Origin of the sequence: Microbulbifer donghaiensis (genome assembly GCF_900129095.1) — a bacterium.
In the GTDB taxonomy this organism is placed as follows: Bacteria; Pseudomonadota; Gammaproteobacteria; order Pseudomonadales; family Cellvibrionaceae; genus Microbulbifer; species Microbulbifer donghaiensis.
Window position 1 is genome coordinate 576,714 of the sequence record NZ_FQVA01000001.1, and the last position, 115,343, is coordinate 692,056.

The window sequence follows — 115,343 nt, forward strand, 5'->3', positions numbered from 1 at the left end:
ATTGCTTCCACCAGTATGTTTATTCGCATGTTTGTGGAAATCTCCGTGGTGGCGCCACGCATACTGCCGCAACTGCTGCCGCCGCTGATCACGCTGCTGCTGGTAAGTGCACTGACCTGTGCCATCGGCTATCGCTTCTTCGAGCACCGGCGGAATGAGATGCCGGAACAGAGTAACCCGGCCGAGCTGATGCCCGCACTGGTGTTTGCCGCGCTCTATGCGGTGATCCTGGTGGCGATCGCTGCCGCCCGCGAATACTTCGGCAACCGCGGCATTTATGTGGTCGCGCTGATCTCCGGGTTTACCGATGTAGATGCAATCACCCTGTCCACGGCCAACCTCGCGGGCAACGGCGTGCTCCCCCCGCCAACGGCATGGCGCGCCATGGTTATCGCCACCCTCGCCAATATGCTGTTCAAGGCCGGCGTGGCCGGCGTACTCGGTGGCCGTACGCTGCTCCGCCACCTGGCAATCCTGTTTGCCGTACCCCTTGTTGCCGGAATAGCGGTAGTCGCGTTCTGGCCAGACCAGTAGCGCGTCAGCAGGCTGCAGATCCGTCCGCCGGTTTCGCGGATACCCCAGTAATGACGAGCGTATAAAATCGAATAATTTCGCTCAAGCTGCTTTGCCGCTCTCGAAGTCCAGCAAAGCCAGAGCGTGCCGGCACCGATATACTCCACCGCGACATTGCGCTATAAAAGACGTCCCTCCAGACAAACGGATTTGCGATGTACTCGATCAAGAAATTCAGTCTCTACCTCCCGCTGGCGACCTTGCTGCTGTCCGCACCATTTATCCATGCCGGTGAACTGCAGGCACTGCGGGAAAAAAATTGGAATCACGGCTCGGAAGATTGTGAAATCAATCGCGACCCACCGATAGAGATTTACCAGCACGACCCCGACACTTTTATCCTGCGCCAGAACCGCTGCCTCAATCACGAAGCGCCTTTTATCTACGCGCTGTTCGGCGAAGAAATTCTGTTCCTGCAGGACACCGGTGCCACTGCCGACGCCGAACAGTTTCCACTCTATGAGACAGTGCGATCGCTGATCGAGCGACGCAAGGCCGCAGGCCGGGGCGAGCCGCAGGAATTGCTGGTGACCCATTCCCACGGACACAGGGATCACAAGGCAGCCGACGGCCAGTTCCTCGACAAGCCTGGCGTGACCCTGGTGGCAGCCGAACTGGGCGCAGTTCGCGAATACTTCGCGCTCAGTGACTGGCCCAATGGCTCTAGCCAGCTGGATCTGGGCGGGCGCGAACTGACCATTCTCCCGACGCCCGGCCACCACGCGCAAAGTATTGCCGTCTACGATTCGCACACCGAGTGGCTGCTGACGGGCGATACCTTTTATCCCGGCCGGCTGTATATCGACGACTGGGATGCCTACCGAGCCAGTATCGAGCGCCTGCTGAACTTTTGTCAGGACAACCCGGTAGCAGCGCTGCTGGGAACCCATATCGAAATGTCCAGCACACCCGGCCGCGACTATTCCAGAGGCAGTAGCTTCCAGCCGGATGAAGCCCCGCTGCCACTCGCAGTTGCCGATCTGCAACTGCTGCATAACGAGCTGCAGGCGCTGGGTACAGAGCCGAAGCGCAAGGTACTGGATAACTTCATCATTCAACCGAAAACCCGATTCGAAAGGTTCCTCGGCTGGGGGCTAAAGAAACTGGGGCTCTGAGCCGCACAACTGGCAGAGCCAGCCATGACACGCGTCTGTGACTGTGGTTGCTTGATTTTGAATCGATAAACTGCGGATACTGTCCTCCAGCCACTGTGGCTGCCTGCAAGAACGCACACAGGACAACAATAATGAAGCTCTGGACTCACGCCGTGATCTCAGGTGCCGGCAGCGGTATCGGGCTCGGCATTGCCACTCGCCTGCTGCGCCGCGGGAGCAAAGTCAGCGTGCTCGATCTGCAGCTCAGTGAAGGGAGCGCGGCCGCGCTCGATTGCGCGGCCGAAAAAGGGACTGGCGAGTGGCAGTTCCTGCGCATCGATATTACCGATGCCGCGCAAGTGCACGGCGCGGTCGCCGAGGCCGTGCGTCAATTTGGACCGCCGGAGCTGGCCCTGAATTCCGCCGGGATTATTATCAACAAGGCATTCACGAATCTGACGGCGACGGAATTCCAGCAGGTAGTGAATGTAAACCTGAACGGCAGTTTCAACTTTGCCAGTGCTGCCTTGCCCCATATGCGTGCCGGGGCGCGCCTCGCCCTGATCGCCTCAATGGCCGGCCTGACCAGCAACTATGGCTACGCCGCCTATGGCACCTCCAAGTTCGGCGTTGTCGGTCTCGCCACTACACTGCGCTTTGAGTGCGAGCCGCTTGGTATCGGCGTCAGCTGCATCTGCCCCGGTGAAGTGCGCACGCCGATGGTTGCCGGAGAGAACGCGACGGGAAACCCCATTTCGCTGGAACTGAAAAAACTCGCGGGCTCACTCGACGTGGATAGCGCCTGTGACACGATTCTCGCCGGACTGGATGCCGGCCGCTGGCAAATCATCCCCGGTATGCGCAGTAAACTCACCGCACTGGTCAGCCGCCATTGCCCGAATGTCTTTTACCGCCTATGCTGCCGCCTGCTACAGCAGGTCATGCAGAGACAGAAGCCCCTCAACGCGGAATAGCGCCCTCGGTATTCGTCCATGTGCAGTGGCCGACGGCCATTCTTATTTCGCTGCCCTCCACTATTGGCAGTCGCCCGGCGCGCTGACACCCGTTTAAATTGAGCCAGCGAACAGGATTTAGGCCCGTCATTACACCTATTTTCAGCGAATTATTCCAAACTCGTTCCGAGTTTACGTCCCCGTCACAGAATACGCGCGCCCCACCCCGGTGACGCTTGAATCTACTGATCGATGCGATAGTATCCAAGACGCACAAATGGCGTCCTTCTCTCGAGGTGACAGTCAAGAAATATAAAGGCTCTGCAAGGAACAGCGCTACCCGCCCCTGTTACTCCCGGCGGACGATAGTGTTCGACATTCCGCTAGCGACCGGGAAGCAGCCTGGCGATGGCTTCGGAATTTCGCACTGCCCTGCCATTGCAGAACAAACACAAAGCATTCGGAGACGTTATGCGCAAATCCTTACTCGCTACCGCTATCGGCGCCAGCCTCGTCTTGGCTGCCTGCTCAGACGGAAAACCCAACAACTCCCAGGCGCTCGCCGAAAAGACGCCGACAACCAGTGCCGAGAGCATGGATACAAAAGACGTCTCCTCCGCTAACCCGCTGCTCCAGGCGAGCCCGCTTCAGGACCAGGCGCCGCAATTCGACAAAATCAAAGTCGGACATTTCCGCCCGGCATTCAACAGTGGCTTTGAACAGCATCGGGATCAGATCAGCGCGATCGCCGACAACGCCGAACCCGCCACCTTTGACAATACCATCGTGGCCATGGAAAAAAGCGGTGAGCTGCTGTCGCGGGTTGCCCGTGTTTTCTTTAGCCTCGCCAGCCTGAACTCCGACGACGAAATCCAGGAAATTCAGGCAGAGGTTGCTCCGCAGCTGTCTGAGCACAACGACAATATCTATCTAAACCCGACGCTATTTGCCCGCGTTGACAGCATCCATCAGCACAAGTCCGAACTGAGCGCGGAAGACCAGCGACTGGTAGATTTCTATTACGATCAGTTTGTTCGCGCCGGTGCCAAGCTGTCTGAACAGGACAAAGCGCAGGTTCGCACGATCAATACCGAACTGGCGAAACTCTCCACCGAGTTCAATAACAACATCCTCGATTCGTTCAAGAATGATGTGATTCTGGTGGCGGACAAAGAGGAGCTCGACGGCCTGTCCGAAGATCAGATCGCGTCGCTGGCGGCGGCCGCCGAGGGCGCCGGTAAAGAGGGATACATGATCTCCCTCGTCAACACCACCCGCAACCCCATTCTGGGCAGCCTGAAAAATCGCGAGTTGCGCCAGAAGATCTGGGAGAGCTCCGCCAACCGCGCCGCCGATAACAACGGCCCGCTGCTCGTCCGCATGGCGGAACTCAGAGCGGACAAGGCCAAGCTCCTCGGTTACGCAGACTGGGCTTCTTACGTTACCGCCGATCAAATGGCCAAAACCCCACAGGCGGTATTCAAGATACTCGACGATCTGGCCCCCAAAGCCGTAGCCAAGGCCAAAGCTGAGGCGGCTGATATCCAGGCAATTATCGAGCAGGAAGGCGGCGACTTTTCACTGCAGCCGTGGGACTGGGCCTTCTACGCAGAGAAAGTGCGTGCAGCCAAGTACGACCTGGACGAGAGCGAAGTCAAACCCTACTTCGAATTCAACCGTGTCCTGGACGACGGCCTGTTCTTTGCCATGCAGCACCTGTACGGCATCACCGTCAAGGCGCGCAGCGACCTGCCGGTGTGGAACCCCGACGTAAAGGCCTACGAAATCTTCAACGCGGACGGCAGCTCCGTGGGCCTGTTCTACCTCGACCCCTATGCCCGCGAAGGCAAGAGCGGTGGCGCCTGGATGGACGAGTACGTCACCCAGAGCCATCTGCTGGGCAACAAGCCGGTGGTATACAACGCGCTGAACATCCCGAAACCTGCGCAGGGACAACCGACGCTGATGACCTTCGATGAAGTCAGCACCATGTTCCACGAGTTCGGCCACGCCGTACACGGCCTGTTCTCCCAGGTGAAATACCCGAGCCTGGCCGGCACTGCCACCGCCCGCGATTTCGTCGAGTTCCCATCGCAGTTCCACGAAGACTGGAGTATCGAAGCCGCGGTAATTGCCAATTACGCCAAGCACTACGAAACCGGCGAGGCGATCCCGCAGGCACTGCTGGACAAGATTCTGAAGGCGCACAAATTCAACCAGGGATTCGACACCACGGAATACCTGGCCTCGGCGCTGCTGGACATGGAATGGCACAGCATCCCGGCCGGCACCAAGATCGAAGACTTCAATGCATTCGAGAAGCAGGCGCTGGCCAAGCACGGCATTGACTACGCGCCGGTACCGCCGCGCTACAAGTCTGCCTACTTCAGCCACATTTTCGCCGGTGGTTACTCCTCCGGTTACTACGCCTATCTGTGGACGGAAGTATTCGCGGCTGATGCCTTCGCCTACCTGCAGGAGAAAGGCGGCCTGAACCGCAAGAACGGTGACAGCTACCGCAAACACATCCTGTCCATGGGCAACAGCCAGGATCTGATGGAAGACTACCTGCAGTTCCGCGGCCAGGAACCCAGCGTCGACGCCCTACTGGTCCGTCGCGGTCTGCTGACCAAGTAAGCCCTGTATTCAACGGCTCTTGAAAGAGAGCGGTTGAATCATTGCCACGTTTCTCTGCGGAGAGAATCCTGGGTTCTCGCCGCAGAGAAACTGTTCGGGGGATTTATTTCTGCCCCGCCTCAGCCGCCGACGACTTTCGGCACTTCCTCGCGGGAACCTTATCCTCGAAACCCACCCCTTGTGAACCTGGCTCACACCTGAGCCCCCTTTCGGGCTCGCAAATTTCATTTGATTAACCCGCACGCTTCTGCGCCCTGTTGCGAGTATCGACTATGCTGACGTGATCATCAGTTGACGATCAGACAGGGAATAAGCAAACCATGTACGCGCGCATCACCACCTACAAAGTCAAACCGGCCGACTATGAAACTATCGATAAGAGAATCGAGGTGTTGACGCCCGAAATCATGTCGATTCCCGGGCTGAAGCAATGGATCAGCTGCGGAGATGAAAATGGTGAACGGGTGATTATCGGTATCTACAAGAGCAAGGAAGACGCCGAGCAGGCTACCAGTAAGGTCAAAGAATTATTCGCCAAATTCGAAGAATTTTACGATGTGGCGCCCACACCGCACGGCTATGAAGTGCTGCGCCTGGAGTCCAACTAGTGGTCCAAGCGGTAAATTCTGTAACCGATCTCTTCATCACAAGCCCCAGTGCTGCGTTGAAAAAGCTTGAATTAGCCCTGCTAGTCCTGCGCTTTTTCGCCTTGCCCTGGAGCCTGCGGCTGGGAGCTTTAGTTACCGAATTTACCGCTTGATCCACTAGCCGCCTTGAGGCGCTCGCAAAGTACGGCCGGCACAACGGCTGAACTGCTGTTGCACCGACGCACATTTTTAATCGATTAGAACGCCCGCCGGCGGTAGTGGCGGTAATTCGGGGTCCAGAAATTGCGCTCGATCGCGCGCTCCAGTTTTTCTTCATCCACCACCGGCGCCACGCCATCTTCCTGTGCCTGTCGGCCCACGGCCATGGCAATGTGTTTGCTGACGTCGCGGATCTCGGCGAGTAGCGGCAGCATGGCGCCCTTGCCGGCTTTCACCACCGGCGCCTGCTCGGCCAGCGCGTTGGAAGCCGCCATCAGCATGTTGTCGGTGACACGGGTTGCGGCGGCGGCGATAACGCCTAGACCAATACCGGGGAAGATGTAGACATTGTTGCACTGGGCAATCGGGTAGCGCTTGCCCCCGAGTTCCACTGGCTCGAACGGACTGCCCGTGGCCACCAGCGCCTCGCCGTTGGTCCAGGTCAGGATCTCCTCCGGGGTCGCCTCGGCGCGGGATGTCGGATTCGACAGCGGCATCACCAGCGGCCGCTTACAGCCCTCGTGCAATGCCTCGATCACCGGCTGGGTGAACAGGCCGCCCTGCCCGGAGACGCCGATCAGGATGGTCGGCTTCACCTTTTCGATCAGCTGTTGCAGGCCCCAGTCGGCCACCCCTTTCAGCTTGGCCGGGTCCTGGGCCAGGCGCGCCTGGAAGTCGAGCAGGTTCTTCATGTCGCTGGTGATCAGGCCGTAACGATCGAACATGAACAGGTGGCGGCGCGCGTCGGCGTCACTCAGGCCATCGTTCACCATCGCCATCACGATTTGCTCGGCGATACCACAGCCTGCAGAACCGGCGCCCACCACCAGCACGCGCTGATCGCGCAGCGACTCGTTCCTGGCCTTGCACGCCGCGAGGATAGTGCCGAGCGCTACCGCGGCGGTGCCCTGGATGTCGTCGTTGAAACAGCAGATCTCGTCGCGGTAGCGGGTGAGCAGCGGCATGGCGTTGGTCTGGGCGAAGTCCTCGAACTGTACCAGCACCTTCGGCCAGCGGCGTTTCACCGCCGCGATAAACTCGGCCACGAACTCGTCGTACTCCTCCTGGGAGATACGCTCGTGGCGCCAGCCCATATACATGGGGTCGTTCAGCAGCGTGCGGTTGTTGGTACCGACATCCAACATCACCGGCAGCGTGTTTGCCGGACTGATACCGCCACAGGCGGTATACAGAGACAGCTTGCCGATGGGTATGCCCATGCCGCCAATACCCTGATCGCCGAGACCGAGGATGCGCTCGCCATCGGTGACGACTATCACCTTGACGTTTTCCTTGGTGGCACTGCGCAGAATATCGTCCATGTAGGCGCGGTCCGGATAGGACACGAACAGACCGCGGTGGTTGCGGTAGATGTTGGAAAATTCCTCGCAGGCGGCACCCACGGTGGGCGTGTAGATGATCGGCAGTATCTCCTCGATGTGCTGCTCGATCAGGTGGAAAAACAGCGTTTCGTTGTCGTCCTGAATCGCGCGCAGATAGACGTGGCGTTCCAGGTCGGTGCGGCACTGCTCGTACTGCTGGTAGGCGCGGCGGGTCTGCTCTTCGATGGACTCGACGTTATTTGGCAGCAGCCCGACCAGGTTGAATTCGATACGCTCTTTCAGGGTAAAGGCGCTGCCCTTGTTCAGCAGCGGCATTTCCAGCAGCGAGGGGCCGGCGTGGGGAATATACAGTGGACGCTTGTCTTTATTGCTCATAAACCTGCTTACATCGGGTGCAGTGGGTTCGCCCGTGCGGCGCAAAGATGCTGAATATGTCCGGCATCAATGACCGGGAATCACCATTTCGGTCATCTGATACCGTGCTTTGATACCGTAGAAAGCACCGCTGCGGCGAAAGGCCGCAAGACTAGCGATTGCGCACTAGGATAACAAGGCTTCCGGATCATCCAGCTTCGACTGCGGCGCAATGCCTTCCACTTCGACAGTAAGATGGAACACCTGCGGACAGCGCTCCTTCAGCTCAGTCTCCAACTCGTCGATGATACGTTCAGTGCGCTCCAGCGTCGCCTGAATCACCGCACGGGTTTCCACGTATTCCCGCACGCTGTCATTGAGCCGCTCCTCCGGCACGCGCGATAACAACGCGCGCTCGTGCGCGTCGATGCGCTGGCGCATATCGCCGACCAGTCGCTCTTCGCGCAGTTCCACTTCGGCCACCACGACCGTGTGGGTCTCATCGACGATGATAGAACGGACATCGTGAAAGCGCTCGATTTCGGCGTGGGACATGCAGATCTCCTGAAATGCCCGCTCGGCAGACTGATCACGAATACTGGTCAGGAAGCGCATATTGATCATGCCGAGGAAGATGGCCGTCACGCCGAGCATCGCCGCAATGATGACGGAGAAGCCGATATCCCAGAGCTTGTTGCCGGTCACCTGGGTCATCGCGATACCGGTTGCGGCAAGGATTACACCGGTTACGGCGATGGTGTCCTCAAGCAACACTGCCAGCAGGGTCGGGTCGTCCGCCTCGCGCAGATAGCGAAACGGATTCTTTCTGCCGGCGGCACGCATGCGCAGTGCAAATTCCTTTGCCGCCACCACGAGTACATAGCCTTCCAGCACCAGCGCAATCAGCAGTACCACGGCCGAGATCCATATCGGCGCAATGTCCAGCCCCAGAATCGATACGGAGGTGGGCCGCTCAATCACGTGCAGCTGGTGATAGGCGTGCCAGGCATGGGCGAGGCCAAGTCCACAGCCGATGGAGAACAGGCCGATGGCGCTCCACAGGTTCCACAGGTACTTCTTCTGTCCGTGGCCAAATGCGTATTGCCGGTCCGCCGGCCGCCCGCCCTTGATCAGCCCTACCAGTAGAAATACCTGGTTGAGCGTATCCATCAGGCTGTGCACCGCCTCGTTCATCATCGCCGCCGAGTGCGTAGCCAGAGCCGCCAGTCCCTTCAGGACGGTGACAATTGCATTGACGCAGATCGCGTAGAGAACCGCTTTTCTTGAACCTTGGGCCATTGGCTATTCCGACTTCCTTATCGACTGGATGGGATCGTTGAAGAGGGCGACTACTCTACCGCGTCACGGAACGAAACGACAGGGACAAATCGATGTTCCACGCCCATCGTCTTATCTTAAACACCTGTCGGCCGACAGTACGCTTTGCAGCGCCGATTCTCCAACTTTCGGGATACAGAAGCTCACTATTCTTAGTGGGATAAGGTTCATAACCCGGAGGCAAATGTAGTGTTTGATTACAGGAAAGTGACACTTTGGATAGCCGCGGCCGCCCTGCCCTGCCTGGTAGCGGCCCAGGCGAGCCCTGAGGTCCCGGCCGCCATCGCTACGCCGGATAAAACAGAAACGCGAATTGGCACACTGGAATTCCGCGATGGCGTTCCCAGCGTTGAAACCACTGAGCGCGTGCTCGACACGCTCACTTTTACTCGCGCGCTGGAAGCCTTCAATAACAGTTTCCGCGGCGCCTCAGCCTACGCAATTCGTCAGGGCCTGCACAGTATCGGCGCCAAGGACAATGACGTGGTGCTGTTTTCCGAACTGATGGACGCCAACTCACTGTTTCTCACCGCCAATGCGGATACCGTCTACTACATGGCGGCGGTTGATTTATCGAAGGGGCCGATGGTTTTAGAGCAGCCGTCGATGGGCTTGGGCACCATCAACGACATGTGGTTCAACTGGGTCATCGATGTCGGCTTTCCGGGTCCGGACCGGGGTGAGGGGGGCAAGTATCTGCTGGTGCCACCGGAATACGAGGGTTCATTACCGGAGGGCGGTTATTTCATTGCCCAGGCCAAGACTAACCACCTGCTCTACGCCGCCCGCACCTACCTGGTCAATAACGACCCCAAACCCGCCGTCGCGAACATCAAGAAAGCGCTCAAAATCTATCCCTACACCCCCGGCGGCCACGGCACCAGCATCGCCACCGCACTCGAGGGCAAGGTTCGACTCGGTAAGAACCCGCCCGCACCGGAGACACGCTTTATCGAGGCCAGCGGCAAGGCATTCAATACCATTCCCCCGAGTGATTTCAGTTTCTTCGAAATGGTGAACGCCAATCTGCAGAATGAACCTGCCGGCAGTTTCGACGTGGAGCTGGCCGGCCAGCTGGCGGCATTTGACATCGTCCGCGGCAAGCCGTTCAAGCCAGATGCGCGGACGAAGAAGATTCTTTCCGACGCAGCCGCGGTAGGCAACGCCACCGGCCGTTTACTGAACTGGCGCTGGCCCCTGGCACACCCGGACTGGGCCTACTACCCCAATTCCATGTGGGGCAACATGCTGTGGCAGGGCGGCGCCTTTTTCGAAACGCCGCCGCCGCAGTTCACCAGGGACGGCATGTTCAAGCCCTACCCGTCCACCGGCGCCCGCACGCTGGACTCGCGCACCGCCTTCTACTTTGCCTATACGCTCGATTCACCGGGAATGATCATGCGCATCCCCGATGTCGGCTCCCAGTACCTGATGGGTTTCACGGACTCCGACGGCCAGCCGTTTGATGGCGCCAAGACTTACAGAGTCACATTGCCGAAAAACATCCCCGCGGCAAAGTTCTGGTCGCTCACCGCCTATGACAACCAGACACGCTCCATGCTCGCGACGCCGCAGCGCTATCCCCGCGCGGGCAGCCAGAGCTACCCCACCCCTGCCGCGAAACCCAGTCGCGACGGCTCTACTACTATTTATTTCAGCCCCCAGCAGCCGCGAGACGTCGATCGCGGCAACTGGATTCAAACGACGCCAGGCAAGGGCTGGTTCACGATCTTGCGCCTCTACAGCCCGCTGGAGCCATTTTTCACCAAGCAGTGGCGCGCGGGTGAAATTGAACTGGTGAGGTAGGCGCATCGTTCTGCCACCTCCCTGAGTGCTCGATAGCCGTGAATTTCAGAGATTGAAGATGTTATTAAGGCAACTTAGCTTAGCGCTCGCCGGCGCCCTATCGAGCGCCGCACTTTTTGCTGCCGATTTTCCCAATCAGGTATTGTGGGGAGATACGCACAACCACACGGGTTTTTCCTTCGACGTGTACCTGTTCGGTACACCGAACTCAACACCCGATACCGCCTATCGTTTTGCCAAAGGCGAGGCAGTGATTAACCCTACCACCGGCACTATCTGGCAACTGACTCGCCCGCTTGATTTTCTGGTGGTTGCAGATCACGCGGAAATGCTTGGGACCATGCCGCTGCTTTTCAACAACAAAGATCCACTGTTCGCCAACACCAAGACTGGCAAGGCAATGCTGAAACTCGGCGGGGACAAGTCAGAGGAGGGGTTGCAAGCGGTTTATGACGCTATCAACTATGCGGCGTCAAACAAGCCAAACAAGATGGGGGTTACCGCGAAAGAAATGATTAGCGATCTACATACAGGCAGCAAACGCAAGTCCGCCTGGGATCACGAGATAGAGATGGCCGAGCGTCATAATACGCCAGGAAAATTCACTACGCTGATCGGCTGGGAGTGGACGTCCAATACCGATGGCGCCAACCTGCACCGGGTTATTTTCCAGCAGGAAGGTGCCGACGTCGCAAAACAGTACCTGCCCTACAGTTTCTTGGAGAGTGATGACCCCGAGGATCTTTGGGCATGGCTGGAGAAAACAAGCAAAACAACAGGAGCCAATTTTGTCGCGATTCCTCATGGCTCAAATATCAGTATGGGCAGAATGTTTGCCGCTACCCGCCATAACGGTGAGCCGATTACTCCGGAGTATGCCAATAAACGGATGCAATGGGAAAAAGCCGTCGAGGCCACGCAGATCAAAGGCGATAGTGAGTCCAACCCCCTACTCTTTCCAAACGACGAATTCGCGGACTACGAAGTGTATGATTTTGCGCTTACCCCGGACGGGGCCCGCCCCAAAGCAACCCAGGCAGACTATGTGCGGTCGGGACTGATGCGCGGCCTCGAATTCCAAGAAAAGCTCAATGCCAACCCCTACAAATTCGGCATGATCGGTTCCACTGACAGTCACACCGGTATTAGCGCTATCGAGGAAGATAACTTCGCGGGCAAGGGCCAGCACGACAACATTCCTGCAAAGCGCTCCCATCCGACGGGCATTGGTTCCTCCAAGGGCTGGGACATGGGCGCTGCCGGTTTGGCTGGTGTCTGGGCCACCGAGAATACGCGCAAGGGGATCATGGATGCCTTCAAGCGCAAGGAAGTTTACACAACCACTGGTCCGCGCATCACACTGCGCTTCTTCGGCGGGCCCGACTTCCAACCGATGGATACTAAAGGCGAGATTGCCAAGGCGGGTTATGCTCGCGGGGTCCCCATGGGCGGTGACCTGCAACTGACAAATGGACAACGGCCAACTTTCCTGGTTGGAGTACTAAAAGATCCAGACGGCGCCAATCTCGATCGCGTACAGATCATAAAAGGCTGGGTCGACAAGTCAGGTAAAGCGCAGCAACGCATCTACGACGTCGCGGTGTCCGGCAAACGCACGATCAGTAAGGACGGCCGCTGCAAGGAACCCGTGGGTAATACTGTCGACGTGAAAACCGGCAAGTACACCAACAGCATCGGCGCACCACAACTCTCTGTCGCCTGGGGCGATCCAGATTTCGACCCGAAGCAATCCGCTTTCTACTATGTGCGCGCCCTGGAGATACCGACACCTCGCTATTCGCTGTTGGACGCCATCGCGTTGGGCATCGACGTAAAGGTGACTGGTCACCCTGCGACGATTCAGGAGCGAGTCTACAGTTCACCCATTTGGTACACGCCGTGAGCCCGCAAAGATCATTGACCTATCAGGTTATCGGGCTCTCCGAATAGGGATATGACGACAAGGAGTCACCGTTAATGTTCCCACAAAGATTTGCCTTTGAAGCCATTGCTCTGTCCCTGGCCGTATTACTGACCGCCTGTGACGGTGACCGCAGCACAACGGACAAGGCGGCTAAAGACCAGGGAAAAGCTGACGAACAGATTGTCGGCGAGGAGTTCGGCACTGCCACACCGGACTCCGGGGATATCTCGACCGAAGACAACCCCTACTCTGCCAGTGAATCCGCCACCGTGCCTGCGACCGGTTCCGCGGCCGGTAGCGCACCCGCCTCATCTGCCGACCACCCGAGCAACGTCTATTTCGGCGATACCCACGTGCATACCGGCTGGTCCGCCGATGCCGGTATGGACGGCGCCATCCTGACGCCGGATGACGCCTACCGCTTTGCCCTCGGCCAGGAAGTGAAATCCAATTCCGGCCTCAAGGCCAAGCTGCACCGCCCCTACGACTGGTTCATGATCACCGACCACTCGGATGGCATGGGCGTCATCAACGAAATTGTCGCCGGCAATCCGGAAATGATGGCCGACGAAACCATCAAGCGCTGGCACGACGCACTGACATCCGGGGATGAAAAGGCTGCAGCTGACGCCAAGAGCGAACTGATCGTCATGCAGTCGGAGGAAAGGTTGCCGAAACAGGTCATGGATCCGAAGTGGATGAAATCCGCCTGGGAAAAGACCGTCGACGCTGCCGAGAAATATTACAAACCCGGGGAATTCTCCACCTTTATCGCCTACGAGTGGACAGTAAATGCGGATGGCGGCAACAACCTGCACCGCAACGTCATCTTCCGCGACGGCGCCGACCGCACCCGCAGCCTGCTGCCGCTGACCACTTTCGAAACCCAGGATCCGGAAAAGCTCTGGGCCTGGATGCAGGCCTACGAGCAGAAAACTGGCGGACGCGTACTGGCGATCCCCCATAACGGCAACCTGTCCAACGGTCGCATGTTCGAGGAGCAGCGCTTCGACGGCTCACAGATGACCAAGGAATGGGCGCAGATGCGCGCGAAGTACGAACCACTGTTCGAGGTCACCCAGATCAAAGGCCAGAGCGAGTCCCACCCTTCACTTTCGCCGGAAGACGAATTTGCCAACTGGGACCTGTGGGACAGAGGCAACCTGATCATGGCCCCGAAGCCGAAGGGGGCTATTAAATACGAGTACTGGCGCGAGGCGCTCAAGAACGGCATGCACCTGCAGGATGAGCTCGGCACCAATCCCTTCCAGTACGGCGCCAATGGCGCCACCGATACCCACACCGGCCTCTCCACTACCGAGGAAGACAATTTCTTCGGCAAGTTCAAAACCCTGGAGCCGAGCAACAAGCAACGCTGGAATTTTCCGCTGCTCACCGGGCCGAGCGGTGCCTACATAGGCTGGGAACAGGCCGCCTCCGGCGTGATGGGGGTGTGGGCGAAAGAGAACACCCGCGAAGCCATCTGGGACGCGATGATGCGCAAGGAAACCTTTGCCACCACCGGCCCGCGTATGCAGCTGCGTTTCTTCGGCGGCTTCGACTTTAATGAGCTGGACGCCGAAGGCGACATCGCCACGGCGGGTTACCAGAAAGGCGTCCCCATGGGTGGAAAATTATCCGGTGCCAAGAGCGGCCAGCCGATGACCTTTCTAATTGCCGCGATGAAAGACCCCATGGGCGCCAACCTGGATCGCGTGCAGATCGTCAAGGGCTGGGTGGACGGCAACGGCGACACCCACGAAAAGGTCTACAACGTGAAATGGTCCGGTAACCGCAAGAAGGACGCCATGCACCGCATCCAGCATGTGGGCGATACTGTCGACCTGAAGACCGCCAAATACACTGACGATATCGGCGCGCCACAGTTAATCGGCTATTTCAAAGACGAGGAATTCAATCCCGCGCACAAAGCCGTCTACTACGTGCGGGTGCTCGAGATTCCAACACCCCGCTGGACACTGTATGACAAGGTTCGCTTCGGTATCGACATGGACAAGAAGGTGCCGATGACCCACCAGGAACGCGCCTTCTCCAGCCCGATCTGGTATACGCCGTGAAAAGGCGGCAGGCAGCGATAGCCAGAGCAGCAATGACAGTGAAATAACAAAACACACGAAGCGTCCGCCAACCCGAACGATATTCGCAGTAGCTCTCCGTGCCTTTTCTGCGGTGTCCGACAGCTCTCGTCTATTGTTCATTGATCTATGGTTTATACACTGGCTTCCTGTCTCGCAGATTCGTCGAATCCACGCAACGGCAACATAGATCGCTCAGGAAGCCGCAGGAAAAAGGCACGCCTCCTCCATTAGTAAATCAAAGGGATTTGTCTATGCGACTTTTCTATTCTGTTTTACTCCTTTCGGCTCTGCTGATTGCCTGTGGCGGTAAAGATGAGGGAGAGAACCAAAAACAGGACGGGCAGGACAGCACAGTAACTGCCGGCGGCGCGGTGGCGGAACCGCCCGCGCAGATGCAGGACACTTTGCCGGAATCGTCGCCATCAACGTCTTCCCAGGCTGCAACACCGCCAACAACACCCGCACAACCTGAACCTGCGCCGGTGGCATCCCAACCCGCAACTGCGCCAGCGAACTTGGCGGGTAGCAAACCCAATATCCTGCTGATTGTCTCGGACGACACCGGCGTGGGCGACCTCGGCCCCTACGGCGGTGGCGAAGGGCGCGGCATGCCGACACCGAATATCGACCGCATGGCGGCCGAGGGCATGACTTTCTTCTCCTTTTACGCGCAGCCCAGTTGCACACCGGGTCGCGCGGCCATACAGACGGGTCGCATTCCCAACCGCAGCGGCATGACAACCGTCGCCTTCCAGGGCCAGGGCGGCGGGCTGCCCAAGGCAGAGTGGACACTGGCATCTGTACTGAAAAAGGCCGGCTACGAGACCTATTTCACCGGCAAATGGCATCTCGGCGAATCCGACTATGCACTGCCCAATGCGCAGGGCTACGACTTTATGGAGCACGCCTTCCTTTACCACGCCAATGCCTACACCTACGGCGACCCCACCTGGTTCCCGGACATGGACCCGAAGTTGCGCGCCATGTTCGACAAGGTGACCAAGGGCTCCCTGTCCGGCAAGGCCGGCGAACCGGCCAAGCAGGATTGGAAAGTTAACGGGCAATACGTGAACACCCCGGAAAAAGGCGTCGTCGGCCTGCCCTTCCTCGACGATTACATCGAAAAATCCGGCATCAAATTCCTGGAACAGGCGGCAAAGAATAAGGGCACGCCCTTCTTCATCAACATCAATTTCATGAAGAACCACCAGCCGAATATGCCAGCGCCCGAGTTCAAACATAAATCGATGTCGAAATCGAAATACGCCGATGCGGTCGTGGAGCTGGATACGCGTATGGGCCGCGTCATGGACAAACTGCGCGAACTGGGGCTCGATCAGAATACCCTGGTGTTTTACACCGTGGACAACGGTGCCTGGCAGGATGTCTTCCCGGATGCGGGTTATACGCCATTCCGCGGCACCAAGGGTACGGTACGTGAGGGCGGCAACCGGGTGCCGGCCATCGCCGTATGGCCGGGCAAAATCCCGGCGAATATGCGCAATCACGACATTGTCGGCGGCCTGGACCTGATGGCGACCTTCGCTTCCGTAGCCGGCATCAAATTGCCTGTGAATGACCGTGCCGGCCAGCCGATCTATTTCGACAGCTACGATATGTCGCCAGTACTTGCCGGCACCGGCAAGAGCGCGCGCACTTCCTGGTTCTACTTTACCGAGGACGAGCTCACGCCGGGCGCGGCCCGTGTCGGCAACTACAAGGCGGTATTCAACCTGCGTGGCGACGATGGTGCCCACACCGGCGGACTGTCGGTGGACACCAATCTCGGCTGGAAAGGCGCAGAAAAATATGTCGCCACGGTACCGCAGGTATTCGATCTCTGGCAGGACCCGCAGGAGCGTTACGACCTGTTTATGAATAACTTTACCGAGCGCACCTGGACCATGGTGACGATCAGCCAGGCGATCGAGGGGCTGATGAAGACCTACCTCCAATATCCGCCGCGCAAACTGCAGAGTGAGAGCTACAGCGGCCCGATAACCATTACGGAATACCAGCGCTTTCAATGGCTCCGCGATCAACTGGAGAAGGATGGCGTCAAGATTCCGATGCCGACGGGCAACTGATAAATCCCAAAATTGCGTGCGCGAAGGCCCCGATATTCGGGGCCTTGTTCTATAGAGCAGCGGGCCTGCTACCGTTTCGGCATCAGGCCCATTTGACTCCGCGCCATTACTAATTACTGCCGCCAGCACCCGCCTCCAGCTGCTTCTGGATTTTTTCCAGGTTGAACGCACCCGGCGTCTGGCTGGGAGGATAATCCTGCATGGTTTTGAGGAACTGCGCGGCCATCTGCTGCAAGGGCACCAGCACGAATGCCCGTTCGAGCAGCCAGTCGTAATAGTCATTCGCATTGTGCTGTGCGCGCTCGAAGGGATCGCGGCGCAGATTGAATATCAGCGGTATCCGCAGTTCCGTGAAAGGCTCCATCCATACACCGAAGGCTTTGCCACGGTTTTCGAGAAATACCGCCTTCCACGGCTGGTAGCGCATCGCGACAATCTGCCCATCGTCGTTCACATAGATAAACTCTTTGCGCGGCGACTGGTCTGCCTTGCCGCTAAAATAGTCCAGCATGTTGTAACCGTCGATATAGTTGCGATACTTGCGGCCGTTCAGCCGCACACCGCTCAGCAGTTGTTTCTTGATATCGGCATTGCCGCCCGCCGCCGCCAGTGTCGGCAGCCAGTCCTCGTGCGAAACGATACCGTTCAGCGTTTTTCCTGCCGGGAACTTGCCGGGCCAACGGACAAATGCCGGTACGCGGTAGGCGCCCTCCCAGTTGGAATTCTTTTCGCTGCGGAACGGTGTAATACCGGCGTCGGGCCAGGTATTGTAGTGAGGGCCGTTGTCGGTGGAGTAGAAGACAATCGTGTTGTCGGCGATACCCAGTTGATCTAGAAGATCGAGCAGTTTTCCCACGTGCTGGTCGTGTTCGACCATACCGTCGATGTACTCGTTGCTGTTGGGGCCGCCCAGATTCTTGTGCTCTTCGCGCACATGGGTGCGGAAATGCATGCGGGTCGCATTCCACCAGACGAAGAAGGGTTTGCCGGCCTTGTGCGCGCGCTCGATAAAATTAATCGCGGCGCTTACCGTTTCGTCGTCGACCGTCTCCATACGCTTCTTGGTCAACGGGCCGGTATCTTCGATGGATCCGCCGGCCTTCGAACGGATAACACCGCGGGGGCCGAATTTCTTGCGAAATTCCGGGTCTTTCGGGTAGTCGCGGTTCTCCGGCTCCTCCTCGGCGTTCAGGTGATAGAGGTTGCCGAAAAACTCATCGAAACCGTGGTTGGTCGGCAAATGCTCATCGCGGTCTCCCTGGTGGTTCTTGCCGAACTGTCCGGTGACATAGCCGAGACTCTTCATCACCGTGGCAATGGTCACGTCGGACTCCTGCCAGCCCTCCTTCGCCCCGGGCAGTCCCACCTTGGTCATACCCGTTCGCACCGGAACGTTACCGCCAAGGAAGGCCGCGCGACCGGCAGTACAGGACTGCTGGCCGTAGTAGTCGGTGAACGACAGCCCTTCCTTGGCGATACGGTCGATGTTCGGTGTGAAATACCCCATCAGACCGCGGCTGTTGAAGCTGATATTGGTGATACCGATATCATCGCCCCAGATCACGAGAATATTCGGTTTTTCCTGGGCCTGAATGACGCCCGGATAGAGCAGTAGCAGCGACAGCGGGACCAGCAGCAACCCGCGCAGTGAGGATAGGTACATCATTTCCTCCCGGAATCCTGCCTGCCTCGGATATGGCTTTCCGGGAGTAGCAGGCTGACTCCCGGAAAACTTCATAAAACCTACCGGCCGGAGGCGCCCTGCCGATTACCCCAGGGAAATATCACCTTCCAGTCATTCTTCATATCGACGACCGTCCAGCCCTCCTTCGGCGCCGTCTTCAGGGCTTTGTCCAGCTGACCCACATGGGATGGATGATCATAGGCCCACTCGCGGTTGCCATCGGTATGGTGCACCAGCAGGCCGAAGCGAGGGCCATCGCCGGCCGTGGTCCACTGCAGCATCTCGAAATCGCCATCGGAATTACCCGCGGCAAAGATGGGCCGGCGGCCGATATGCTGGTAGATGCCAACCGGCTTACCGGCCTTGTCGTCGATCAGGTTGACCTCGGGCAGCTTGACGATCACCGGCTTGCCATCGCGCATCTCGTATTTAGCTTTTAGACTACTGCCGACAACCTGTTCCGGCGGAATACCGTAGGTTTTGCCGGCGAAGGCCCGCAGGAAATCGATACCGCCGCCGGAGACGATAAACGTCTTGAATCCGTTCGCCCGCAGGTAGCTCAACAGTTCCAGCATCGGCTGGTAAACCATCTCGGTGTAGGATTTGTTGGTCTCCGGGTGCCGCGCCTTGGCCAGCCATTTCTTGACGCTCTGCTGAAACTCCTCCCCGGTCATGCCGGTATGGGTGGCGGCGAGCAGCTGCATCAGCGCCGGCTTACCCCCTTCCAGCGCCTTCTTGGTATCGCCCCTGATGATCGAAGCGAAGGGTTCCTTTTGTTTCCACTCCGGATGCTGCGGCGCCATTTCCTTGACCTTGTCGATGGCATAGAGCAACTGGAAATAGATCGGCTGCTCCGCCCAGAGGGTGCCATCGTTGTCAAAAGTGGCGATGCGCTGCTCGGAAGGCACGAATTCGGGGGAGCCCTCCCGCGTAGTCTTATCGACGAAGGAGATAATGGACTGCTTGGTTTTGCCATCATTCCACGACGGCAGCGGGTCTGCAGCCTGGGCAGCAGCCGTGACGCCCAAAAGGCTCAGCATCACTCCCAGCTTCAGGAGGCTGAGCAGACGGTTGGCAAGGGTCATAGGCACTCCTCGAAATGTATGCCGAAGCCATGCAAAGGCCCGCAATCCTTGCGCCTTATCTCACCATAGTTCGAAAAGCGAAAATGTGTGAATCAACGACACTCAATACCGTCCGGTCAGCGCAACCTGTTGCTCAATTGGAGGGCATCCGAAACAAGTTGTGGCGCGGGGGCTGCCGGGCGGCGTGGCGCTCACCAAATGGCGAATTGGTGTCGCGCCGACATACGGATTGCCATCATCGGCGAGTAAGAACTTCGAGTCCCAGACGCAGACCGCCCCGGTGTTGCCCGCTAAGTTGTTGGCCTTGTTGACAATTACACCCTGCCCCGGGGGGCCACAATGGCGTAAAATGCATCCATAATAATTCTATCCGTGGCAAGGGCACCGCTATCATGGAGATTCACGGATGAAAATCGGACCCGCAAACAGTGTCCCGGCGAAGAATAAAATGAAGAGCCTCTGAGGAACCCATGCCGACCACCCTGCGCATCCTGCTGCTCGTGCTGTTTATTTGCGGCTGTGACAGAAATACCCAGCAAGACCAGTCGCAAGCCGGACCCAACACCGATGAAGCCACTGCTGAGAAAACCACCGTCTATCCGCAGGAAAATAATGGCCGAGCCGGCGACACTGCCCGCAAAGAAAGTGATGCTGCCGGGACCTACATTGGCTCGCAACAGTGCGCCAGCTGCCACCGAGATCAGTTCAAAGCCTGGCAGCACTCCCACCACGACCTGGCGATGCAGAAGGCCAGCGACGCGACGGTGCTGGGCAATTTCAACGATGCGCAGTTCGACTATTTCGGTACCGTATCGCGATTCTACAAAAAGGACGGCCAGTATTTCGTGCGCACGGACGGCCCGGACGGTGCCCTGCACGATTACCCCATCGCCTATACATTCGGCGTCTTTCCCCTACAGCAATACCTGGTTGAGTTTCCCGGCGGCAAGCTGCAGGCGCTGAGTATCGCCTGGGACAGCCGCAGCAAGTCGGAGGGCGGCCAGCGCTGGTACCACCTGAACCCCGACGAGCACATTAGACACGGCGACGAGCTGCACTGGACTGGCCTCAACTACAACTGGAACTTCATGTGCGCCGACTGTCACTCCACCAACCTGCAGAAAAACTTCGATCTCGCCAGCCAGACCTACAGCACATCCTGGTCTGAAATAAATGTGGCCTGCGAGGCCTGCCACGGCCCCGGCTCCCGCCACCAGCACTGGGCAGAAAACCCGAATCCCGATGACACGAACAAAGGCCTGGCCGTTTCCTTCAGCGGACGCCAACAGGCCGCCTGGGCCATGGACGCCGACACCGGCATCGCGCACCTGCAGCAGCCGGCCGATACGCAGACCGAAATCGAGACCTGCGCCCAGTGCCATTCACGCCGCACGACCCATTTCCCCGGCGCACAGGCCGGTGACGAATTTCTAGACCATTTCAACCCCGCATTACTGAGCGAGTCTCTCTACCACGCGGATGGGCAGATCAACGACGAGGTTTACGTCTACGGCTCTTTTCTGCAGAGCAAAATGCATGCGGCGGGCGTGACCTGCAGCAACTGCCACGATCCGCACAGCTTACAGCTGCGGGCAGAGGGAAACGCAGTCTGTGCCCAATGCCACCTGCCGGAAAAATTCGACACCGCCGAACACCACTTCCACCCGGCAGACAGTGTCGGGGCCCAGTGCGTCAGCTGCCATATGCCCACCAAGACTTATATGCAGGTCGACGTGCGCCGCGATCACAGCCTCCGCATCCCGCGCCCGGATCTCTCCGACAAGCTGGAAACACCCAATGCCTGCACCGGCTGCCACACGGACAAATCCAATGTCTGGGCGGCGGAGGTACTGGAGCAGAAATTCGGCCAGCCGACTGAAGCGCACTACGGTGAGGCGATTTACGCAGGGCGTCACGGCCTGCCCGATGCAGAGTCCAGATTGGTCGCACTGATTGCAGACGAATCCCAGCCGACCATCGCCCGCGCGACGGCGATCAGCCTGCTGCCACATTATCTTTCAAGAAATTCTGCGCAGTTGCTGCAGGCGATCGCCCAGGGCGACGATGCGCTGCTCAACCTCGGCCTGGCCAAGTCACTGGATTCCGTGCCGCAGCAGATACGCCCGGCGTTGGCCATCCCACTGCTGTATGAAGACGAGCGGGTGAGCAGCGCGCTCGCGGCGAATTCGATCGCCGCGCTGCCGATGGACGGCTACCCGGCGGCGGTACAACAGCGGTTTACCGAGGCGCTGAACAATTACCTCGCATCGGAAACGTTCAACGCGGATCGCCCCGAAGCCCTCACCAACCTGGCCGCACTGCATGTGCAGCGCGGCAACCCGGAACAGGCGGAAGCTTTTTACCGCAGGGCTCTGGCGATAGCCCCCTATTACGGCCCCGCCTATATCAACCTGGCCGATATGTATCGCAGCGCGGGCCGCGAACAGGACGCCGAGAAGCTGTTGCGCGCCGGCCTCGACAAGGTATACGCAAATTCTCCGCTCCAGCACTCGCTGGGGCTGTCCCTTGTGCGGCAAAAGCGCATGGACGAAGCGCAGGAATTCCTGCGCCGGGCGGCCGAGAACCCGAATACCACCGCGCGTTATATCTACGTGTACGCAATAGCGCTGAATACCGCCGGCAAGAGCGCCGATGCACTGAGTGAGCTTGAACGCGGTCTGCAACGTTTTCCCGGCAACCGCGAGATCCTTTCGGCGCTCGTTTCCATCAACCGGGAAAGCGGCAATAAGCAGGCCGCGGAAAAATACGAGCAAATGCTGCGCTGAATTCCGCCCGAAATGGGCAGCACTCTTCGGGTCCAGCACCCAGGCGCCTTGCGACTGGCTACGCTTTACGCTGTGGTCTGTTTAGTCTGCGGGGTAGCTCCATGTACCGGTTCAGCCAAATATTGTTACTTTCCTGCATGCTCGCCGCCTGTGGTGGCGACCGGGATCAACAAAAACCAGACAAAGATTCGGCGGAACCGGCACAAACTGATGAGTTATCCGCTACCGAGTCGGTCACCAGAAACGGCACCGGGACCGGTAATGCAAGGGAAATTGTCGTTGAAGAAGAACTGGGCGATGTACCTGCTGAATTCGCCGACAACGTCTATTTCGGCAACTTTCACGTGCACACCAGCTACTCGTTTGACGCCGTTACCAATGGCTCCACCACAACACCTGCAGATGCCTACCGCTGGGCCAAGGGAGAGGCCATCCCCGCCGGTGTACTCGGCGCCGAATTGCGCATCAATCGACCGCTGGACTTTTACGCCGTCTCGGACCACGCGGAATACCTCGGCGTCTTCAAGAAAATGTACGATCCCAACAGCCCGCTCAGCAAGTTGCCCCTCGCCAGGGAGATCACCTCGAAAGATGCCAAGGTGGCCTTCGATGCCTATGCGCGGATCCTCGATTCTATGCAGCCCGGCATGTCCGATCCGACCCTGTCCGATCCTGCGATCACCAAACCTATCTGGCAGGAGATGGTAGAGACCGCCGACAGGTTCTACGAACCGGGCAAATTCACGACCTTCCCGGCGTTTGAGTGGACTTCAAACCCGAACAAGCTGAACCTCCACCGCGTGGTGGTATTCCGCACATCCGAGGGCGTGCCGGATATGCCCTACTCGGCGCTGGACTCGGAGGACCCGCGGGATTTGTGGAAATGGATGGAGACTGCCCGCCAAGGCGGCGCGACCCTGTTCGCGATACCGCACAACGGCAACGCCAGTGACGGGCTGATGTTCCCTATCGAAATCGACAACGAGCCCCTGAGCGCGGACTATATCGAGGCGCGGGTTAACAACGAACCGGTGTACGAGGTATCGCAGATCAAGGGCACTTCGGAGACGTTTCCCAGCCTGTCACCGAACGACGAATTCGCCGATTTTGAGATCTGGGATTACATCCTTTCATCGACCAAAGTCGAGCGCCCGAAAAACAAGAAAGGCGGCTACGCGCGCCAAGCCTTTCTCGACGGCCTATCGATGGCAGCCAACGGCGGCGGCAACCCCTACGTGTTCGGTTTGATCGGTGACTCCGACACACACAATTCCGCCTCTGCCGTTGAAGAAGACAACTACACCGGCAAGTTCGGGATCGAAGCCAGCCCGGAACATCGCCTCGATGGCCCCATCCCCGGTGACGAAGCCAACAACCAGCGCGTGCGGGAATTCAGCTCCGGCGGTCTCGCAGCGGTGTGGGCCCCGGAAAATACCCGCGAAGCCATCTGGGATGCCGTCAAGCGCAAGGAGACCTACGCGACTTCCGGACCGCGGATGAAAGTGCGCTTCTTCGGCGGTTGGGATTACGACGACCAGAGCATGGAGGGCGACTGGGCCAAGGGCGCCTATGCCGCCGGAGTGCCCATGGGCGCAAAACTGAAGCCCGGCGCTGCCGGCAAGAAACCGGCATTCCTGGTGCAGGCCATGAAGGACAGTACCGGCGCCAATCTCGACCGCATCCAGATCATCAAGGGCTGGGTCGACGAAGACGGTGAACAGCACCAGCAGATTTTCAATGTCGCCCTGTCCGGCGATCGCAAACCGGATACCGCTGGCAAGGTCGCACCGGTAGGTAATACGGTCAATGTAAAGGACGCGACCTATACGAATACTATCGGTGCGGCGCAGCTGTCTGCCGTATGGAGCGATGACGACTTCGATCCGGAGCAGCACGCGTTCTACTACGCGCGGGTTATCGAGATACCGACACCGCGCTGGTCCACCTACGATGCCATGCGCGTCGGGCGCAAACCGCGCGAAGACCTGCCGGTGACTATTCAGGAGCGCGCCTGGACTTCGCCAATCTGGTACACGCCCTGAACCGATCAGGTTTCACCGCTCAATAGCGCGAGGCCCGGCAGATTTTGCCGGGCTTTTTCGTTTCGTGCGATCGCCTTCCGGCCCGCTGTATGACCATACGTATCGACTGCGTCAGGCGAATTCCCACACGAACCTCGGCCCCATAGTGCCGGGCAAAGATTGACATCTCAACGTCGACGCATCGGGACCCGATTCCTTTGAGCATTCACAGAAAGTTTGAGCTCGTCGTGGAAAGTCAAAATTGTGTCGCAAAATGAAAAGCCCTGGTCCCGCGTTATTCCATAAGCTGCAGGCATCGCCCAGAAAACACTCAGTCCACGGGATTGCGGACGCCGGTTGGCCAAGGACAACGCGCAGCAAGTCAAACTGCCGCGCGGAGTTCAGCCACCTCTCGATGATAACAGGGCAGGCCTGTAGTCGCCTGCACGATAACCAAGCAGTTACAGGTTTCGTATGTCTCATTCCCGTCCACCAGCAGGCAACCAATCCAGATTCTTTCCTCTCAGGACGCCGTCCGAATTGATTGCTGGACTGGCGACCACACTGCTGCTCGGGAGCGCCGCGACACAGGCAAAGGAATTCGAGTTCGGCGAAATCTCTGCCGATGTGCACGGCAGCGTGGCGCTGGGCGCACAATGGACTGCGGATGAGCCCAACCCGGATTTTATTTATCAGGGCAACGCCGATGCGATCGGCTACGGTTCCGCCGGTGCATTCAACCCAAATCTCGGCCGCACCCAGGACGACGGTCGCCTGAATTTCCGCGAGCGCGGCATGCTCGGGTCCACCCCGGCGGTGCTCACCGGTGAAGTAAACCTCAAGTACCGCAACCTGGGCCTCGATATCCGCGGCCACGCCTGGTACGACTATATGCTCGAAAATCGGGAAGTGGATTTCGGCAGCGCCGCCAGCGGCTACGGTGCGGGTACGAGTCTGAACGACACGCGCCGCGAAGCGCTGCGCGATTACCAGCTCGACATTTACAGCTACGGCGATTTCAAGGTCGGCGAACGGGACCTGCACCTGGGGCTCGGCGGCAAGGAATTGAACTGGGGCCAGGGACTGTTTTTCCAGAACGGCATCAACGCGATCAATCCCTACGACCTGGCCGCGCTGCGCATGCCCGGCACGCCGTTGCGTCTTCCAGTGCCCATGGCATACAGCCGCCTCACCCTAACCGACGGTCTCGCACTGGAATCCTTTTACCAGTTGGAATGGCGCCGTACCCTGTTGGACAGCTGCGGCACCGCCTTCTCCACCGTCGACTATATCGCCGACGCCTGCGCCGGCACTCCCCGGCTGGCCTTTAACGACCTTGAGGCCTACGGTTCACAGCAGTTCGTTCATCGCAGTGCGGATCGGCAGGCGCGCGACGACGGCCAGTTCGGCCTGGCTATCAAATACAAGGCCGCGAGCCTGAACACGGAGTTCGGGGCCTACGCGATGAACATTCACTCCCGCGAGCCGTTTATCAGCGTTATTGCAAATTCACACGATACCGCCGGCAGCGGCTGGCGCGACCCATTGGCAGATCCACAGAACCGGGCCAACAACAGCAGTTACTTTGTCGACTATCCGGAAGACATCCGTATCTACGGCCTCAGCTTCCGCTCCGATCTGTTCCAGGCAACAAAGCTGTTTGGCGAAATCAGCTACCGACCCAATCAGCCGGTACAGCTGGCCACCACCGACCTGGTTCCCGCTTTCGTCAACAATCCGGACGTCCTGGCGAGCCTTATCGGCCAGCCTCTGACATTGGGGCATGACGCTAAAAGCGCGGCACCCGGCTCCATTTACGAGGGATACGATCGCCGCGAAATTTCGCAGTTCTCTCTCGGTGCAATACAGCCGATCCCGAATGTACTCGGCGCCCAGGCGCTGGTGCTGGTTGGTGAAGTCGGCGTGAAGTTCATGCACGACCTGCCGAGTCTGGATGAGCGCCGCTACAACAAGGGTGATGTCTACGGCAGCGACGGCGCCCACGGCAGTGTCGCCGGCTGCGCACTGGGAGCACCGGTGGGGAAGTACAAGAAATACGCATGCACTGCCGATGGCTATACCAGCGATCTCGCCTGGGGCTACCGCCTGCGCGCACAGCTGCTCTACCCCGATGTCGTCAAGGGTCTGGATGTAAAACCCTATATGATGTTCGGCCATGACGTTAACGGTTGGTCGTGGGACAGCAATTTTGTCGAAGGCCGGCAACAGGGCCGGATCGGAATCGGTGCGGAATACAACAGCCGCTATACGCTGGATCTGCACTGGTCCGGCAGTGGCAACACCCCGTTCGCACCAACTGACCGCGACTATTTTGGTGTTACCCTTTCGGCAAAGTTCTAACACTCATATCCGGCAATCCATCGGTTCCGCATACGCCGTATAAAAACACACGGGACGCCAAATAGACCGGCATCTGGTCGCAAAGCACCGACACGATCGCTTTCTGCCGGGCTATTAGCGTCTGTGCTGCGCTTTCCACAGCCGCGGCGACAGCCCCGTCCAACGCCTGAAATTGCGGCTGAAAATGGCAACATCGGCGTAACCAAGATTCAGGGCCAGGTCGGTAATACTCAGTTGTCCATGTTGCAGATGCCGCTGGGCGATTTCCATGCGCGTGCACTGCAGCAACTCGCGAAAACTGGAGCCCTCTTGCTGCAATCGCTTTTGCAGTACGCGCGCATGCAGGTTCAGTGCAGCGCCGACTCGTTCCACACTGCACTCACCGCTGGGTAACAGGTTGGCAATAATGTGCCGCACCTGCGCCTGCAGGTTTCCCGGATAAATAGACTCCAGTAATTTGATGCGTTGTTGAAAGTGCTCGCGCAGTAACTGCTCGTCGTGCTGCGGCTTCCTGTCGGCCCAGCTCAGGGGAAAACTGACCCCGCCAAAATAGCTGTCGAAAACCAGACGACCGGAATATCGCTCCGATTGCGAAAATTTGCTCGCCGGCTTCGGCTGCGGCAGGTGAATCTTTAGTTGCGGACTCGCCGCATCGATCATCTGCGCCACCGTATTGAATGCCTGCCCGGCGCTCAGCTGCGTCAGCTGGGCGAGGCCACTGGCATTGGTGAAATCGAACCCCAGTTGCAGCTCCATCAGGTCGCCGTGCGGAACCTGATTTACGTGTACCCCGTAGGCGTGCAGGCGGATGTGCTGATCTGCATAGCGCAGTGCATCCCCCAGGGTTTCCTGCTGGCGGATAGACAGGGCAATCTCACCGAGCGCCAGCAGACTCTGCCCTGCCGACAGCCGCAAGCCGAACATCGGCTCTTCACAGATAGCCGCCGTGATATCCAGCAGATCCGCCAGGCGCGTGTAGGACACATAGGTGTTGGGATCGCGCAGCTGCGCGCTGCTGAAACCGGCCTCCCGCAATATCTGCGCGGGATTGCGGCCGAGCTGGCCCACCAGTTGTTCGTAACCCTCGATGGCGCCGCTGCGAATCAGAAACATCTGCCCTCCTCCATTCACAAACTCTTGCGCCCTATTCGCAAAAGATCAACTTTTGTTCGCAAATAGTCAAGTTGTTATTCCGCGCCATTTCATAGACTGCGAACAGCCCAATCGAGGGCTCCAAACAATAAGAAACCGAAACCAAAACCGGAGAAGATGCGATGAGTGAAGTGAAGACCCCTGTCCTCGAAATGCTGGCCGCCATGCAAAGCGGCGGCGTAGTGTCCCGCGACGACGCCCGTGAGGCCATCCTGCTTCAGGAAAGCGATCTGCCCTGGGTCAGCCTGCCCGACGGCTCACTGCTGCAGGTGCTGCATGTGGACCTGAACCAAAACCTGTGGATCATTCGTAACCGCTTCAAGCCCGGTTTCGGTGTCGACACCCACTACCACACCGGTCCCGTGTTTGCGGTGACTACTGCCGGTGAATGGTTCTACAAGGAATATCCCGCCAAGATCAACAAGGCCGGCTCTTACCTGTTCGAACCGGCGCACTCCGTACACACCCTGACCGTCGCCGACGATACCGAGGAAGATGCAGAAGTCTGGTTCGCGGTCTTCGGCAGTAACGTCAACATCGACGACGACGGCAACGTCACCAGCGTGCTCGACGCCAAGACGGTGATGAATGTCTACCGCGCCCTGTGCGCCGCCGAAGGCAAGACCTGCGAAAACATGATCGTCCTTGGCGAATAAGCGGAGTCAGTGATGAGCCGTTTGACTTCCGCCTTCGTCACCGGTGCCGGCGGCTTTATCGGCCGCCACCTGGTGCGCCAGCTACTGGCCGAAGAGGTCTCCGTCGTCGCCCTGATGATGCCCGGCGAGCCGGTCCCTGCCGAGTGGGGCGACCGCGTCCGCACGGTGATCGGCGACGTGCGCCAACTCACCGCGCTCGTCGACGAAATAGGGCCGATGGATACGATTTTCCATCTCGCCGCCGTAGTCGGCGACTGGGGCGCAAAGCAGACCCATGTCGACATAACCGTGCACGGTACCGAGCAGGCCATCGAGCTGGCGCTGCGCTGGAATGCGCACTTTGTGGTGACCACCAGCATCTGCGCCTATGCCAGCGCCCTCGCCCGCGGATCCCTCGACGAAGACAGCCCGCTCGGCAAAGTATCGTCGCCGTACGAGTACTGCAAGCAGGAACAGGAGCGCGTCACCCGCGAGGGCGTTGAACGCGACGGTCTCAAGGCGACCATCATTCGCCCCGCCAATGTGTTCGGCGTCGGCAGCGGTCCCTGGGTCAACCTGATGGCAGACATGCTGCGCCAACAGAAGCCCTGCCTGCTCGGCAGTGGCGAGTGGGACGCGGGGCTGGTGCACGTGAGGAACCTGGTGGCGATGCTGATCGCCGCCGCGCGTTCGGACTGCACCAGTGCCGATATTTTTGTCGCCGCGGATGGCTACGGGGTGACCTGGAAGAAATACCTGAGCCGACTCGCACAGCTGCTCGGAGCGCCGCAGCCGACTTCGGTACCCAACTGGCTGGCGCGCAGCCTGGCACCGGTTCTCGAATGGCTCGGGCATCTGCTACAGCAGGAAGAAAGGCCGCTGATTACCCGACAGTCTTTCCGCCTGATGGGCGGGCCCAATGAGTTCTCGACACTGAAAGCGAAACGACTACTGGGTTACACACCTGCCGTCAGCTTTGAACAGGCGATGCAGGAACTGTCCGAGCACTTCGGCAGTGCACAACCGTCGAGTAGCGCTCCGGCCGCGACCTCCTGAGGCCACTACACAGGGCCGACCACCGGCAGCAAAGCTGCCGGTGGTCCCGACTCCAATTTTTACTCCCCAAAATAACAACGACCACCAGAACCAGGAGAACTCACTATGGGCAACTGGAAAGACGGGACTCCGAAAACGGCATTTATCTCCGGCGGCGGCAGTGGTATCGGCCTGCATCTCACCCGCGAGATGTTGAAGCAAGGTACCAGTGTGGCCATCTTCGATCTGAACGTCGAAGACAGCCTGTTAAGCGAATTGCGCCAGCTCGGCGCAGGTAAAGCCCAGGTCGAGCGCTATATCGTGAATATTGCCGAGCCCGAGTCCGTGGACGCAGCGATGGACGAAGCGGCGGCGGAGCTGGGCAAGCCGGACTTTGCTATTAACTGCGCGGGTATCCTGCGCACGGCGGTATTTACGGAACTGTCCTACGAAATGTTTGAGCAGTCCATCCGCGTAAACCTGATCGGCAGTCGCAACTTCGCCGCCGGCGTGCTGAGGCATATGCCGCGCGGTGGCCACCTGGCCCTGATCGCTTCACTGGCAGGTATTTGTGGCAGCTACACCCACGGCGCCTATGCGGCCTCCAAGTTCGGTGTCGTCGGCCTGGCCGAAGTCCTGCGCACCGAACTCAAGCCGCGCGGTATTGCCGTTTCGGTGGTCTGCCCCGGTGAGATCCAGACGCCGATGCTCGATGCCGAGCGCGAGACCGGTAGCGCCGTTACCGAAGCCGTCAACGAATTTGCCGGCGTCATGTCCGTCGACGATGCCGTGCGCGGCATTATGCAGGGACTGCAGAAACGCGCCTTCATGATCACCCCGGGCTTCCGGGCGCGCCTGACCCGTGCGATGGCGAGAAAAACCAGCGCCCTCTTCCGCTGGGTTGTCGACGGCAAAGTGGCGGCGGCGCTGAAAGCGGAGCAGCGGGCATCCGCAGCGCGCTGAGTATCGCAAGGCAAACAACACACGGTCACAGCAAGACAATAAAAATAATTCTGAGAGAGAAGCACATGAACCTCAACACCCTGTCCGAGCCGCAGACGAAGAGACTGAGCGCGGCCATTCACGCACTGCTACCGGCACTCGCGTGTGCCAGCTTTACTGCCCAGGCAAAGGACTTCCAGCTCGGCGAAATCTCCGCAAGCGTGAACGGCGACCTGCGCGCCGGCGCCCAGTGGCTGGCCGAGGATCCGAATCCCGACTTTATTCACCAGGCCAACGCCGACCTGATCGGTTACGGCTCGGCCGGCGAGTTCAACCCCAACCTGGGGCGCGATCTCGATGACGGCCGCCTCAACTTTCGCGAGCGCGGCGACCTGGTCTCCACGCCCATGGTCCTCACCGGCACAGCAGAGCTGAAGCGCGGTAATCTCGGCCTCAATCTGCGCGGCCGGGTCTGGTATGACTACACCCTGCGCAACAAGGATATGGATTTCGGCAGTGCCGCCAACGGTTACGCCGCCGGCGAACCACTGGGTGACAGCCACGCCGATCAGTTGCGGGACTTTCGCTTCGAGGCCTATGCCTATGGCAACTTCAGGCCGGGTGAACGCGACCTGCACCTGGGGCTGGGAGACAAAGTGGTGGAATGGGGAGAAGGCCTTTTCTTCCAGAACGGCATCAACGCCATCAGTCCCTACGACGTTACCGCCCTGCGCCTGCCGGGAGCCGACCTGCGCCTGTCCGTGCCGATGGCCTACGCCAAATTCGATCTCAACGAGTCGATCTCGATGGAGGCTTTCTACCAGCTGCAGTGGCGCAAGACAGTACTGGACGGTTGCGGTACCGCCTTTTCCGCCTTCGACTATATCGCGGACAGTTGCGTCGGTGCCTTTCCGCAGGGACCGAACGATGCCCTGGCCAGTAGCGCCGGTCTCCATATCGCCCGCGGCCCGGACCGGGGAGCCCGCGACGACGGCCAGCTGGGCCTGGCAGTCAAAGTCACATCCGCCAGCCTCAACACCGAATTCGGCGCCTATGCACTGAACATCCATTCCCGCGAGCCGAATGCGAGCCTGCGTGTCAGTACCCACAGCACACCGGGCACCGGCTGGCGCAATCCGCTGGAAGATCCGCAGAACCGGGAGAACAACGGCTATTACTTCGCGGATTACGCCGAAGACATCCGCATCTATGGCCTGAGTTTTCACTCCAACCTGTTCCAGGCCACCCAGTTGTTCGGCGAGATCAGCTATCGTCCCAACCAGCCGGTACAGCTGGCAACCGGGGACCTGATACCAGCCTTCAGCAGCAGCCCGGAGTATCTGGCGAGCCTGATCGGCGAACAGCTCACGCTGGGCGAGGACGCCATCAACGCGGAACCCGGTTCCATTTACCAGGGTTACGACCGCCGTGAAATCTCCCAATTGTCCCTCGGTGCCATCCAGCCGATCCCGGCCGTACTGGGCTCGCGCGCCCTGGTATTGATCGCCGAGCTGGGCGCCAAGTACGTGCATGACCTGCCGGCACTCAGTGAGCGCCGTTACGCAAAGATCGATGCCTATGGCAGCGACCTCGCCCACAACAGTATCGGCGGCTGTCTGGTTGGCGTACCGGTGGCAGAGTACAAACAGTACGCCTGCTCAGCGGACGGCTATACCACCGACCTCTCCTGGGGTTACCGCCTGCGGGCGGAGCTACTCTACCCGCACCTGGTGGATGGCCTGACGGTAAAACCCTACCTGATGGTCGGGCAGGACGTGCAGGGCTGGTCCTACGACCGCAATTTCATCGAGGGCCGCCAGTCCGGTACGCTCGGTATTAACGCCGAGTACGGCAAGCGCTATAGCGCTGACCTCTTCTGGTCCGGCAGCGGTAACACGCCGATTGGCCAGACCGACCGCGACTACCTCGGTGTCAGCCTGTCGGCGAAATTCTGATACCGCAGTCGGTACTGCCCTTGCCGGGCAGTACCGGCACTTTGCCACGATGCATGGCGAGCGAACTATCGTCTTTCCGCAATTCTGTTCAGTAGACTCGTGCCTCCTCCCCCCGAAATGGCGTCACTGCCACAATCAGATCTCCCTGTCACCATCTGCTTAACAGCCCGCCGGACCCCTTGTCCTATCCTTATCGAATCATGAATACATTGATTCGCTCCACAGCCCTGATGGGATATATCGAACTGGTACAGGAACTGGGTGGCGACCCCGAGGCACTGCTGCAGCGATTTTTGATCGACCCGGAAAAGGTGCGTACACACGAGGGAGTGATCTCTCACGGGGCCATGATAAACCTGCTCGAGGAAACGGCCAGGGACCTGGACCGCCCTGATTTTGGCCTGCAGCTCTCGCACAAACAGGACCTGATGGTCCTGGGACCACTGGCAGTCATTGCACTGAATGCACCGACTGTCGGTCGCGCACTCGAGCAGATCATCCGCTATATGCATTACTACGCACCCGGCGTATTGATGGAACTGCACTGGGATGTAGAGCCGGGAATCTCGCGGATGTCCTTCGATCAGGCCACCAAGATCAAAAAGATCGGGCAAATCATGGATCTCACCCTTGGTGTCGCGGACAACTCATTGAAAATGCTCTACGACAAAACATTCCGGGCGGAGAGAGTGATGATCAGGGGGGATTCACCAGTCAGTATCCGCGAGTATTTTGTCCGCTTCGACGCGCCAGTATGTAAACAACAGCAGTATTACGCTTTGATGTTAAAAACCGTGGTGCTCGAAAAACCGATCAATCAATCGGATCCCAATATTCACGATATGCTCGAATCCTTTGTACAGAATGCCCTGCGCGACCAGCCGTTGACCATCCCTGCACAAGTAGAGCACCTGATTGCCGAATTGCTGCCGACCAACTGCTGCAACCTGAAGACTATCGCATCGCAACTGGGATTCCAGCCGCGCACTCTGCAACGTCACCTGGGATCGGCATCGCTATCTTTTGATGAACTCCTTGACCGCGCCCGTAGAGAGAAAACACTGCAGTACCTGGCGGAAAAAGATATGCCGATTGCGCAGGTCGCCTGCCTAGTCGGCTATGCGGATTCCACCACCTTCAGCCGCGCCTGCAAACGCTGGTTCGGCGTGCCACCGATTAAGCGGCGGCAGCAACTGTTAAGCAAGCTGTAGGTGCGATCATCAATATCTCCTCTCGGCCTGAACCCTTCAAGATTCCAGGTGTCACGCGCTGACGGGCCATACGGTCGACCTCTATTCGCCGGAAAAAGGTGACCAAGCAGTACTCACCGACCTTCGCCCTTCACAAACACCGTAAAACTGGCGACACTGCGCGAACAAAAATAAAGTTGAATCAGCGAGCTCTCCATGCAGTCACAGCATTTCGATGTACTGATCATTGGTGCGGGTCTGTCCGGTATCGGTACCGCCTGCCACCTGAGCCGGGAATGCCCGGACAAGCGCTTCGCCATCCTCGAACGCAGGGACAATGTGGGTGGCACCTGGGACCTGTTCCGTTACCCGGGTATCCGCTCGGATTCCGACATGTTCAGCTTCGGTTTCAAGTTCCGCCCCTGGAACGGGCTCAAGGTACTGGCAGACGGACCATCAATTCGCCAATACATCGGTGATACGGCCGCCGAATTCGGCGTGCATGACAAGATACATTTTGGTGTGGATCTGGCCGACGCCAACTGGTGCAGCGCGCAGCGGCGCTGGACGCTACAGGCCGCAGACACCAAAAGCGGCGCACCGCGCCGCTACACCTGTGACTACCTGATCTCCTGCACCGGTTACTACGACCATCACCAGGGCTATACGCCGGAGTTTTCGGGTATCAAGCAATTCAAAGGCCAGTTTATTCACCCGCAACAGTGGCCGGAAAATCTGCACTACCGCGGCAAAAAGGTCGTGGTGATCGGTAGCGGCGCTACCGCAGTCACACTGGTTCCAGCCATGGCCGAAGACGCGGAACACGTGACCATGCTGCAGCGCTCGCCGACCTATGTGCTGTCCATCCCCGCCTACGACAAGCTCTCCGAGATCCTGCAGAAGTTCCTGCCGGAGAGCTGGGTGTTCCGCATGGCGCGCTGGCGCAATATCAAGTTGCAGCGCTGGATGTTCAAGGTATCCAAGCGTTGGCCGAAGCTGATGCGCGCGCTTTACCTGCGCGGGGTGCGCAAAGGCCTCGGTGAAGATTTCGATATGCGCCATTTCACCCCGGACTATATGCCCTGGGACCAGCGCCTGTGTGCGATTCCGGATTCCGACCTGTTCGATGTCATCAAGACCGGCAAGGCCTCGGTAGTTACCGATGAGATTGACGCTTTCACCAAAGAGGGTATTCGCCTGAAGTCCGGTGAGGAACTGGAGGCCGATATTGTCATTTCCGCCACGGGTCTCAAGGTGCAGGTATTGGGCGGCATGCAGCTGCGGGTCGACGGCGAGCCGGTGATCATCAACCGCAAATTGACCTACAAGGCGGTGCTGATGGAAGGCGTGCCGAACATGTCATGGATCTTTGGTTACACCAATGCGCCCTGGACACTTAAGGCAGATATCGCCGCGCGCTATGTTTGCCGCCTGCTGAATCATATGGGACGCAACAACCAGCGAGTGTCAGTCGCGATTGATCGCGAAGACTGCGCCGAGGATACCTCCGTGATGAGCGCACTGCAGTCAGGCTACGTCCAACGTGGCAACGACGTACTGCCGCGCCAGGGCCGCAAGTATCCCTGGCGGCTTCTGAATGACTATGAGAAAGACGCAAAGATCTTGCTAGAGGCACCGCTGGAGGACGGCATACTGCAGTTCTATTCCGACGCTAAAACCGACCTGCATTTTGCGGTCGAGGCAGAAACCTCCGCAGGCTGATGCTATAAGAACATCTACCGGCTCGTTCCCCCGCCGCCAGCACCGTGCCATACCACGGTTTAGGCGGTTGCGGGCCGGCCCATAAAAACGACTCGCCTGCCTCGGCCTCTCCCCCCTCCGCCAATCCTGCTAGGCTACACTCACCCCCTTACCATTCTTGCTAAGTTTTCCCCCACTTCGGAATGGTTTTGCGCGCTGGCGGGATCGTGGTATTCGGACAGCCAAGTACGGCTTGGGATTTCAAAACTGTCGATCGCAATCAACGGAGTGAAATACGGGGAAAATGGCGGAAACCAAAAGGACAAAATTTTCGACTCACAGCGTCTTTGCCTGGCTGTTTGCGCTACTCTTTCTGACCTTGTGCGCGGCCATCCTGATTTCGACGATATCGACTTTCGTACAATTCTTCTTCTCGTCAGAAATTTTCTACAGCGAAAACGAAATTCCCGAAGTCATCATCAATGCCATCAGCAATCTGATTATCGCTCTGGCCATGTTTGAGCTCTATGTGGTCATCAAGATCAATATTCACGCGGAAGACCAGCTCGTCGCACTCCATTCCCTGCTCGAATCCGCCCCAAGATTTATCATCGTGGTGTGTGCAGCGCTTGCGCTCGAGGGGTTGGTGCTGGTCATAAAACTGATTCAGGATCAGAAGACAGAGGAGCTTCTTGCCCCAATTGCTGTGATCTTCAGTGCGGCGACACTACTCGTCGCACTCGGCGTCTTCCTGAAAATCTGTCCGCACAGAATCGGACTTGCCGAAGATTCCGACGACGAACCCGAGACCTAGGCGTTATCCATACAGTCTCATTGCCTGACGGGTGACGGCCCCTGCCAGGGCGCTGGACTATGATCGGGCCACGGAATTCCGCGATTAATACCTACGTCTGTGCCAAACCTTCGACACTCGCCCTTATGGCCGTGTAATCCGGCGCGGCAACCGCAGCTTGTAAGTGTCCAATGAATCAACCAGCAACGGATCGATCAAAGTCCTCCGCCCTTCCCCCGGCAGTCGCTACCCGCCTCGCAAAAGCTTTCGGCAGCGCGGCCAACGGACACCACGCCGCTCGCTCCGGTTTTCACCTGTTGCACGAGAACCTGTCCGCGCTGGCGGGCCGCGCCGTACTTATCGACGAGTCCGCCGTTTCCGTCGACCTGCAGTACTACATCTACCGCGATGACACCTCGGGCCGCATCCTCACCCAGAAACTACTTGACGCCGCAGACCGCGGCGTCCGCATTCGCCTGCTCGCGGACGACCTTGGCACACGACTAAACAACCCCTGGATTACGGCCCTCGATTCACACCCCGCGATCGAAGTACGCATCTTCAACCCAATCGGCGGTCACAGCGGCGTCCGCCGTCGCCTTGATCAACTGCTCAGTTTTGGCCGCATCAATCACCGCATGCACAACAAGCTGTTCATAGCGGACGGCATCGCAATGATCACGGGCGGGCGCAACCTTGCCGACGGTTACTTTACCAGCGCAGACATAGAGTTTATCGATGTGGATGCCCTGGCCATTGGCGCCGTTGTGTCAGACGCGACCAAGACGTTTGATGAATACTGGAACAGCGCGCTCGCGGTTTCGGTCTGCAACCTGATAACAACCGAGGGCGCCACTCACACCCTGCCGGAACTGCGTGCGCACCTGAGAAGAAAAAATCGGGAGGAACAGGATTCAGAATTCTTTCGCGCAGTAGAGGAGTCAGCGCTCGCGTCCGACCTCGCGGCGGGCAAGGTACCTTTTCACTGGGGACCGGCGACGCTGTACGCGGATCCACCGGCGAAGGCCATAGACCGTGAAAGCCTGCCGGTAAGCGAATTCCCCGGCTACAGGCTGAAGCAAGTCGTGCAAAAGACCCAAAAGCGGCTGCAAATCAGCAATGCCTATTTGATTCCGGGCGAACCGGGCATGCACCTGTTTACCGAATTACGAGAACGCGGCGTGCAGGTCGACGCGCTCACCAACGGACTCAGTTCTACCGATACGGCCCTGGCGCACGGCGCTTATTCCCGCTACCGCAAACCACTATTACGGGCCGGTGTACGCCTGTGGGAGCTGCAAGCCAATGCAGTGAGAGAACACCGCATGCGCTGGTTCAGTGGTAGTACTCAGTCGACCCTGCACGCGAAGACATTTGTACTCGACAGCGGCCGCGGCTTTGTCGGCTCCATCAATCTCGATAGCCGCTCCATGATTCTGAATACAGAAATCGGCGTCTTGATCGAAAACGATGAGATTAACGAACAGTTACACCAACTGTTTCGCGAGTGGACCGCACCTTCGATGGCCTGGCGTGTCGAACTGGATGAAGCTGGACAACTGACATGGCGCGGGGAAGATGAAGGCGGCAACACGCTGGAGGAACACAAGGATCCCGACAGCACCACCTGGCAGCGATTTCTGACCTGGGTACTTTCGAAGTTACCGGTGGAGTCGCAGATCTAGTCAGCCAGCCAGTCACGCGCGCGCCTGGCGTCCCCAAATTGCGATCAGCGTTGAGGCTCAGGAAGAAGACAGGCGCGAACGAACTATGATCTCCGACGTGAGGGTATTGTGCACCGGACAGCGGTTAGCAATTTCAAGCAGCCGCTGGCGCTGCTCACCGGTCAGGGCCCCTTCCAGCGTAATTTCCCGCACTATCTCGTCGATCTTGCCTTCCTTGGACTCGCAGTCTGCACAGTCCTTCGCGTGAATCTTGCGGTGTGACAGAATGGTGCGAACCCGATCGAGTGGAATTTTTTTGTGATCCGCGTACATGCGAATGGTCATGTTGGTACAGGCACCCAGCCCCAGGAGTACGTATTCATAGGGCCCTGGGCCTTTATTGTCGCCACCGAATTCCTCCGGCTCATCGGCAATCAGGTGATGTGGGCCCGACGTCAGCGACTGGATAAACTTACCCTCGCCGGCTTCCTCAACCGTGACGACTGTTGGAGTCGGCCCACCCATCAGATCTTCCTCTTTTTCTACGGCTGGCAACCGTGTTTGTCGCTACTTTTACCGGAAATCGCCGCGTATTTCCCCATAACAGCTTTAGTCTACGACGAACTGAAAATACAGAAGAAAACGGTAGCAATTTATTTACAATTCAAACTGCACCGACGCTCCAAAGAAATTCAGGGAGTAGTCGTCATAGCTGCCCTGCAGGCGGGGACTAAAGGGAGGCCGGCCGCTCTGATCGATATTCGGATCTCCCACCCATGCCAGGGTATAACCGACATCGAGTCGCAGGCCTGGGCATAGTTCCTTGCGGGCGCCCAGGCCCAGGCGCCACGTTTTGTCGACGACCAAATCGGCGGTGCGCGAATTCAGGTCTTCCATGCTGCTGTCGTAGCCGATGCCGGCGGACAGCGACCATCCCTGCAAGGCGCCTGCGCTGTATTGATGGCGGATGCCGAGGGCCCCGTGCCAGGTATCGTCGTATTCCCGGTTGATGGTCGCACTGGTCTGATCCGGGTTATCGATTTGAAACCCAATAAAACCAAACTCCGACCACTCCTGCCAGTTCACGTTGGCGTACAGGGTGGTGACCGCGGACAGGCGCTGCTGCAGGCTGAGTGTCACTGTCTGCGGGACGTCCATATCAATATCGGTGCGGGCGCCGTTCAGGCGAGACACAAGTAGCGAGAAAAGCGGACCAAAATCCCGCAGCCGCAGATCGTCCCTAAACTCCCAATCCACTTTCGATGTATAGGAGAGGCCCAGCGTGGTGGTTGCAGTCGGCTTGTAGATGACGCCGAGGTTTGCGCCAAAAGCGACATCCGTGTCGTCGTACTTCAGGCGGGCATCCCCTCCTAACAATCCTGCGCGCGGGCGCGACTCGTACTTGTAATAGCCGCCCATGATATTCAAGCCAAGGCCAAGCGACAGGCAATCACTCGCCTTCCAGCTCAGCGATGGCAGCAGGCTCATGCCGATTAAGCTGACATCCGTTACAAAGCGCCGGCCTTTCCAGTCATTGTCGTAGTCGAGTACACCGCCCATATTCCCCGCCATGGCAAACCCCCAGCCGACGCTGTCGGTCAGACGGCCCGCGGCAAAAAATCCACCGCCGGGAAACCACTCGATGGCGTTGCCGCCGTCGTTACCGGGCACGTTGCTCTGGCCACCGTCACTAAAATCGAGATGGCCATACATGAGCTGGCCCGAGGCCATGATCTCGGTATCGTCCCGCCAGACGGTGCCGGCGGGATTGGTATAGGCCGTTGACGCATCCTCCGGCATCGCGGCCCAGCCGGCGCCGGCAGTGCCGAGCGTCGGCGTGCCGATTTCCCAGACCATCAGGCCGCCGGCACTGGCCACTGGCGACACTAGCAGAACCGCAGCCGCCATGATCGACGCGCTGGTTTTGATGCGGTTGCGGTGGGGCTTCATAACCAACTCCATCTGGCTGCGATTACCAACTAATTGCCCTTGGGAAACAACAAAATGAAATTAAAACGGAATCCCATATTGTCAGCCCCGGCATCCGGGCTGTCGGCGTAATAGCGGGGGCCGGCCTGTATCTGGTAGGTCTGCTTTCCCACCTTGAATACTTTCGCGACAAAGAACCCGACGGGAACATTCCACTGCTCCGTTTCCCAGTCGTAAGTGGATTCTGTTTGCAAGGTGTAGGTCCAGGCGCTCGGCGTCGTATAGGAAAAAAAGGGCTGGATGAAGGTGCTGTTCACGTCGTCGCGCTTGCTGTCGCCGCCGAAGGACCAGATATGGTTGACGAGTGCGCCGATGGTCCAGCCGCCGGTCTGCTTGAGCACGACGCCCGTCGGACCGGCGCCCCATTTTTCTGTGCCCAGCTCCGGCTCGGTAGCGGTGGGAATCAGGAAGGCGGGGCCGACACCCCAGGTGATGCCGTTCACCGGTTCCTGCGGCGAGAAGAACAGACTCTGGGTGGTATCGCCGAGTCCCGTTTTTTCCGGCGTCTGCGGTAGCACGTCTTCCTGGTTGATCACAGGAACAATGGTGCGACTGATCAGGTTCCACTTTTCGTTCAGCGTAATCGGTATCACCGGCTGGATATTGAGCGTATAGCGACGACCTTGATTGAAGGGCCCCACATCGCGATCGAAATTGTTCTGGAAGGGCACGCTGATCAGACTGGAGACGGGGTTGGCCAGTTTCTTGGCCAGATCTTCACTACTCTGCGCAACAGATAGCGTGGAACACAGGAAAAATAGAAGAGCGGCGATAAGTCTCGGCATCCTTTCCTCTGCTGAAACAATCCAGGAAAAAATTTTTCGCTCCTGAAAGTCTAGAAAGGAAACAGCGATCGCCACGCGTCAAGTAGACGACAGTGTGCCGGCGGGGGGGAATTCGGTGTCAGCTTTACCAACAGGTGCAATGCCGTGACAAAAAAAAGCGGGCTAAGCCCGCTTACTTCGGAGGAATCTGCGCGATCAGCGCACGCCTTCCAGCAGGTGCCGCGCGATAATCAGGCGCTGGATTTCGCTGGTGCCTTCGTAAATGGTAGTGATGCGCACGTCGCGGGACATTCGTTCCAGCGGATATTCACGCGTATAGCCGACACCGCCGTGCATCTGCAGGGCGACGTAGCAGGCCTCGTTGGCCTTTTCGCTGGCGTAGAGCTTGCCCATGGAGGCGGCCGGACCGAAATGCATGCCGGCGTCCTTCTGCCACGCGGCCTGCAACAGCAGCAGGCGCGCCGCTTCCATCTCGGTATACTTGTCCGCCAGCTGCCATTGCAGCCCCTGGAACTGGGCCAGCTTCTTGCCGAACTGTTCGCGCTCCTGCAGGTAAGCGCGCGCGCAATCCAGCGCCTCCAGACCGATACCCAGCGCCAGCGAGCCGATACCGATGCGCCCTCCGGCCAGCTCACCCGCGGCGATGCGGAAGCCGCGGTTTTCTTCGCCCAGCAGGTTCGCGGCGGGGATGCGGCAGTCGTCGAACGCCACCTCATTGGTCACCGACGCCTTCTGCCCCATCTTCTCCTCGGCCTTGCCGATGATGAGGCCCGGCGTACCCGCCTCCACCAGGAAGCAGGAAATGCCCTTGCCTTTCGGCGCGTCGGAATCGGATACCGCCCAGACGACAAAAACACCGGCGAATTCGGCACTGCTGATAAACAGCTTGCTGCCGTTCAGTACGTATTCGTCACCGTCTTTGACCGCGCGGGTGCGCATGGCGGCAGCGTCGGAGCCGGAGCCCGGTTCGGTCAGGCAGAAGGAGCCGGCGGCGTACTCACCGCTGCAGATTTTTGGCAGATACCTAGCTCTCTGCTCCTCGCTGCCCATCGCCTGGATCACTTCGGCGACCATGTTGGTAACCGAAGTGGTCGTCGCGGTGGATGCACAGCCGCGCGCCAACTCGGTGATCGCCAGGCTAAAGGCGATAGTGCCGGCGCCGGTGCCGCCGTACTCGGGATCGATATTGATGCCCATAAAGCCCAGCTCGGCCAGCTGCTTGAGTTTCTCCAGCAGCAGTTCACGGTTGCCAGTTTTGTCCAGCTCCGCGGCGACGGGCTTCAGTTCGCTGTCGGCAAACTGGCGCGCCGCTTCCTGGATCATCTGCTGTTCTTCGGTGAGTGAAAAGTCCATACCGTACCTACTTATATTTATCTCGAAGTCTTCATGTAGGAGCCTGCTCGCAGGCGAATGCAAGGGTCAACAAAAACCCCGGAGAACTTCGCCTGCAAGCAGGCTCCTACATCATTACAGCGATCTCTCATCTCGTCATCGTTTGTAGATCAACCGGCGCAGCAACCCCTGCTGAACCGCCACGCCGAGCATAATAAAAACCAGACCGACAATGGTTGCCATTTGAATCTTCTCACCCACCAATATCGCAATCAAAAGCAACGAAAGTGGCGGCGAGAGATAAATCAGGTTACTGATACGCGCAGTATTGTCGCAATGCATCAACGCCGCCTGCCACAGCAGGAAGGCGATGCCCATTTCAAACAGGCCCACATAGATGGGCCCCAACCAGCCGGCCAGGGGCGGCCACTGCCAATCGCCCTGTACCAGGATTGCGCCTGCCAGCCACGGCAGGCCACACAGAAAACTCAACAACAGATTGATCGATGCATTGCCACCGATACGCGTGTTCAGCAGCCAGAAACAGCACCAGATCAGGGTACTGAACAACGCCAGCCCCACACCCAGGGGCTGTTCGAAGCGCAGACCCAGCAGGTTGCCGCCGGTGGCAATGACCAGCACGCCGCTGTAGCAGATCAGCGCGGCCACCAGATCCTGGGTCCGCAATTCCTGCTTCAGTACCGGTACCGACAGCAGCGCCAACAGAATGCCCCAAGTGTAATTGAGAGGCAGCACCTGCTGAGCGGGCAGCATGTCGTAGGCGTAAAAGAGCACAAGGTAATAGAGGAAGGGATTGCAGAAGCCGAGCGCGACATACCAGCGCCAGTTGCGCCGCCAGGCCAGACGCAAGTCGCCCCAGCGCCCCTCCCGCGTGACCACGATACTCATGACCAGGGTCGACACCAGGGCAGCGACGCTCACCAGCTGCAGCGGCGATACGTGCTGCAGCGAAAGCTTGAAGGCACTGGCCACTGTGGACCAGCAGAGCACGGCCGCCAGCGCCAGCATAACGGCGCGGCGGTTATCGACCGTCGGCAAACTACCCATAGATCGGTACAGCTATCAATTCCGGGGTTAGGCAGCCTGTAAAACTTAGACTGTTCTGCTGCGGGAAAGCCTAAGCCCGACAGGCTGCTAAGCTTTACAAGAGTTTTGTGCGCCAAGCGCGCTCAGCGCTTGCCACTCTTGCTCTTGGGTTCGGGATCCGGCACCGCCACCGCGGTATCGGTCTTCACCTCCTGGATCACCACATAGGTGTGGGTCTCGCGCACTCCGGGGATGGAGGCCAGTTTCTCGCCGAGGAAGCGGCGGTAACCGAGCATGTCTTTGATGCGGATTTTCACCAGATAGTCGAAACCACCGGCAACCATATGGCACTCCTGCACTTCCTCCAGGCTGGAAACATGCTGGTTGAACGCCTCCAGCGCCTCGGTGGCCGTGTCGGTCAGGGTGACCTGGATATAGACGACGAGGCCGGCGTGCACCTTGAGTGGATCCAGCAGCGCCACGTAGTCGCGGATAAAGCCTTCGCGCTCGAGGCGCTTGACCCGCTCCAGACACGGCGTGGGGCTCAGATTCACCCGCCGCGCCAGCTCCACGTTCGGCAGGCGCCCGTGGCGCTGCAGAATGCGCAGTATCTGCCGGTCGATACGGTCCAGATCTTCCAACTGTCGAGACATAGCAACATACCCTACTGGTAATCACGCAAACAGGCGTGATATTTAACCACAAGCGGCGGCAAAATGGCGATTAATTCTGAACACTTTCGCACATAATCCGGTTTTTTATTCTGGCCCCTAAACACAAAATCTGAGTTACAGAGCTTGGGAGACAATATGTCGACAAACGTCGCCGGCCAATTCACCAAAGAGTTGCACAGCGCCCGCCAGCGGGCCCACGAGTATTTGCACGCCGACGAAAACCGGTGCGTCAGCGAACTGCTGGCCGCGCCCCGGCCCAGTGACAGCCTGCGCAAGAAGATCCTCAATACTTCGCGCGAGCTGGTGCGCCATTCCCGCCAGCACCGCAGCAAGCGCGGCACTTTAGATGCCTTCCTGCAGCAGTTCGGCCTGTCCAACAAGGAAGGCGTGGCCCTGATGTGTCTGGCGGAGTCCCTGCTCCGGGTACCGGATGCGGATACTGCCGACAAATTGATCGCCGAGAAAGTGCATTCCGGCAACTGGTCCAGCCATCGTGGCCAATCTGACTCACTGTTCGTGAATGCCTCCACCTGGGGCCTGATGCTGACCGGCAACATCGTCGAGCTGGATCCGGACATCACCGAAAAGCCCTCCCACTGGATGAAGCGCCTGGTCAGCCGCATCGGTGAGCCGATGGTGCGCACCTCCATGATGCAGGCGATGAAGATCATGGGTGGCCAGTACGTACTGGGCCGCACCATCGAAGAAGCCCTGAAACGCGGGCCGGCGGAAAACCTGCCCGGCACCCGCTTCTCCTTCGATATGCTCGGCGAAGGCGCCCGCACCATGGCGGACGCGGAGCGCTACTTCGACGCCTACATGATGGCCATCGAAACCATCGGCAAGAACAACGACAAGCGCGACGTGGTCGAGGCCAATGGCATCTCCATCAAGCTGTCCGCCCTGCACCCGCGCTACAGCGTGCTGCAGCACGACCGCGTGATGAACGAACTGCTGCCCCAGGTAAAGCGCCTGTGTGTGGCGGCCGCCAAATACGACATGGGCCTGAATATCGACGCGGAAGAGGCCGAGCGTTTAGATGTATCGCTGGACATCTTTGAAGCCCTGGCCCGCGATCCGGAACTGAAGGACTGGCAGGGTCTCGGCTTCGTGCTGCAGGCCTACCAGAAACGCGCGCCGCACGTGGCCGACTGGCTGATCGCGCTGGGCCGCGACTCCGGCCGCAAGCTGATGGTGCGCCTGGTGAAAGGTGCCTACTGGGACTCCGAGATCAAGCACGCCCAGCAGATGGGCCTGTCCGACTACCCGGTATACACGCGCAAATGCCACACCGACCTCTCCTACCAGGTGTGCGCGCAGAAACTGCTGGATGCCCGCGATGCCATCTACCCGCAGTTCGCCACCCACAACGCCTACACCGTTGGCCTGATCCTGGAAATGGCCGGCGACAGCGATGACTACGAGTTCCAGCGCCTGCACGGCATGGGTCACCTGCTCTACGCCCAGCTGGAAGAAGTGCACGGCAAGCGCGTACCGGTGCGGGTCTATGCCCCGGTCGGCGCGCACAAAGACCTGCTGCCCTACCTGGTGCGCCGCCTGCTCGAGAACGGCGCCAACAGCTCGTTCGTCAACCGCTTTATGGACGAGAAGACCCCGATCGAAGAACTGGTGCAGGACACCCTCGAGCTGAGCGAGGCCTGCAACCCCTATCGCCACCCGCAAATCCCGGTACCGGAGGACATTTATATGGGCGCAGAGGCTCTGCCACGCAAGAATTCACACGGCATCGAACTGACCGACCCGCAGGCGGTAGAGCCGCTGCTGGCTGCCGTGGACAAAGCGCGCGGCAAGCACTTCCTCGGCGGCCCGATCGTGGACGGCGTCATGGGCAAGTCCGAAGAACCCGTAGTCAACCCGGCTACTGGAGAGCTTGTGGGCCACACCGCCAACACCGACAAGCACCTGATCGACCAGGCTTACGCCTCTGCGAACGAAGCGCAGATCGCCTGGGACCGCCTCGGCGGCGAGGCGCGGGCGAAGATTCTCGACAAGATCGCCGATCTGTACGAGAAGCACATGAATGACCTGGTCGCGCTGATCTGCCTGGAAGCCGGCCGCACCCTGAACGATGGCGTCTCCGAAGTGCGCGAAGCGATAGACTTCTGTCGCTACTACGCCAACGGCGCGCGCAAGCACTTCAGTGAGCCGACCGAACTGCCGGGCCCCACCGGTGAAGAAAACCGGCTGTACCTGAGCGGCCGCGGTGTCTTCGTCGCCATCAGCCCGTGGAACTTCCCGCTGGCCATCTTTACCGGCCAGGTGGTCGCGGCACTGGCGGCGGGCAACACGGTGCTGGCGAAGCCGGCCGAGCAGACCCCGCTGATCGCCGCGCACGCGATCGAACTGATGCACGAAGCCGGTGTACCGAGCAAAGTGCTGCACCTGATCACCGGTACCGGCGCCGCCGTAGGCGCGCCGCTGATCGAAGACCCGCGCCTGTCCGGTGTCGTCTTCACCGGCTCCACCGAGACCGCGCGCCTGATCAACAAGCAGCTGGCCGATAAAGAAGGCCCGATCACCCCGCTGATCGCCGAGACCGGCGGCCAGAACGTGATGATCGTCGACTCCACCGCCCTGCCCGAGCAGGTGGTGGACGACGTGATCCAGTCGGCATTCCTCAGCGCCGGCCAACGCTGCTCCGCCCTGCGCATCCTGTGCGTGCAGGACGTGATTGCGGACAACCTGCTGAACATGCTCAAGGGTGCCTGCGAGGAACTGACCCTCGGCGACCCGTCCAAGCTGGAAACCGATATCGGTCCGGTCATCGACGAGAAAGCCCTGGGCCTGCTGGAAGCCCACCGCGAGCGCATGCAGCAGGAAGCCAAGCCGCTGTTCGCATTTGACGAAGCCAGAAAGCCGGCAAATGGCACCTTCTTCGGCCCGCAGGTGGTGGAGATCGAAGACTTCTCGCTGCTCAAGCGCGAAGTGTTTGGCCCCTTCCTGCACGTAGTGCGCTTCAAGGCGGAAGAGCTGGAAGACGTGATCCGCCGCATCAACGCCACCGGCTACGGCCTGACCTTCGGCCTGCACTCCCGCATCGAGGGCCGCGCAAGCGCAGTGTTCAAGCGCGTAAACGTGGGCAACTGCTACGTGAACCGCGATATGGTTGGCGCGGTCGTGGGCGTGAACCCGTTCGGCGGCACCGGCCTGTCCGGTACCGGCCCCAAGGCGGGCGGCCCGCACTACCTGTTCCGCTTCGCCAATGAGAAGACCAAGACGGTCAACGTCGTGGCCACTGGCGGTAACACGCAGCTGTTTACCCTGGGCGAGTAAGCGGCCGCCGCAATAGCTTGCCCTGAAAGGGCGAACCATCCGATTCGCCCTCAGGTTGCTGACAAAGTTGCGCAGTCGAAATTTAAGGCAAAGTGCTAGGACGAGCATTTCGAACCGTCGGCGACAGGGCCGAAGGCGCCGCGAATGCCTGCAGCGGCCGGACCGTCGCCGCCGGAGCTTACAGGGATGTATTCACAGCGTTTCGAAATGCTCGTCCTAGTGCTTGGCCGCCACCGCACCAGCTCAGAACGGAATGCGGGGTTTATCAACAGTCTGAGGGCGAACCATATGGTTCGCTTTTTTTGTCTGGCACCTCATCAACCCTACCGAACGAACACCATAGGAAGGTCTTTACTGTATAGCGAGCTGCGGGAAAGTAGCGCGCCGCCGCTTGCAACAGTCTGTTGCGTGAAAACTCGACCCAGTCTGCCGGAACCATGTCAGCAATGGATAGCTGTCACCTGATACGCACACCCATTCTCCACCCCGCGGGGCCTGTGGCACTCGCCGAGCGCGACCTGCTCCTCAGCGCGGTGCTGATCATGTTGATCGTGATAGTGCCGGTCTTCGCGATGACTTTTCTGTTCGTATGGCGTTACCGTGCCACCGGCGGGCGCGGGCGCTACACGCCGAACTGGACCTATTCCGCCGGGGTCGACGCCGTTGTATGGCTGGTTCCGGCAGCAATTGTCGTGAGCCTCAGCATCCTGTTATGGCGCGAGACACACGCACTGGATCCTTACCGACCACTGCCATCAGACAGGGAGCCACTGCAGGTCGAAGCCATTGCGCAGGACTGGAAGTGGCTGTTTATCTATCCCGAACAGGACATTGCTACAGTCAATGAACTGGTATTTCCAGCCGGCCGCCCACTGAGTATCCGGATCACCTCCGACACGGTAATGAACGCCTTTTTTATTCCCGCACTGGGCGGTCAGATCTACGCCATGGCCGGGATGCAGACACGACTCAACCTTCTTGCCGATCGACCGGGGTGTTTCCGCGGGCGCAATATGCAGTACAGCGGCGATGGCTTTCCCGAACAGCACTTCGCCGCACATGCGCTACCCACTGCGGAGTTTGGCGAATGGGTCAACAGGGTTCGACAGTCGCCCGCAAGGCTGGACAAACGCGCCTACCTGGCGCTGGCCGCCCCGAGTATCGGCCACCCCGTCGGCTACTATTCCGGTGTTGCACCGGGGCTTTTCGACCACGTCATCGCGAAATACGCCGGCGGCCACACACAATAATTCACGGAGACACGCATGCTGGGAAGGCTGAGCACCGACGCCCTGCCCTTTTACAGCTGGGTAGCGCTGAGCGGTGCGGTGATCACGGTAGTGACTTTCATTGCGGTAATCGGCTTGATTACCCGCTTCGGCAAATGGGGCTACCTATGGCGTGAATGGCTGACCAGCCTCGATCACAAGCGTATCGGTATCATGTACGTGTTACTGGCGCTGGTGATGTTGCTGCGCGGTTTTGTCGATGCGGCGATGATGCGCGCGCAGCAGGCCGTGGCGCATAACTCCGACGGCTACCTGCCGCCCGAGCATTTCGACCAGATTTTCAGCTCGCACGGCACCATCATGGTGTTTTTTATGGCGATGCCGTTTCTGACGGGGCTGATCAATATCATCATGCCCCAGCAGATAGGCGCGCGCGATGTCGCTTTTCCTTTCCTGAATTCCGCCAGCCTGGGCCTGACCGCTGCCGGCGCCGGTCTGGTATTGATTTCACTGGTGATCGGCCGTTTCTCCACCGCGGGATGGACAGGCTATCCCCCCTACTCCGGTGTAACGACGAATCCCGGTGTCGGTGTCGATTACTGGATATGGGCAATTCAGTTAAGCGGTATCGGCACCACGCTTTCCGGAATCAACTTTATCGTCACCATTCTCAAGCGGCGTGCGCCGGGTATGACGCTGCTGCGAATGCCCCTTTTCTGTTGGACCACGCTCGCATCCAGCACACTGATGATTTTCGCTTTTCCCGCCCTGACGGTGGCCACGGCACTACTCGCCCTGGATCGCGTTTTCGGCATGCATTTCTTTACCAATGCCGACGGCGGCAACCTGATGAACTACATCAACCTGTTCTGGATTTGGGGGCACCCGGAGGTATATATCCTGATCCTTCCCGCCTTCGGCATTTACTCCCAGGTCGTCGCCAACTTTTCCGCGAAAAGCCTGTTTGGCTACAAGTCCCTGGTGTTTGCCACCATGGCGATCGCCCTGCTGTCATTTACCGTGTGGCTGCACCACTTTTTCACCATGGGCGCGAGCGCCAACGTGAATGCCTTTTTCGGCATCGCCACCATGGTGATCGCCGTTCCCACCGGAGTAAAAGTCTTCGACTGGTTGCTGACGATGTTTCGCGGGCGCATCACATTCCACCCCGCCATGCTGTGGACGCTGGGCTTTATCGTGACTTTCGTCATCGGCGGCATGACCGGCGTGCTGCTGGCGCTGCCCCCGGCGGATTACCTGATGCACAACTCGACTTTCCTGGTGGCGCATTTCCATAACATGCTGATCCCCGGCGCACTGTTCGGCTACCTGGCCGGCTATATGTACTGGTTCCCGAAGGCGTTCGGGTTCACTCTGGACCAGCGCTGGGGCAAGCGGGCTTTCTGGTGCTGGATAATCGGCTTCTACCTGGCATTCATGCCGCTCTATGCGCTCGGCTTTATGGGCATGGCGCGACGTATGGAACACTATGAAATCGCCGCCTGGCAGCCGTTCCTGGTGACCGCAGCGCTGGGAGCCACCGTGATCGCCATCGGGCTCGCCTGCCTGGCAATCCAGTTGCTGGTCAGTATCCGCAATCGCGCGAATAATCGCGATCTCACCGGTGACCCCTGGGACGGCCGCACCCTGGAGTGGCTCACGACTTCCCCACCGGCCCCCTACAATTTCGCGCTGATACCGCACGTGCACCACTTCGATGCCTTTCACGAGATGAAACTGCGCGGTGTCGCCTATACCCGGCCGACTCGCTACGAAGATATCCTACTGCCCAGGAACACCGGTGCGGGTGTGGTGCTGGGTGGTTTCGCATTTATCTTCGGGTTTGCTGTGGTCTGGCATATCTGGTGGGCGGCCATCGCGGCTCTCGTTGGTATTCTGGTGACGGTCATAGCACGCAGCTTTTGCGACAGGATAGAGTTCCTGGTGCCCGCCAGTGAGATTGAAGAGATAGAAAACCGCCGCTTTCTCAATCTGAGTAAAGGGAATGCGCTGTGAGACTAGCGACAGGCGCGGCCAGCTTGCTGCCGGAACCCGAAGCCTACGAACAGAGGGCACTGGGCTTCTGGCTGTACCTGATGAGTGATGCGATTATCTTCGCCCTGCTGTTTGCCACCTACCTGGTGATGGTCGACAACACCGCGGGCGGTCCCGGTGGGCAATCCCTGTTTCACCTCGCACACACTTTTGGCGAAACACTGTTACTGCTTACCAGCAGCCTCACTTTTGGGCTCGCATCCTTGGCGCTGGACGCCGGCAGCCGCAGTAAGGTTATCGCCTGGCTCGCTGTCACCTTTCTATTCGGTCTCGGATTTCTTGCGATGGAATTGTTCGAGTTCCGCGACATGCTGGCGGTGGGAGCCGGACCGCAGCGCAGCGGATTTCTATCCGCATTTTTCACACTGGTGGGCACCCATGGACTGCATGTGAGCGCCGGACTCCTGTTTATTCTGGTAATGATCTGCCAGGTCGCAGTCAAGGGCCTGGCCGCTCCGGTTGCTTCCCGCCTGCTCAGACTTGGATTTTTCTGGCACTTTCTCGACATTGTCTGGATCGGCATTTTTTCCGTGGTATACCTGCCGGCACTTCTATGAATATTTCTACAGAACGAATACCGCAATGAAAGATACCGGCGCGCCTGAAAAACGCAGGTCGAACACCTATGCCGCCGGCTACGTACTGGCCCTGCTACTGACAGCCATTCCATTTGGGCTGGCAGCGACAAATCTGGTTCCCCGTGCCACGGCCCTGGCAATAATCGCAATCGCGGCAATTCTGCAGATTTTGGTTCACCTGCGTTATTTCCTGCATCTCCGCTTGCGTGCCACCGCACCGGAAAGGATCCTGGCCCTCGCCTTCGCCGGTATTCTGATTCTGATCATGATCGGCGGCAGTCTCTGGATCATGTTCGACCTGCATCACCGCATGTGGATTTGATAAAGTGCCGCGCAATATTGCGGATAGTTATTAAGCGTTAGCGATTGGGCTGCTTATGGCTATTCGTAGAACCCCGATCTCCGGGAGGCCAAGCAAAAAAAAAGAGCCGGGGGTTGCCCGGCTCAAGCCAAGTCCTGTGAGGTTTGCCGAATATCAGAGGACGTTCATGCTTGTTTGACCTTGCTGTTCAAAAAAAGATCAATTCAATACGCGATATCCGCGACCGAGCAGACAGTTTCTGGCGACCCGCTCGGCTTCGACATTGGCACTGGTCACGCCGGACACCCCGCCCATTATCGCACCGGCCCCGGCGCCGGCGGCCGCCGCGCTGCTGCTGTCACCAATGATCGCGCCCAGCGCGCCACCGAGCAGCGCACCGCCGGCGGCACGGGTCGCACCCCGGCGCCCCTCATCGGCGCGTGCCGCATAGGAAAGCGCTCTGCAGTCCGCCAGGTCTGCCTGGTACTGCTGCATATTCACGCCATAGGTATCGATAATGATGCCGCCGGCGCCAGGCACCTGCTCCGGTTGGGCCGCACAGCCACACAGCATGGCAGCGCTGAGACCGACGGCCGCCATCAATCCGAACTTCATCAGAGGCTCCTCTCTACCTGGACACCGCCCATCCAATCCCGCAGATCGGCCGGGAATGTCGCCTAGTTCTTCTTTAGGTTTAGCTGTTGGTAGAAGAGCGCGCCAGCCAGGCGCTGAGGAAATTTCGACTTTTCGGTCAGCTCAGAGAGGAAAAACCCTAGTCGTAGCGATAGTCAATCTGCAGCCGCTGGTTCTGTCCCTGTTCATCGAGCAGATTGACCACCCCCTCGAAGAATTGCAGGCGCCGGCTATCAGCGCTGTATTCCAGGTAGAGGTCACCAGCGAAGAAGCGCAGCAACGGCTGTGCCAAATCAACCCGCAAGCACACCTTGCCTGTTTCGTTCCCGCGGCAATTAACCTTCCGTGCGCGCAGCGCGATCGCACGTCCGTGAATCGGGGAAGCAAAGTTGAACTCCAACCTGTCTCCGGCCAACAGGCTCTCCCAGTTTTTGCGCACGAAAGCGTCGAACCCGGCATCAATCACATCGATGGTGGTTTGCCCGACTAGCGCGCTCTCCCAATCGGCGGCAGCCGAGGCCCGGTATCGCATCTGCCACTGCCCGTCCCTGTTGCGGACTTCACGCTCCTCGCCAAGCCGGTAGTCGCGCTGTAATACTTCCGGTCTCGGACTGTTGCGCGCCGGCTCTGTCTCTCCGGTGAAAAGAATTTTCTCGGCGATACGAAAACCCTGCGGGCTGTAATACAGAACACGGGTACTTTGGTTTTCCGTAGGAAGGAAATACTCGCAATACATCAGCGCGCCGCTGCGCGGATCCCGGGCCAGTCCGGTTACCTGAGTTTCGCCCTCATAGCCGCAGTGGGCCGCCGCACCCAGGGCCGCAGCGGCGAACAGACTAAGCATATCGCGCCTCGCTAAACATCCGCTGGCGTGCGAGCCAGGTCGTAAATGGTAGAAACAGTGACCAGATTACCACGAGGAGAGTCAGTGGAAGAATCACCGGTTGCTGAAATTCGACCGTGCCATTCAGCCAGGCACCGGTCCAGTAACTGAACGGCCCAAACACGCCGCCAAGTATCGCGGCGAGCCAGGCACTCTTTTGCAGAAAGAACATGCTATAGCGCAAGGCGGTGGCAAAGTTGACCCACAACAACAACAGCCACGGCGGCGGGAACGGCGAACCATTGTTATTGATCAGCAAGCCGCTGGAAAACACCGCTGTATCTATCGTTGCGCCGCAACACCAGATCACCAATACCCAGAGCCACTCATTCGGCTTGTCCGCAATGAAGCGCAGATGCACATATAGGTTCGCCAGCGTGAACGCGGCAATCACTATTACACTGTCGACCAGCACACACAGCGGCCAGGCAATATCAAACAGCACCGCGTTGGCGGCAAATCGCCACATGTCAGTAAGCAGTGAGCTGGCATCGCGGTTTGGCGAAGACAAACTGGGCAGTGCTGATCACCCGCTCCAGGAAGCCCCCCTCGCAGTAGCACAGGTAGAAATCCCACATGCGAATAAAGCGCTCGTCGAAACCCTGCCCCCGCACCTGCCCTATTTCGGCGAAGAACGCATCGCGCCAGGCGCGCAGCGTGCCGGCGTAATGTGCGGCGATATCCTCGAGGCCGACAATCTGCATATCGGTGTCATCGGCAATGTGATTGGCCACGACCTGATTGGACGGCAGACAGCCCCCCGGGAAAATATAGCGCTGGATAAAGTCCACCTGGTTGCGGTAGCTCTCATAGCGCTGGTCCGGCATGGTGATGGTCTGCATCACCATCAGACCATCGTCTTTCAGCAGGCGACTGCAGCGGGAGAAGAACTCGGCGTAGTACTCGTGGCCGACCGCCTCGACCATTTCGATGGACACCAGCTTGTCGTACTGCCCGGTGAGGTCGCGGTAATCCTGCAGCAACAGGGTGATGCGATCCTGCAGGCCTTCCCGCTCCACCCACTGCTTGGCGTAGTCGTACTGCTCGCGGGAAATCGTGGTGGTGGTCACGCGGCAACCGTAATGTTTCGCCGCGTACACCGCCATACCTCCCCAGCCTGTGCCTATTTCCAGCAGGTGATCGGATGACTGCAACTGCAGCTTGCGGCAGATTTTCTCCAGCTTATACAGCGATGCCTCGTGCAGGCTGGCATCTTCGCGCGGGAAGACCGCAGACGAGTACAGCATGGTCTCGTCGAGAAACAGGCGGAAGAAGTCATTGCCGAGATCATAATGGGCGGCAATATTCTTGCGCGAGCCACTGCGGCTGTTGCTGTTCAAGCGGTGCAGTACACGCAGCACTGCCTTGTGCAAAAAACTCCAGCGGGAATCCATGTTTTGCAGCAGAGACATATTGTTCACCATCAGGCGAATCACGTTCACCAGATTTGGCGAACTCCAGGCGCCCTGCATGTAGGCCTCACCGGAGCCGATGGTACCGTTCAACAGCACCTGCACGTAAGTGCTGTCGTCGTGCACATTGATCTGCGCGCGAATGCTGGCCTGATCGACAGGCTGACCAAAGGTGAAGCGCTTGCCATTTTCCTCCACCACCAGGTGTCCCTGCTCGATAGCGTTGAGTTTGCCCAGCACCAGCTTGCGTGCCAGACGCGCCAGCCAGTTCTGCCGCGCGTCGTTTGTTGTCTCCTTTACCAATCGCGCCTGTACTACGTTGTCGATTGCCTTCATCGTCGCTTGTCTCCTACCTGAACTTCAACGCGGCGACCTGGATGTGGAAATACAGGAACGCGTTTCAACCACAATTTGAGAGCCTGCCAGTAAATGGCACCTATCACTTTTACGGTCATCAATGGATAGCGGATCAGTATGCCGTTCAGCGATCGGCCGCTTATTTCTTTGCGCCGCAGACTGAGCGTGGCGTCAAAGACACGTTCACCAACGTCGCAGGATTGCAGATGCGCCGTCAATCTCTGTCCCGGTGTCGCACTGCGCCAGCGGTAGCCCTGCTCCAACGGCATAAACGGCGATACGTGAAAGTCCTTGGCGAACGAGGCTTTCTGCACCGCGGCTTTGTTGCGGCAGTCCAGCAGGTAGCTGTGGCACTCGTTCCACGGCGTATTGTGGACATCCAGTAACAGCCAACGCACATTCGCGCCGTCGCGATCGAAGCAGTAGTAGATACTGATCGGGTTCATGTTGTAGCCAAAGTAACGCCAGTTCGCCAGCAGGCGAATCGGGCCCTCCGGACGCTCTCCCCCCTCCTCCGCGACGCGGCGCCGCACCGCCTCATCGAGACTCAGTGCGGGATCGCCGAAGAAGTCCTCTCGCCTGAAACGGGCGGGCGCCCAGCGCCGCTGCGACCAGAAACATGTTTGTGCACAGACTTGATCTACCTCCGCCAGGTCGAGATACATCATGAAGACCCGGTAGCGAAACTGGTGCGCGCGCGGCGAAAATCTTCGGTGCCGTACCCAGCCCGTATAGATGGCGCTCTCCACTACAGCTTCCTCACCACTTCACTCCGAGCCCCTCGGCAACCCGCAGGGCGCTGCTGACGCCATCTTCGTGGAAGCCATTGGCCCAGTAGGCGCCGCAAAACCAGGTGCGATTAACACCGTTGATACTGGCCCAGCGCTCCTGCGCGCGCATGCCGGCCACAGAGAACTGCGGATGCGCGTAGTCGAAGCGCTGCAGAATCTTGTCCGGATTAATGCGCTGCTCGGCGTTCAATGTCACGCAGTAGGTTTTTTCGCTCTGCAGGTCCTGCAGGATATTCATGTTGTAGGTGAGCACCGGCAGCTCGTCGTGCTCCTCGCGCAGGCGATAATTCCAGCTCGACCAGCTGCGGCGGTGGCGCGGCAGTAAACTGGTGTCCGTGTGCAGCACGACCGAATTCGCCGCATAAGGGATAGCACCGAGAATATCCTGTTCGTTGTCGCAGGCATCGGCGAGACACTGCAGCGCCTGGTCGGAATGGCAGGCGAACACCACTTCGTCGAACAACTGCTGCTCGCCGCTGGCGGTCTGGAGTTCCACTCCGTCGGCGGTGCGCCGCACCGATTGCACCGGCGTCGACAGACGGATTTTGTCGGCAAAGGATTTTGTCAGCGGACGGATATATTCGCGCGAACCGCCGCGGATCACGCGCCACTGCGGCCGGTTGAGGATATTGAGCAGGCCGTGATTGAAAAAGAAACGCACAAAGAAGTTCACCGAAAACTCGAGCATCTGCGCCATACTGGCCGACCAGATCGCCGAACCCATCGGCACCAGGTAGCGGTTGGCGAATTCCGCTGAATAGCCGTTGGCCGGCAGGTACTCGCCCAGGGTGAGCCCCTCATGCAACTTGCCCGCCTGCCAGTCTTTCAGCGCATTGCGGTTGAAGCGCACTATGTCCCACAGCATGCGCCAGTGCCCGGCGCTGACCAGGTTGGCGCGCTGGGCGAACAGGCTGTTGAGATTGTTGCCGGCGTACTCGAAGCCCTCCTTGTCACAGCGCACACTGAAACCCATCGACGTGGGCTGGGATTCGATACCCAGTTCACCCATCAGGCGAATGAAGTTCGGATAAGTCCAGTCGTTGTAGACGATAAAACCGGTATCGATTGAGAGGGTACGGCCGCCCTCTGCCACATCCACCGTTGCGGTATGGCCACCCAGCCGGTCTTCGGCTTCGAATAACGTAATATCGTGCTTGCGGTTAAGCAGATACGCAGCGGTGAGTCCGGAAATGCCGCTGCCGATAATCGCGATGCGCATCAGGTTTTCCTTAAAGTGCGAATTCTGGTCATTCTGGGCGCGCAGTAGCGAAACCAGAGCGAACGAAAGAAGCCCAGAAACCGCAGCGGCCAACTGAGGCGGCGCGGGAAATCGATTGTGTGTTTCTTGGATGCCAGCCCCCGCTCGATACATTCCGCCGCCTGATCAGCGGTCATCAGGAACGGCATATCAAAGTCGTTGCGTTGCGTTAGCGGGGTATCGATAAATCCGGGGCGAATGTGCACCACCCGCAGATTGGTCCGGCAGGCGTCGGCCCGCACGGCGTCGAGAAAGTAGCCCAACGCCGCCTTGGAAGCGCCATAGGCCTCGGCGCGGGGAAACCCGACCACCGATGAGAGGCTGCCCACCGCAGCAAAAACCGGCGTGCGGCTGTTGGCGAGCAGCGGCAAGGCACTGCGCAATGTATTGACGACACCGAAATAGTTGGCATCGAATACCCGCCGGTAGCTGGCGGTATCCAGCTGCAGGTTGTCGTCGTACTCGCAGGTTCCCGCGCAGGCGATCACCAAATCCAGGTGGTCGGTCATCTCGGCCAGGCGCGCGGCGGCTTGCTCCATCTGCTCGTCGTCACCAACGTCGCAGTCGAGAATGCGGATGCGCTTGGGGCAAGACTGCTGGAGTTCTGCCAGCGCATCGCGCCCGCGGCTGCTGGCAATCACGAAATTGTTCTGTTCTGCCAGGCGCAGGGCCAAAGCGCGACCGATGCCGGAGCTGGCACCGGTTACCCAGATGGTTTTGTCGCGAATGACTGTCACGGCTCAGCCCCCACCTGAGCCATACGGGACTTGACTCCGCGCACCAGGGTACCGAGCAGTGGCACCCGTTCATACACCATGGCGCCGAGATCGTAAAAATCTTCGTGGTAGTACACCTTATCGGCGTAACGCAGCAAGCTGCAGCCACGCAATACCAGCGGGCGGCCGCCATTCAGGGAAAGGTGCGCATAGTGCATATGCCACGGCAGGCAGGCGCTGTCGCCGGCGATGGAAGCATCGTCGAATTCGAAACGGCACTCCGTCAATCCCTCGCTCATCGCCGCGAAATAGCGCTTGAGCCCCGGCAACCCTTCGATCCGATGCAGCGGATCGCAGAAAATGATGTCGTCCCGGTAGAGTCGCTCCAACTGTGACGGGTCCCCAGCCAGGTAGTCACTGTAGTAATACTGCAGGTCCTGAATCAGGTCGCCCATGCGCTATTCCATTGTTGAACTGAACTGCAAACTCATACGCCACTAGCGGCGGTATGGATCACTGTGTAACTACACTGCGGTGTCCTTAAACGGCGCCACAATCTACTTCGACAACAGAGATTCAATCGTGCTTTTCGAGCGTAGTCGGGTCGACAGGCAGTGAAAGATCACAAAAACGGCGCAGATAGCCCACTGCAACAGCGGCAGAAAAAGAGTGCAGACAACCGGGAGGCGGGACAATGACTTGGTGTGAACTGCGGAAAATGGTCGGTGCGGAGCGCGATTGGCTGGCATTCGAGCGCCTGTTCCACCATTTTGCCGCGCTGATTGAAGGCTTCCATCACAGCCGAGCACCCAGCCCGTCAACGCCGAAGCGGCAGACGAGCCGGGGCCGGAAGTGAAGTTCCGGGGCTGGCACCAAAGCATTGAGCCTTGCTGCCAGCAGGACAAGTAATTTGTCAGGCTTACTGTGGCAGTACAGGCAGCGAGATCTGTGACGCCTGCTCACCGCCGGTTTTCACGGACAGCAGCGCATCGGGGAATGGTGGCGCTTCCATATTGTCTTTATCCGCGCCCATGATCGCGACGCGAAGACGGTTGCCTTTGTTGATGCGGTAGACAACGGGCAAGATATCGAAGTTGATCTCGACCACTTCACCGGGCGTCAGCATCTGCTGGTCTTCCTCGTAGGCGCGGTGCCAGGGGATGTCCAGCACATTCCAGGGCGCTTCGCTTTCCTTGCGCAGGGAGACTCTGAGGTTGCCTTCGGTGATGTAGTGAGAACGGCCGTTGCCATCCACCTCTTCCAGCACAGCGTAAACATCCGCATCCGGGGTGCTGGCAGAAAGGTACATTTTCACCAGCGGTATACCGGCAATCACCAGATCTTCTTCGAAAGGCGGTGAGGTGAAAGTCAGTGAGCGGGCGTCATTTTCTGTCATGTCCGGGTAGAGAGCGGGTTCACCGAAATTGGAATCCCAGCGTGTCGCGGTACCAGTGGTGGTATCCAGATTGACCTGATACTCGGCTGCAGCGCTCTTTTCAGGAAGCTGAGTCGACAGCAGATGATCGGCGTTTTCGGCAGCGCTTTGGTCAAAGAAGTAGCTGACGCGCTGGCTGTCCAGCGGGAAGTTTGGCATAGGCATCCACGTCCAGCTTTCCCGCATGGTATCTACTTCCGCGACGTGAATTTCAGGCCCGTCCATCACGCCGTTGTTGATGCCCTTCAGCCAGTAATCAAACCAGCGCAGCATTTCCGTTCCATAGACTTTATCCCGCTCCGCCGCTTCAGCGTCGTTATTCGCCTCATGAGCCCAGGGCCCAAAGGCCATCTTCTGCGGGCCGTGATAGTTGTAGTAGTGCAGCAGAGTATCGGTGGTATAGGGATCGTGCCAGGCACCGAGGTGATAGATGGCTACACCAGACTCGTTGACGGCCGCATTCACACTGGAAGGCATGTCCTTGAACCAATCAAACTCGGGGGCTGTCGAGTCGCGGAATCTTGCCGTTTGCAGAGGGCTAATGGGATCAAAATTGGTCTCGTGTTCTGTAACGGCGGCCGCAGCCAGAAAGCCGTCGGTGTCGGCATCAACCGGTCTAGGCTTGCGGACTTTATCCAGGTACTGCGTACCCTCACCCCAGGTCTTCACCTGATCTTCATGCAGGATGCCGCCATGGCGAATGGCATCGTAAAAATTGAAGTAGCCATTTTCAGGGGTAATGGCCTTGAGCGCGGGATGCTTGGTACTGGCGGCCATGTACTGGCTAATGCCCATATAGGACAGGCCGTACATGCCCACATTGCCATCGCTGAAATCCTGCTTGGACAGCCAGTCGATCACATCGTAGGCATCGCGCGTCTCGGGCGCGCTGAACAGACCCTCGTAGCGGCCGAAAGAGGCACCGCCGCCGCGTACATTGACGCAAACAATCACATAACCGTGCTTCGCCAGGTGCTGCAAAATAGGGTTACTGGCGATATTCGGAACCCCATCTTCCCACTGGCGGTGGTAACGGGAGTAGGTCCACAGCACCGGCAGAGCCTCATCAGTCATGACACCGTTGTTAGCCGGGCGGGAAATATCCGCAGCGAGTCGCGTTCCGTCACGGGTCGTGATGTAGGTCGAAGTCGTCACCCAGCCATCGAAGCGTGCCTGGGAATAGCCCTCGTAATGGCCGAATTCGGATATTTTCTGGGCTTGCTGGTCCTGAGCCGACTTATCGGCGGCAGTTTGTCCCGACTCTTGGCCGCAGGCAGCAACGAACAGGTTCGCCGCCACCAGGCAGGCAGGCCAGAGTTTATTCAGATTGCGTTTCAAGCTTGCTCTCCTCATTATTTTTTTAGCCACTGTAATCTTACATGAAAAGGAGACTTGTCAACACTCTCTCTTGTTTACAGGCCTGAGTCCCCCTCGCCCTATCAGCGCTACCAACTCTTCCCCCAGGAACCGGCTCCCGCAATCACTCCACTATGCTCCCCCGGTTAAAGTTGCAGGTACTGAATCCGCCCGCTTGCATTCTTTTCTGCTGTTGACCCGAACTACGCGCTCGTGCGCCACCGCAGGCGGAGTGGACACAAGGTGGCCGCGATCCACTGCCCCCACCGCCGCCGGAATCTATTCCTGCGACAGAGATCCGATCGCGTTGCCCGAGCGTAGAAGGTTCGACAGACAGTGAAAGATCGCTAAGATGGCGCAGATAACCCACCTCAACAGCGGCGGAGACAGAGTGCAGGCCCCCGAGAGTCGTGACGATGACTGGAGTGAACTGTTGACGCTGGTCGGCGCTCAGCGCGACCGGGCAGCGTTCGAGCGGCTGTTCCACCATTTCGCCCCGCTGATCAAGGGCTTCCACCACAGTCGCAACGCCCAGGCGTTCAGTGCCGAAGCGGCCGACGAGCTGGTTCAGGAGGTGATGTTCCGGGTCTGGCGCAAAGCGCCGAGCTTCGATGCCCGCAAGGCATCGGCGAGCACCTGGATCTACACCGTCATGCGCAACTGCCGCATCGATATGCTGCGCCGCAATAGTCGCCGCCAGCACGAGGATGGCGGCGTCGACGTGGAGGATCTCTGGGACGAGGCGCCGGACAACCAGCCGCTGCTGTTCCTGCAGCAAAAGCGCAACGAGCAGGACATCGCCGCCGGCCTCCGCGCGCTGCCGGCGGAGCAAAGCCACGTGCTGGAGAAGGCCTATATGGAGGGCAAGTCACACAGTGAGATCTCTGCGGAACTCGGACTGCCGCTGGGCACGGTCAAATCCCGCGTCCGGCTGGCATTGAAGAAGTTACAAGCGATATTGGGCAGGTAGTTACAGCATGATTCGCCACCACCCGGAAAACAATCTGTTGTTGGAGTACGCCGCCGGCAGCCTGCCCTGGGCCCTTAGCCTAGTGGTCGCCGCCCACGTACAACTGTGCCCCCAGTGCCGCTCGCAGTACCAGACCATGAACCGCGTCGGCGGCTCCCTGCTCCAGGACGTTGAACCACAGCCACTGCCCGCAGATGCCCTGCAACGACTGATGGGACGTATCGCAAGCGCCGAGCAAGGTGCGGAACAGGAAGCTATCACCGCGAAAGCCGCAGCGACCAAGAATGCAGATCCGCTGTTCGCCAGACTGCCGCGGGTTATTCGCAAACTGGTGGACGGCAATGAACCGCTGAAATGGAAGCGGGTGTCACCGGCGTTGCGCATGTCGCGCCTGCACACTGGGCAGGAACGGTACGAGGTAGCTTTCCACCGCATCCACAGCGGCGGCAAGGTGGCCGAGCACGACCATCGCGGCCGCGAGATCACTCTGGTGCTGTACGGCAGCTTTTCGGATAAGGATGGCGTCTATGGCGAGGGAGATTTCCTGGTGCGCGAGCCCGGTGAGATCCACCGCCCCATCGCCACCCAGGATCAGGAGTGTCTGTGCTTCTCCGTAGTAGAGGCGCCGGTGACGATCACCGGTCCGCTGGGCTGGCTGATCAATCCATTCCTGTCGTTCCGCCCCGGTTGAGCAGTGGCATTCCGGCCGCGGATGCGCCAAGCGCATCCGCGATCCGAAAGACCAGTTAACGCGCCGCCAGCACCGGCTCCTGGCCGTCGTCGCGCACAAACAGATTCAGCAGCTCATTCCAGCGCCCGTGCACCTGCTCGAACTTTTGCTCGCGCACGTGACCGTAACCGCGCACCTGCAACGGAATCTCCAGTAACTCCTGCGCAGCGGCCAGGTTGTCGCCGCTCAACTGTGCCGCCACGGCACTGACGGCCCGCTCTACCTGCCGCGCCCAGTTGCGCTCGGCGCGCCGCTCGCGGGTATAGCCAAATACATCCAGCACGGTGCCGCGCAGTGCCTTGCCCCTGGCGAGCAGCGGCATCAGGCGGCCCATCCAGGGACCGAACTGCATTTTGCGCACGCGACCGCTGCTGTCCGGGCGCGCCAGTAACGGCGGCGCCATATGGAATTTCAATTTGAAGTTGCCGGTAAAGGTCTCGCGCAGCTGGCGCTGGAAATCCTCACCGCTGTAGAGCCGCGCCACCTCGTACTCATCCTTGTAGGCCATCGCTTTGTACAGGCTCTCGGCGGCAGCGCGGGTCAGGCGGCCGTCGTGGCGCGACAGCGCTTTTTCCGCCCCGTGCAGCCGCTCGATGGTACGGGTGAAATGGCGTGCGTAGCCCGCGCTCTGGTATTCGGTCAGTTCCGCGGCCAGCCGCGCCACCAATTGCTCGACCGTCTCCTCGGGCTGCACCAGTTTCACCGGCTGCGCCGGCACCGCCAGCTGCTCAACCGCTTGCGGATTTACCGCCAGCAGGCGACCGGCGCGGAAGGCGCGCAGGTTGTTCTCGACCGCGACACCGTTCAGCTCGATGGCCCGTTCCAGCGCCGACTCGCCGATCGGCAGCAGGCCTTTCTGGCAGGCGTAACCCATGATCATCAGGTTGCTGGCGACGGTATCGCCGAACAGCGCCTGGGCATACTTGTTCGCGTCAAAGGCGAAGTATTCCGCACACAGGGATTCGATACTCTGCTGGGTCGCATCTGCCGGAAACGCCAGTTCATTGTCGCGCACGAAGGCGGCAACCGGCACTTCCGCGGTGTTGACCAGTGCGCGCATCCTGCCCTCGGCAAACTTCGGCCGCTGGCCCGCGGCAGTCACCATATCGCAACCGAGCAGCAGTTCCGCCGCGCCGTCACGGATACGCGCGGTGGTGATGGTGTCCGGGCGCGCGCCGACTTTAACGTGCGCGACCACGGCGCCGTTCTTCTGCGACAGCCCGGTGAAATACAGGGTGGTACTGCCCTTCTCCTCCAGGTGCGCCGCCATGCCCAGCAGGGCCGCCACAGTCAGTACACCGCTGCCGCCGATACCGGCGACGAGGATGCTGAGGGGCTGGTCCAGGTTCGCGACGGGCGCCGCCGGCAGGCCGGCGATCGCCACATCGAGGGAATCCGCCAGGGCATTCACCGGCGGCTTCTTCAGCTCGCCGCCCTCGACGCTGACAAAGCTCGGGCAGAAACCATCGGCACAGCGCATATCCTTGTTACAGCTGGACTGATTCACCTGGCGCTTGCGCCCGAATTGCGTCTCCAGCGGCTCGACCGCGATACAACTGGATTGCACGCTGCAGTCGCCGCAGCCCTCACAGACACGGTGATTGATCAGCAGGCGCGTGGCCGGATCGGCCATCTGCTTTTTCTTGCGCCGGCGGCGCTTCTCCGCCGCGCAGACCTGTTCATAGATGATTGCGGTAACGCCCGCAGTTTCGCGCAGGCGGCGCTGCACCGCATCCAGCTCCGCCCGCGGCAGAATCTCGACCGCGGATGGCAGCTCGCCGCGGTGCTGGTGCCAGTAATCCGGGTTTTCACTCAGCAGTACCACTGTGCCCACACCCTCGGCGAGCAGCTGCGCGGCCAGACTCGGCGCCGTTACTTCGCCGTCGGCGGGCTGGCCGCCGGTCATTGCCACGGCGTCGTTGAGCAGTATCTTGTAGGTGATGTTCACCTTGCTGGCGACCGCCTGGCGGATGGCCAGCAGGCCGGAGTGGTTGTAGGTGCCGTCGCCCATGTTCTGGAAAATATGGCCGGCACTGGAGAAGCGGTGCAGCCCCACCCAGTGCGCGCCCTCGCCGCCCATATGGGAGTAGGTGTCGGTGCGCAGCCCCTTGCCCAATGCCATGATATGACAGCCGATGCCGGCACTGCCGAGGCTGCCCTCGGGCAGCTTGGTGGAGGTGTTGTGCGGGCATCCGGCACAGAAAATCGGCTCGCGGGCGAGCAGGCCCTGCGCCTTCGCCGGCACATTGCCGCCGAGCTTTTCCGCCAGCGGAACGATTTTTTCAGCCAGCTCGGTATCCGCCAGCCAGCGGGCGATCGCCTTGGCCACCTGGTCCGGGCCGAAGCCCCAGATCGCGGGCAGCAAATCGTCGCCATTCAGATCTTTCTTACCCACTACTTTCGGGCGCTTACCGTCGGCCCAGCCGTAGAGCAGCTTCTTCAGCTGGTCTTCCACCAGCGGGCGCTTCTCTTCGACCACCAGCAGACGCTCCATGCCGTCGGCGAATTCGCTCATGCCGCGCGGCTCCAGCGGCCAGCTCATGGCCACCTTGTAAATGGAAATGCCGGCTCTCTCGAGATCGCGCTCGGACAGGTTCAGCAACTCCAGCGCCTCCAGCAGGTCGCCGTGCGCCTTGCCGACGGTCACGATGCCGAAGCGCTTCTCCGGTGCCGCGACGATGGTCTTGTCCAGCTTGTTGGCAAAGGCAAAGGCCTGGGCCGCCGGCAACCGCTCCTCGAGCATGCGGCGCTCGTATTCCAGCCGCTCGGCGGGCCAGTTCAGGTGCGGATCGTAATTGAGGCCGTGGGCCGGTATCGGGAAGTCCGCCGGCAGGGTGAATTGCGGCAACTCCGGTACGACCAGAGAAGCGCCCGCCTCGACCGTCTCGGTGATGGTCTTGAAGCCGACCCAGAGCCCGGAGAAACGCGACAGGGCGATGCCGGCCAGTCCCAGCGTCAGGTATTCGTCGATAGTGGCCGGGAACAACAGCGGCATCATCACCGACTCGAAGATCTGGTCGGTGTTGTGGGAAAACATCGAGGACTCGGCAGTGTGGTCGTCGCCACACAGCGCCAGTACCCCACCCAGCTTGGAGGTGCCCTGAATATTGGCCTGGCGGAAGACGTCGGCACTGCGGTCCACACCGTGACCCTTGCCGTACCAAATGGAGAAGACGCCATCGCGAGTCGCCTGCTGGCGGTAGTGGTCCAGCAGCTGGGTACCCCAGATATTGGTAGCGCCCAGGTCTTCATTGATGCCCGGCTCGAAGTGGATATCCCGCTCGGCGAGGAGTTTCTTGTGGCGCCACAGGGCCTGGTCATAGCCGCCCAGCGGCGAGCCGCGATAGCCGGAAATAAAACCGGCGGTGTTGAGCCCGGCGCGTTCATCCAGGCGCTTCTGCATAATGGGCAGACGCACCAGTGCATCAATGCCCGTCAGAAACACCCGGCCGGCATCGCGCGTGAACGCGGCCTTCAGGGAATAATCGCGATCGAAGCCCAGCTCCTGATCACCTTCGACCATCGCCATGGGTACCACCTGCATCTCGTTATTGCTTTGGTCGGTAAAATTACCACCGCCCAACGAAGCAGGTCATACCAAAATAGCCCCTCCTGAGGCATAATATGGGCACAAGTCGCCAAAGACCGGCTGGTATTGGCAACAATTCACTCAAATAGCACCCATCTGGGGAATGCAAGCGACGGACAGATTGTCGCAGCGGTCCCCCAAACGGCCCCTTGCAGGCGCCCCCTAAAACGGGCGCCTATAGTTATCGGCGAGAGTTATCGGCGAGGCGGGTGCACCCAGCGAATGACGAGAGACGGAACCACACAATGGCCTATATTCTGGACGCCATCGACAAGAAGATCCTGGAGATTTTGCAGCAGGATGCAACCATCCCCAATATCGAACTGGCGGAAAAAGTCTGCCTCTCCCCCTCCCCCTGTTCCCGCCGGGTCAAGAACCTGCACGAACAGGGCTTCATCAAGCGCGCGGTTACCCTGCTGGAGCCGGAAAAAGTCGGTCTACCGGTCAGTGTATTTATCCAGGTGACGCTGAATCACCAGGTAAAGAAAGAGCTGCAGGATTTCGAAGCAGTGATCGGCCAATGGCCGGAGGTCATGGAGTGCTACCTGATGACCGGCGACTTCGACTACCTTCTGCGGGTAGTCGTGCCGAACCTGCAGGCCTACCAGGAATTCCTCGACAAAAAACTGACCGAGCTGCCGGGTATCGACCATATCAAGAGCAGCTTCTCACTGAAGCAGGTGCGCTATCGCACCGAGCTGCCGCTGGATCAGTTGCTGGAGAAAAGTTAAGTAGTACTGGGGCCTCGGTTTCGGGGGGGGGGGAGGCGCGGTGAGGGCCCTTCGGGAAAAAACCTGATCGGTAACTATTTCCCGAAGGGCGCTCACCGCACCACGAACCATCTTCGCATTTCCCATAAAGAAAGTAATCGCCCGCCGCAGCAGTAGAGGCGCAGCGGCAGCCACCTGGCAAATAGTTACCGATCAGGTTTTTTGCCAGGTGGCTGCCGTTGCGCCCCCTCCCTACAAAGCTCCAGCCGGACAGGATTTCAGCCCTACTTACCGGTGCAGGACAGTCTTTAGAGTTACCCCGCGATTAGAGCCGCCGAAGCGGGCCTCCGCTCAACCCAGTTGCTGACAAAACCTGCAAACAAAATTCCCAGCAGCAACATCCACAAATAGATCTGCGAACTGTCGTCGCGGGACGGCTTCTCCACCTGCTCCAGCTTCTGACCACTGACTTGCTGCATCGGCGCAGCCGGGGCGGTGACGTTGTCCGGGACCTGGCCACTGACCAGCGGCGCCAGTCCAAAGCCAACTGCCTGTTCACTGACGAAATCCTTGAATTTCTCATTGTCGCTGGCCACGTCGAACTGCTCGGCAAGCTCAGTGTAGGTCTCCACCATCTTCTTCAGGGTTTCCGCATCGGCTTCCCAATAGCCCTTGCGCACGGCTTCCAGCATGCGCTCCAGCATCTGCGCCAATGCTTCGGCATTGTGTTCCTCGAAGAATTCACGCATCGCCATCTGGTACTTGTCGTCCACGTAGACCTCGAACATCTCCCGCCACTGGTCGTCGCGAATGCTTTCCGGCGTCATCACCTCCCAGCCCCACATATTGTTGACGCGATCCAGGATTGCGGTGGCGCCGGCATAGCCGGACTCCTGCATCGCCTGGATCCAGCGCGGATGGAAGTAGCGGCTGCGCATCTCCTGGTTGATGAACTCGTCCAGCGTCTGGGTTTTGATATTGTCCTGGCGGCGCAGATTGGCCACGTACATTTCCGGCGTTTTGCCGTCCAGGTTGCGTACCGCCAGCCCCATGCCGCCGAAGTACTGGAACGGATCGTCGTTGGTCATCAGCGCGTAGAGATTGGTGGAGCGCGAGAAGATCACGCCGTCGGTGCCGGACAGCACCTTGCCGTAGAGGCCCGACGCTCTCTGGTCCTCGCTCCAGCGCGACTCGTCCTTGCCATAGGCGAAACCCATGCGGCGCATATAGAGGTCGGCCAGCTTATCGTCGGCCTCCCAGCTGTCGGATGCCAGGCTGGCGCCGTTCAGGCCGGTGCCGTAGTTGCCGGTTTCGTTGGAGAAGATACGCACCGAGGAAAGATACTGCGCGTCCTCCTCGCTCTTGCCCTCTTGCAGAAATTCCCGCTGCAACGCCTGGGCATGGCGGTAGACGAAGTTGTTGTCCTCCTTCATCTGCGCCACCTGGTCGATGGCCTCCGCCAGCCACAGCATCACGTTGGGGAAGGCATCGCGGTAGAGGCCGGTCGCGGAGATGACCACGTCAATGCGCGGACGTTTCAACTGCGAATATGGAATTACCTCGGTACCGACCACATTCCCCTGCTGGTTCCACTTGGGCTTCAGACCCAGTGCGTGCAGTATCTGTGCTTCCAGTGCGCCCTGGTGGCGCATGGTTTCCAGCGACCACAGTGAGAACGCCAGCTTGTCCGGGAAACGGCCGTGCTTGGCGTGGTAGTCGGCAATCGTCTGGTCCATCAGCTGCACGCCCGCCTCGTAGGCCTCCTTCGACGGCACCTTGGCCGGATTGAAGCCGATCAGGTTGCGGCCGGTGGGCACCGCCTGCGGGTTGCGGATCGGATCGCCACCGTGACTGACCGGGATGTAGCCGCCGTCGAGCGCCAGCATCAGATTCTGCAGTTCGGCGATATTGGCGAAGTTGTCGGAGTAGTCGCGACCGGTATCCAGCTGGTGACGCAGCCCTTCGGGTAGCGCGCCGGCGGCCAACTTTCCGGACAGAAAGCCGTCCAACAGCTGGAAGCCCGGCTGCGCCGCCAGCGCCACCACATTGCGCTCGTCGCGCTGCTGTTCTTCCGGCAGGCTCAGTTCGTTTTCTTTCTCGTATTCGCCGGCGGCAGTCATGAAACCCTCACCCAGCATCTGCAGCATGGTGCTGGTCAGGTGCTCGGACCTGGGCAGCTCGCCGAAACGGTGAATACCGAGCGGCTGACTCATGTCTGCCAGCTGCGCCAGATAGTCCTGCAGGTGGCTGAGCTGGTTATCGAAGTCTGCGCTGAGTTCTTCCTTTGACAGTTTCAGGTCCTTGAGCATATTCAGCGCTTCCGCCAGGGCCACGATGCGATCGCGGGTATTGAGCCTGGTCTGCCCTTCCTCCAGCAATAGATAGTTACCCATCAACTCGGACAGTTCCGCCACCTCGGCATACAGCCCTGCCTTGGCGAAGCCCGGGGTCAGGTGGCTGATCATCGTTGCGCGGCCACGGCGCTTGGCCTGCATCGCCTCGCCGACGTTGTCGATGATGTACGGATAGAAAACCGGAATATTGCCGAGCGCCAGATTCGGTGCGTCGTACACCGACAGGCCGCGCTCCTTGCCGGTCAACCACTCCTGGGAACCGTGGGTGCCCAGGTGGATATAGGCATCCGCGCCGAAAGTCTCGCGTGCGTAGAGGTAAACCGCCAGATAGGCATGGTTCACTGGCGTTTTCATATCGTGATACAGGGATGCGTGATCCTTGGCATTGTCTGCGCGCACCCCCTGGGGCAGCACGATCAGGTTGCCAAGCGCCATGCGCGGAATCACGAAAGCCATCTCGCCGTCGTGTTCCGCCAGCATGGCATTGTCTTCAGGCTTGCCCCAGCGCTCGACGATCGGATCGCGCACCGACGCAGGCAGTGCGTTGAACCATTGCTGGTAGGTAGACAGCGGCATCCAGTCGGCCAGCCCCTTGTCAATCAGTGCGGCGCTGTCCTCGCGCCGGTAATAGGGGCGCAGCAACTGGCCGGCCCAGTCGATCAGGGTTTTGGCATCGCGGGTTTCGATCTGGTAACCGCGCGTCTTCATCTCTTTCGCGATCGATTCGATCGACGCCGGCACATCGAGAAAGGCGGCACCGATGTTTTTCTCGCCGGGAGGATAATTCCAGATAAAGGTGGCGACTCTCTTATCAGCGTTTGACTTGTGGGCCAGACTGGCGTGATTCCAGGCGCGCTCCGCCAGTGCATGCATCTGGTCAGCCATTACCTGTTTGACGCCGTCACCATTGGCCGCAATCAAAACCGGATCGATACTGCCGGTGTCCTCCGGCATCACGAGGAAAAACGGTGTCAATGACGGCGACACACCACTGTTGTCTGCCAGGTAAGTGGCCTCGTCGCCCTCGCTGTAATTCAGTGCGTGAATCACCGGCACTCCGAGTTTGTCAAACTCCGCACGGCGCTTGCTGACGTAGTGCAGCGAGCGGTAATTGACGATCAGGTCGACGCGCGTCTGGCCATCCTTATCCTGCAGCAATTCAGGATAAGTGAGCGGCAGGTCCTCGCCTTCGAAGAAGAAACCGAAAGCCTTGGCTCCCTTCTCCTCTAGTCCCTGCAACAAAGCATCCACGACCTGCTGCTGCTCGTAGTCCACCACAGAGCGGTGAATCGCCACGGCAATCACCGGCTGACCCGCCCCGGGTTTCAGCCAGTTGAAAAATTCGGTCTCACGATCGGTGACCTGGCCTGTATATTGCGGATGGTAGAGGCCGACATCCGGTACAATAACCGGCGCCGATACTTTCTCGTCGGAGAGTCCGAAAATTTCTGCCGACAGATACTGCATCAGGTGCCGGTAGTTTTTACGCCCCGCATTATTGAAATAGGCCCCGATCGCCTTCTGCTGTTGCGCAGTCAGCCCCTGGTTCATGGACGCGTTATCCAGGTCGCCGAGCGATATGACGGGTACCTGCGGGTGGTTAATCAATAACGGCTGGTACTTGCTGAACATAAACTGGGACAACGCGGGATTAATCCCGTCCAACATGATCAGGTCCGCCGATGCCCAGGCCCGGGCTATTTCTTCCTCGCTTTTCCCCTTGCTGCTGAATATCTCCAGCGCGTAGGGTTGATCCGCCGCAAGTTCGGCCAGCAGCTCGCCCTTGGCCTTGGACGTATGACTGGACATCATCAGCAGTACCTTGGCCAATTCGCTGGCCTGTGCCGCCCCCGATAACAACAGCGCAGCAACCAGACACAGCCAGCGCGCACAATTCGATTTCGGCATTGTTATTTGCAACACGGTTATTTGCCCCCCGCTCCCTGAGTCGCACTGCCTTCCACTGTGGACCTTTGGTCTTTGCTTTCGGGTACGTACACCAGGCTGCCGTCGGCCATCTGGTAGGCGATACCCGCGCGGGTACCCTCACCGGAACCGATCTCACCGGTGGATTTGTACTGTTTGATTTCCTCGCCGTCCTTGACGATCACTTCCATATTCGGCTCGCCGGCATTCTTGATCACTGTGACTTTCTCGCTGGCAAACACGTTGAGGGGGTTCTGCGCGATCGCGATCAACAGTGCGGCAATAATGACCAGAAATACATCGATCAGGTTGACTGCACTCAGTATCGGGTTGAGCTCCTCGTCTTCTTCCAGAAAGCGCATTACGCCGCCTCCTTGAGCTTGCGAATGTTGATCAGCTCGCTGGCAAACCAACGCTTCTTCACCGATGCCGGCCAGAAGGTGAGCGTCGAAATGGCCAGCCCCCAGATCACCGCAGCGAAGGCGATGATCAGGTTTTCGCTGATGCCTTGCACGTTGCCGTCGGCCAGCGCGCGCAGCGCCGGGCCCATCGGAATCATGGTGGCGATCAGGCCGAGCATCGGCGCAATGCGGGTGGCCATACGCAGCAGTTCCAGCTTCTTCAGTGCAAAGACTTCCAATTCGTCGTCGCAAGCCTCGGGGTTGCGCACATAGTAATTGTGCACCTGGTAGCCCGGCAGCCACTGCGCCTCCCCCTCGCTCAGGGCGCGCTGGTAGGCGACGGCATTCCCGCGGCGCAGCAGCCACAGGGACAGGAAGCGGCCGCAGGCGTAAAGGGCGTAAACAAACAGCAGCAGGATGGCCAGCAGTACCGGCGCCATAAACAGGTCGGCCACGCTGGCCATCAGGTTTTCGATTGTCTGGATATTCAAGGCGCACCCCGCAAGTGAATTTATTGGTATCTGGATCGAGGATGCGCAAATTAACCAAATGAAGCCTCCTGGTCAATTTAAATCGTTCTGATAATTATTCGCATTTCGCTTTACTTTGCCGTTTGCACATCTATAATTCGGCGCTACCGGAGCCGGTGGCCCGCTCCCCCACCGGAACAAGCTGACGCCAGAACAAGCAGATAAAGACCAAAAGGACATGACCATGAAACGTCACCCCCTCGCCGCGGCCCTGCTGGGCCTGCTGACCACTTCCGACCTGTACGCCGAGACCGGTGACAAGCCAGCCAGCGACGAGCTGGAACTGATCGTTGTCAGCGGGCGCGCGGAGAAGCCGCTGAAGGATGTCACTGGCAGTGTATCGGTGGTGACCGGTGACGAAATCGAACAGCTACAGCTCAATGACATGAACCGGCTGTTCCAGTACGAGCCCGGTGTCGAGGTCACCGGCCGATCCGGTGGCGCGCAGAATATTCTTGTGCGCGGCATGGGTGGCGACCGGGTACTGATCGTCAAGGACGGCATGCGCATGAACGAGGGCTACGGTGCCAATGGCCTGAACGATGTCGTCGGGCGCGGCATGATCGAGACGGACACCCTGAAACAGGTGGAAGTCGCCAAGGGCGCCGCCTCCTCGCTGTACGGCTCCGATGCGCTCGCCGGTATCGTCGTTTTTACCACCAAGGATGCCAGCGACTACCTTGCCGACGACGAGCAATTCGGCGGTGCGGTGAAAACAGGTTACAACGGCATTACCAGCCAAACCCACACCTCCCCTACCCTAGCCCTGCGCACCGGCAATTTTGAACAGCTGCTACAGCTGACCTACCGCGACGGCGAGGAGGAGCAGAACTACGAAGAGACCCAGGATCCCTTCCAGATTGAATCCGAGAGTCTGCTGTACAAGGCCAGGTACAACCTCGGCGGCGGGGATTTCATCAGTTTCTCCGCCGACCACTGGAACCAGGACGCCAGCGGTGAAAGTGCCGACGGCCTGTTGTATTACTTCCGCGGCCTCGCCGCCTACGGATACAACATCGTCGCCGAAAGCTCCCTGTCCGAAAAAGAGACCCGCGCCTACCAGCTGCGCTATCACAGCGAGACCGCCACGCCGCTCTACGACCAGTTGAACATCAGCCTGTACCGCAACAAGTCCGCCCAGAGCGACGAGCAGTACGGCCAACTGGATATCAACGCGCCGATGTTCGGCGTGGTAGAGATCCGCGATATGTGGGAAACCGGTAACTATGAACAACTCACCAACGGCCTGCTGTCCAACGCCGCCAAGGCCCTGAATGCGCAGCACACGCTCGGTTTTGGCGTGGATATGGAAACCACCGAGAGCAGCCGCACGGTGCACCAGTATCGCGAAGTGGCCGGCTCACCGACACTGGACAGCAGCAGCGAGAAGTTCCCGGAAAATGAGGTGGCCCGCGCCGGCCTGTTCGTCAATGACGAGATAACTTTCGCCGGCGGCGACCTGACCGTGACACCGGGCCTGCGCTACGACTGGTACGAGATGGACCCGAATGGTGCGGTAAAATCCGATGGCAGCGAGTATGCCGTCATCGAGGAAAGCAATGTCTCCTTCAACCTCGGCGGCCTCTACCGGATCCACCCGCGCCTGACGGCATTTGCGCAATACGGCCAGGGCTTCAAGGTACCGGCCTATGACCTGGCCTATCTCCAACACTACCTGCAGCCGACCGCGTCCTATATCTACGAGGTGGTGCCGGCCGACGACCTGTCACCGGAACAAAGTGACACCTTCGAACTGGGGCTGCGTGGCCACGCTGGACCGTTCGCCTTCAGTTCGGCGGTATTCCACACCCGCTACGACGACTTTCTCGAGACGCAACTGATCGACAGCGAGACGTTCTTCAATGAAGACGGCAGCTTCTCCCACGTGTACGAGAAGTACCAGTACCAGAACATCGACTCCGTCACCATTGAGGGCATGGAAGTGAGTGCGACCTGGTACCTCGACCAGAGCCTGGAACTGTTCGCCAACGCCAGCTACCAGCGCGGCGAAAATGACAACACCGGCGACTACCTGCGCAGTATCAGCCCGCTGTCCGGTGTCGTCGGAGCCAGCTACAGCGCGGGACAGCTGTCCAGCCAGTTGCTGCTAAAGTGGGCGGACCGCATGGATCGTGTCAATGACGGCGAGGCCGAGGTGGCCGGGTACGGCGCGATAGACTGGATGCTCGGTTACCAGCTGCTGGAGCAATTGTCCGTCAATCTGGCGGTCAACAACCTGCTGGACAAGGAGTATGTGCCCTTCCTGAATGTCGCCGGACGCGACGCGGGCAGTGACCTGTCGGTGAGTTCGGCGGCGGGCCGCACCTTCGCCGCCTCGGTGAAGTACGCTTTCTGAAAATTCAAAGCGCGTTTGCAAGCCGCACTGCCCCGGCACTGCGGCCTTGTTGCATTGTCAGCGCCGGAAAAAGCTGATAATGACGCTCAACACGACACTCAGGATAATCATCGAAACGATCGGAACGTAAACGCGGCTGCGCTCCGATTCGATACGGATATCACCCGGCAAGCGTCCGAACCAGTTGAACAGCCAAGGGGCGATGTGCATCAGTACGCCCACGACGATCAGGACTACTCCGGCGACAATCAGCCAGCGCGCCATATCCCTGCCCTCTCCTGCCTGCACGCCGCACCAAACGCAGCGCGTCCTTACCAGTGTAAAAGCCCCCAGTAAAAAATCGGAAAACAGGCCGTTTGGCAGATATTTCCATCCACTGATACCATCGGACAGGTTCTCCGACAGACGCTCTGATAAGGCTAACAACTATGCGCCTCTTTCATACCCTCGCCGGTTTCTCCCTCGCACTCGCCTCGTGGAATCTCCAGGCGACGACACTGATACACAACTTTGACGGCTACCAGGCCGCCGCCCAACAGCTGGACAAGTTCAACACACTGGTCTTCGACCAGGGCAAGGTATTGGCAACCGGCGACTACGCCGCACTCAGTCAAAAGTACCCACAGGCGAAGAAGATCGATGCCGGCGGCAAGGTCCTGCTGCCGGGGCTGATCGACGCACACGGCCATGTACTGGGAGTGGGACGCCTGCAACAACAGCTGGATCTGCGCGACCAGGACTTGCCGCAGACACTGCAGTCCATCAAAGAATTTTCACAGAATCTGAAAGCGGGCGAATGGCTGATCGGCCGCGGCTGGAACCAGGTACTCTGGGCCGGCAAGGAGTTTCCGACCCGGGCACAGCTGGATGCACTGGAGATCGACCAACCGATCTGGCTGCGCCGTATCGACGGCCACGCCGGCTGGGCCAATAGCGCCGCCCTGAAACTCGCGGGAATCACCCGCGCAACACGCGCCCCTGCCGGGGGGGAAATCATTCGCGACGATAACGGCGAGCCGACCGGCGTACTCGTCGACAACGCGATGGCTCTGCTGGAGAAGATAATCCCGCAGCCCTCACTGCAGGAGGAAAAAGCGGCGCTCGGCACCGCCTTTGACCTGGCGCTGTCGCTCGGCCTCACCGGCGTCCACGACGCGGGCGTGCCGGAACAGACCCTGGAAGCCTACCGCCAACTGGCGGCAGAGGATGCGATTCCGCTGCGCGTCTACCCGATGATTTCGATCGATGACAAGAACCTGCCAAAGCTGCTCAAAGCCGGCCATGTCGGCGCGCCCGACGAAAGGCTTTATGTGCGCAGCGTCAAAGTGTATGCCGACGGCGCCCTCGGCAGCCGCGGCGCTGCCCTGCTGCAGCCCTACCACGATCGCCCGGGGGAAAAGGGCCTGCTGATCTCCCCGCAGGGTGAGTTGCTCGCCCAGATAAAGCTGGCGACGGAAAACGATTTCCAGGTAAACGTGCACGCAATTGGCGACCGTGCCAACCATATAGTGCTGGACATCCTGCAATCGCTGAACAAGGAGCACGACCAGAAACCGTTCCGCCATCGCATCGAGCACGCGCAGGTTCTCACCCTTGAAGATATCGAGCGCTTCCCATCACTGAACCTTGTCGCCTCGATGCAGCCTGTCCACGCCACCAGCGACAAGAATATGGCCGGTGACCGCCTGGGAGAACAGCGCCTTGAAGGCGCCTATGCGTGGCGGAAATTCCTCAGCCAGGGCACCAGGATTGCATCCGGTTCGGACTTCCCGGTGGAGCCGGTCAATCCGCTGTTCGGCATTCACGCGGCTGTCACTCGCCGCGACCGCCACGGAGATCCGGAAAAGGGCTGGCACGTCGAAGAGGCCATGACCATGGAAGAAGCCCTGCGCTCCTTCACCCTGGACGCCGCCTATGCCGGTCACCAGGAACAGGTGATCGGCAGTCTGGAGCCGGGCAAGTTCGCCGACTTTATTCTGCTCGATCGGAATATTTTCACCATCGACCCGCAGGAAATCTGGAAAGCGCAGGTACTGGAAACCTGGGTGGAAGGAGAAAAGGTGTACGCCCGCAGCGAATAACCTGCAGGCCAAAGCGCAGCCAAAACTGCGTGCCATAAAAAAGCCGCAACAGTAACTGTTGCGGCTTTTTTTGGTCCGGCAGAATTAAATACGGCGGGCCGTCTGGCCCGCCCCGTAATCAGTTCTTGACGGCAACGGTAGTGGCTTTCTTGGTCGGCACCGGGAAGCCGCGGTCACGCATCAGCGCTTCGATCTTGGCGTCGCGGCCGCGGAAGGCGCGGTAGGCTTCAGCCGGATCGACGGCGTTGCGCGGCGCAAACAGGTGTTCCACCAGTTTGCCTGCCACTTCCTTGTCGTAGAAGCCGCCCTTTGACTCGGCAAATGCCTCGGCCGCGTCGGAAGTCAGCACGTCAGCCCACAGGTAGCCGTAGTAACCGGTGGCATAGCCCTCGCCGGAGAAGACATGGCCGAAATGCGGTGTGCGGTGACGCATTACCAGTTCCTTCGGCATACCCAGATCCGCCAGCGTTTCGCGCTCGAACGCATCCGGGTCGATACCTTCCGGATCGGTGGTGTGCAGCTTCATGTCGATCAGTGCGGAAGCCAGGTACTCGGTGGTGGCGAAGCCCTGGTTGAAGGTGGCCGCTTTCTTGATCTTGGCGACCAGATCCGCAGGGATCGGCTCACCGGTCCGGTAATGCACCAGGTAATTGTCGATCACCGCATCGGTGGACAGCCAGCGTTCCAGCAGCTGTGATTGGAACTCGGTATAGTCACGCACGCCGCCGTTCAGGGTCGGGTAAGACACATTGGAGGCGAGGAAGTGCAGCGCGTGGCCGAACTCGTGGAAGAAGGTCTCCGCATCGTCCCAGCTCACCAGCACCGGCTCACCCGGGGCGCCCTTGATGAAGTTGGAGTTGTTGGAGGCCAGCACCGTCTTCTTGCCGTCGAAGGTGGTGTGATCGCGGTACATGGTAGCCCAGGCACCGGAGCGCTTGCCCGCGCGCGCGAACGGATCCAGGTACCACAGGCCGATGTGCTCACCGCTGGTCTTGTCCTTCACTTCCCAGACTTTTACGTCTTCGTGGAAGACCGGCACGGAGCCCTCTTTAACCGCCGTAAAGCTGAAATTGAACAGCTCACCGGCGACGAAGAACATCGCTTCGCGCAGTTTATCGAGCTGCAGGTACTGCTTCACTTCGTCGGAGTTCAGGTCGTATTTGGCCTTGCGCACCTTTTCCGCGTAGTAGCGGTAGTCCCAGGGCTCGATGGTAATGCCGGCCTTTTCCGCGTCCGCCACTGCCTGCATGTCCGCAACTTCTTCCTTAACCCGCGCAACCGCCGCCGGCCAAACGGCCTCCATCAATGCCGTGGCATTTTCCGGTGTCTTGGCCATGCGGTCCTGCAGGCGCCACTCGGCGTAGTTGTCGAAACCGAGCAGGCCGACGCGCTCATCGCGCAGCTTCAGGATTTCGGCGATGAGCGCGTTGTTGTCATGCTCGTCGCCATTGTCGCCACGGCTGTAATAGTTTTTCCAGACCTGCTCGCGCAGCTCGCGGTTGTCGGAATAGGTCAGGAACGGGTCCATGGACGAGCGCGTATTGCTAATCGCGTAGTTGCCCTTCTGGCCCTTCTCTTCCGCCAGCGCCGCCGCCGCAGCCACGAAGGAATCCGGCAGGCCGCTCAGCTGGTCGCTGCGCAGGAAGATATCGTAACCCTCCTCGTCGGCCAGCACGTTGTTGGCAAACTTGGTGTAGAGCTCGGCCAGGCGCTGATTGATTGCCGCATAGCGCTCCTTGGCTTCACCTTTCAGAGTCGCGCCGTTGATCGCAAACTGGTCGTAAGTCAGTTCCACCAGGCGCTTCTGCTCCGCGTTCAGGTCAGACGCGTCGCGCTGCTCATAGACCGCCTTGACGCGCTGGAACAGCTTGTCGTTCTGGATAATCTTGGACTGGAAGTCCGCCAGCTTCGGCGCCATCTCCTGCTGGATCGCGCGGAATTCCGGCGAGGACATGTTCGCGCTCCAGATGCCGTAGTAGGCAAATACGCGATTCAGGTCGCCGCCGCTGCGCTCGAGTTCCTCGATGGTGTTGGCGAAGGTGGGCGCCGCCGGGTTGGAGGCGATGGCGTCAACCTCAGTCAGGTTCTTGGCCATCCCAGCTTCCAGGGCCGGCTTCAGGTCTTCGACACGCATCTTGTCGAAGGCCGGTACGCCGCCGTAGGGACCAGTCCACTCCGCCAGGAGGATATTGCTGGCAATCGTCGCGCTGGCGGCCTCGGCAACCGGTTGAGCCTCGATGGTGTTCTTCGCGGCCTGGGCCTGCTCTGCTTCTTTGCTGCAGCCAGCCGCGGCCGCCAGTGCCGCCGCCACGGACAGCGCGATCAATGTTTGACGCATCGGCAATCTCCTCTCAGATACTTTCTAATGAAACTTTTAAGCGCCCGAGTTTAACCCCAGTTGCCCCGACGCCGCCAATCCCTGCCCTGCAGCGCCCGGCTACCGTCGACGGACAGATGGATTTTCACGACCAACGCCCTGCCCTGATTAGCCCAGTAACTGGCACGAAAGGTCGCTATTGGTGCTGTGAGAACTAATTGGTAACGACTTTTTAAGTGGATAGTTTTATCGGATTGAAAACATACGGCGCTGCGTCAATTACCGGGATCGGGGCGTACAGGGCGGGCCTGGAGCCCGCCCGATTGAAGGGCGCTAAGCCGGAGGGAAATTACTGGCGGAGGTCTTCGACGATGGTGCCGGCGCGCCGCAGCTCTTCCTCGTGTCCGGGCTCCCGCCAGGGTTCTTTCAGCGCGTCGCCGATCCATTCCTGCATGGCCGGCAGGTCGAGGATTCGGTCTCGATACTCCGCGGCACTCGGGCTCAGCGGCAGGTCGTAATTTTTGGCCCGCACGGTGACCGGCGCAAAGAAGGCATCCACGGCCGTGAACTCATCGCCGGCCAGAAAGGGGCCGCCAAATCGCTGTAACCCTTCCAGCCACAACTCTTCAAAGCGGTCGATATTTCTCTGCAGGCTCGCCGGGATTTCCGCCAACTGCACTCTAACGCCACAGTTCATCGTGCAGATATCCCGTAACACTGCAAAACCGGAATGCATCTCCGCGCTGGCACAGCGGGCCCAGGCGCGCGCAGCCTTATCCTGTGGCCATACTTTTGCATGGCTTTCCGCGATGTATTCGACGATTGCCAGCGAGTCCCATACGGTGGTGTCGCCGTCGACCAGGCAGGGCACCTGTCCATTCGGGGAAAAGCTGCGGAACTTCTCCCAACTGCCGCCTTCCTCAAAAGTTACTAACTGTTCATTGAACGGTATCTGCAGCTGGCGCAGTAACAGCCACGGGCGCAGAGACCAGGAGGAGTAATTTTTGTTGGCGATAAACAACTGGAACATGGTCACCCCCAGTATTGGGACAAGAATTAAAGAGATGATGTTGTATTAAACAAAAAGGCCGGGCAATTGCCCGGCCTTATCGATTAATCAGGCTGATCTGTCGTCGCGCAACCACTCGGCCACGCAGAATGCGAGCTCCAGTACCTGATCCGCATTCAGGCGCGGATCGCACTGGGTGCGATAACAACTGGCAAGATCCGCCTCAGAAATTTTCCAGGCACCACCGGTGCACTCAGTGACATGCTCGCCAGTCATTTCCAGGTGAATGCCGCCCGGATGACTGCCTTCGGCACGGTGCACGGCGAAGAAATCGCGGATTTCGCGCAGTATCTTGTCGAAATCGCGGGTCTTGTAACCACTGCTGGCCTTGACGGTATTGCCGTGCATCGGGTCCGCACTCCAGACCACCGAGCGCCCTTCCCTCTGCACTGCCTGTACCAGTGCCGGCAGCTTCTCGCCAAGGGTGTCGGCACCCATGCGCGTAATCAACGTCAGGCGGCCGGCTTCATTGTGCGGGTTCAGTTTGTCGATCAGGCGCAGCAACTCGTCCGCCTGCATATTCGGGCCGACTTTCACACCGATCGGATTGCATACACCGGACAGGAATTCCACGTGGGCACCGTCCAGCTGACGGGTGCGCTCGCCGATCCACAGCATGTGGGCAGAGCAGTCATACCAATTGCCCGACAGACTGTCGGTGCGGGTCAGCGCCTGCTCGTAATCCAGCAACAGCGCCTCATGGGAGGTGTAGAGCACGGTTTCGCGAATCGCGGGGGTATTGGCGGAGGTAACGCCGCACACCGCCATAAACTCCAGTGCCTCCTGCAGACGCTCCGCCAGCTGCGCGTATTTCTCCCGCTGGGGATTATTCTCGAGGAAACTGAGGTTCCAGCCGTGCACCTGGTGCAGGTCGGCGAGCCCTCCCTGGGCAAAGGCGCGCAACAGATTCAGTGTCGCCGCGGACTGGTTATACGCAGTCAGCATGCGCTGCGGGTCCGGCACGCGCGCCTCGGCGGTAAAATCGATGCCGTTGATAATATCGCCGCGGTAACTCGGCAGTTCCACGCCGCCGATGGTTTCGGTATCCGCGGAGCGCGGCTTGGCGTACTGTCCGGCCATACGCGCCACTTTCACCACCGGCAGGTTGCCGGCAAAAGTCAGCACTACCGCCATCTGCAGCAATACCTTGAAGGTGTCGCGAATGCGGTTGGCATTGAAGTCGGCGAAAGACTCGGCACAGTCGCCGCCCTGCAGCAGAAACGCCTTGCCTTCCGCCACCTGGGCCAGCTGGCGGCGCAGCTCGCGCGCCTCTGCGGCAAAGACCAGCGGCGGATAGCCCGACAATTCCCGGGTTACCTGATCCACCTGGGCAGCGGACCCATAGTTCGGCTGCTGCCTGGCGTCGAAACTGCGCCAGCTTTGCGGGGTCCAGGTTTGGGAGGGGCGTTCGGACACGGGGGTATCTACCTCAACTTCCATTTATCGGCTCTTACATCAGAAGGGAAACTCGCCGGGGCGGACAGCGCCCGCCCCGGATACATGCCTGCAGGGGATTTTACAGGATGCTGGCAACTGCCTTACAGAAATACTCCATATTTCCCTGACTCAGTCCGGCGATACTGATACGGCTGGAGTCGACCATATAGATAGAGTACTCCCTCTGCAGGCGCTCAACCTGCTCCGGGCTGATACCCAGGAAGGAGAACATGCCTTTTTGCCGCTGGATAAAGCTGAAGTCACCAGCGGCACCGGCAGCGGCCAGACTCTCGACGACACCGGAGCGCAGGCCATTGATGCGCTCGCGCATCTCGGTCAGCTCCGCTTCCCAGTTGGCTTTCAGGCCGGCGTCGGTGAGGATGGACTCAACGATAGCGGCACCGTGGGACGGCGGCATGGAATAGTTGCCGCGCACAACGTTCAGCATCTGGCTCTGGCCCTTGTCGGCATCGGCGCCGTTGTTGTAAATCGCCATCGCCAGGCCGACACGCTCGCGGTAAAGGCCGAAGTTCTTGGAACAGGAGGCGGCGACCAGCAACTCGGGTACCGACGCCGCCATCAGGCGCAGGCCCCAGGCGTCGTCGTCGAGACTGTCGCCAAAGCCCTGGTAAGCCATATCGATAAACGGCGTGAAGCCCTGCTTCTGCGCCATCTCCGCCAGCACCTGCCACTGTTCGCGGGAGAGGTCTGCACCGCAAGGGTTGTGGCAGCAGGCGTGGAACAGCACCAGATCGCCCTCCCCCACATTCTTCAGGGTTTCCACCATCGCGTCGAACTGCAGGCTGCTGGTAGCGCGATCGTAATAGGGATAGCTCTTGATCTGCAGGCCGGCGTTGCCCAGCAGCGGCACGTGGTTCGCCCACGTGGGGTCGCTGACCCAGATTGTGGCGCCCGGCTTGGCGCGATTGGTAAATTCCGCCAGCACGCGCAGCGCACCGCAGCCGCCGGGAGTCTGGGCCGAGCGCACGCGCCCGGCCAGCAGCGCCGGGTGATCCGCGCCCAGAATCAGCTCCTGCATGGCCGTGTTAAAACCGGGGGTGCCAGCCGGACCGATATAGGCCTTGGTTTCTTCGCTCTGCAGCAGGCGCGTCTCCGCTTCTTTTACCGCCTGCAGCACCGCGGTGTGCCCCGCCTCATCCTTGTAGACACCTACCCCCAAATCAATCTTATTGGGGTTTTCGTCGGCGCGGTAACTGGCCAGCAGACCCAGGATCGGATCCGGCGGAAGACTGCTCAGGTGCTCAAACATCACAAAACTCCTTCTACTATATTCACTCGTTCGTGGAGGAACCGCTGAAAAAAACGTAGCGAGCGAGTGGCTGGTGGCGGCCGCCGGAGCGCAACAAGCGGAGTGTACACAGAGTACATGAGCATTGTTACCGGGCTGGCGCACCAGCACCGCCGGACGCCGCCAGGCGCACGCGCAGTAGTTTTTCAGCGGTTCCTCAATCGATCAGGCCGCGCTCGGCCCATGCCTGGGCGCGATCCATCAGCTTTTCAATAATGCTGTCCAGTTGCTGGCGCTCTTCCGCAGACAGAGATCCCATCAGGTCATTCTCGTACTGCTGCGCCAGCGGCACTATGCGCTCGTAGACGTCTCGCCCCAGCTCCGACAGGTTCAGAACCTGCCGGCGACGATCTGCCGGATCCTCGCTGCGGGTGATGTAATCGTTCTTCAGCAGCGAGGACACGGCGCGACTGATCGCCACCTTGTCCATCGCCGTCTGCTCCACCAGTTCGGCAGCCGACAGGTCCGGGAAGCGCCCCAGGATGGCCATCACCCGCCAGGCGGGAATGGTCAGATCGAAGCGCGCACCATAAGCTTGGGCGATGGCATTGCTCACCCGGTTCGACAGTACCGACAGCCGATAGGGCAAAAACTTTTCCAGGCGCAAATCGTCGCGCGCTACCTCCAGGCTCTCCGCATTGGAATGGGGCGCATTGTTATCAATTGTCATGGCTGTTCACACACCTGCTTTCTGCTCGGAGTTGTATCAGGTTACAAATGTAACTAACATTGGTTTCAATTGTAACCACTGCCACCGGAATTTTTCTCCGGCAAGGTTGCAGGTCATCAGACAAAATCGGTCGCGTATTATACGGCTTTGCGCGCCATTTTTGGTATCCAAATCCCGCCGCTGCGCTAAATTTTTGCGCACGTGCCCGGCGGCTATAGAGCAGTTGCTGCCCGGCAATTGCCGTCGCTTCATCTAATTGCGAGATAGCCCGATGAAAAACTGGATCAACTTCCCCCGTGTCGAAGGGGAAACCAGCCGGCAGGCCCACGCTGATTTTCCCGCGAACACCTATGAGCGCGAGATGGGCAAAGAGGGCTTCTTCGGCCCCGCCACCCACTTCTATCACCGCCACCCGCCGACGGGCTGGAGTAATTTCGAGGGGCCGCTGCGGCCGCACGCCTTCGACAGCACCAAGATGGTCCACCAGGGCAACAGCCCCTGGGATCACAAGCCGATTGTGCAAAACAGCGACAGCCTGGTGGCGCTGTGGACCTGCCATGAGGCCATGGATCACCTGGTGCGCAATGCCGATGGCGACCAGCTGCTGTTCGTCCACAACGGCAGCGGTGATCTCTACTGCGACTTCGGCCACCTGCACATTCGCGACGGCGACTACATCATGCTGCCGCGCGGCACCATGTGGCGACTGGAGCCCTTCGATGACGAGCCGCTGGAGCTGTTGATGGTGGAAGCCACCGGCAGCCACTTCCAGCTGCCGGAAAAGGGACTGGTCGGCCCTCACGCAATCTTCGACCCGGCCATACTGGATGTGCCGAGTATCGACGACAAGTTCCGCGCGCAGCAGACCGAGGATGAGTGGCCGGTCAGGGTAAAGGCCCGCCAGCAGGTCTCGACGATCACCTACCCGTTCAATCCGCTGGACGCGGTCGGCTGGAAAGGCGACAACCTGGCGGTGCGTATCAACTGGCGGGACATCCGCCCGCTGATGAGCCACAGGTACCACCTGCCGCCATCCGCGCACACGACCTTCGTGGCCCGCGGTTTCGTGGTGTGCACTTTTGCGCCGCGCCCGATCGAGAGCGACCCCGGCGCATTGAAAGTCCCCTTCTTCCACAACAACGATGACTTCGACGAACTGATTTTCTATCACCGCGGCGACTTCTTCAGTCGCGACAATATCTACCCGGGTATGCTGACCCTGCACCCGATGGGCTTCACCCACGGCCCGCATCCGAAGGCCTTTGCCGCCGGCGCCAAACACGCCAAGAAGGAAACCGATGAAGTCGCGGTCATGCTCGACAGCCGTACGCCCTGGAACATCCTGCCGGATGCCCACGCGGTCGAGTTGCCTGAGTACGTGGATAGCTGGGCGCAGCCGCACGATTAGCGAGCACCGCTCGCTGTGCGGTAGCGCGACCGGCCATGGGCCGAAGGCGCCGTGAATACCTGGAGCGGCCGGACTGGCCGGGCCGGCATTAGCTCCAGGGATGGCTGCTTGAAATGAAACATTTTTAGGCAGTAAGAAAAGGATCAAAGAACAATGAAACTCGCTTCCCTCAAAAAAGGCCGCGACGGCGAATTGATCGTCGTCTCCCGCGACCTGGGTCGCTACTGTGGGGCCGCCGATATTGCACCCACTCTGCAGGCGGCACTGGACGAGTGGGATATCGCACAACCGAAACTCGAAGCCCGTTTCGAGGCCCTGCAGGATGAGCAGATAACCAGCTTTCCGTTCACCCCCGCCGAATGCCACAGCCCCCTGCCCCGCGCCTATCACTGGGCCGACGGCAGTGCCTACGTGAACCATGTGGAACTGGTGCGCAAGGCCCGCGGTGCCGATATGCCGGAGTCATTCTGGACGGATCCGCTGATGTACCAGGGCGGCTCCGACACCTTTCTCGGACCCACCGAGGAAATCGCCATGCCCAGCACCGACTGGGGCATCGACTTCGAGGCGGAAGTGGCCGTTGTCACCACAGACGTGCCGATGGGCATCAGTGCGGCAAAGGCCGAGGACAGCATTCGCCTGCTGATGCTGGTCAACGACGTATCCCTGCGCAACCTGATCCCGGGCGAACTGGCCAAAGGCTTTGGCTTTTACCAGTCCAAACCCTCCAGCGCATTTTCCCCGGTGGCAGTGACGCCCGATGAACTTGGCCATCATTGGCGGGGTGGTATGGTACACCTGCCGCTGCATGCGATTCTGAACGGCGAGAAAATCGGCTCCCCCAACGCCGGCGTGGACATGACCTTCAATTTTCCACAACTGATTGCCCACGCCGCCAAGAGCCGCCCGCTGGGTGCCGGTACCATTATCGGCTCCGGAACCGTCTCGAATGTGGACCGCGCGGCGGGCTCCTGCTGCCTGGCGGAAGTCCGGATGCTGGAGATCATCGCCGACGGCAAAGCGAAAACACCATTCATGCAGTTCGGTGATCAGATCGAGATCGCCATGTACGATGAAAATGACAGCGACATCTTCGGCACCATTCATCAGCGAGTGGTGCAATACGTAAATCCCCAATAATTCCTCCCATAACAAACAGGACGAGAAATAAATGGAACTACACGGCTACTTCCGCTCCTCCGCCAGTTACCGCGTGCGCATCGCCCTCAACCTGAAAGGCCTGCAGTACGACTACCAGCCGGTGAATCTGCTGAAAGGCGAACAGCGCGGTGACGAGCACCGCAAACTGAATCCGCAGGGCCTGGTACCGGCACTGGTGGATGGCACCACCATCCTGACCCAGTCCCTGGCGATTCTGGAATGGCTCGACGATCAGTACCCGGAGCCGGCGCTACTGCCCAAAGACCCGCTGGCCCGCGCCAGAGTGCGCGCCATGGCCTACGGCATCGCCTGCGACATACAGCCGATACAGAACCTGCGTGTACTTCAATACCTTCAGTCCGAGTACGGCATCAGCGATGAGGAAAAAGTGAATTGGATCCGCCACTGGATTCACGAGGGCTTCAGCGCGCTGGAGCAACAGCTGGACCCAACCCCCTTTGCCGCCGGCGACCAGCCGGGACTGTTTGAGTGCTGCCTGATCCCGCAGATTTACAGCGCAGAGCGTTTCGGTATGGATATCGCCGAGTACCCGGCCATTCACCGCACTATGCTCGCCTGCAACGAAATTCCGGCGTTTGTGGAAGCGCGCCCGGAAAATCAGCCGGACAGCACCCTTTAACGTCCCCTCCAGATAGCGCCCTCGCTCTGCCTGAGTGAGGGTCTGCTTAAAAGTCAGCGTGTGCTGAGTCAACCTGCCGCAACCGTTGAGTTCTTGGCTACGCTATATACGCCATGGAGGAAAGCGTTTGGCAGTTCATATGCCAGACAGGCATACCAACATCTTTAAAAATTCTATTCCGGTGGTATTAGGCAAATTTCCTGCAGTTTTCGCCATGGCAGGTGGCGTCGATGATCCTTACGCTTTGCAATCATTATCAAGCAACGCAACTCGAGCGAGGAATCAGCATGAGTGAGAATATTGCGAATAAAGTGGTAGTAATTACTGGCGCCAGCAGCGGACTGGGTGAGGCGACAGCCCGACACCTTGCCAGCCTCGGCGCAAAGGTCGTGCTCGGCGCCCGCCGCGCCGACAAGCTCGAGAAAATCGCCGGCGAAATCCGCACTGCCGGCGGAGAGGCGGAATACCTGAAGACGGATGTAACTGTCCCCAGCGAAGTACAGGCGCTTGTTGACAAGGCGGTCAGTGCCTATGGACGCCTGGATGTCATCATCAACAATGCCGGTTTGATGGCGATAGCGCCGATCTCCGAACTTAAGGTTGATGAGTGGGACCGCATGATTGATATCAATATCAAGGGCGTGCTCTACGGCGTCGCCGCGGCGCTGCCGGTCTTTCAACAACAGAAGAGTGGTCACTTCATCAATATCTCCTCGGTCGCCGGTATCAAGGTATTTAGTCCGGGCGGCACTGTCTACAGTGGAACAAAGTACGCGGTGCGGGCAATCAGTGATGGACTGCGCCATGAGGTCGGCGGCGACATTCGCACCACCACTATCGAACCGGGCGCGGTTGAATCCGAACTCAAGTACGGCAGTTCACACCAGGAGAGCGCCGACATGCTGGGAGCTTTCTATCAACTGGCCATCCCGTCGGACTCGGTCGCCCGTGCCATTGCTTATGCCATCGAGCAACCCGCCAACGTGGACATCAATGAAATCGTGCTGCGACCGACAGTCCAGGATTTCTAAACGTCTCTCGAGTTCCTCAGGAACATTCCCTTTGTCCGAAGGGGACGGCCCGGCTTCGTCCACATGAGTCAAGTGCGGTGCGCGATCGATCAAGGACAGAAGATTGCGCCCAGTAAAAGATTACTTTCGACGCAATAAGTGATCTACCGCGCACATTGTCGACTCTGCTCAGGAGTTTTTGGTCTCCACACGCAGTGGCTCCTTGAATGTCAGGGTGCGGTATGGGAATGGAATCTCGATGCCGGCCTCATTAAGGGCTTTCTTTACTGCAGTGACCACTTCACCGGTGGACTCACGTATCGCCAGCGGGGTCGAGCCGGTCCACCAGGTGATTTCAATATCGACGCTGCTGTCGCCGAAGCCGTGGGGAAAAATCTGAATCGGATCGTCGTCGCGCACTGACTTGCAGGATTCCACCGCTTTTTTGATCACGCCCACCGAGCGGCTCACATCTTCATGGTAGGCCACCCCGGCGATGATACTGATCCTGCGCTTAACGCGATCGGTAAGTATCTCGCAAGGGTTCTTGAACAGAAAAAGATTGGGCACCACGACAAGCTCGCCGGTCAGCTTGCGTATCATGGTGTTGCGCACCTCGACAGATTCCACCCGCCCCACAATGCCCTCGCACTGGATCACATCCCCCTCCTCAAACGGGAAGTTCCACAGAATCTGAATCCCGGCGAAAAAGTTCTCGATGATATCCCTGAAAGCGAGGCCAATCGCGACTGACAGCAGGCCCACGGCCCCCAACGCCTTGCTCGGCGTAAAGTCCGGAAAGAGAATCATTGCCGCAAACAGCAGGCCAAAGAACCAGATGACGATGGTGAGCAGGCGAGCGAACAGGTCCCGCAGGGACTTGCGCGAGGTAGTACGCTGGAACAGCCGGGCACCAAAGTGGCGCAGTAAAAACACTACGACCCAGGTAAATATGACCACCGTCAATGCGGCAATCATATAGGGCGTGTGCGCGAGAAAATTCTCCCAAACCTGATCGAACGACTTGACCACGGTCCCGGCGGCTTCGGATACCGCTTCCGGGGTGATTTCCTCTAACGCGGATTCCTGTTCGTCTTTCTGCTGCAACTGTGGATTCAGCCGAAAAGACACCAGTTTGAAAAGGGGCGATAAAAATTCATTCACCGGGTTTGCGCCCCAACGCTATCTTCAACGATATCTTCCAGTCGTATCCGCTTTTGCAGAAACCGCTGCGACTCCTCGAACGACATCCCGTCGGCCCTCCATGGCCGATGCTATGAGCGCCAGTAGTTGACGGCACAATCTTCGAGCCGCCCGCCGACTAACCAGGAAAAAACACGGGAGGACTGTACGCCCGCCAATGCCAGCGCCCCACCTGTGTTGACCTATGAATCCGGCTCATAATTATAGCCGTGAGACCTCCTGCACTGCCTTGACTGCGGCGTCCATACTGCCCGAAATCGATCGCGCCGGTGGCCAAACCGACATGAACCTCCTCCGGGCATTCAGGACCGCGGCAGCTGCGCCAATAGGAAGTCACGCATGTTTTCGCCCATCAGTTTGCGGATCTCACCTTCGGTGAATCCCTGTTTCAGCATTTCCTCGGTCAACACGCCCAATTCGCCGGCATCGAAAGCAACTTCAACGGCACCGTCACAATCTGAACCCAGGGCAACGCGCTCCAAGCCAACGAGCCCGATGGCACAACGTGCGGTCTTGACGATCTGTCGCGCCGCCCCGCGGCAGTTCCACATGGCCGCAATCCGCCTCTACGGCGATATCTCAGGCCCATAGGAAGCTGTCAGCACGTAAGTCGCCGATGAGCAGGGTTTTGTGCAGAATAGCGGCCTTCTCAGCCAGCGGTGGATATACGCCCCTCAGACGCTTGTCCATTTTCGGCTCGACGCCGGGCAACAGCAGCCACTTCCAGCCGGCGAACAAAACCAGAACAACAAGTGTCAAAGCCACATAGAGTTTTTTAGCACTGACCACCGCACCAGTATTCGTTATTGGTTTTGGCCGACCATCAGTGCTCACCAGCAGAAAAGAATGTCCAAATTAAAACCAGTCGAGGATTATCTGTGACAGCAATCTACCGCCTTCCCTGGCTTCTAATACTTGCCGTCCTGCTCAGCGGATGCGCGGTACTCTCGCCGAACTTTCAGAAACCGGAAGTGGAGATTACCTCACTGGAACCACTGCCAGCGGGCCCGGGTAACGATCTGCGTTTCCGCATTCACCTGCGGGTATTCAACCCCAACAATTCAGAGCTGGCACTGTCCGGGCTCTATTACACCCTGAGTCTCGCCGGCAATAAGGTGATTACCGGCACATCCAGCAATCTGCCGCCCATTGCGCCTTACGGGCAGGACAATATTACGGTGGATGCGACGGCCAGTCTGGTGGGATCAATTTTTGCAGCCGCAGAGCTGATCGGCAGCCGCATGGATACGGTGCCTTATGAACTGGAAGCGAAACTGGGTTTGCGCCGGTCGATAGTGCCGTCGATTACTGTACGCCGGCGCGGTGAGATACGCCTGGCTCAGTACCGCTAATCAGCGTTTTCATTCGAGAACCTGATCCGGCTCCAGAATCCAGCAGCGGGGGTTGTTGCTATAGCCCAGCAGCGGGTAGTAGTCATTGGCCGCGGGTGCGGCCAACAGGATCAGTTTGCACCGGGGCCCCAGCTGTTGCTGCGTAACGGACTGCAGCCTGCGACCGATGCCGAGCCGCTGGAAATCCCGGTGCACGGCCAGATCGGAGAGATAGCAGCAGTAGTGGAAATCCGTCACCGAGCGGGCGATGCCCACCAGCTGGTCATCGCTCCAGGCAGTCACGCTGAGATTGCCGTTTTCGACCATCCCCTGCATGCAGTCGGGATCGTCTACCGGGCGGCGCTCGGCGAGGGTTGAATGGCGCAGCAGCTCGACAAACTGCTGCGCAGAGATGTGATGGTTGATGCGGTATTCGATGGACACCGGCTACGCTTCAGCGTCGCGCCGCGAGAATGCCGCCGGTCATGGCAGCCAGCGAGGCCAGTGCACCCAGCCCCACCAGGCTATAGAGACTGATGGACTGCTGCACTACTCCACTCAACAGCTCCCCGAAGGGGAACTGCCAGACGACGATCGCCGATGCCGCTACGACAGCGGCATACTGGGCGCGGGTGGCGCGGCGCTCGGCACGCTTGGTCGGCGCCGGCAGCTGCTGCATCACGCGCTCACAGAAACCGTCGTTGTCCAGATAGGGCTCATTGAACTGCAGCTGCTTGCTGAGCCACTGGTCAAAATCCGGGTCGCCGAAATCCACTTCTTTGCCGTGCAATACTGAATCGCTCAAGGTATTCGGGTTCCGTTGTTCAAACTTATCCACTGACCACCTCCTCGCGCCATGCCTGCAGCATTGTCTGCAATTTGGCTCGCGCGCGATTGACATGAGATTTTACCGTACCAAGTGGCAACTTCATAATACTGGCCGCCTCTTCGTGGGAGAAACCCCGCTGCATGCACAGGTGCACTGCCTGGCGCTGGGCGTCGCTGAGCGTGCTCATGGCGGAATTCAGGTCCCGCGCCATACCCAACTGCTGGGCTTCCTCAACGCTCTCCTCCGCCTGCGCCCGGTCAACCGCGTCCTGGTCGACCACCGGTGCGTTCTTGCGTTTATAGCTCATGACGAGGTTGTAGGCGATGCGGTACAGCCAGGTGCTGAAACGCGCATCCCCACGAAAAGCCGGCAGTGCCTTGTAGGCCTTGATAAAGGCTTCCTGGGCCATGTCGTCCGCGAGGGCCTGGTCGCCATCGCACAGCTGACGGAGCGAGAATCGCAGCTGTGACTGATAGCGCCGAACCAGCTGGGCGTAAGCCCGCTGGTCCCCGTCTTCGACGACGCGCCGAATTAAATCCTCGTCATTGAGGTCCATAAACCGCTGTCCCCTATCCCCTTATTGCTGGGGCTGCTTATTATCCAGTTTCCAGTTGACGAAGCGGGCGACACCGATAAACAGCGGTATCAGGCCGAGACTACCGGCCTCAGGTCCGGCGGCCACGGTGAGCCAGATGAAGATCGCCAGGCCGACAGCGATCAGGGTAAAACCGCGATCCTTCATATTGCGCGGGGACTCCCCCTCCATCGCATCCAGCAGTTCCGGCGGGATATCGCGACCCTCGGCGACCATGCGGTTGATGTTATCCATCAGCAGCTGCTTCTTGCGATAGCTGTTACGGGTCACCAGCCAGACGATCAATATGGGCGTACCGAACACCGCCAGAATCGAGATAATCGGGATCATCACCGCGGCATCGCCCTTAAAGGGGAAGTCGTCGTGATCGTGGGCATCGTGGTGGCCACCACGGGGCTCGTCGAAGTCACCGGAAATGCCGATATTGATATTCTTCGGCACGCTGTCCAGCGCCTCTTCGACAATCAGCCCCCTCTCGTCGAGAATTCCCTTGTTCTCCAGCTTCTCGATGATCCGCCGACTAAGGGCACCGCCGAACTCCGCGCCGAGGTCGACCTGTACCTCGCTGCGATCGCCATTCTCGTCCCGGGTACGGATGCGCAGATTGCCATTCTGGTCACGGGTGATGCGCACCTGCTTTTCGACCCTCTCTTGCTGCGGCGATCGGGGAGCCTCAGCGGCAGCCGGTGGCTTGGGGGGCTCTGGCATTACCTGGTCTTCCGCAGGAGTTTCCTGGGCCCAGCCGCCGGCGACACTGAATGCCGCCAGCAGGGCAACGAGCCAGCGGGCGCCGGCCCGCGCAGGGTTTAGTTTTCTCGCTCTCATTTTGTGCTCTCGATTAGTACTTTATTTCAAACTATCCAGAAATCGGGGTAAATCTTACATTACCGTCAGCCGCTCGCCAGGATAGGGATTCGCCGCCCCACCCTGCACCGGCTTCTCTTCGGCAATCCGCACTGGGTAGCCAGTGCCGCTACGCTCCTCGTGGGCCTTGTCCCGGCACTCCTGCAGCTTGCGCGAAAAGGCCTCTTCGGTCTTTTGCGTCAGCTCCTGCTGCACTTCCGCCAGGGGGAGCTTCAGCTCCGCGGCGCCGGCCTCCAATGCAGTCAGCATCATTGCCAGCGCGGCGTAGAATTGTACCTTCTTAAGTGATCCTGCGGTTACCATGGTCGCCTCCAGGTAGAATTTCCTTGTACACCCTAAAGACAACCCCACTGCGGGACTTGGATGCAGCGTTGCGGAAAATTTTTTCGAGTCCAGCATTGATGGCCAGACTGGGGGCATTGCACGGAACTGGACCCCCGGGCAGGAATGTCGCGATAATCCCCTGCTCGAACAAGGATCAGAAAAAGATGCCAGCGCCCAAAGAAATACTGACATTCTGGTTCGGCCAGCCGCAGCTGGATGCGGTGCCGGACGACAACCACCGCCAGCGCTGGTTTGCCGGCGGCGAGGAACTGGACCGCAAGATCGAGAAGTACTTCGATTCCACCGTGGAAGCTGCCCTGGACGGGGATCTCGCGCAGTGGCGCGAGACACTCGAGGGCGAACTGGCACTGGTGCTGGTCTGCGACCAGTTCACCCGCAATATCTATCGCGACAGCGATCGCGCCTATGCCGGCGATCCGCTGGCGCTCGATGTCGCCCTGAGCATTATTGGACGCGGGGACGACCGGGAAATGGGCCTCTACCAGCGCGCCTTCCTCGGCATGCCGCTGGAGCACAGCGAGGAAGCGGCGATGCAGAAGCGCTCGGTGGACTACTTCAACCAGCTGCGGCTGGATTACCTGGACGGCGCCGAGGGCGCGGCCCAGGCCGAGAACTTCTATCAGTACGCCGTTGCCCACCGCAAGGTGATCGACGAGTTCGGCCGCTACCCGCACCGCAATGCGGCGCTCGGACGGGAGTCCACGCCGGACGAACAGAAATGGCTCGACCAGGGAGGGGGCTTCTGATGGATCTGCTCAACTGGCTGTCACTGGCCGGGATCTGTGCCCTCGGCGCCATGTCACCGGGGCCCAGCCTGCTGATCGTACTGCGCAGTGCCGCCTCCGGGCTGCGCCAGGGCCTCGCCTGTGCGCTGGCACACGGGGCGGCAATCGCCATCTATGCGGGCCTGACAGCCTTCGGTCTGGCGGTACTTATTACCCGCTCTCCAGTGCTGTTCAACATCTTACAGTGGGCCGGTGCGGCCATGCTCGTATATCTGGGCTGGAAGGCACTGCGCGCCCCGGCGCCCAATACGGCGGCGGCCAATATTCCGGCACCCCACCAGACCGTGCGCCGTTCGGCCCTGCAGGGATTTGGTGTCGCTTTTTTCAACCCCAAGGTCGCGGTGTTCTTTACCGCCCTGTTCAGCCAGTTTGTGGCCGAGCAACAGGCTCTGAACACCAAGCTGGGCATGGCTGCGCTGGCCGCCGGCATAGACGCAGGCTGGTACTGCCTGATCGCGCTCGCCGTATACGCAGGCCGCAATCGCAGCTGGGTCAGCAAGTCCGCCGGCCACCGCATGCAACAACTGTTTGGCCTTTTACTGATCGGGCTGGCGGCAAGGCTCGTACTGACACTTTGAAGCCCTTTAGACACGCCCCCAGTACCGGCGTTTTCCAGGCATAAAAAAAGGCCCGCTGTGCGGGCCTTAAACGTCTTACTGCGGGGTCGGAGCCAACTGTCAAATGGGGGGGTAGACAGACAGCCGGCTACCAGATTCATTATGACAGCCCCGCCCAGGTTACACAGGCGAGCCACCGCAATGCCGGCTCCGCTTATCGCATCCCCTGCCACAACCACGACTGCGTCACATTCACTTTCTTTGACGTTGACACTGAACATGCATACATATACTGTATGTGCATACAGACTTATCAAATGCCGCAAAATAACCGGAGGCAAAACATGGCCGTAGTAGCTGTTTGGAAATGCGATAGAGACGGAGCAATGTTCGACAACAAGAAAGACGCCGAAGAACACGACAAGATGCTGGAACTGGCCGCCAATATCACCTCGCTGATTGAGCGCCATATCGACGGTATTTCCGAACAGGCCGGAGAAGAAATCGGCCTGCTGCTGGCCAAGCGCCGTGAGGACCTGGCCAAAGCCTGCAAGGGCAAGCCGGAAGTTCTGTTGGAAGAGAATGAAGCAAAAGCAGAGACAGCAGCGGAATCTGCACAGGACTCTGACGACGACCGCGTCACAGCCTTTGCCGCCAACCAGTAATTTTATATTTCCATCCCTGTACTATGCGCCCGGCTTTGCCGGGCTTTTTTTTGTTGTCTATCTAGGCAAAGCCCGGATCATCGATCAGGCTGCGCCTAATGCCTTGACAATATCGATCACCGCCAGGACAAGAATAACTGTCCAGCTGATGGCCGTACCGAAGAAACGTCCCGGATGGTAGCCCCCCTTCCCCCAAGTAAGACCGAAGGCGTGTAGCAGGCGCCCAAAAACAAACAGCGCACCCAGGATATGCAGCCACAGTGCACCCAGCCCATTGAGCTCCGCGATCAGCATCAGCAGCAGCGCCATCGGCATATATTCGGTAGCGTTGGCGTGCACCCGCACCCGCACCTGATTGAGGCGGTCGTCGCCACTGCCCATCCCGACATTTTTCGACCAGCGGAACTGCACCACGCGCGCGGCGAGGGCGATAAGCAGAATTGCGCAGAGGCCCGCATAAAGCGCTGTTACTGTAGCCATTTTTCTTTTCCTCAAAAAAGCGGGCCAATGCCCGCTTATCTATATTTATTATTGAACAGAGCAATTGCCCTGCCCTGAGCGGTCAGCGTTTGTAGCCGAACTCGTGCCCCTGCTCAGGCTTCAGATAGCGGTCACGCAGGCGCGTGGATCGGGTCACCAGTGACAGGGGCTTGCCGTCGATCAGCACCTGCTCCGGGTAACTGGTAACCTCCAGCGGATCGCCACTCCACACGACGATATCCGCCACCGCGCCGGGCTCGAGGCTGCCGCCCTCGAGATCGAAAATCTGCGCCACGTTGGCACTGATGGACTTGAGCCCATCCTCATAGGGCAGGCCGCTGGCCACGGCATTGCCGGCGGATTGCCGCGAGAGGTACACGTTGTGGGTCGAGGCATATTCCGGGCCGCCAATGGCCACAGTAACGCCAGCTTTGGCCAGCAGCGCCGCGTTGTCCAGGCGTGCACCGAGACTGGAAAAAGAAAGCGGCAGATTGTTGATCGCATCGATCACCACCGGAACCCTGGCCGCAGCCAGCTGATCCGCCACCATCCAGCCCTCCGCCGCACCGAAGATCACCAGCTGCAGATTGAATTCTTGGGCCAGCTCGATTGCCCACAGAATATCACTGGCTCGATCGGCGGTGACCAGCAGCGGCTGTTTGCCACTGATCAGCAGCTGCAGCGCCTCCAGGTCGGCAATGCTGTGGCCCATCTCACGCCAGTCGCCGCGGCGAATCGAGTCCTTGTTGTCCCGGTATTCACGCGCTTCCTCGAGGGCATTTTTGATTTTCGCATAGGCACTGGCGCGGCTGCCGCCGGCCAGCTGACCACCGGCCTCACCCAGATACGCTTTCTGGGCAATATCTGTGGCCACCACGCTGTCGAAATCGCCATTCAGCTTGATGGCGAAACTGCGCCCGGCGAAGACACGCTGCGGGTCGCCGACACTGTCACCCCACAGGCTGATACCCGGAAATACCAGCGCACGGGTCACACCGCCGGCACGGTTGAACGGGATCAGTGTGGATTTCGGGTTGTACGCGGGCAGCGGGTCGAAGGCACTGCCGATACTGTCACCGGTCACCGCGAAGTCGTTAGTCGCGTTGGCCGCGCCAATTTCCACCAGTCCCAGCTCGGACACCGGCGCAATCACGCCCGGCGTAACCACCTTGCCACGCGCATCGATCACTTTGTCTGCATCGGCATTCAGGGAAAGCCCGATTTCCTTTACGCGCCCGTCGACCACCAGCACATCGGCGGAGTCGAAACTGCCCGCATCAGACAGGGTGTGTAGCTTACCGCCCTTGATCAGGATCGATTCCGCCTGCGCGGAGGCCGTCACCAGCCCGAGGACCAGGGCGCAAATCGCGCATATTCTGCTTTTCAATTGCCCGCTCACAGCCGTTCCCCCTCTGCATCGAGAATGCCCAGCTCAAAGTCGCTGTGCGGTTGGCGCGCCTTGTCCGCGCGGTCGTACATCAGCTCTCCGTCGATAAAGACCTTGTCGGCCTTGCTATAGACGCTGAACGGATTGCCGGACCAGACCACCACGTCGGCCATCTTGCCCTTCTCCAGGCTGCCGGTCTGCTCATCGATGCCCAGCGCCTTGGCCGGGTTCATGCTCATCCAGACCACCGCGTCTTTCGGCTGAATATCAAAGCCGGCACGCTGGCCCGCGGTCATGGCCTTGGCCACTTCCTCGTTCAGGTGCTGAATGCCCACGGCAGAATCCGAGTGAATCATCGCGCAGGCCTTGGCCTGATCGACGATAGCGATGTTGGCCTCGGTCATATCGAAGGCCTCGTGCTTGAAGCCCCACCAGTCGGCCCACATGGCCGCGCAGACATTGTTCTCCGCCAGCAGGTCGGCAACCTTGTAGGCCTCGACGGCGTGGTGGAAGGTGGAGATCTGGAAATCGAACTCCTTGGCGACATCCATCATGATCGCCATTTCCTCGCCGCGGTAGCAGTGGTTGTGCACCAGGATTTCGCCATCGAGCACACCGGCCAGGGTTTCCAGCTGCAGATCGCGTTCCGGCTCGTCACCACCGTTCTCGCGATACTTTTCCCACTTATCGCTGTATTCGCTGGCTGCAATCCACGCACTACGGTAACCCGCCACGTTGCCCATCCGGGTGGAGGGCGCGGTACCCTTACCGCCGTAGACGCGCTTGGGGTTTTCACCACAGGCCATCTTCAAGCCGTAGGGTGCGCCCGGGAATTTCATATCCTGCACGCGACGCCCGGGCACGTTTTTCAGGGTAACGCTGCGACCGCCGAACAGGTTGGCAGACCCCGGCAGTATCTGCATCGTGGTCACCCCGCCGGCCAGCGCCAGCGCGAACTGAGGATCCTGAGTCCACACCGAGTGCTCCGCCCATACCTCTGCGGTATTCGGCGAGGTCATTTCATTGCCATCCTGAGAGGACTCGATAGCCGGTGCCGGGTAGTTACCCAGGTGCGAGTGGACGTCGATAATGCCCGGAGTGACCCACTTGCCCTTGCCATCTACGACCAGGGCATCCTTGGGCGCCTTGAGACCCTCACCGATTTTCGCGATCTTACCGTCCTTGAACAGGAGGTCGGTACTATCCAGTTGCTCGCCAGTACCGGTGAGCAGGGTTGCGCCCTGAATCAGTACCGGCTGGGACTGAGTGATGGAGTAAGTGGAAGGAAAGGCATCCTGGCGGGCGAAATCCTTGGATTTCTTGTCACCGTCCGCCTTCTCGTCTCCCCCGCAACCGGACAGTAATAGCGCGGTCGAAAAAACGGCCGCGATACAGTGCCCGAATGTTCGAGAGTGCAGCTGCATAGTGGATCATCCAGTGTTATTAGTTATTGTGAGGCATGCTAACAGGTTGACGCGCGCTAGCCATTACCAAAACTACCAAAGCCTTGATTCAGTTGCCATCGAGACTGCGCACAGAGGAGGCCCGCCGGCGTTTTTCCGCTGGAAGCGCACCGCCACCCGCATCAGTCGCCAATTGCAAAAAAAATGACTCGAGTCGCGCCTCACAATTCAGCGCAATCATCAGCTGCACTAGAGCCACCAGATTGCAGCCGCGACCATTCTCCAAGCGCTTCAAAGTACTGAGGCCCACGCCGGATTCGCTTGCCAGTGATTCTTGGGAAACGTTGCGGGCAAGACGCAAGCTGCGGAAGTGATCCCCTAGCTGCTCCAACACTTTTTGTGGCTCGGTCGACTTCATACTCAGCCCATTCCTGCATGCATGAGCGAAAATTATAAATCGATTCCGAACGCGTGAGCATATGGAGCCTGTTCGGGGCAAGCGCGACTTAAATGAGAGCAGAATCGAACGGTCAGTAATGGAACAGCTTGATGATCGGCTCGCCGTTGTCGCACTCACCGACCACTTCCGGCTCGGAGATCTTCGAGCCCGCCTGCAGGATCTTGTCGCTGGGATAGCTGACAAAGCAGGCATATCGGAAATTCACCGCCCAATTGCAGTACAGGCGGCCGTTTTCTTCCTCATAGAAGCGCAACTGGCAGAAACTCAGGGAGGGACTCTCGCCACCTTCCGATTCGGGACCGACATTAATAGTGGTCTCACCGTAGCAGGGGACGGATAACAGCAGACCGAAGGCGAGCAACCACCGCCACATAACCTCACCCGCAAAATCACTGCCTAACTCCAGATAAGCGTAGCAGCGCCCGGCGCCCTTTTCCTCCTCGGCGAATGCATTTTTGCGGCGCCTCAGCGCCCGGCGGCCAGCGTCTGAAAGCTATGGGATTCAGCCAGGGTCAGCTGCAGCTCGTACTTCTGCACAATCGCCATAAAGCGCTGTACGTAAATGCGGCCCACCGGCGCGTAGGGGGGCATCCACTCGTCCGGGCCCTTGTCACCCTTGCTCTGGTTGCGGCCGTCGTCCACCAGCCACAAGTTGTCCGGATCCTCCGCAAAGCGGCGCTTGCGCTCGCGGCTCCAGTGGGCACCGCCGTGATCGTGGGCCCACTTCAGCGGCACTATGTGCTCCACATCCAGATCGGAGGCCTTGAAGTAGAAATTGCCGGTATAGGGATCCAGCCACAGTCCGGTGGACACCTTACAGCCGTCCGCGCGAGTGAAAGTTACCGGAGCCAGGGAATAGCGGACCAGCAGCTCGTGCCGGGTATCCTGGCAATCCCGGTCAAAATCGGACCAGCGCGGCAACCACTCCGCCCTGTCGTAGGAACCCGCCACAGCCGGAACGCCGACGAGCAGGAGCGAAAGCAAAATAACCCGTGCGATTATTGATCGAATACACATACGACAACTACCAATCAACGATTGGCACAATCGTACACAATACTATTCGTACGAAATATCGATCAATTCACTGTGCGGGAAAGCCGCAGTCAATTAGTCGCCGCGGCGTGCATAGTAAAAGGGAAAAGTTACTCGAAGACGCGCTCGCGCTTTTCCAGTACCGCCGCCACGGCGGCTGACCAAAGCGCGTACCCTTTGTCATTGAGGTGCAGGCCATCGGCGAGAAAGACATCCGTCATTGGCCTGCCATTGTCCAGCAGTGCGCTGGCCACATCGATATAGAAATAACCATCGCGTTCGGCGCACAGCTTTTCGAACATCTGATTGGCCTGCTCCATTTTTGGCCACAGTGACCAGCGCGCGAGGCTGGGCTTGATGGAAATAAAGTAAATGCGCAGATCCGGCTGTCGCTCGCGCAGCTTGTCGCTCAGCGCCAGAAACTTATCCAAAACCTGCTGTGGCTCGAGGCCCTGGGCGATATCGTTGTCACCCTCATAGATGGCGACCGCCCGCGGCCGATACTTGGAAATCAACGGCTCGGAGTAATACAGCAGGTCGTTCATATTGCTGCCGCCGAATCCGCGCGGAATGACCCGGATGCCCGGCATATCGCGCTGCATGCGCGGGTGCCACATGCGGATACTGGAGCTGCCGGTCACCACCACCCCACCCGGAACCACGGGACGCCGGGCATCCAGCAGTGCGAAATGTGCTACCTCCTGCTGGAATCTGAGCGGGTCGGCATAGTCCACCACTGGAGCGGCCGCCACTTCGACACTGAACAGCAGGATTGCTCCAATCAGGGCGAAAACTTTCCTCATGCGCGGGGGCTTCCTTCTTTTATTCTTCCAGCAAACTGTGTTCCCGCCGCTGAAACAGCGGGTCAGCCGCAGGTTATCATCAGTAGCCAGTAGCTGCCCAACTCTATTTCCAGCCCGGGCTTCCGCCCGGATCGGCGTGCAGAAACCTGCGCTGTTATGCGGGTTCAGCCAATTCCTGTCGGTTTTCCCCCTCTTGCCGGACATGCTGCGCCGATTCCACCTCGTCCGCCCGGACCTTGTGGAAAATCGCGTAGAACACCGGCACCGCGATCAGGGTCAGCACGGTGGCAAAGCCGAGACCACCCATGATGGTCACCGCCATATCCGCGAAGAAGGCATCGAACAGCAGCGGTGACATACCCAGTATCGTGGTTACCGCCGCGAGGAACACCGGGCGCAGACGGCTGACACTGGCCCGCCGGATCGCGGTCAGACGCGGCAGGCCCGCGTGGGTCTGCACTTCAATTTCGTCTACCAGCACCACCGCATTCTTGATCAGCATGCCGGACAGGCTGAGCACCCCCAACAGCGACATAAAGCCAAACGGCAGGCCAGAAATCAGCAGACCGACCACTACCCCCACCAGCGACATGGGCACCACCAGCCAGATTATTACTGGCTCCTTGACGGTACCAAACAGCAGCACCGAAATCAGGATCATGATCAGGAAGCCGAGCGGCAAGCCCTTGCCCAGCGACTTCTGCGCGTCTGAGGAGCGCTCGAATTCCCCGCCGAATTCCAGCCGGTAGCCGGGCGGCAGCGACAGCTGCTCCGCTTCCGTGCGAAGGCTCGCAAAGGCTGCTATCGCCGTCACGCCCTCTGGCGCATCGCCGCTGATGGTGACGGTAGGGACGCGGTTGCGGCGCTGGATCAGCCCCTCTTCCGCCGTGGTTTCGAACGATTCCACCAACTGCCCGGCCGGGATATAACCGCGCTCATTCGGACTCCACACCAGGCGATCCTGCAGGGAGCCCACCTGATTGCGGTCACGCTCTGGCAGGCGCGCGACTATCGGGATGATCCGATCGCCGCTCTCGAAACTTCCAACGCGGTAGCCGGCAGTGGCGAATTGCAGTGTGCGGCTGATATCGGCCCCGGTCACTCCCGCCACCCGCGCCCGCTCGTCGTCGAGGCGTGCCAGGATGGTCGGCTCCCGCGTGCGCCAGTCCTGGCGAATATCCTCCAACCCCTTCTTGCGGAACACATCCTCCACATTACCGGCCACGGCGCGCAGCGTATTGAAGTCCGGACCGGAAATCCGCACCTCCACATCCGCGCCCCCGCCGGGACCAAACACCAGCCGCTTGAAGGTAATCAGCGCCTCCGGGTGCGCATTGCGTAATTCCGTTTTCGCGCGCTCAATCAGAGCCGCGATCTGTTCGCGGTTTTCCGTGCGCACGATCAACTGGCCGTAAGCGGGGTTCGGCGGCTCTGGCGCATAGGTCAGCATAAAGCGGTCGGCACCGCGCCCGGCCACCGCAGTCACCGACACCACCTCTTCCTGCGCCTGCATGAATGCCGTCGCCTGCTGCAGGGCACTCTCGGTCCGGTGAATGTCGCTGCCCTGCGGCAGGAAATAATTTACGTAAAAGAGTGGCGCATTGGAGTTAGGGAAAAAACCCTGTTTCACGAAACCAAAGCCAAAGTAACTGAGCAAGGTCACCACTACCAGCAAGGCAACCGTGCGGCCGCGGTGCTGAAGCGCACCGGAAAGCGCGCGCCCATACATGCGATAAAAACGCCCACCGTAGGGATCCTCGGCGCCCGCATCTTTTCCAGGTTTGAACAAGTGATAGCCAAGGTACGGCGTTATAGTAATCGCCAGCACCCAGCTCAGCAGCAGGGAGATACCGATCACCGCGAATAGCGAGAAGAGGAATTCACCGGTGGCATCGCTGGACAGGCCAATGCCCGAGAACGCCATAATGCCGATAATGGTTGCGCCCAGCAGCGGCCAGAAAGTCTGGCGCACCACGCGGCCGGCGGCACTCTGCGGTGACTCTTTTTTCTGCACCCCCATCAGCATACCCTCGGCGACCACGATGGCGTTATCCACCAGCATACCCATCGCAATGATCAAGGCCCCGAGGGAGATGCGCTGCAGGCTGAGACCGAACAGGTTCATGATCAGTACCGTGCCCAATACGGTAAGGGCAAGCACAGTGCCGACGACTACCCCGGAACGCCAGCCCATAAACACGCACAGCACCAGGGTTACGATGATCACCGAGGAGATCAGGTTGAACAGGAAGCCGTCGACACTCTCCTCGACCACGCGATGCTGTTCGTAGACCGGATGTATCTCGATACCGAGCGGCAAGCCCTGCTCGAGCTGGGCGAGCTTTTGCTCCACCGCCTCTCCCACATCGACGATATTGGTGTTCTGCGCCCCGGCGACGCCGAGCAGAATGGCCGGCTTGCCATTGTAGCGGGCGATAAAATCGGGGTTGTCATCGTAACCGAGGGAGACGCTGGCAATATCCCGCACCGCCAGCATCGAAGTGGAACCCGGCACCCCCACCAGAATATTGCGGATCGATTCCAGGTCACTGGCCTGATTGTCGACCACGATGCGGGTGCGGAGGTCGCGGCCTTCGATTTCGGCCACTGGCTGAGTGCTACTCTCCGACTGCAGCACCTGCGCCAGGTCGTCGAGTGAGAATCCGAAGTGCGCAAGGCGCGCTTCGTCGATATCGAGATAGGCAACCTCATTGATAACCCCGGAACGCGATACCTTGGCCACACCCTCCACGGTGAGCAGCTCGCGGCGAATCACCTTGGTAATCTCGCGCACCTCCGTCGGCGAGAATCCCTCACCGGTCACCGCATAGTAGATACCGAAAACCTCGCCGAAATCGTCATTGACCAAAGGCTCGCCGGCACCGCGCGGCAGCTGTACCTGGGCATCGCGCACCTTGCGGCGCAGCTCGTCCCAGACCTGCGGCAGTTCAGCGGAAGCGTACTGATCCTCAATTTCCACACGGATTTCGGACATGCCCGGACGGGATGTAGAAGTAATGCGCTTCAGCTGCCCCATCTGCTGGATGGCGACCTCGAGTTTTTCGGTAACTTCCTCCTCTACCTGCCGCGCACTGGCGCCCGGGTAGGCAGTAAATACACGGGCCTGCTTGATGGTAAAGGCTGGATCCTCGAGGCGGCCGATATCTGCCACCCCCCACAATCCCCCAACCAGGCAGATCAGCATCAACAGCCAGCTGTAAACGGGCCGCTGGATAAATACATCAGAAATCTTCACAACACTTCCCCACCTTTGTCAGTGGCCGACAGATTTACTGCGAGGCTTACTGCGCGTAGTTGCGCACTTTGGCCCCTTCATAGAGGTGCTGACCACCGGCGGCTACCAGCTTCATCGACGGTTCCACGCCCGCGGTAATCTCCACCACGTCGCCATTGGTGCGCCCCAACTCAACCGGGGTTTTCGATACCGACTGGTCGTCGCGGATCAGCCAGATGAAAGGCGAACCGTCTGCGCTGTTCTGCACCGCGGACAGCGGCACCCACAGCTCGCCCCGGGCCTGGTTGAGAGTCAGGTTCACCCGGGCGGTCATGCCCGGCAGTATCTGCACATTTTCCGGCCGCGGCATACCCAGCTCGACGATATAGGTTTGGGTGACGCTATCCGCCTCCGCCTGATGTTCGCGGTACTCCAGCGGAAACTCCCGTCCCGGCAGGAACTCAAAGGCCGCGGTAATGGCGCCCACTCGCTCCCGATTCGCCGTGGCCAGCAGTTTTTCCGGCACAGAAACCTGGATACGTACTTCCGACACATTCTGCAGGCGGACTATGCCCTGCCCCGGCTGTACATTGGTGTAGTTCTCCACCAGCTTGCGCGTCACCAGCGCATCGAAGGGGGCCTGCAGTTTTGTGTAAGCCAGATCCTGCTGGGCCTTCTCCAGCGTTACTTTCGCGAGATCGTAGTTGGTCTCGGTTTCGTCCAGCTGTTGCTGCGAAATCACATTGCGATCCGCCAGGGAGCGCTGGCGGGCAAGCGTTTTTTCCAGCAGCCCGAGATTAACGCGGGCCTCTTTAACCCGGCGAAGAAAGTCGCGGTCGTCCAGGGTCGCGATCAACTTGCCCTTGGGAATAATCTCTCCTTCGCGAAACTGCAGTTGATCCAGTTTTCCGCCCACCTGAAACGACAGGTCCACGGTCTGTACCGCCTTGACCCGCCCGGCAAACTGGCGCCGGCTGCTCTCTCTATCGCTGGAAACAGTAGCGACTTTTACCGGCCATAAGCGCTCGGCCTGCTGTGCGTCGTCGCCGGAATCGGAGCAACCCACAAGGGCCGCCGCGGCCGCCAGCAGCAAAGCCAATGGGAAATGGACATTACCGGACAATTTCATATTCAGTACCCAGAAACTCGAGTTGGGGATTACAGGGGTCAACAAGCAGAATCAGTCGAGGTCGGCCGCCAGCTTCAGCAGGCGTTTGTGCAGGCGCTCGAAAATGGGGTCATCGGAATCCATCACCCCGAGTACGCGCCCGAGAAACAGGCCGCGGGCGGCTGACAGCAGCAACAGAGCCATTTCCGGGTCACTGCAGTTATTCAATAACTCGCTGCGGACCTTGGCCTCTTTGGACTTGATCGGCTCCAGCAGCGCCGGATCTTCAGCCACCGCAGCGATCAGGGCGCGCGGCAGGCTCTCCTCGTCCTCCATCAGCGCAAACATTGAGTGAATACGGGATGCCAGTGGTCCGCCGGTTTCGCCACCGCTGGCGGCATACTCCGCTGCCAATTCCGCCTCGCAGCCGATTGCCGATTCCAGCATCGCCTGCAGCAGCGCCTGCTTGGTGCGAAAGTGGTGCAGCAGCCCGCCCTTACTGAGGCCGCACTGCGCCGCCACCGCATCCAGGGTGAGCTTGCGTGCGCCCTTCTCCCGCACCACTTCTTCTGCGGCGCGAATAATGGCCTCTTTATCGATCTTGGACATGTGACCTCCCGGACACCTCTGGTCAAAACCAACCAACTGGACGGTATGTTATCAGCGCAATGGGGGACGTCAAGCGGGCGCCGCCTCGCGCAGCACACTATTCTGCGGAAACGTATCTGTGCGGCGCAGAGACGCCATTCCGCTGCGGGGCCTTCTATCGCGCCCCGAGACGGGTACACTCGCATCGCCGCAGAAGCCTGCGGCACCTCAGAAGAACGTCGAACAGCCGGCAACAGACAGGAGTCACCTATGTCAGAACAACCTTGCCCCTGTGGCTCGGGCAAACCATTGGCCGCCTGCTGCGGGCTCTACCTGTCCGGCCAGGCCTATCCCAATACGGCTGAAGCGCTGATGCGCAGCCGCTTTGCGGCCTTCGCCAGCGGCAACCTGGCCTATCTGCGCAAGACGTGGGATCCGGACACCTGCCCGGAACTGGACAGTGATGACCTGCAGACCCAGTGGACCCGACTGGAAGTCATCAAGAGCAAGCAGGGACTGAAAAGGTCGATCGTGGAGTTTAAGGCGTGGTACCTGGAGAACGACGTCGAACACGAGATGCACGAGATCTCGCTGTTCAAGCCGCACAAGAAACGCTGGGTCTATGTCGGACCACTGACCGGCTGGCCGTGAGATAACCATGCAGCCGGAACTTATTTATGAAGACGACCACCTCATTGCCGCCTACAAGCCCGAAGGCTGGCTGGTACACCGCTCCGAGATCGACCGTCACGAGGAGCGCATACTGCTGCAGTACCTGCGCGACCTGGTCGGCTGTCACCTGTACCCGATCCACCGTCTCGACAAACCCACCTCCGGCGTCATCGTCTTCGGCAAGAGTGGCGACATCGCCGCACAGGTGCAGGCCCAACTGGAAAGCGACGACTCGGTGAAGAAATACATCGCCATCTGCCGAGGCTACTGTCCGGAGGAAGGCGAGATTGATTACCCCCTGCCACCGGTCGCCGACTTCAAACACCAGCGCAGGCGTCCCAGGGCCGACCTGCCCCGCCAGGCCGCGGTTACGCTGTTCCGCAGGCTCGGCACCGTCGAACTGCCCTATGCCGTCGATCGCTATCCGAGCAGTCGCTACTCCCTGGTGGAGATTCAGTTGAAGACCGGCCGCCGCCACCAGATTCGCCGCCACTTCAAACATATCCACCACCCGCTGATCGGCTGCCCCAAATACGGCAAGTCGACGCACAACCGATTTTTTGCCGAGCAATACCACTGCGGCAGGCTACTTCTCCACGCCCTGCAGCTGGAACTGGATCACCCGGTGACCGGTAAGCGGCTGCACCTGGTCGCACCACCGCGGGGATGCCTGTTATCGCTGATAGAGAAATTCGGCTGGCAGCTGCCCGATTAAACGGCTAACCGTCGGCGGCGCACGACCGGTTAGTCCCTCTGTTCATTTGGCATTGCTCCGCAGTTGCTACTGCGATCCGCTGGAGCCAAGCGACGCCATTGTCTAGGCTTTATACATCTATGCGCCAATCAGAAGGCTGCCGCCGAGCCGCGCCAGTCATCCGCGTGCGGCCACTGAGCGGACAGGGATGCCCGAAGTTTACTCACCGCTGTGTGGAGGCTCCCTTGTCGTCGCCCAGTTGGAACGAAATCATCGTCCGGCCGACATCCTTCGGCTCCCCACTCGTCTCTGCTGCGATCAGCCTGCCGCCGTCTCCCGATGCAGGTGTTGCATCGCTCGTGACAAACCGGGTGTTCGCGGCTGACCACCACGGCTGCATCGCTATCACCCGCGCTCCAGGGGCAGTCATTTCAACCAAATCCCTGCCTGCAACACCCAGGAATCGCGAATGAACGATCCCTTTAACCTTCAGCGCTTCCTCGACGCACAGAGCGAAAAATACGAAACTGCACTGGCAGAGCTCACTGCCGGGCACGAATACTCGCACTGGATATGGTATGTATTTCCGCAGATCGCCGGGCTGAGGGACAGCGATATGGCCCTGCGCTACGCGATTACCGGGCTGGAGGAAGCCAGGGCCTACCTCGCACATCCGATTCTCGGCGAGCGCCTGAAGGAGTGCTGCCAGATATTGCTGCAACTGGAAGGGATGACGGCCTACGATATTTTCGATGGCCCGGATGACATGAAGGTCAGATCATCGATGACCCTGTTTTCCGCAGTGGAAGGTGGGCACACAACGTTCAATGAAGTGCTGGAAAAGTACTTCCAGGGCAAGGTGGATGCGCGGACACTGGAGATTCTGGAGAGTCAGAAACAGTGATACCTATATAGTCGCCCCGCCCATCCCGCGGAGCGACTTTGCATGAAGTGCGGCACCCAATTAACCGGCAAATTCGTGGCAATACCAGGACTTGAAATGAGCGACCCATTTGACCTGCAGCGCTTTGTCGAAGCCCAGAGCCACAATTACGATGCGGCGCTGGCAGAGCTTTCTGCCGGACAAAAACGTTCCCATTGGATGTGGTATATCTTTCCGCAATTCCGCGGCCTGGGGCACAGCGCCATGGCGCAGCGCTATGCCATCAAGGATCTCGAAGAGGCGCGCGCTTATCTTGATCACCCAGTCCTCGGCCCCAGATTGAAAGATTGCTGTGAACAACTGCTGCAGGTGGAAGGCAGGTCGGCGCATGAAATCATGGGCAGCCCGGACGATATAAAGCTCCGCTCCTCGATGACGCTGTTTTCCGTCGTAGAAGATGGAAGCAGTGTGTTCGATCGGGTGCTGAACAAATATTACGACGGCCAGCCGGACTCGCGCTCACTCGAAATAATCAACGACCTCGATCAATCCTGAAATCCATTCGTTCAATCAGGCGTGCTTCGTATGAGATGCGCTGCAAGCGCAATTTCAATATCATGCAGGCGCTTAAGCTTTAAGATTAGTTCCTCAATGTGTTTTGGAAACGAGCCTTCATGATAAAAAGAATTAAGTGCGCAAACTCCCCTCTTTTCACCCAGTACATGCTGGTCGCCGCGTTTCTGGTCTCGCATTCAGCTTATAGTGCGCCCCAACTACAGGCGCCACTGCCGACCTTGTTGCCGTGGCAGGGAGAGTCCGAACAACTGATCGTGAGCGAGGGTGACTGGGTGACGCCCGCAGAGGCCGGTGGTTTCAGTACCACCCCCGATTATCAACAGACCCGCGCCTTCATCGATCGCCTGGCCAAGGCCAACCCGGATATAAAAACCCAGGATATCGGCAGCTCAACCGGCGGGCGCAAGGTGCAGCTGGTGACACTCACCGCGGGCGGCAGCGATCCCAAGACCAACGGCAAGCCGACCCTGCTGGTACAGGCCGGTATCCACTCCGGCGAAATCGATGGCAAGGATGCGAGCCTGATGCTGTTGCGCGATTACGTGAACGGCGATCGGGAACTGCGCCAACTGATCGAGCGCGTGAACCTGCTGCTTATCCCGATTCTGAATGTGGACGGTCACGAGCGCGCCGACCTTTATACCCGCATGAACCAGCGCGGCCCGGATAACGCCGGCTGGCGCACCAACGGCAACAACCTGAATATCAATCGCGACTACAGCAAGCTCGACACGCCTGAGCTGCGCGCGGTGATGGAGGTGATCAATACCTACCAGCCGGAACTGTACCTGGATATCCACGTCACTGACGGCGAGGACTATCAGTACGATATTACCTTCGGCTACAACGGCGCTTTCGCCAGCGACTCGCCGGCTATCGCCCAGTGGCTCAAATCCAGCCTGCAGGACAGGCTCGATACCGCACTGACAGCCGCCGGCCATATTCCCGGACCGCTGATCTTCGGCGTGAATTCACAGAACTTTGCCGACGGCATCAGCCACTGGACCGCCAGCCCGCGCTTCTCCAATGGTCTCGGCGACCTGCGCCACACCCCCACGGTGCTGGTGGAAAACCATTCGCTGAAACCCTATCGGCAGCGGGTACTGGGCACCTATGTATTTATTGAGGCCGGACTCAGGGCACTGGCGGAGGACGGAGAGACAATCCGCAAGGCCATCACCAGCGATCGGCAGCGCCGCCCGGAAAACCAGGTACTGGCGTGGGGCAGCAACGAAAAACCCGATCTAACCGTATACGCCGAAGAACCCTTCAAGGGCATCGCCTACCGGAAGGAAAAGAACCCGATCACCGGCAGTGAGCAGGTCGTATGGCTCGGCGAAGCCAAGGACTACCCCGGCCTGCCGGTGTTTGTCGACGACGTAAAAGCGGTGGAAGTGCGCGTGCCCAGGGCGTTCTACCTGCCGAAGAACGAAAAGCTGGTGCTGGAGCGCCTGAAAACCCACGGCATCGAAGTCAGTGAGCCCAAAGGCCAAACCGCCAAGCTGACCCGGTTTAGCGTCGACAACCACAAATTCGCGGACAGCCCCTTCGAGGGTCACTTCCGCGTCAGTGGAGAATTCAAGGAGGATCAGGTCGAGGTGCCGCTCGCTGACTATGTGGAGATCAGCACCGACCAGCCGCTGGGCCGCCTCGCCGTGGCATTGCTGGATCCGCGCGGACCGGATTCCTTCTTCCAGTGGGGATTCTTCAACCAGATATTCCAGCGCACCGAATACTACGAGCCCTATGCGCTGGTACCGCTGGCAGAACGAATGCTGGAGCAGAACCCGGCCTTGAAAAAAGAGTTTGAACAGCGCCTGCAGGACAAGGCATTTGCCGAGGATCCCAGGGCGCGCATGAACTTCTTCTACGAGCGCAGCCCCTACTACGACCAGGCCTATCTGAAGTATCCGGTGCTGATGAAATACTAACGGCCCGTTACGGGAAACCCGGCCGGATAACCGGCCGGGGCCCTACCGACTATTCCCCTACCAAAGTCTGGATCCGCAGATACTCCCGGCCATCCTCGCTGAGCAACCTTGCCAGTGACGGCAGCAGCTCGTCCATGGTGGCTTTCAGTGTCCACGGCGGATTTACCACGATCATGCCGGAGGCGGTCATGCCATGGCCGTCGGTGTCGGCACAGATACCCAGCTCGAACTGTTCGACGCGGCGAATACCGGAGGCAATGATCTGCTGCTCCAGCTGGTCGATACGCCTGCGCTCGACTACCGGATACCAGAGCGCCACGGTGGCGGTCGGCATTTTCCGATGGATCAGCTTGAGCGCGTCAACCACGCGCTGGTAGTCCTGTTTCAACTCATAGGGCGGATCGATGAGTACCAGGGCCCGGCGCGACGGCGTCGGCAGCAGCGCGGCGAGTCCCTTGAAGCCGTCCTCATCGCGGATATATACATTTCGGCCACTGCAGGCCCGGCGCAGCTGCTCGACATCGCTCGGGTGCAGCTCGTACAACCAGGCCTTGTCCTGCGGGCGCAGCATGCCGCAGGCAATGGCGGGCGAGCCCGGATAAACCTGCAGCGGGCCAGCCGGGTTGTGCGCCAGCACTTGCTTTAAGTAAGGCCGCAGCGCCGGCAGGCCGGGATCACCGGGCAGCAGGCGCCCAATGCCATTGGCATATTCACAATTCTTTGCCGCCAGAGCGTCGCGCAGGCGATAAAGACCGGCGCCCGCATGGGTATCGATATAGTCGAGAGGTTTGTCTTTCTTCTGCAGGTAGGTAAGGATTTCCACCTGCACGAGGTGCTTCAACACATCGGCAAAATTGCCGGCGTGAAAACCGTGGCGATAACTGAGCATGGGACCGGCTGGATGATCTCGGGAAGTCAATCGGGCCTGTGACCCGAGCGGGCCATCGCGGCTGTGGAGAGTAGCCCTTGGGGACGGGCCGCAAGCCGGCTCACCAGGGATCTCGCGCGTAATCTATTCCGCTGTTGAGGTGGTGTAAACAAAATTTTGCAGACGCCAGCGCACCCGGTCGGACAGACCTACACAGGCCAGCTCTGACTATCGGCCCCTGAGCAGACACCGGCCCAGTATCTGGCGGCGTTCGATTGTAGCGACGCCTAGGCCTGCACCTCACCGAGAAACTCGCTTTCTGCCGCCCGGGGAAATCCATCGAAGACGCCCAGTTCATCGCCCAGCAGCCGGAGCCTGTCTGCACTGATCTGACCCTGCTCACACAGTGCCGCGAGCGCGGCGTAGGCGATACTGGGTGCATCCACCTCGAAGTGCTTGCGCAGGTGCTGCCGGGATTCGCACACCCCGAAGCCGTCGGTCCCCAGCGGAACATAGTGCCCCGGCACCCAGCGCGCGATACTCGCCGGCAGTGCGCGCATGTAATCGCTACAGGCCACTATCGGGCCCGCTACTGAGCCGAGCACCTGCTGCAGATAGGAAGTGTGCTGCTCCTCGGGCTGCATCCGCTTCAGGCGCTCTGCCCGCTCCGCATCCCGCGCCAGCTCCGTATAACTGGTCACGCTCCACACGTCCGCGGAGATACCGCGATCGGCGAGCAGTGCCTGGGCTGCCAGCACCTGCTGCATAATGCTGCCACTGCCGAACAGCTGCACCGATGGCTGCGCGCGTTCGGCGCTGTCCGCCGGGCGGAAGAGGTAAATGCCCTTTTTCACCCCCTCCTCGATGCGCGCCTGTTCTGCGGGGATCGCCGGCATCGGATAGTTCTCGTTGTAGACGGTGATGTAGTAGAAGACCGGCTCGCCCCGCTCGTACATCACCTCGATGCCGTCGCGCAGCAGTATCGCCAGCTCGTAGGCAAAGGCCGGGTCGTAGCTGCGCATATTCGGCACCGTCGATGCCAGGATGAGGGAATGGCCGTCCTGGTGCTGCAGGCCCTCGCCGTTCAGCGTGGTGCGGCCTGCCGTGCCGCCGAGCAGGAAGCCGCGGCACATGCTGTCGGCGCAGCCCCAGATCATGTCCCCCACCCGCTGGAAGCCGAACATGCTGTAGAAGATATACAGCGGTATCGTCGGCACGCCGTGGTTGGCATAGGCGGTACCGGCGGCCAGGAAGGAAGCCATCGCACCCGCCTCGCAGATACCCTCCTGCAGAATCTGCCCGTCGGCTTTCTCGCGGTACGGCAACAGGCTGTCGGCGTCCACCGGCAGGTACTTCTGCCCACCGGGGGCGTAGATACCCGCCTCGCGGAACAGTGCCTCCATACCGAAGGTGCGCGCCTCGTCCGGGACAATCGGCACTATGTACTTGCCGACATTCTTGTCCTTGATCAGCTTGGCCATCATGCGCACCACCGCCATGGTGGTGGAAAGCGCGCGATCGCCGCTGCCCTTATTGAACTCAGCAAACAGTGCGCCGTCCGGCGCCTTCAATGGTGGACAATCCACCCGGCGGTACGGCATACCGCCGCCGAGCGCGCTGCGCTTTTCCCACAGATAGCGCAGCTCCTCGGAGCCCTCCGCCGGACAGAAGAAGTCGGCCTGCGCCAGCTCCTCGTCCGCGAGCGGAATGCCGAGCTTCCTGCCGATGCTGATGCGCTCTTGCGTGGAAAACTGTTTCTGCTGGTGGGCGGTATTCTTGCCCTGGGTCGAGTCACCGAGACCGTCCCCTTTCACCGTCTTGACCAGTATCACCGTCGGCTTGCCGCTACGTTGCGCGGCCCGGGCGAAGGCGGCATAGATCTTTTTCGGGTCCTGACCGCCGCGCTTGATCTCCCTGACCTCTTCATCGGTCAGGCTGCTCATAAGGGCCTGTAACTCGGGCGAGTTTTCCACCCAGTGTTCGCGCTGGGCGCCGCCGGGCCGGGTGGAGTACAGCTGATAGTCGCCGTCGAGAGTTTCGTCCATGCGTTTCTGCAGCACACCGTTGCGATCATTCTGCAGCAGCGTGTCCCAGCCACTGCCCCACACCACCTTGATCACCTGCCAGTCGGCGCCGCGGAAACTGCGCTCCAGTTCCTGGATGATTTTGCCGTTGCCGCGCACCGGGCCATCCAGGCGCTGCAGATTGCAGTTCACCACCAGCACCAGGTTGTCGAGATTTTCCCGCGAAGCGATATTGATGGTGCCCAGCACTTCCGGTTCGTCCGCCTCGCCGTCACCGATAAAGTTCCAGACCTTGCCGCCGTTGTCCGGCTTCAGTCCCCGGGCTTCGAGGTATTTGGCGAAGCGCGCCTGGTAGATGGCGGACGGGGTCGAGAGTCCCATGGAAGCGGTGGGCGCCTGCCAGAAGTCCGGCATCTGCCGCGGGTGCGGGTAGGACGACAGACCGCCACCCGGCTGCAGCTGGCGGCGGAAATTCCGCAACTGCTGTTCGCTGAGCCGCCCCTCCAGAAAAGCGCGCGCGTAAATACCGGGCGCCGCGTGGGCCTGGACGTTGAGCAGATCACCACCGTAGTCCGCGTCGCGGCAGCGGAAGAAATGATTGAAGCCCACCTCGAGCATAGTGGCGGTGGAGGCATAGGTGGCGATATGACCGCCCACACCGGTGCCGCTATCGGCGGCCTGCAACACCATGGCGATAGCATTCCAGCGGATCATATTTTCGATCCGCTGCTCCATCTCAAGATTACCGGGATAAGCCGGCTGTTCGGAAAGCGGTATCGTGTTTCGATAGGGAGTATTCAGCGGTGCCTCGTCCAGCGGCACACCGCGCCTGACCAGGCGCTCCTGTAGCGACCGCAATATCTCCTGGGCGCGGTCGGCGCCCTGGTAGCGCAGGATATCGTCCAGCGATTCCAGCCATTCCTGCAGTTCTAAATCCTGATCCCCAATGAAGTCGTGCGGGCTGACTTGCATATTCACGATGCGCAATTACCGGTTCGGTTTTTATCGGAAAAGCCACATCGCAGTCGGGGCCCGGGCAAGATTGAAAGCGCGTTCAATACTGCCCGGGGCCCGCCCTGCGATGGCGATATTTTTATTGTCAGGAATAAAGCGGCTGACTATCAGAGGATAGTGACCAGGGCCTGATCCAGGTCCGCCTTGATGTCCTCGGCATTTTCCAGGCCGACCGCCAGCCGGATCAGCGTGCGGGAAATACCCGCCTCCGCCAGCTCCTCGGGTGCATAGGTGGAGTGCGTCATGGATGCCGGGTGCTGGATCAGCGTCTCGGCGTCGCCGAGGCTGACCGCGCGCTTGCACATCTTCAGCTGGTTGATAAACGCCACGGCCTGCTCGAAGCTGCATTTCAGCTCAAAAGCCATCACGCCACCGGCGCCCTGCATCTGCGTGCCGAGCAGGCGGTAGCCGGGGTGATCCGGCAGACCGGGATAGTAGACTTTCTCGATGGCGCCGTGGCCCTGTAGGTATTCGGCCACCACCTGCGCATTTTCACAGTGGCGCTGCACGCGCAGGTGCAGGGTTTTCAGGCCGCGAATCACCAGCCACGCATCGTGGGGGCTCATTACCGCACCCATGTCTTTGCGCGTGGTCATCTTGATGTGATCGATGAGCGCGCTGGGCCCGCATAGAATGCCGGCCACTACGTCGCCGTGGCCGTTCAGGTACTTGGTGGCGGAGTGCAGCACCAGGTCGATGCCGTGGGTCGCCGGGCGCTGCAGGATCGGCGACATAAAGGTGTTATCGATCACGGTGATGATGCCGTGTTCCTGGCCGATCGCCGCGATGGAATCCAGGTCGATCACCGTCAGGCACGGGTTGATCGGCGTCTCACCGTAAATCACTTTGGTATTCGGCTTAATAGCCGCGCGCACGGCCTGCGCATCCGCCAGATCCACGAAGCTGACTTCGATACCAAACGCGGGCAGCTGATGATTGAACAGCGCAAAGGTGCAGCCGTACAGGCGGTGGGAAGTAATCAGGTGGTCGCCGGCTTTCAGCAGGCCGAAAACCGCCGCGGACACCGCACCCATCCCGGAACCGAAAGCGGCCGCCGCCTCGGTTTCCTCCAGCACGGCCATGCGCGCTTCCAGCTCATCGACGGTCGGGTTGCCCAGGCGGGAGTAGATATGGCCCTGGGCGTCACCGGCAAAACGGTCCGCGCCCTGCTGCACATCGTCGAAGACAAACGTCGACGTCTGGTAGATCGGCGTCGACAGCGGTCCGTGTTCGCCCTGAGACTTCTTACCACCGTGGATGGTATTGGTTTCGATGTTCTTAGATTCCCACATATGTGCCTCTACTTATCGTTATTAATCCGATGAGCCACACATGTGCGGCCCATCTAGGGTTCCGGCAAGTCCAGCTGTGTCGTCTGCTTCAGTACCTTCAACACGATGCTGGTATGGATCCGGGCGATGCCCGGCAGAGGTATCAGTCGCGTGGCGATGAAGCGGTCGAGTGCGCGGTTGTTCACGGTGGAGACCTTGATCATGTAGTCGTACTCACCGGTAACGTGATAGCACTCGAGGACTTCCGGCATGGCCACCAGGCGATCCAGTACCTCGGCGATGCGTTCGTGCTGGTGCAGCTCCAGCGCAATCTCGATCAGGGCCAGGTTGTCGTGGCCCAGCTTTTCCCGATTGAGCATTGCGGCGTAGCCGCTGATATAGCCCTCCTGTTCCAGCCGCCTGACCCGCGCCAGCGTGGCTGGTGGCGACAGGTGCACGCGATCAGACAATTCCACATTGCTGATCCGCCCATCGGCCTGGAGGACCCGCAGGATGGTAATATCCGTGCGATCCAGCGACGAAACTGAGTTTAACATTGAGCAACCTTTACGGATTTAAATTAGGCAATTACCACATTATTCCGAATATTATTAATTCGCAAGCTGGATCCGCGAGGGAGAGCGAAGAATATTCCGTTGCCGACTGAGCGGGCTTGCCGATTGTTAGGCGGGATCGGGGGTTGCCGAGGGCTGCTTCGGGAGAGACTCGCGGCCGACCATCGCGCCCATTACGTCACCAAGGCAGACTTTTGCCAATCGGCCCAAACGATTACCCTGACCGGAATCAATGGAACAGAACAAAAACGAAGGGAGCAGCGATGAGCCATCAATTGCCCTACGGACTGGAGCAGTACGGAATCCGATTGCGCCGCATAGCCACCAACGGCATCCACCTGAATGTCGCCG

General features: G+C 59.5%; 96 protein-coding genes (2 of these 96 cut by a window edge). 44 read left to right on the forward strand and 52 right to left on the reverse strand.

Annotated elements, in window-relative coordinates:
• The 5 genes from BUC36_RS02410 to BUC36_RS02430 all read left to right on the forward strand — a co-directional run.
• Window positions 1-534 carry the final stretch of an MgtC/SapB family protein gene (locus tag BUC36_RS02410; RefSeq protein WP_084535505.1) on the forward strand. It extends 774 nt beyond the left edge of the window, so only the last 534 of its 1,308 coding nucleotides appear in the window; the start codon falls outside the window, past its left edge; the stop codon is at window positions 532-534.
• 194 nt (window positions 535-728) lie between these two features.
• Window positions 729-1,688: an MBL fold metallo-hydrolase gene (locus tag BUC36_RS02415; protein ID WP_073271086.1), complete on the forward strand. Its 960-nt coding sequence runs from the start codon at window positions 729-731 to the stop codon at window positions 1,686-1,688.
• A gap of 131 nt (window positions 1,689-1,819) precedes the next feature.
• Window positions 1,820-2,641 (forward strand): SDR family NAD(P)-dependent oxidoreductase, encoded by an 822-nt coding sequence (locus tag BUC36_RS02420; protein WP_073271088.1) that lies wholly within the window; start codon window positions 1,820-1,822, stop codon window positions 2,639-2,641.
• Between the two features lie 450 nt (window positions 2,642-3,091).
• Window positions 3,092-5,257 (forward strand): M3 family metallopeptidase, encoded by a 2,166-nt coding sequence (locus tag BUC36_RS02425; protein WP_073274457.1) that lies wholly within the window; start codon window positions 3,092-3,094, stop codon window positions 5,255-5,257.
• A gap of 320 nt (window positions 5,258-5,577) precedes the next feature.
• Window positions 5,578-5,865 (forward strand): antibiotic biosynthesis monooxygenase family protein, encoded by a 288-nt coding sequence (locus BUC36_RS02430; RefSeq protein ID WP_073271092.1) that lies wholly within the window; start codon window positions 5,578-5,580, stop codon window positions 5,863-5,865.
• A gap of 236 nt (window positions 5,866-6,101) precedes the next feature.
• Here the strand turns inward: BUC36_RS02430 and BUC36_RS02435 are convergent, their stop codons facing one another.
• Window positions 6,102-7,781 carry an NAD-dependent malic enzyme gene (locus BUC36_RS02435; protein WP_073271094.1) on the reverse strand — a complete coding sequence of 560 codons (1,680 nt, stop codon included), beginning with the start codon at window positions 7,779-7,781 and terminating at the stop codon, window positions 6,102-6,104.
• Between the two features lie 165 nt (window positions 7,782-7,946).
• Window positions 7,947-9,059: a cation diffusion facilitator family transporter gene (locus BUC36_RS02440; protein WP_073271096.1), complete on the reverse strand. Its 1,113-nt coding sequence runs from the start codon at window positions 9,057-9,059 to the stop codon at window positions 7,947-7,949.
• 246 nt (window positions 9,060-9,305) lie between these two features.
• Here BUC36_RS02440 and BUC36_RS02445 point away from each other — a divergent pair, with 246 nt between their 5' ends.
• The 4 genes from BUC36_RS02445 to BUC36_RS02460 all read left to right on the forward strand — a co-directional run bounded on the left by BUC36_RS02445 (window position 9,306) and on the right by BUC36_RS02460 (window position 17,014).
• Window positions 9,306-10,904: a DUF1254 domain-containing protein gene (locus BUC36_RS02445; RefSeq protein ID WP_143186861.1), complete on the forward strand. Its 1,599-nt coding sequence runs from the start codon at window positions 9,306-9,308 to the stop codon at window positions 10,902-10,904.
• A 58-nt stretch (window positions 10,905-10,962) separates the two neighbouring features.
• Window positions 10,963-12,807 (forward strand): DUF3604 domain-containing protein, encoded by a 1,845-nt coding sequence (locus BUC36_RS02450; protein ID WP_073271100.1) that lies wholly within the window; start codon window positions 10,963-10,965, stop codon window positions 12,805-12,807.
• A 74-nt stretch (window positions 12,808-12,881) separates the two neighbouring features.
• A complete protein-coding gene (locus BUC36_RS02455; RefSeq protein WP_073271103.1) occupies window positions 12,882-14,906 on the forward strand; it encodes a DUF3604 domain-containing protein in 2,025 nt (674 codons plus the stop codon).
• A 536-nt stretch (window positions 14,907-15,442) separates the two neighbouring features.
• Complete coding sequence (locus BUC36_RS02460; RefSeq protein WP_200797171.1) at window positions 15,443-17,014, forward strand: arylsulfatase; 1,572 nt, start codon at window positions 15,443-15,445, stop codon at window positions 17,012-17,014.
• Between the two features lie 109 nt (window positions 17,015-17,123).
• On the opposite strand, the gene BUC36_RS02465 is transcribed toward BUC36_RS02460, so the two are convergent.
• Both BUC36_RS02465 and BUC36_RS02470 read right to left on the reverse strand, forming a co-directional pair.
• Window positions 17,124-18,677, reverse strand: a complete 1,554-nt coding sequence (locus BUC36_RS02465) for an arylsulfatase (protein ID WP_084535507.1) — start codon at window positions 18,675-18,677, stop codon at window positions 17,124-17,126.
• An 80-nt stretch (window positions 18,678-18,757) separates the two neighbouring features.
• A complete protein-coding gene (locus BUC36_RS02470) occupies window positions 18,758-19,783 on the reverse strand; it encodes an HAD family hydrolase (RefSeq protein ID WP_084535509.1) in 1,026 nt (341 codons plus the stop codon).
• 470 nt (window positions 19,784-20,253) lie between these two features.
• Between BUC36_RS02470 and BUC36_RS02475 the strand changes: the two genes are divergently transcribed.
• The 3 genes from BUC36_RS02475 to BUC36_RS02485 all read left to right on the forward strand — a co-directional run bounded on the left by BUC36_RS02475 (window position 20,254) and on the right by BUC36_RS02485 (window position 26,951).
• A complete protein-coding gene (locus BUC36_RS02475; protein ID WP_084535511.1) occupies window positions 20,254-22,569 on the forward strand; it encodes a tetratricopeptide repeat protein in 2,316 nt (771 codons plus the stop codon).
• Between the two features lie 101 nt (window positions 22,570-22,670).
• Window positions 22,671-24,611, forward strand: a complete 1,941-nt coding sequence (locus BUC36_RS02480; RefSeq protein ID WP_084535513.1) for a DUF3604 domain-containing protein — start codon at window positions 22,671-22,673, stop codon at window positions 24,609-24,611.
• A 519-nt stretch (window positions 24,612-25,130) separates the two neighbouring features.
• Entirely contained in the window at window positions 25,131-26,951 is a 1,821-nt protein-coding gene (locus BUC36_RS02485) for a DUF1302 domain-containing protein (protein WP_200797172.1), read from the forward strand.
• Window positions 26,952-27,065: 114 nt separating this feature from the next.
• On the opposite strand, the gene BUC36_RS02490 is transcribed toward BUC36_RS02485, so the two are convergent.
• Window positions 27,066-28,064, reverse strand: a complete 999-nt coding sequence (locus tag BUC36_RS02490; protein ID WP_073271109.1) for a helix-turn-helix transcriptional regulator — start codon at window positions 28,062-28,064, stop codon at window positions 27,066-27,068.
• 161 nt (window positions 28,065-28,225) lie between these two features.
• Between BUC36_RS02490 and BUC36_RS02495 the strand changes: the two genes are divergently transcribed.
• From BUC36_RS02495 to BUC36_RS02530, 8 genes are all read left to right on the forward strand, one after another.
• The gene (locus tag BUC36_RS02495) at window positions 28,226-28,759 is read left to right on the forward strand and encodes a 2,4'-dihydroxyacetophenone dioxygenase family protein (RefSeq protein WP_200797173.1); all 534 of its coding nucleotides are present in this window, start codon (window positions 28,226-28,228) and stop codon (window positions 28,757-28,759) included.
• Between the two features lie 12 nt (window positions 28,760-28,771).
• Window positions 28,772-29,794 (forward strand): NAD-dependent epimerase/dehydratase family protein, encoded by a 1,023-nt coding sequence (locus BUC36_RS02500; protein WP_073271113.1) that lies wholly within the window; start codon window positions 28,772-28,774, stop codon window positions 29,792-29,794.
• Window positions 29,795-29,899: 105 nt separating this feature from the next.
• Window positions 29,900-30,736: an SDR family NAD(P)-dependent oxidoreductase gene (locus BUC36_RS02505; RefSeq protein ID WP_073271115.1), complete on the forward strand. Its 837-nt coding sequence runs from the start codon at window positions 29,900-29,902 to the stop codon at window positions 30,734-30,736.
• Between the two features lie 65 nt (window positions 30,737-30,801).
• Window positions 30,802-32,670, forward strand: coding sequence for a DUF1302 domain-containing protein (locus BUC36_RS02510; protein ID WP_073271117.1), 1,869 nt, complete (start codon window positions 30,802-30,804; stop codon window positions 32,668-32,670).
• Between the two features lie 200 nt (window positions 32,671-32,870).
• On the forward strand, window positions 32,871-33,881 hold the full coding sequence (locus tag BUC36_RS02515) for an AraC family transcriptional regulator (RefSeq protein WP_073271119.1): 1,011 nt from the start codon (window positions 32,871-32,873) through the stop codon (window positions 33,879-33,881).
• A gap of 195 nt (window positions 33,882-34,076) precedes the next feature.
• The gene (locus BUC36_RS02520; protein WP_073271121.1) at window positions 34,077-35,582 is read left to right on the forward strand and encodes a flavin-containing monooxygenase; all 1,506 of its coding nucleotides are present in this window, start codon (window positions 34,077-34,079) and stop codon (window positions 35,580-35,582) included.
• A gap of 283 nt (window positions 35,583-35,865) precedes the next feature.
• Window positions 35,866-36,375, forward strand: a complete 510-nt coding sequence (locus BUC36_RS02525) for a hypothetical protein (protein WP_073271125.1) — start codon at window positions 35,866-35,868, stop codon at window positions 36,373-36,375.
• 170 nt (window positions 36,376-36,545) lie between these two features.
• Window positions 36,546-38,039: a phospholipase D family protein gene (locus tag BUC36_RS02530; protein ID WP_073271127.1), complete on the forward strand. Its 1,494-nt coding sequence runs from the start codon at window positions 36,546-36,548 to the stop codon at window positions 38,037-38,039.
• A gap of 57 nt (window positions 38,040-38,096) precedes the next feature.
• Here the strand turns inward: BUC36_RS02530 and BUC36_RS02535 are convergent, their stop codons facing one another.
• The 6 genes from BUC36_RS02535 to BUC36_RS02560 form a co-directional block, all read right to left on the reverse strand.
• Window positions 38,097-38,543, reverse strand: a complete 447-nt coding sequence (locus BUC36_RS02535) for an OsmC family protein (RefSeq protein ID WP_073271129.1) — start codon at window positions 38,541-38,543, stop codon at window positions 38,097-38,099.
• A gap of 132 nt (window positions 38,544-38,675) precedes the next feature.
• The gene (locus BUC36_RS02540; RefSeq protein ID WP_159435969.1) at window positions 38,676-39,968 is read right to left on the reverse strand and encodes an OmpP1/FadL family transporter; all 1,293 of its coding nucleotides are present in this window, start codon (window positions 39,966-39,968) and stop codon (window positions 38,676-38,678) included.
• 29 nt (window positions 39,969-39,997) lie between these two features.
• Entirely contained in the window at window positions 39,998-40,792 is a 795-nt protein-coding gene (locus tag BUC36_RS02545) for a hypothetical protein (RefSeq protein ID WP_073271131.1), read from the reverse strand.
• A 195-nt stretch (window positions 40,793-40,987) separates the two neighbouring features.
• Complete coding sequence (locus BUC36_RS02550) at window positions 40,988-42,145, reverse strand: acyl-CoA dehydrogenase family protein (RefSeq protein ID WP_073271133.1); 1,158 nt, start codon at window positions 42,143-42,145, stop codon at window positions 40,988-40,990.
• 135 nt (window positions 42,146-42,280) lie between these two features.
• On the reverse strand, window positions 42,281-43,192 hold the full coding sequence (locus tag BUC36_RS02555; protein ID WP_073271135.1) for a DMT family transporter: 912 nt from the start codon (window positions 43,190-43,192) through the stop codon (window positions 42,281-42,283).
• Between the two features lie 122 nt (window positions 43,193-43,314).
• A complete protein-coding gene (locus tag BUC36_RS02560; RefSeq protein ID WP_073271137.1) occupies window positions 43,315-43,824 on the reverse strand; it encodes an Lrp/AsnC ligand binding domain-containing protein in 510 nt (169 codons plus the stop codon).
• A gap of 156 nt (window positions 43,825-43,980) precedes the next feature.
• Here BUC36_RS02560 and putA point away from each other — a divergent pair, with 156 nt between their 5' ends.
• The 5 genes from putA to cyoD all read left to right on the forward strand — a co-directional run bounded on the left by putA (window position 43,981) and on the right by cyoD (window position 51,323).
• Complete coding sequence (gene putA / locus BUC36_RS02565; RefSeq protein WP_073271140.1) at window positions 43,981-47,139, forward strand: bifunctional proline dehydrogenase/L-glutamate gamma-semialdehyde dehydrogenase PutA; 3,159 nt, start codon at window positions 43,981-43,983, stop codon at window positions 47,137-47,139.
• 446 nt (window positions 47,140-47,585) lie between these two features.
• The gene (gene cyoA, locus BUC36_RS02570; RefSeq protein ID WP_143186863.1) at window positions 47,586-48,389 is read left to right on the forward strand and encodes a ubiquinol oxidase subunit II; all 804 of its coding nucleotides are present in this window, start codon (window positions 47,586-47,588) and stop codon (window positions 48,387-48,389) included.
• Window positions 48,390-48,404: 15 nt separating this feature from the next.
• The gene (locus BUC36_RS02575) at window positions 48,405-50,384 is read left to right on the forward strand and encodes a cbb3-type cytochrome c oxidase subunit I (protein ID WP_073271144.1); all 1,980 of its coding nucleotides are present in this window, start codon (window positions 48,405-48,407) and stop codon (window positions 50,382-50,384) included.
• The gene (gene cyoC / locus BUC36_RS02580; protein ID WP_073271146.1) at window positions 50,381-50,980 is read left to right on the forward strand and encodes a cytochrome o ubiquinol oxidase subunit III; all 600 of its coding nucleotides are present in this window, start codon (window positions 50,381-50,383) and stop codon (window positions 50,978-50,980) included. The genes BUC36_RS02575 and cyoC overlap by 4 nt, the downstream gene beginning before the upstream one ends.
• A gap of 25 nt (window positions 50,981-51,005) precedes the next feature.
• Window positions 51,006-51,323: a cytochrome o ubiquinol oxidase subunit IV gene (cyoD, locus tag BUC36_RS02585; RefSeq protein WP_073271148.1), complete on the forward strand. Its 318-nt coding sequence runs from the start codon at window positions 51,006-51,008 to the stop codon at window positions 51,321-51,323.
• A 198-nt stretch (window positions 51,324-51,521) separates the two neighbouring features.
• Here cyoD and BUC36_RS02590 read toward each other — a convergent pair whose 3' ends face one another.
• The 9 genes from BUC36_RS02590 to BUC36_RS02630 form a co-directional block, all read right to left on the reverse strand.
• Window positions 51,522-51,917: a glycine zipper family protein gene (locus BUC36_RS02590; protein WP_073271151.1), complete on the reverse strand. Its 396-nt coding sequence runs from the start codon at window positions 51,915-51,917 to the stop codon at window positions 51,522-51,524.
• A gap of 157 nt (window positions 51,918-52,074) precedes the next feature.
• Window positions 52,075-52,779: a hypothetical protein gene (locus BUC36_RS02595; RefSeq protein WP_073271153.1), complete on the reverse strand. Its 705-nt coding sequence runs from the start codon at window positions 52,777-52,779 to the stop codon at window positions 52,075-52,077.
• Window positions 52,772-53,329, reverse strand: coding sequence for a DUF2878 domain-containing protein (locus BUC36_RS02600; protein ID WP_143186864.1), 558 nt, complete (start codon window positions 53,327-53,329; stop codon window positions 52,772-52,774). Before BUC36_RS02600 ends, BUC36_RS02595 begins: the two co-directional genes overlap by 8 nt.
• Window positions 53,289-54,566 carry an SAM-dependent methyltransferase gene (locus BUC36_RS02605; protein WP_073271157.1) on the reverse strand — a complete coding sequence of 426 codons (1,278 nt, stop codon included), beginning with the start codon at window positions 54,564-54,566 and terminating at the stop codon, window positions 53,289-53,291. Before BUC36_RS02605 ends, BUC36_RS02600 begins: the two co-directional genes overlap by 41 nt.
• Entirely contained in the window at window positions 54,563-55,336 is a 774-nt protein-coding gene (locus tag BUC36_RS02610; protein ID WP_073271159.1) for a DUF1365 domain-containing protein, read from the reverse strand. The genes BUC36_RS02605 and BUC36_RS02610 overlap by 4 nt, the downstream gene beginning before the upstream one ends.
• A 10-nt stretch (window positions 55,337-55,346) precedes the next feature.
• Window positions 55,347-56,597, reverse strand: coding sequence for an NAD(P)/FAD-dependent oxidoreductase (locus BUC36_RS02615; protein WP_073271161.1), 1,251 nt, complete (start codon window positions 56,595-56,597; stop codon window positions 55,347-55,349).
• Window positions 56,597-57,373 carry an SDR family NAD(P)-dependent oxidoreductase gene (locus BUC36_RS02620; protein WP_073271164.1) on the reverse strand — a complete coding sequence of 259 codons (777 nt, stop codon included), beginning with the start codon at window positions 57,371-57,373 and terminating at the stop codon, window positions 56,597-56,599. Before BUC36_RS02620 ends, BUC36_RS02615 begins: the two co-directional genes overlap by 1 nt.
• Entirely contained in the window at window positions 57,370-57,807 is a 438-nt protein-coding gene (locus tag BUC36_RS02625) for a nuclear transport factor 2 family protein (RefSeq protein WP_073271166.1), read from the reverse strand. Before BUC36_RS02625 ends, BUC36_RS02620 begins: the two co-directional genes overlap by 4 nt.
• A 464-nt stretch (window positions 57,808-58,271) precedes the next feature.
• Window positions 58,272-60,125: a CocE/NonD family hydrolase gene (locus tag BUC36_RS02630; RefSeq protein WP_073271168.1), complete on the reverse strand. Its 1,854-nt coding sequence runs from the start codon at window positions 60,123-60,125 to the stop codon at window positions 58,272-58,274.
• 370 nt (window positions 60,126-60,495) lie between these two features.
• On the opposite strand from BUC36_RS02630, the gene BUC36_RS02635 reads away from it, so the two are divergent.
• On the forward strand, window positions 60,496-61,113 hold the full coding sequence (locus tag BUC36_RS02635; protein ID WP_073271170.1) for a sigma-70 family RNA polymerase sigma factor: 618 nt from the start codon (window positions 60,496-60,498) through the stop codon (window positions 61,111-61,113).
• A gap of 7 nt (window positions 61,114-61,120) precedes the next feature.
• Window positions 61,121-61,804 (forward strand): ChrR family anti-sigma-E factor, encoded by a 684-nt coding sequence (locus tag BUC36_RS02640; RefSeq protein ID WP_073271172.1) that lies wholly within the window; start codon window positions 61,121-61,123, stop codon window positions 61,802-61,804.
• A 55-nt stretch (window positions 61,805-61,859) separates the two neighbouring features.
• On the opposite strand, the gene BUC36_RS02645 is transcribed toward BUC36_RS02640, so the two are convergent.
• Window positions 61,860-65,387: an indolepyruvate ferredoxin oxidoreductase family protein gene (locus tag BUC36_RS02645; protein WP_234994868.1), complete on the reverse strand. Its 3,528-nt coding sequence runs from the start codon at window positions 65,385-65,387 to the stop codon at window positions 61,860-61,862.
• Between the two features lie 290 nt (window positions 65,388-65,677).
• Here BUC36_RS02645 and BUC36_RS02650 point away from each other — a divergent pair, with 290 nt between their 5' ends.
• Window positions 65,678-66,163 (forward strand): Lrp/AsnC family transcriptional regulator, encoded by a 486-nt coding sequence (locus BUC36_RS02650; protein ID WP_073271174.1) that lies wholly within the window; start codon window positions 65,678-65,680, stop codon window positions 66,161-66,163.
• Window positions 66,164-66,456: 293 nt separating this feature from the next.
• Here BUC36_RS02650 and cobN read toward each other — a convergent pair whose 3' ends face one another.
• Genes cobN through BUC36_RS02665 form a run of 3 tightly spaced genes read right to left on the reverse strand, consistent with a single transcriptional unit; the run spans window position 66,457 to window position 71,314 of the window.
• On the reverse strand, window positions 66,457-70,404 hold the full coding sequence (gene cobN / locus BUC36_RS02655; RefSeq protein WP_073271176.1) for a cobaltochelatase subunit CobN: 3,948 nt from the start codon (window positions 70,402-70,404) through the stop codon (window positions 66,457-66,459).
• Between the two features lie 17 nt (window positions 70,405-70,421).
• Window positions 70,422-70,784 (reverse strand): DUF2149 domain-containing protein, encoded by a 363-nt coding sequence (locus BUC36_RS02660; RefSeq protein ID WP_073271178.1) that lies wholly within the window; start codon window positions 70,782-70,784, stop codon window positions 70,422-70,424.
• Complete coding sequence (locus BUC36_RS02665; RefSeq protein WP_084535518.1) at window positions 70,784-71,314, reverse strand: MotA/TolQ/ExbB proton channel family protein; 531 nt, start codon at window positions 71,312-71,314, stop codon at window positions 70,784-70,786. Before BUC36_RS02665 ends, BUC36_RS02660 begins: the two co-directional genes overlap by 1 nt.
• A 223-nt stretch (window positions 71,315-71,537) precedes the next feature.
• Between BUC36_RS02665 and BUC36_RS02670 the strand changes: the two genes are divergently transcribed.
• A complete protein-coding gene (locus tag BUC36_RS02670; protein WP_234994869.1) occupies window positions 71,538-73,709 on the forward strand; it encodes a TonB-dependent hemoglobin/transferrin/lactoferrin family receptor in 2,172 nt (723 codons plus the stop codon).
• A gap of 57 nt (window positions 73,710-73,766) precedes the next feature.
• Here the strand turns inward: BUC36_RS02670 and BUC36_RS19155 are convergent, their stop codons facing one another.
• Complete coding sequence (locus tag BUC36_RS19155; protein WP_234994870.1) at window positions 73,767-74,135, reverse strand: DUF2905 domain-containing protein; 369 nt, start codon at window positions 74,133-74,135, stop codon at window positions 73,767-73,769.
• A gap of 2 nt (window positions 74,136-74,137) precedes the next feature.
• Here BUC36_RS19155 and BUC36_RS02680 point away from each other — a divergent pair, with 2 nt between their 5' ends.
• Window positions 74,138-75,790: an amidohydrolase gene (locus BUC36_RS02680; protein ID WP_073271182.1), complete on the forward strand. Its 1,653-nt coding sequence runs from the start codon at window positions 74,138-74,140 to the stop codon at window positions 75,788-75,790.
• Between the two features lie 118 nt (window positions 75,791-75,908).
• Here the strand turns inward: BUC36_RS02680 and BUC36_RS02685 are convergent, their stop codons facing one another.
• From BUC36_RS02685 to BUC36_RS02705, 5 genes are all read right to left on the reverse strand, one after another.
• Window positions 75,909-78,128 (reverse strand): M3 family metallopeptidase, encoded by a 2,220-nt coding sequence (locus BUC36_RS02685; protein ID WP_073271184.1) that lies wholly within the window; start codon window positions 78,126-78,128, stop codon window positions 75,909-75,911.
• Between the two features lie 328 nt (window positions 78,129-78,456).
• Window positions 78,457-79,137 carry a glutathione S-transferase family protein gene (locus BUC36_RS02690; protein ID WP_073271186.1) on the reverse strand — a complete coding sequence of 227 codons (681 nt, stop codon included), beginning with the start codon at window positions 79,135-79,137 and terminating at the stop codon, window positions 78,457-78,459.
• An 87-nt stretch (window positions 79,138-79,224) separates the two neighbouring features.
• Window positions 79,225-80,616: a class II 3-deoxy-7-phosphoheptulonate synthase gene (locus BUC36_RS02695; protein WP_073271188.1), complete on the reverse strand. Its 1,392-nt coding sequence runs from the start codon at window positions 80,614-80,616 to the stop codon at window positions 79,225-79,227.
• Between the two features lie 76 nt (window positions 80,617-80,692).
• Entirely contained in the window at window positions 80,693-81,883 is a 1,191-nt protein-coding gene (locus BUC36_RS02700; protein WP_073271190.1) for an amino acid aminotransferase, read from the reverse strand.
• A 196-nt stretch (window positions 81,884-82,079) separates the two neighbouring features.
• The gene (locus BUC36_RS02705) at window positions 82,080-82,592 is read right to left on the reverse strand and encodes a MarR family winged helix-turn-helix transcriptional regulator (RefSeq protein ID WP_084535520.1); all 513 of its coding nucleotides are present in this window, start codon (window positions 82,590-82,592) and stop codon (window positions 82,080-82,082) included.
• Between the two features lie 271 nt (window positions 82,593-82,863).
• Between BUC36_RS02705 and BUC36_RS02710 the strand changes: the two genes are divergently transcribed.
• The 4 genes from BUC36_RS02710 (at window position 82,864) to BUC36_RS02725 (ending at window position 86,832) form a co-directional block, all read left to right on the forward strand.
• A complete protein-coding gene (locus tag BUC36_RS02710) occupies window positions 82,864-84,000 on the forward strand; it encodes a homogentisate 1,2-dioxygenase (RefSeq protein WP_073271192.1) in 1,137 nt (378 codons plus the stop codon).
• A 153-nt stretch (window positions 84,001-84,153) separates the two neighbouring features.
• Window positions 84,154-85,140: a fumarylacetoacetate hydrolase family protein gene (locus tag BUC36_RS02715; protein ID WP_073271194.1), complete on the forward strand. Its 987-nt coding sequence runs from the start codon at window positions 84,154-84,156 to the stop codon at window positions 85,138-85,140.
• A 31-nt stretch (window positions 85,141-85,171) separates the two neighbouring features.
• Complete coding sequence (maiA, locus tag BUC36_RS02720; protein ID WP_073271196.1) at window positions 85,172-85,801, forward strand: maleylacetoacetate isomerase; 630 nt, start codon at window positions 85,172-85,174, stop codon at window positions 85,799-85,801.
• A 287-nt stretch (window positions 85,802-86,088) separates the two neighbouring features.
• The gene (locus BUC36_RS02725; RefSeq protein WP_073271197.1) at window positions 86,089-86,832 is read left to right on the forward strand and encodes an SDR family oxidoreductase; all 744 of its coding nucleotides are present in this window, start codon (window positions 86,089-86,091) and stop codon (window positions 86,830-86,832) included.
• Window positions 86,833-87,000: 168 nt separating this feature from the next.
• On the opposite strand, the gene BUC36_RS02730 is transcribed toward BUC36_RS02725, so the two are convergent.
• The 3 genes from BUC36_RS02730 to BUC36_RS02740 form a co-directional block, all read right to left on the reverse strand.
• A complete protein-coding gene (locus BUC36_RS02730; protein ID WP_143186865.1) occupies window positions 87,001-87,975 on the reverse strand; it encodes a mechanosensitive ion channel family protein in 975 nt (324 codons plus the stop codon).
• 341 nt (window positions 87,976-88,316) lie between these two features.
• Complete coding sequence (locus BUC36_RS02735; protein ID WP_073271198.1) at window positions 88,317-88,565, reverse strand: membrane dipeptidase; 249 nt, start codon at window positions 88,563-88,565, stop codon at window positions 88,317-88,319.
• A 28-nt stretch (window positions 88,566-88,593) separates the two neighbouring features.
• A complete protein-coding gene (locus BUC36_RS02740) occupies window positions 88,594-88,803 on the reverse strand; it encodes a hypothetical protein (protein ID WP_073271200.1) in 210 nt (69 codons plus the stop codon).
• A gap of 89 nt (window positions 88,804-88,892) precedes the next feature.
• On the opposite strand from BUC36_RS02740, the gene BUC36_RS02745 reads away from it, so the two are divergent.
• The gene (locus tag BUC36_RS02745; RefSeq protein WP_159435970.1) at window positions 88,893-89,366 is read left to right on the forward strand and encodes an LEA/WHy family protein; all 474 of its coding nucleotides are present in this window, start codon (window positions 88,893-88,895) and stop codon (window positions 89,364-89,366) included.
• 9 nt (window positions 89,367-89,375) lie between these two features.
• Here the strand turns inward: BUC36_RS02745 and BUC36_RS02750 are convergent, their stop codons facing one another.
• Genes BUC36_RS02750 through BUC36_RS02770 form a run of 5 tightly spaced genes read right to left on the reverse strand, consistent with a single transcriptional unit; the run spans window position 89,376 to window position 91,936 of the window.
• Entirely contained in the window at window positions 89,376-89,789 is a 414-nt protein-coding gene (locus BUC36_RS02750; RefSeq protein ID WP_073271202.1) for a GNAT family N-acetyltransferase, read from the reverse strand.
• A 10-nt stretch (window positions 89,790-89,799) separates the two neighbouring features.
• On the reverse strand, window positions 89,800-90,183 hold the full coding sequence (locus BUC36_RS02755; RefSeq protein ID WP_073271204.1) for a hypothetical protein: 384 nt from the start codon (window positions 90,181-90,183) through the stop codon (window positions 89,800-89,802).
• Window positions 90,176-90,730, reverse strand: coding sequence for a sigma-70 family RNA polymerase sigma factor (locus tag BUC36_RS02760; protein ID WP_073271206.1), 555 nt, complete (start codon window positions 90,728-90,730; stop codon window positions 90,176-90,178). Before BUC36_RS02760 ends, BUC36_RS02755 begins: the two co-directional genes overlap by 8 nt.
• 21 nt (window positions 90,731-90,751) lie before the next feature.
• Window positions 90,752-91,594: a DUF6249 domain-containing protein gene (locus BUC36_RS02765; RefSeq protein WP_073271208.1), complete on the reverse strand. Its 843-nt coding sequence runs from the start codon at window positions 91,592-91,594 to the stop codon at window positions 90,752-90,754.
• Between the two features lie 54 nt (window positions 91,595-91,648).
• The gene (locus BUC36_RS02770; RefSeq protein ID WP_073271210.1) at window positions 91,649-91,936 is read right to left on the reverse strand and encodes a hypothetical protein; all 288 of its coding nucleotides are present in this window, start codon (window positions 91,934-91,936) and stop codon (window positions 91,649-91,651) included.
• A 185-nt stretch (window positions 91,937-92,121) separates the two neighbouring features.
• On the opposite strand from BUC36_RS02770, the gene BUC36_RS02775 reads away from it, so the two are divergent.
• The 3 genes from BUC36_RS02775 to BUC36_RS02785 all read left to right on the forward strand — a co-directional run bounded on the left by BUC36_RS02775 (window position 92,122) and on the right by BUC36_RS02785 (window position 93,985).
• Window positions 92,122-92,724, forward strand: a complete 603-nt coding sequence (locus BUC36_RS02775) for a DUF924 family protein (RefSeq protein WP_073271212.1) — start codon at window positions 92,122-92,124, stop codon at window positions 92,722-92,724.
• The gene (locus tag BUC36_RS02780; protein ID WP_073271214.1) at window positions 92,724-93,341 is read left to right on the forward strand and encodes a LysE family translocator; all 618 of its coding nucleotides are present in this window, start codon (window positions 92,724-92,726) and stop codon (window positions 93,339-93,341) included. The genes BUC36_RS02775 and BUC36_RS02780 overlap by 1 nt, the downstream gene beginning before the upstream one ends.
• Window positions 93,342-93,664: 323 nt before the next feature.
• A complete protein-coding gene (locus BUC36_RS02785) occupies window positions 93,665-93,985 on the forward strand; it encodes a YebG family protein (RefSeq protein WP_073271216.1) in 321 nt (106 codons plus the stop codon).
• Window positions 93,986-94,069: 84 nt separating this feature from the next.
• Here the strand turns inward: BUC36_RS02785 and BUC36_RS02790 are convergent, their stop codons facing one another.
• The 10 genes from BUC36_RS02790 to BUC36_RS02835 all read right to left on the reverse strand — a co-directional run bounded on the left by BUC36_RS02790 (window position 94,070) and on the right by BUC36_RS02835 (window position 104,505).
• Window positions 94,070-94,465 carry an MAPEG family protein gene (locus tag BUC36_RS02790; protein ID WP_073271218.1) on the reverse strand — a complete coding sequence of 132 codons (396 nt, stop codon included), beginning with the start codon at window positions 94,463-94,465 and terminating at the stop codon, window positions 94,070-94,072.
• Between the two features lie 82 nt (window positions 94,466-94,547).
• The gene (locus BUC36_RS02795) at window positions 94,548-95,852 is read right to left on the reverse strand and encodes an amidohydrolase family protein (RefSeq protein ID WP_084535811.1); all 1,305 of its coding nucleotides are present in this window, start codon (window positions 95,850-95,852) and stop codon (window positions 94,548-94,550) included.
• A gap of 8 nt (window positions 95,853-95,860) precedes the next feature.
• A complete protein-coding gene (locus BUC36_RS02800) occupies window positions 95,861-97,276 on the reverse strand; it encodes an amidohydrolase (RefSeq protein ID WP_073271222.1) in 1,416 nt (471 codons plus the stop codon).
• Between the two features lie 88 nt (window positions 97,277-97,364).
• A complete protein-coding gene (locus BUC36_RS18945; RefSeq protein ID WP_073271224.1) occupies window positions 97,365-97,673 on the reverse strand; it encodes a helix-turn-helix domain-containing protein in 309 nt (102 codons plus the stop codon).
• A gap of 112 nt (window positions 97,674-97,785) precedes the next feature.
• On the reverse strand, window positions 97,786-98,088 hold the full coding sequence (locus tag BUC36_RS18950) for a hypothetical protein (RefSeq protein WP_073271226.1): 303 nt from the start codon (window positions 98,086-98,088) through the stop codon (window positions 97,786-97,788).
• A 92-nt stretch (window positions 98,089-98,180) separates the two neighbouring features.
• Window positions 98,181-98,666 (reverse strand): GmrSD restriction endonuclease domain-containing protein, encoded by a 486-nt coding sequence (locus BUC36_RS02815; protein WP_234994871.1) that lies wholly within the window; start codon window positions 98,664-98,666, stop codon window positions 98,181-98,183.
• A 194-nt stretch (window positions 98,667-98,860) separates the two neighbouring features.
• Complete coding sequence (locus BUC36_RS02820) at window positions 98,861-99,553, reverse strand: GDSL-type esterase/lipase family protein (protein ID WP_073271230.1); 693 nt, start codon at window positions 99,551-99,553, stop codon at window positions 98,861-98,863.
• Between the two features lie 154 nt (window positions 99,554-99,707).
• Complete coding sequence (locus BUC36_RS02825; RefSeq protein WP_073271232.1) at window positions 99,708-102,809, reverse strand: efflux RND transporter permease subunit; 3,102 nt, start codon at window positions 102,807-102,809, stop codon at window positions 99,708-99,710.
• A 46-nt stretch (window positions 102,810-102,855) separates the two neighbouring features.
• Window positions 102,856-103,917 carry an efflux RND transporter periplasmic adaptor subunit gene (locus tag BUC36_RS02830; RefSeq protein ID WP_073271234.1) on the reverse strand — a complete coding sequence of 354 codons (1,062 nt, stop codon included), beginning with the start codon at window positions 103,915-103,917 and terminating at the stop codon, window positions 102,856-102,858.
• 51 nt (window positions 103,918-103,968) lie between these two features.
• Window positions 103,969-104,505 carry a TetR/AcrR family transcriptional regulator gene (locus BUC36_RS02835; RefSeq protein WP_073271236.1) on the reverse strand — a complete coding sequence of 179 codons (537 nt, stop codon included), beginning with the start codon at window positions 104,503-104,505 and terminating at the stop codon, window positions 103,969-103,971.
• Window positions 104,506-104,754: 249 nt separating this feature from the next.
• On the opposite strand from BUC36_RS02835, the gene BUC36_RS02840 reads away from it, so the two are divergent.
• The 5 genes from BUC36_RS02840 to BUC36_RS02860 all read left to right on the forward strand — a co-directional run bounded on the left by BUC36_RS02840 (window position 104,755) and on the right by BUC36_RS02860 (window position 109,240).
• The gene (locus BUC36_RS02840; protein ID WP_073271238.1) at window positions 104,755-105,135 is read left to right on the forward strand and encodes a YchJ family protein; all 381 of its coding nucleotides are present in this window, start codon (window positions 104,755-104,757) and stop codon (window positions 105,133-105,135) included.
• A 7-nt stretch (window positions 105,136-105,142) separates the two neighbouring features.
• A complete protein-coding gene (locus BUC36_RS02845) occupies window positions 105,143-105,871 on the forward strand; it encodes a pseudouridine synthase (RefSeq protein WP_073271240.1) in 729 nt (242 codons plus the stop codon).
• Between the two features lie 448 nt (window positions 105,872-106,319).
• On the forward strand, window positions 106,320-106,754 hold the full coding sequence (locus BUC36_RS02850; RefSeq protein ID WP_073271242.1) for a DUF1810 domain-containing protein: 435 nt from the start codon (window positions 106,320-106,322) through the stop codon (window positions 106,752-106,754).
• A gap of 42 nt (window positions 106,755-106,796) precedes the next feature.
• Entirely contained in the window at window positions 106,797-107,288 is a 492-nt protein-coding gene (locus tag BUC36_RS02855) for a DUF1810 domain-containing protein (RefSeq protein WP_234994872.1), read from the forward strand.
• A gap of 119 nt (window positions 107,289-107,407) precedes the next feature.
• Window positions 107,408-109,240 (forward strand): M14 family metallopeptidase, encoded by a 1,833-nt coding sequence (locus BUC36_RS02860; RefSeq protein ID WP_084535530.1) that lies wholly within the window; start codon window positions 107,408-107,410, stop codon window positions 109,238-109,240.
• A gap of 49 nt (window positions 109,241-109,289) precedes the next feature.
• On the opposite strand, the gene BUC36_RS02865 is transcribed toward BUC36_RS02860, so the two are convergent.
• The 4 genes from BUC36_RS02865 to BUC36_RS02880 all read right to left on the reverse strand — a co-directional run bounded on the left by BUC36_RS02865 (window position 109,290) and on the right by BUC36_RS02880 (window position 114,974).
• Window positions 109,290-110,129: a 23S rRNA (adenine(2030)-N(6))-methyltransferase RlmJ gene (locus tag BUC36_RS02865; RefSeq protein WP_073271248.1), complete on the reverse strand. Its 840-nt coding sequence runs from the start codon at window positions 110,127-110,129 to the stop codon at window positions 109,290-109,292.
• Window positions 110,130-110,395: 266 nt separating this feature from the next.
• Window positions 110,396-113,104, reverse strand: coding sequence for a pyruvate dehydrogenase (acetyl-transferring), homodimeric type (aceE, locus tag BUC36_RS02870; RefSeq protein ID WP_073274485.1), 2,709 nt, complete (start codon window positions 113,102-113,104; stop codon window positions 110,396-110,398).
• Between the two features lie 149 nt (window positions 113,105-113,253).
• The gene (gene megL / locus BUC36_RS02875) at window positions 113,254-114,438 is read right to left on the reverse strand and encodes a methionine gamma-lyase (RefSeq protein WP_073271250.1); all 1,185 of its coding nucleotides are present in this window, start codon (window positions 114,436-114,438) and stop codon (window positions 113,254-113,256) included.
• A gap of 53 nt (window positions 114,439-114,491) precedes the next feature.
• On the reverse strand, window positions 114,492-114,974 hold the full coding sequence (locus BUC36_RS02880; RefSeq protein ID WP_073271252.1) for an Lrp/AsnC family transcriptional regulator: 483 nt from the start codon (window positions 114,972-114,974) through the stop codon (window positions 114,492-114,494).
• A 281-nt stretch (window positions 114,975-115,255) separates the two neighbouring features.
• On the opposite strand from BUC36_RS02880, the gene BUC36_RS02885 reads away from it, so the two are divergent.
• Window positions 115,256-115,343, forward strand: partial view of an alpha/beta fold hydrolase gene (locus tag BUC36_RS02885; RefSeq protein WP_073271254.1) — the start only. Its footprint extends 881 nt past the window's final position; only the first 88 of its 969 coding nucleotides appear in the window; its start codon is at window positions 115,256-115,258; its stop codon lies off the right edge, out of view.

What these genes read in the sequence shown, in the direction of transcription:
- cyoD (WP_073271148.1), top strand. Translation starts at nt 51,006, where the DNA reads ATGAAAGATACCGGCGCGCCTGAAAAACGCAGGTCGAACACCTATGCC.
- BUC36_RS02425 (WP_073274457.1), top strand. Translation starts at nt 3,092, where the DNA reads ATGCGCAAATCCTTACTCGCTACCGCTATCGGCGCCAGCCTCGTCTTG.
- BUC36_RS18950 (WP_073271226.1), bottom strand. Translation starts at nt 98,088, where the DNA reads ATGTGGCGGTGGTTGCTCGCCTTCGGTCTGCTGTTATCCGTCCCCTGC.
- BUC36_RS02495 (WP_200797173.1), top strand. Translation starts at nt 28,226, where the DNA reads ATGAGTGAAGTGAAGACCCCTGTCCTCGAAATGCTGGCCGCCATGCAA.
- cobN (WP_073271176.1), bottom strand. Translation starts at nt 70,404, where the DNA reads ATGCCGAAATCGAATTGTGCGCGCTGGCTGTGTCTGGTTGCTGCGCTG.
- BUC36_RS02775 (WP_073271212.1), top strand. Translation starts at nt 92,122, where the DNA reads ATGCCAGCGCCCAAAGAAATACTGACATTCTGGTTCGGCCAGCCGCAG.
- BUC36_RS02695 (WP_073271188.1), bottom strand. Translation starts at nt 80,616, where the DNA reads ATGGAAGTTGAGGTAGATACCCCCGTGTCCGAACGCCCCTCCCAAACC.
- maiA (WP_073271196.1), top strand. Translation starts at nt 85,172, where the DNA reads ATGGAACTACACGGCTACTTCCGCTCCTCCGCCAGTTACCGCGTGCGC.
- BUC36_RS02670 (WP_234994869.1), top strand. Translation starts at nt 71,538, where the DNA reads ATGAAACGTCACCCCCTCGCCGCGGCCCTGCTGGGCCTGCTGACCACT.
- BUC36_RS02465 (WP_084535507.1), bottom strand. Translation starts at nt 18,677, where the DNA reads ATGTACCTATCCTCACTGCGCGGGTTGCTGCTGGTCCCGCTGTCGCTG.
- BUC36_RS02660 (WP_073271178.1), bottom strand. Translation starts at nt 70,784, where the DNA reads ATGCGCTTTCTGGAAGAAGACGAGGAGCTCAACCCGATACTGAGTGCA.
- BUC36_RS02790 (WP_073271218.1), bottom strand. Translation starts at nt 94,465, where the DNA reads ATGGCTACAGTAACAGCGCTTTATGCGGGCCTCTGCGCAATTCTGCTT.
- BUC36_RS02800 (WP_073271222.1), bottom strand. Translation starts at nt 97,276, where the DNA reads ATGCAGCTGCACTCTCGAACATTCGGGCACTGTATCGCGGCCGTTTTT.
- BUC36_RS02560 (WP_073271137.1), bottom strand. Translation starts at nt 43,824, where the DNA reads ATGTCTCGACAGTTGGAAGATCTGGACCGTATCGACCGGCAGATACTG.
- BUC36_RS02590 (WP_073271151.1), bottom strand. Translation starts at nt 51,917, where the DNA reads ATGAAGTTCGGATTGATGGCGGCCGTCGGTCTCAGCGCTGCCATGCTG.
- BUC36_RS02820 (WP_073271230.1), bottom strand. Translation starts at nt 99,553, where the DNA reads ATGAGGAAAGTTTTCGCCCTGATTGGAGCAATCCTGCTGTTCAGTGTC.
- BUC36_RS02500 (WP_073271113.1), top strand. Translation starts at nt 28,772, where the DNA reads ATGAGCCGTTTGACTTCCGCCTTCGTCACCGGTGCCGGCGGCTTTATC.
- BUC36_RS02415 (WP_073271086.1), top strand. Translation starts at nt 729, where the DNA reads ATGTACTCGATCAAGAAATTCAGTCTCTACCTCCCGCTGGCGACCTTG.
- BUC36_RS18945 (WP_073271224.1), bottom strand. Translation starts at nt 97,673, where the DNA reads ATGAAGTCGACCGAGCCACAAAAAGTGTTGGAGCAGCTAGGGGATCAC.
- BUC36_RS02705 (WP_084535520.1), bottom strand. Translation starts at nt 82,592, where the DNA reads ATGACAATTGATAACAATGCGCCCCATTCCAATGCGGAGAGCCTGGAG.
- BUC36_RS02690 (WP_073271186.1), bottom strand. Translation starts at nt 79,137, where the DNA reads ATGTTCCAGTTGTTTATCGCCAACAAAAATTACTCCTCCTGGTCTCTG.
- cyoA (WP_143186863.1), top strand. Translation starts at nt 47,586, where the DNA reads ATGGATAGCTGTCACCTGATACGCACACCCATTCTCCACCCCGCGGGG.
- BUC36_RS02855 (WP_234994872.1), top strand. Translation starts at nt 106,797, where the DNA reads ATGAAGTGCGGCACCCAATTAACCGGCAAATTCGTGGCAATACCAGGA.
- BUC36_RS02770 (WP_073271210.1), bottom strand. Translation starts at nt 91,936, where the DNA reads ATGGTAACCGCAGGATCACTTAAGAAGGTACAATTCTACGCCGCGCTG.
- BUC36_RS02555 (WP_073271135.1), bottom strand. Translation starts at nt 43,192, where the DNA reads ATGGGTAGTTTGCCGACGGTCGATAACCGCCGCGCCGTTATGCTGGCG.
- megL (WP_073271250.1), bottom strand. Translation starts at nt 114,438, where the DNA reads ATGTGGGAATCTAAGAACATCGAAACCAATACCATCCACGGTGGTAAG.
- BUC36_RS02625 (WP_073271166.1), bottom strand. Translation starts at nt 57,807, where the DNA reads ATGGGCGACCTGATTCAGGACCTGCAGTATTACTACAGTGACTACCTG.
- BUC36_RS02635 (WP_073271170.1), top strand. Translation starts at nt 60,496, where the DNA reads ATGGCGCAGATAACCCACCTCAACAGCGGCGGAGACAGAGTGCAGGCC.
- BUC36_RS02760 (WP_073271206.1), bottom strand. Translation starts at nt 90,730, where the DNA reads ATGGACCTCAATGACGAGGATTTAATTCGGCGCGTCGTCGAAGACGGG.
- BUC36_RS02850 (WP_073271242.1), top strand. Translation starts at nt 106,320, where the DNA reads ATGAACGATCCCTTTAACCTTCAGCGCTTCCTCGACGCACAGAGCGAA.
- BUC36_RS02420 (WP_073271088.1), top strand. Translation starts at nt 1,820, where the DNA reads ATGAAGCTCTGGACTCACGCCGTGATCTCAGGTGCCGGCAGCGGTATC.
- BUC36_RS02530 (WP_073271127.1), top strand. Translation starts at nt 36,546, where the DNA reads ATGAATCAACCAGCAACGGATCGATCAAAGTCCTCCGCCCTTCCCCCG.
- BUC36_RS02515 (WP_073271119.1), top strand. Translation starts at nt 32,871, where the DNA reads ATGAATACATTGATTCGCTCCACAGCCCTGATGGGATATATCGAACTG.
- BUC36_RS02840 (WP_073271238.1), top strand. Translation starts at nt 104,755, where the DNA reads ATGTCAGAACAACCTTGCCCCTGTGGCTCGGGCAAACCATTGGCCGCC.
- BUC36_RS02450 (WP_073271100.1), top strand. Translation starts at nt 10,963, where the DNA reads ATGTTATTAAGGCAACTTAGCTTAGCGCTCGCCGGCGCCCTATCGAGC.
- BUC36_RS02490 (WP_073271109.1), bottom strand. Translation starts at nt 28,064, where the DNA reads ATGTTTCTGATTCGCAGCGGCGCCATCGAGGGTTACGAACAACTGGTG.
- BUC36_RS02865 (WP_073271248.1), bottom strand. Translation starts at nt 110,129, where the DNA reads ATGCTCAGTTATCGCCACGGTTTTCACGCCGGCAATTTTGCCGATGTG.
- putA (WP_073271140.1), top strand. Translation starts at nt 43,981, where the DNA reads ATGTCGACAAACGTCGCCGGCCAATTCACCAAAGAGTTGCACAGCGCC.
- BUC36_RS02455 (WP_073271103.1), top strand. Translation starts at nt 12,882, where the DNA reads ATGTTCCCACAAAGATTTGCCTTTGAAGCCATTGCTCTGTCCCTGGCC.
- BUC36_RS02880 (WP_073271252.1), bottom strand. Translation starts at nt 114,974, where the DNA reads ATGTTAAACTCAGTTTCGTCGCTGGATCGCACGGATATTACCATCCTG.
- BUC36_RS02765 (WP_073271208.1), bottom strand. Translation starts at nt 91,594, where the DNA reads ATGAGAGCGAGAAAACTAAACCCTGCGCGGGCCGGCGCCCGCTGGCTC.
- BUC36_RS02575 (WP_073271144.1), top strand. Translation starts at nt 48,405, where the DNA reads ATGCTGGGAAGGCTGAGCACCGACGCCCTGCCCTTTTACAGCTGGGTA.
- BUC36_RS02505 (WP_073271115.1), top strand. Translation starts at nt 29,900, where the DNA reads ATGGGCAACTGGAAAGACGGGACTCCGAAAACGGCATTTATCTCCGGC.
- BUC36_RS02430 (WP_073271092.1), top strand. Translation starts at nt 5,578, where the DNA reads ATGTACGCGCGCATCACCACCTACAAAGTCAAACCGGCCGACTATGAA.
- aceE (WP_073274485.1), bottom strand. Translation starts at nt 113,104, where the DNA reads ATGCAAGTCAGCCCGCACGACTTCATTGGGGATCAGGATTTAGAACTG.
- BUC36_RS02545 (WP_073271131.1), bottom strand. Translation starts at nt 40,792, where the DNA reads ATGCCGAGACTTATCGCCGCTCTTCTATTTTTCCTGTGTTCCACGCTA.
- BUC36_RS02470 (WP_084535509.1), bottom strand. Translation starts at nt 19,783, where the DNA reads ATGACCCTTGCCAACCGTCTGCTCAGCCTCCTGAAGCTGGGAGTGATG.
- BUC36_RS02535 (WP_073271129.1), bottom strand. Translation starts at nt 38,543, where the DNA reads ATGGGTGGGCCGACTCCAACAGTCGTCACGGTTGAGGAAGCCGGCGAG.
- BUC36_RS02510 (WP_073271117.1), top strand. Translation starts at nt 30,802, where the DNA reads ATGAACCTCAACACCCTGTCCGAGCCGCAGACGAAGAGACTGAGCGCG.
- BUC36_RS02710 (WP_073271192.1), top strand. Translation starts at nt 82,864, where the DNA reads ATGAAAAACTGGATCAACTTCCCCCGTGTCGAAGGGGAAACCAGCCGG.
- BUC36_RS02640 (WP_073271172.1), top strand. Translation starts at nt 61,121, where the DNA reads ATGATTCGCCACCACCCGGAAAACAATCTGTTGTTGGAGTACGCCGCC.
- BUC36_RS02700 (WP_073271190.1), bottom strand. Translation starts at nt 81,883, where the DNA reads ATGTTTGAGCACCTGAGCAGTCTTCCGCCGGATCCGATCCTGGGTCTG.
- BUC36_RS02685 (WP_073271184.1), bottom strand. Translation starts at nt 78,128, where the DNA reads ATGCGTCAAACATTGATCGCGCTGTCCGTGGCGGCGGCACTGGCGGCC.
- BUC36_RS02615 (WP_073271161.1), bottom strand. Translation starts at nt 56,597, where the DNA reads ATGCGCATCGCGATTATCGGCAGCGGCATTTCCGGACTCACCGCTGCG.
- BUC36_RS02645 (WP_234994868.1), bottom strand. Translation starts at nt 65,387, where the DNA reads ATGCAGGTGGTACCCATGGCGATGGTCGAAGGTGATCAGGAGCTGGGC.
- BUC36_RS02780 (WP_073271214.1), top strand. Translation starts at nt 92,724, where the DNA reads ATGGATCTGCTCAACTGGCTGTCACTGGCCGGGATCTGTGCCCTCGGC.
- BUC36_RS02680 (WP_073271182.1), top strand. Translation starts at nt 74,138, where the DNA reads ATGCGCCTCTTTCATACCCTCGCCGGTTTCTCCCTCGCACTCGCCTCG.
- BUC36_RS02860 (WP_084535530.1), top strand. Translation starts at nt 107,408, where the DNA reads ATGATAAAAAGAATTAAGTGCGCAAACTCCCCTCTTTTCACCCAGTAC.
- BUC36_RS02785 (WP_073271216.1), top strand. Translation starts at nt 93,665, where the DNA reads ATGGCCGTAGTAGCTGTTTGGAAATGCGATAGAGACGGAGCAATGTTC.
- BUC36_RS02475 (WP_084535511.1), top strand. Translation starts at nt 20,254, where the DNA reads ATGCCGACCACCCTGCGCATCCTGCTGCTCGTGCTGTTTATTTGCGGC.
- BUC36_RS02725 (WP_073271197.1), top strand. Translation starts at nt 86,089, where the DNA reads ATGAGTGAGAATATTGCGAATAAAGTGGTAGTAATTACTGGCGCCAGC.
- BUC36_RS02605 (WP_073271157.1), bottom strand. Translation starts at nt 54,566, where the DNA reads ATGAAGGCAATCGACAACGTAGTACAGGCGCGATTGGTAAAGGAGACA.
- BUC36_RS02520 (WP_073271121.1), top strand. Translation starts at nt 34,077, where the DNA reads ATGCAGTCACAGCATTTCGATGTACTGATCATTGGTGCGGGTCTGTCC.
- BUC36_RS02650 (WP_073271174.1), top strand. Translation starts at nt 65,678, where the DNA reads ATGGCCTATATTCTGGACGCCATCGACAAGAAGATCCTGGAGATTTTG.
- BUC36_RS02435 (WP_073271094.1), bottom strand. Translation starts at nt 7,781, where the DNA reads ATGAGCAATAAAGACAAGCGTCCACTGTATATTCCCCACGCCGGCCCC.
- BUC36_RS02525 (WP_073271125.1), top strand. Translation starts at nt 35,866, where the DNA reads ATGGCGGAAACCAAAAGGACAAAATTTTCGACTCACAGCGTCTTTGCC.
- BUC36_RS02480 (WP_084535513.1), top strand. Translation starts at nt 22,671, where the DNA reads ATGTACCGGTTCAGCCAAATATTGTTACTTTCCTGCATGCTCGCCGCC.
- BUC36_RS02550 (WP_073271133.1), bottom strand. Translation starts at nt 42,145, where the DNA reads ATGGACTTTTCACTCACCGAAGAACAGCAGATGATCCAGGAAGCGGCG.
- BUC36_RS02715 (WP_073271194.1), top strand. Translation starts at nt 84,154, where the DNA reads ATGAAACTCGCTTCCCTCAAAAAAGGCCGCGACGGCGAATTGATCGTC.
- BUC36_RS02735 (WP_073271198.1), bottom strand. Translation starts at nt 88,565, where the DNA reads ATGTGGAACTGCCGCGGGGCGGCGCGACAGATCGTCAAGACCGCACGT.
- BUC36_RS02830 (WP_073271234.1), bottom strand. Translation starts at nt 103,917, where the DNA reads ATGAAATTGTCCGGTAATGTCCATTTCCCATTGGCTTTGCTGCTGGCG.
- BUC36_RS02835 (WP_073271236.1), bottom strand. Translation starts at nt 104,505, where the DNA reads ATGTCCAAGATCGATAAAGAGGCCATTATTCGCGCCGCAGAAGAAGTG.
- BUC36_RS02540 (WP_159435969.1), bottom strand. Translation starts at nt 39,968, where the DNA reads ATGAAGCCCCACCGCAACCGCATCAAAACCAGCGCGTCGATCATGGCG.
- BUC36_RS02845 (WP_073271240.1), top strand. Translation starts at nt 105,143, where the DNA reads ATGCAGCCGGAACTTATTTATGAAGACGACCACCTCATTGCCGCCTAC.
- BUC36_RS02440 (WP_073271096.1), bottom strand. Translation starts at nt 9,059, where the DNA reads ATGGCCCAAGGTTCAAGAAAAGCGGTTCTCTACGCGATCTGCGTCAAT.
- BUC36_RS02595 (WP_073271153.1), bottom strand. Translation starts at nt 52,779, where the DNA reads ATGCTTAGTCTGTTCGCCGCTGCGGCCCTGGGTGCGGCGGCCCACTGC.